Origin of the sequence: Euzebya rosea, from assembly GCF_003073135.1 — a bacterium.
GTDB lineage: Bacteria > Actinomycetota > Nitriliruptoria > Euzebyales > Euzebyaceae > Euzebya > Euzebya rosea.
Map to the genome: position 1 here is coordinate 115,344 of NZ_PGDQ01000010.1, position 102,744 is coordinate 218,087.

A 102,744-nucleotide genomic window follows, 5' to 3' on the forward strand; every position below is an offset into this window, starting at 1 on the left:
TGGGGCAGGCAGGGTCGGGATCACCCTCGTCGATGCGCTGGAACGCCCACGTCGTGTCGGCGCTGAACCCGCACCCGTCGGGGGTGCCCCAGCGGGGCCGTCGACCGATGCAGCCCACCGTCCTGGCCGTGCCGTGGATCTCCACCACGGTCTGCGAGCCGGCTTCCTGGTGGAGCCCGTCGATGTTCTGGGTGATCACCCCGACGCTGCGCCCCTCGGCCTCCATCGCAGCGATGGCCAGGTGCCCCCGGTTCGGTCGTGCCCCGGCGGCGAAGAACTCCCGTCGCATCGCCCAGGACATGGCGCGGACCTCGGCGGACTCGACGTACCGGTCGAACGTCATCTGCCGCGGGTCGTAACGCGTCCACACCCCGCCGGGTGAGCGGAAGTCGGGGATGCCCGACTCCGTGGAGATGCCCGCGCCCGTCAGGACCAGGAGGCGTTCGGCGCGGCGCAGGAAGTCCGCGAGGGTGGCGTCAGCAGGCGGGTCGACCATGCACGAGGTCTACCCGATCAGCGGACCGACCCACAGCTCAGGCGATCAGGGGTTGCTCGCAGGGCGAGCTCGCTGCCCCGACCAGGAGGCGGAAGACCCGTGGGCGTTCGGGCACGCCCTTGGCCACGAGTCGGCCGGCCTCGACGGCACGGAGGGGGTCCGACAGCACCACGGAGTCGTGGAGCGCACCGGTGATCAACGCCTCGCCGCCCGAGGCGTGCTCGGCGACGCGGGCGGCCACGTTGACGTGGTAGCCGATGAGGTCGTCTCCCCGGCTGCGGACGACGCCGCGGTGTGCCCCGACGCGCAGGCGCAGGGGGTGGGGGGTCTCGGCCAGCCGGCAGGCGAACGCGCCGGGCAGCGCAGCGGCGACGAGGACGCCGTCGCCGGGGTCGTCGGCAGCGATCATGACCCCGTCGCCGAGGCGCTTGACCACCCTCGCTCCGGTGGGTGCGACCGCAGCCTCGACCGCGGCGTCGAGCTGGTCGAGAACGGCAGCAGCCGCGTCGTCGCCCTCGCGGGCCACGACGTCGGAGAACCCTTCGATGTCGGCGAAGACGATGGTGGCGTCCACGGACACGTCGGTCGGGTCGATGGGGTTGGTGTCGTCGGCGAACATGTCCGCGAGGTGGCGCAGCGCATGTTCGGAGACTTTCCGGATGCCGATGAGATCTCTCATGCGGGCCTCCTTCCTGCAGGCGGGCAGCGGTGGTCCGAGTTCGTATTAGCTGATGGCAAGCGAACCGCTGTTTCTTGCAAGCATGGTACCCGGGGGCCGCAACGGTCACCCCCTGTACGGTTAACGGTGCGTGAAGTTCTACGCACTCAACGGCGGTTGACGTTGCCCTGAGTGGTATCCGACAGGGAAGTCCTACAGGGGCCCATCGGACGTGCCGACATGTGAGGGAGTTGGTGGATTCCCCCCGCCGTGTACCGGTAGTCTTCGGAAACGAGCGTCGTTTCCCGGTCGCCGGTGCCATCACCGACGAACTCCCGGAGGAGCGACGATGGCCGAACGTTTGAAGGTACTTCTCCATATGCACGATCTGACGGGCGCCGGAGAGCGTCGAACGACTCTGCTGCTGGCGTTGCTGGTCGCCGGCATCCTGCTGCTGCCGCTGTCGCCCTCCGCTGCACAGATCGCCCGCCCCGGTGACCCGGCGGATGCCTCGACCGAGGCCGCTCCGACCCCCACGCCGACCCCGACGCCGACGGCCACCCCCACTCCCACGCCGACCACCGCTCCGCCGCCGCTCGCCGAGGACGACGGCGAGCCCACGTTGGCTGACATGCTCGAGGACTTCGAGGAGCAGCTCGCCGATGGCGAGGGTGACGACCCCGCGCGCCCGGCCGAACCCGGGACCGGTGGTGGATCCGGTGAGGTCGAGGCCGAGGGTGGTGACGCCCAGGAGGTCGTCGAGGCGCCGCAGGCGCCCCAGCCCGCCGAGGGCGAGGTCGCTGCCGAGGGGGAGGGTGTGCCCGCCGATGCCCCTGTGGAGGGTGAGGAGGCTGCAGCGGAGGACGCCGGTGTCGCACCCCCGCCGATCGAGACCTACGGCGTCAGCGTGGTGCCGTCCCTCGGCACCGCCGCGCGTCCGCTGACCGACCCCGTCTCCGGTGAACCGCTGGTCCTCGCCCCCATGGTGGCCGGCCAGCAGATCGTCCCCGGCACGACCGATGTCGCCGTTTCCGCTGAGGACGCGTCGATCCTTCGGGTGGCCGCGGAACCGGTACGCAACGTGGCGGCGGCGAGCCTGAGCGTCGTCCAGCCGTCCTGGTACGCCACCACCCTCGCGCTGCTGGTCCTGCTCGGCGCCGCCAGCTACGGCGCGGTGCTCCGTCGTCGTGGCGAGGAGGTGCCCGAGGCGATCGCCTTCACGGGCGCCGTCCGTCCGGGTGACCGCCGGCCGTCCGCGGCGCGCTCCGTGCGGCCGGTCGACATGCAGCGTTCGGTTCGGTCCGTCAGGCCCTGACCCACGCGTTCGATCACACATCACGGGCGGCCCGAACGGGCCGCCTGTGCGCTGTCCGGAGGCTTCGCGTCGGTCGCCTGACCGGACGGGTCGGATCAGCCGTGGAGCTCGATGGGCTGCGCGTAGGTGGTGACGAACGCCTCGATGGCGCTTGTGTCCACGGCGGTGCAGCGCTGCAGGGCACCCCATGACGCCAGCGCCACCTCCCCGTCGGACAGCTCGGCGTAGGGCGTGAGGACCACGCGGTCGGCCCAGCGCGACTCGACGGTGTCGACCAGCTCGTCCCGCACGGACTCCTCCAGCGGGCCGTGTGTGATGACGACCCCGCCTGCCTCGAGCGTGGCGACCTGCTGCGGCTCGGACAGGCCCGGTGGTGACTCGTGGATTCCGATGGGAGGGGCGCCGGAGGTGTGCCAGCCGCTGCTCGGCGGTGTCGAGCTGTAGTCGACCGGCGGCTCGGCGTCGCCGATCAGGTGGCTGCCGAACTGCACCGGCGGGAACTCCACCTCGCTGCAGCTGGCCGTGGCCGACGGGGCGCCCGTCGGGGTGGGGTCGCCACCGCACGAGACGGCGAGGACGGCGAGCACGGCGGCCGCAGCAGCCGACGCCCGAGGGGCCGGCCGACGCGTGGGGGAGGGGCAACGGTTCGGACGCACCACTCGACCGTAACGCCAACGACCGACCCCGCTCGAAACCGGGTCGGCCGTGGCTGCGGACGGTGGAGCGTCAGGCACGCCGGTGGCGCCGGGCCGGCGCCATCCAGCCACCCAGGGCCAACGCCGCGGCACCGGCCAGGACCGGCAGGTGCGAGAGCTCGGCGACGCCGTTCTCCACGGCCGTCCTGGTGTCGCTGGCGGTGGGCAGGACCAGCAACACCGCCGCCGCCATCGCCACCGGCACCATGCCCCTGGCGTACCGCTCGGGCCGCCGGGCCGCGATGAGGAACCCGATGGACAGGGCGGTGTGCAGCACCGCGACGTCCTGGGAGGTGTGGGCCGAGCCGCCGAGGATCACCGGCACCTCCAGCAGCAGGCCGATGGCGCCCGCCAGCAGCAGCACGATCCGTGCGCCGGTCCACGCGTGCTGGCGACCCCGGGCTCGGAAGGCGGTCACCGCGGCGTCGGTGACGGCGGGGGGCGCCTCACCGAGCTGGGAGCGATAGGCACGGCTGATCTCCTCCAGCCTCGTGTCATCCATGGCGGTCACGTCCTCTCCTGTGGGTCATCGTTCGGGGGTGTGGTCGGCTTCCGCGGCGGCGATGGCCTCGGCGAGTCGCTCGCGGGCGCGGAAGACGCGGGATCGGATGGTGCCGACCGCCACACCCGCGACGTCCGCGGCCTCCTCGTAGGGCAGGCCGATCACCTGGGTCAGCACGAACGCCTGCCGGTGGTCGTCGGCCAGCTGGTTGATCAGCTCCGTCACCTCGATCGTCCCGGTGTGCTGCGGTGCCGCGACGACCGGTTCGACGGCCACGTCGGCGATGCGCCGCCGGCGCTGCTCTCCGCGGATGAGGTCGGCCACGGCCCGGCGGGCGAGGACCAGCACGAAGACCCGCACGGGGGCGTCGCCACGCCACTTGGGGATGGCCCGAACACAACGCAGGAAGGTGTCCTGCGCGGCGTCGAAGGCCTGTTCCCGGTCACGGAGGAGGGCGTAGCAGTACCGCCACACGTCGTCCCGGAGGAGGCGACACAGGTCGTCGAACGCATCGGCATCGCCGGTGCGGGCACGTGCGGCAAGCGCGTCAGCCGCTGCATCGAACTCCTCCCTGCTCATGTGGTGATCACCCCAGGGGTCGCAGGTCGGAGGGCCGGAGTTCCCCGGGGGACACGATCCGTCGGATCGTGGTCGTGACGGTCATCCCCAGCCCTCGGGAAGGCGGTCGGCGTCGACGTGGTATCGGGAGGTGCGGTAGGCGAGGGCGAGGTAGCTGATCAGGACCGTCCCCTCCTCGTCGGTGACCTGAAGGCGATAGGTGGCGGTGCGGCCGCCACGGGACACCTCCCAGCCGTCGGCGCGGGCGAGCCGGCCGAGGGCGAGCGGCCGGTGGTAGTGGCAGGTGGTCTCCAGCGCCACGGCGAGGCGTCCCCACGAGTTGCAGGCGACCTCGAACGCCGCGTCGGCGAGCGTGAAGGCCGCCCCCCCGTGCACGCTGCCGGCGAGGTTGCCGGTCGCGGCCGTCGGCGTCATCGACAGCTGCGCCCATCCCGGGCCCCAGCGGTCGAGGGAGATGCCCATCGTGGCGTACATCGGCGTGGCCACGAACAGCTCGTGCAGGTCTTCGCGGACGGCAGCCATGTCCTCGGGGAACGTGGGGCGTGACTCGATCGGTGGTGGTGTGTCCATTGTGCAGCGAGACCATAGTCGCCGGTCGCCTCGGTCCGTGGTCGGGGGTCGCTGGAGCTCGGGTGCACGAGGACACGAGAAGATGGGTGGCGTGCACATGCCAGAGGCGGAGCTTCGCGCGTTCCTCCGGGTCTTCCTGCCCGAGGAACGAGTCGAACCTGCCCTGGACTCCATCGCCCTGATGGGGCTGGAGATCGAGGCGACCGATCCGCTCGAGCTGTTCGTGCTGGCCCACATGGAGGTCGAGCCGGACCCGCGGGTCACGCTGGAGTCCGAAGCGGTCGTGCTGGTGGAGGAGGTGGGGCTCGACGCGGTCGACGTGTCGGCGATCCTCGGCATCGAGGAGTCGGCCGTCATCGAGGCCGTCGACCGTGCGTGGGCCGACCACGGCAACCCCGAGGCATCGGTGGACGCCGACGCCGAGGTCGTCCCCGACGCTGCGCCCGACGTCGATGTCGAGCCCGAGGTCGACGCTGCGCCCGAGGTCGATGTCGAGCCCGAGGTCGACGCTGCGCCCGAGGTCGACGTCGAGCCCGAGTCGATGGACCGGACCGTCGAGCTGCCGGGCCTGCCGCTGCAGACCGTCGAGTCCTCGGCGTCGGCCCCCGACATCGAGGCCGTCGAGGGCGACGCACCCCCAGTGCTGGTGGCGCCCCGGCGTCGCCCCTGGGGGGCCATCATCGGCACGGTCGCGGCCGTCGTCACGATCGGCGGACTGGGCCTGGTCGCCACCTCCGAGGCCGGCCAGCAGATCCTCGCCATGCAGGGCATCGACCCGTTCGTCTTCGTGGCCGTCATCTTCGGGCTGGTGTTCGGCGGCATCGCCTTCGTGCGAGCGGGCAGCACCCCGCCACCGGTCGACCAGCCCGTGGGGCCGGACCCCGACGGATCCGACACCGCTGCGGCTCGCGACGAGGTTCCCCACGAGCCGGCAGGGTCACCGACGAAGTAGCTGCCAGCGGCGGGCCAGCAGGACCATGACGCCCACCAGCACGGTGCTCAGCGCCATCAGCGCGATCGTGAGCAGCGCCGCGTAGCCGAAGCCGGAGAACTCGAAGGCCTGGTCGTAGATGTAGACCGGCAGGTAGCGGGTGGCGTTGCCCGGACCGCCGTCGGTCAGCAGGTACGCGGGTACGAAGTTGACCTGCAACGTCAGGATCACGTCACGCACGGCCAGCAGGACCAGCACGGGGGCGAGGAGTGGCAACGTGATGCGTCGCAGCTGGCCGAACGGGCCGTAGCCCTCCAGCGCCGCCGCGTCGTACAGCGACGGCGGGATGCGCCGGCGCATCGCCAGGACGACGACGAACGCCTCGCCGATGGGGAACAGCAGCATCACCACGACCGCCCATCGCGCCCCCCAGGGAGTGGCCAACCACACCGGCTCGGGCAGGCCGAACGCCCCCAGGACCTGGTTGACGGGGCCGTAGAGCGGGTTGAACGCCCACAGCGCGAGCAGGGCCATGGCCATGTCGGGCATCACCGTCGGGACGTACACCGCCACGCGGTACCACCGCGCCCCTCGCCGTTGGCCGGCCAGCAGCAGTCCGAGGGTCACCGCCACCAGCAGGCGCAGCGGCACGGCAAGCCCGACGTGGATCAACGATGCGCGGATGGAGGCGGGCAGGAACGGGTCGGCCTGCATCCGGGAGACGTTGGCCAGCCCGGTGAACGACGGCTCGTTCAGGCCGGTGGCGTTGGTGAAGGCGTAGGCGAACGTCAACCCCGCGGGCACGAGGACCAGCAGCACCACCCCAAGGGCGTAGGGGGCCAGGTACGGCCGTGCTCCCGACCTCAGTGGATCACCCGCGCGCACCGGGTCCCCCCTCGACCGTCGACAGGCGCTGACCGTCGGCGTCGAACCGGTGGATGCGCCCGCCGGGTGCCAGCGCGAGCGTCACCGCAGGCTCCTGCGGCAACGGCTCCCGGACGCCGCGGCGGACGTGCACGATGCCGTGCTCGGTCTCGACGAGGACCACGACCTCGCTGCCCAGGTCCTCCACCTGCAGCACGCGGCCGGCCAGCTGCCCCTCCTCGGCGAACACGAGGTCCTCGGGTCGCACCCCCACGGTGTCGGTGTCGGCTGGGGTCGTGCCCGCCAGCGCCACCGAGCCGGGCAGCAGGTTCATGGGGGGCATGCCGAGGAAGGACGCCACGAAGGTGGTCGCCGGCTCGTCGTAGACCTCACGGGGGGTGCCGACCTGCTCCAGGCGGCCGTCGCGCAGCACCGCGATGCGGTCGCCCATCGTCATCGCCTCGGTCTGGTCGTGGGTGACGTGGACCATGGTGATCCCCAACCGGCGCTGCAGGGCGACGATCCGGGTCCGGGCGTCCAGGCGCAGGCGGGCGTCGAGGTTGGACAGGGGTTCGTCCAGCAGGAACACCGCCGGCTTGCGGACCAGGGCACGGGCCAGGGCGACCCGTTGCTGCTGGCCGCCCGACAGCTCCGACGGACGCCGGTCGAGTAGGTCCCGGAGGTCCAGCTGCTCGGCGACGTCGGCCAGCACCGTGCGCTGCTCGGCCTCGGGCAGGCGACGCAACGACGCCCCGAACAGGACGTTGTCGGCGACGGTCATGTGCGGGAACAACGCAAGGTCCTGGAAGACCATGGCGACGTCCCGCTCGTGCGCCGCGACCGCGGTGACGTCGGCACCGTCGATGTGGACCGATCCCGCGTCGAGCGGTTCGATGCCGGCCAGGGCCCGCAGGGCGGTGGACTTCCCCGACCCCGACGGCCCCACCAGCACCAGCAGCTCGCCCGGTGGGCCCTCGAGCGTCAGGCCGTCGAGGGCGACGACGTCTGGGCGGCCACGACGCCCGGGATGCACCCGGCGCACGTCGTGCCACGCCACCCCCGCGTGCCGACCCTCGACCGCCACGATCAGCTGCCGTCCAGCGCGAACGTCGCCTCGGCGGTGCTGATCATGTCGGTGATCCCCTGCTCGCGGTCGATGCGCCCGTAGAAGGCGTCGGTGAGGACCGAGTCGACCTGGTTCTGCATCTGCGACCACGTGCCGGTGTGTGGCAGGGACCGGATCGTCGGGATGACGTCGACGAACACGTGCGAGCTGGCCGGCGGCTCGTCGGGCTCGAGGAAGACCGGGGAGGACGCCACGTCCAGGCGCGAGGGGACCGTCCGGCCGCTCTCGGCGAGGATCTCCTGCCCGGTGGCGGTCATGGCGTGCTCGATGAACCGCCAGGAGGCCTCGGTGTTGCCGTCGGCGCTCATGCAGTAGGCGTCGCCGTGCAGGATCGTGGCCGGGGTACCACCGGGGGCGGTCGGCATCGGGCCGACGTCCCAGGTGAAGTCGGTGATGCCCTCCCGCAGCGACGGGACGGACTTGCGGCTGTTCAGGTACATGCCGAGCTGGCCGGCGACGAACCGCTCCTCGGACTCCAGGGACTGCTCCTCGGCGTCCGGCGGGGCGACCCCGTGCACGAGCTGCAGGTCGAGGAAGAAGTCCAGCGCCTCGCGGGCCGGTCCCTCGTCGAGCGTCAGCGTCGTGGGGGCGAGCTGGTCATCGACCACGTCGCCGCCGTTGGACCACACGAACGGGGCGATGCGCTGCAGGGACGGCTCCACGCCGACGCCGTAGCGCCCCTCCTCCGCGTCGGTCAGGGCCTGTGCGGCGGCCAGGAAGTCGTCCCACGTCCACCCCTCCGCGGGGTGCTCGAGGCCTGCCGCGTCGAAGGCGTCGACGTTGTAGTAGACCTCGAGGGAGGAGATGTTCTGCGGCATGCACGTCAGCGTCTCGCCGTCGAAGCGGAACGCCTCCAGCGGCGGCTCGGCGAACTCCTCGACGCTGATGACGTCGCTGTCGTCGAGGAAGGGCTGCACGTCGGCGAGCACGCCCTGCGACGCGAACTGCCCGTACTTCAGGTAGTTGACGAGGAACACGTCCGGCGGTGCGCCACCGGCGAAGGACGTCGTCAGGTTGGCCAGCAGGTCGTCCTGCTTGGCGACCGGGTTCAGCGTCACGGTGACGTCGGGGTTGGCGGACTCGAAGGAGTCGACAAGCGCCTGGTACCCGGCGATCTCGGCCGGCCCCCCGAAGAGGGTGACCTCGATGTCGACGGCCTCGCCGTCGACCGGGTCGGTGTCCGCCGAGGTGTCGCCACCGGCGTCGGTCGCGGTGTCGGTCGCCGTGTCGTCGCTGCCGGCGTCGGTGCCCGAGCAGGCCGTGGCGAGGATCGCCATGGTGAGGAGAAGCGCGAGGAGGCCGATCGACCGGCGCAGCATCGAGGTCACGTGGAGGTCCCCTTTCTCAGGGTGTCGAGGGGGTTGTCGTCGAACAGTCGGTGGGCCAGCAGGAAGACCGCGACGCTGGGAAGGCTGAACACGACCGCACCGGCCATGAGGAGCGGGAACTCCGTCGGCCGCAGCAGCTTGAGGGTGTCCAGGCCCAGCGGAAGTGTGTAGTTCTCCTGCCCGCGCAGGTACAGCAGGGCGTCCACGAAGTTCCCCCAGTGGAACGTGAACGCCAGTATGGCCACGGCGAGGGTCGCGGTGCGAACCTGCGGCATCGCGATGCGTCGCCAGATGGTCCACGTCGATGCACCCTCGAGCCGGGCCGCATGCAGCTGGGAGTCGCTGATGCCGTGGAACGCCCATGCGTAGACGAGGACGAGGAACGGCGACGTGCCGAGCAGGGCCGGGGCGATCAGCGGCAGGATCGAGCCGATCAGGTCGAACCAGGCGTAGACGCGGAACCGGGTGGCCCACAGGGCGCTCGCGGGGACCAGCATGACCAGCAGGCTCGCCAGCACCGCCAGCCGCTTGGCCCGGTCCTGGAGCAGCCGGATCCCGAAACCGGCCCACGAGGCGACCAGCACGGTGAGCGGGACCGCGACCAGCGCCACGACGACGGAGTTGCGCAGGTAGGTGGTGACGGGAAGCAGGTCGGTGAGCAGGCCGTAGGCACGGAGGGTGGCGCCGGGCGGCACGAACTCCACACCGCCCGGCGGCGGGGCGCCGAGGGGTCGCAGGCTGCCCATGACCATCGCGATCAGGGGGACGACGAACAGCCCGGCCAGCAGACCGGGCAGCAGATAACGCAGGGCGAAGGCTCCCGGTCCGGTCCGTCTCGACTGCATGTGCGCCTGTCAGTGTAGGTCCAGCCCGTAGGCTTGGTCGCCGTGCCCCAACGCCCCACCCCCGTTCGACCCGCCTACGACGGCGCCTGGATCGGCGGCATCGTCCCCGGCCTGCAGTCGCCGACCCCGCCCGAGTGGCTGCCGGACGTCGCCGCCGCGGCCAGCCGCGTCGTCGTGCTGGTGCTCGACGGGCTGGGCTGGACCATGCTGCGCGACCATGCGGATCGGATGCCGACCCTGGCCGGCATGGACGGTGGCCACATCACCTGCGCTGCGCCGTCCACCACGGCTGCCGGCCTGCCCTCGATCACGACGGGCCTGACGCCTGCCGAGCACGGTTTGCTCGGCTACCGAATCGGCCTGGACGCGGGTGTGCTCAACGTGCTGGCGTGGCGGCTGGACACGGGCAAGCGTGGCCCCGAACCCGACACGATCCAGCCCCACCCCTCCTTCGGCGGTCGCACCGTCCCCGTGGTCGTGAAGGCCGAGTTCGAGGGGTCCGGCTTCACCGGTGCGCACCTGCCCGGCAACTCAATGCGTGGCTGGCAGACCCCGGCGGTGCTGCGCGAGCAGGTTCGCACGGCCCTGGCCGAGGACGCCCGCGTCGTCTACGCCTACTACGACGGCATCGACAAGGTCGCCCATCCCCACGGCCTGCACGGCCCCTTCTTCACCGCCGAGCTCGGTGACACCGACCGGCTGGTCGGCGAGCTGCTGGACATCATCCCCCGCGACGGTGCCCTCGTCGTCACCGCCGACCACGGCCACGTCGAGGTCGGCCCAGACGAGATCAGGGAGGTCGACGTCGACAGCCGCTTGATCCGGCGGCTGGCCGGGGAGAGCCGGTTCCGGTCGGTCTACGCGCGGACCAACAAGCAGAAAGCGCTGTACGAGGCGTGCATGGAGGCCCACGGCGAGGAGTCCTGGGTGTTCACCCGCGAGGAGCTCTTCGACGACGGCTGGCTGGGCGTGGGCGGCCCGGTCCACCACCACCGGCGGGTCGGCGACGTCGTCCTTGCCCCCTTCGCCGACATCGGGTTCGCCGACCCGGCCACCCCCCGCGAGAACAACATGGCCTCACGTCACGGCAGCCTGACCGAACGCGAGATGCTGGTCCCCCTCCTCGCCGCCCCCGGCCGCGCCTGACCCCCGCCGACCCCGGCCGACCCCGTCCGACCCCGGCCGTCTCGGCCGTCTCGCCGGGCCCTTCGGCGCGATCGGGGCCTGCGTCGTCCAGGGACGATGACCGGCACGATCCGCTCGGCCGCCCCTCACCCCGATCGGCGCGATCGGGGCCTGCGTCGTCCGGGGACGATGACCGGCACGATCCGCTCGGCCGCCCCTCACCCCGATCGGCGCGATCGGGGCCTGCGTGGTCCAGGGACGATGACCGGCACGATCGCGCCGATCCGCGGGCAGGGGAGGAGGGGAGGCCCTCCCTACGACACGCCTGCGGCTCTTCTCACCCCACGCCTGCGGCGTTGGCCAGCTGGGCGCCCACGTCCTCCGACACCGCGGCCGTGCCGCCGGCGATCCGCAGCCGGCTGACGTCGGTCTCGCGGAGGAACGACTCGGTCGGGGCGCCGACGGTGTCGCGAGGGGTCAGCAGGAGCACGCCGCCACGGGCGATCGCCGCCGGTCCTGCGGCCAGGGCGTCGGGGAAGGCGTCGCCGCTGGCGACCAGCGTCACGTCCTCCCGGGCCCCGGCAGCCACGGCGGCCCGCGCAGCCAGCACGGCGGTCTCGACGTGATCGGCCCCCGCGAGCTCCTCGACGCGGTCCACGTGGGCACGCAGCCCGTCGAGCAGGGACGGCTGCACGATTCCCCGGCCACCGACGACGGTCACCGACTCCGCCGCGAGGTCGGCCAGCGCCCGGGCCGTCGGGTCCGGCACGACGTCGGCGCCGGCCAGCAGCAGGGGCCGTCGGGCGTGGCCGGCCAGCGATGCCGCCGCCAGCGCATCCTCGAACCGGCTGCCGAGCGCCACGAGCGGCGGGCCCACCGACTCACCCCTGGAGGTCCACTCCCGTGCCGCACGCACGGCGATCTCGGCGGCGGTGGCGAACCGGTCGGGCCCTGCCTCGCGCTCGACGGTCCCGACGACGCCACGCAGCTGCTGCTCGACCGCCGTCGACTGCGCCGCCGTCCCACCCAGCAGGATCACGTGCTGCACGCCGAGCCGTCGCAGCTCGTCGGCCACGCGATCGTCCAGGCGGTCGGCGGGGTTCAGCAGCACCGGGCCGTCGACGGCGGTGGCCAGCGGCGCGGCGGCCAGCGCGTCGGGGAACGCGTCGGCTCGGGCGATCACGGCCGTGGACGCCCCCGCGGGGAACGCGTCGGTCGCCAGCTCGATCGCCGTGGCGATGCGGTCGGCTCCGGCCAGCCGCAGCCCCGAGGGTTCACCGACGGAGGAGAAGTCGGACTCCAGCACCTGGACCGGCCCCGTGGCGTAGGTCCGGGACGTCGCCACGCCGCCGGGTGAGGTGGCCTCGGCGTGCACCCAGTACTCGCCGGCCGGCAGCCCGCGGGTGTTCCAGGTGAACGTGTTGACCCCCGCCGACGTCGTGATGCCCGTCGCGATCCGCTGGCCGTTGAACCCCCGGTCGTTGGAGTCGGCGTACAGCGCGATCGTCGTCCCGGGCTGGTGGGCGTCGTCGATCCAGGTGATGTCGAAGCTGCCGTGCGCCTCGTCGTCGGCGGCCAGGCGGATCTCGTCGATATGCCAGCGCTTGGGTCCGATGTCCTCGTTGACGTCCCAGCGCAGCTCGTGGGTCGTGCCGCCGGTGCCCCATCCGGGCTGGCCGAGGTCCTCCTCCATGATCGCGCTGGGCGGGTCGCTTCCCATGACCACGGTGTAGGTGTCGGTGTCGGTGTAGGTCACGACCTCCGCGGACTGCTGCCAGACGTGGCTGCCGTCCTGTCGCCACGAGATGCGACCGTGGGCCCCACCACCCGGGTCCCAGCTCAGGTCGAACGGTCCGTCGTAGCTCATCGTGACCGTGAATCGGTGGTAGCGGTGGGCCTGCAGGTCGGTACCCGGCCCCGAGAGGAGGATCCACGGGTCGCGCGGGTTGATGCCGCCCATGTCGTTGGTGCCGTGCATCATCCCGCCGGTGAAGGACACGTCGGTGATGTTGTCCATCGCCAGCACGTCGCTGCCGTCGGAGAAGTCCCACGGGTTGCCCAGCACCGCCGTCGCGAAGTCCTCGCCGCCGGTGACGTCGGGGTCGAGGATGCGGATCCGTGGCGCCGCCTCGATGACCAGGGGAGAGGAGTACGCCGACGTCGTCGATCCGTTGCGGGCCAGGAAGCGGTAGGTGCCGGCGGGGTGGGCGGCCACGTCGAACTGGCCGCTGCCGCTCAGCCCGTCGGTGGTGGCGACGACGCCCCACCCGGGGTTGTCGGCGGTGTTGTTGGTCGGGTCGCTGTCGGCGTCCCACAGCAGCTCGCCGGTGCCGGTCAGGGAGGGGTTTGAGAAGGTGACGCGGGCCGGTTCGGCGGTGCCGTGCAGGCGCATCCAGTCGATCTCGTAGGACACCGTCTGCGAGGCACCGATGGCCAGTCGCAGCGCCTGGATGTCGCCGGCCCACGGCTGGCCCTCACCCTGCCGGAGGTCCACGGTGACCGTCTGCCAGCCGGTGCTGGTCATGAGGAACCCGGCGGTGCCCTCGCACCCGGCGTCGATGTCGGGACAGGTCTGCCACGTCACCTGGCCGGCGGTCGTGATGGGCGTGTTGATGCGCATCGAGAGGTGGGTGTACCGGGTGGGGTCGACCGGGTTGACGGGACCGTCGCGGCCGACCCGGATGGCGCCGGGGAAGTTCGCCCAGATCGGATGGACGTGGCCGGTGCCCTCGAAGGTCATGCGCAGGCGGCCGTCGCCGACGGTCACCGACGAGGCGCCCTGCACGGGACCGGGGTCGGTCGGCAGGTCCTCGCGGTTGTCGTAGTCCCACGGGTCGCCGAACCGCTCGGTGGCGTAGTCGGGCGCCTCGCCGCGCAGCAGCTGGCCGGTGACCGACGGCGCACCGAACCCCTGTGCGCGGGCGCTCGTCGGCACCGCGACCGACCCGGCGCATGCCAGGAGGATCGCGATCACCGTGGACAGGACTGCTCGAGGGTGGGTGCTCGCCATCCTCGGACGGATCGGCGGGCCGCGACGCGATCTGCAGACTACTTGGCGTACACGAAATGACTAGTCGTGAATACGGTGGGTAGCGGTGTAGGTGGTGAAGTCGCCGTCCCTGGCGAAGCCGACCAGGGTCAGCCCCACCTCCTCGGCAAGCTCGACCGCGAGCGTCGTCGGGGCCGACACGGCCACGACCATCGGGATGCCGGCGACCGCGGCCTTGGCCACGATCTCGAAGGCGACGCGGCCCGAGGTGAACAGGATCGTCCCGGCCAGCGGCAGCCGGCCGGCGGTCGCGGCCCATCCGACGACCTTGTCCACGGCGTTGTGGCGTCCCACGTCCTCGCGGAGCGCCAGCAACGAGCCGTCCGCGGCGAACGAAGCCGCCGCATGCATGCCGCCTGTGGCCTCGAACCCCGGCTGCGCGGCCCGGGCTGCCGGGGGGATGCCAGCGATCACGTCGGCGTCCACGGTCAGCGGGTCCTCGGCCACCGATCCCGCCCGCTCGCGGAGGTCGGCGACGACATCGGCGCCGCAGACGCCGCAGGCGGAGGTCACCACCGTCTGCCGACGACGGACAACCGCCACACCCCCGCCGTCTCGGGTGGCGACGTTCACCACGTTGAAGTCGCCGCTGTAGGGGCCCGCCAGGTCCGCGGCGGTGGGTGCGGCGACGACCTCGCCGGCGTCCACGCCGCAGTAGCTCATGCCGCCCACACGGTCGGGTGACACCCCGCCGTCGGTTATGGCGAAGCCCAGCGCGAGGTCGAAGTCGTGTCCGGGGGTTCGCATGGTCGTGGCGACGACGTCGCCGTCGACCCGGATCTCCAGCGGCTCCTCGACCGCGAGGCTGGCCCGTCCGCCGATGCTGGCCCCGTCGCGGAACCGGCGGACCTTCCTGCGTCGTGTGGCGCCGGCCATCAGGCCGTGGAGGCGGCGTCGGCGGCAGCGGTGCCGCCCTCGTCCGGGTCGGCCCCGTCGGCCATCGTGGCCTCCAGCGCCGTGATCGCGGCCCTGACACGCGCCGTCCGTTCATCGGCGGAGTCCTCGGCAGAGAGGGTCAGCGCCAGCGCCCACGCGGTCAGCGGGGCGTAGCGCCGTTCGCTGCCGTGGGCCACCACCCTGGTCAGGTCGAGCACCGCGGTGCGTTCCTCGGCGGTGATCTCGGGGGTCCCGAGGAGGGCGGCGAGCTGGGCGAAGAACGCGTCGTCGGACATGGCCCCAAGCCTGACAGCACCCGCCCCCGCTGTCACGAGCGTCCTCTACGCTGCCGACATGCCGATCACCGCCGAGATGCCGTACCGCAAGCGGACCGTGGACGTCGAGGGCGTCGCCATGGCCACCGTCGACGAGGGGGAGGGGTCGGCCGTCGTGTTCCTGCACGGCAACCCGACGTCGAGCTACCTGTGGCGCAACGTCATGCCGCACGTCGCGGACCTCGGCCGGATCGTCGCGCCGGACCTGGTCGGCATGGGCGACTCGGCCCGGCTGCCGGACTCCGGCCCGGATCGCTACACCTTCGTCGAGCACCGTCGGTACCTCGACGGCCTGCTGGACGCGCTGGACCTGGGTGACCGGATCACGCTGGTCATCCACGACTGGGGCAGCGCGCTGGGCTTCGACTGGGCCCGCCGCCACCCCGAGCGGGTCGAGGGCATCTGCTACACCGAGGCCATCTGCGGTCCGGTGTCCTTCGACGACTGGCCCGAGGCGGCGCAGCGGGTGTTCGGCGGTATGCGCAGCGAGGCGGGGGAGGAGATGGTGCTGGACAAGAACGTCTTCGTCGAGCGCATCCTCCCCTCCTCGATCATGCGTGACCTGACGGAGGAGGAGATGGCGGCCTACCGTGCCCCGTTTGCCGACCCGGGCGAGGCGCGCCGGCCGACGCTGACGTGGCCCCGGCAGATCCCCTTCGACGGCGAGCCGGCTGACACCGCGGAGATCATCGACGCCTACGCCACGTGGCTGCCGACCACCGACGACCTGCCGAAGCTGTACCTCCACGCCGAGCCGGGATTCCTGTCCCAGGTCTACGCCGACCGCTGTCGCACGTGGCCCAACCAGGTCGAGTCGACGATCAGCGGCATCCACTTCGTGCAGGAGGACTCGCCGGACGAGATCGGCGCGGCGCTGCGGGACTGGGTGCTCGACATACGTGCAGGTCAGATGCCTGCTTGAGGCTGCGCAATGCCGTCGGCCAACTGTCCCTGGCAGTGAATGACTGCAGAGTTGACTGCATCCGCCGGTTCACTCTCCGTCTCGGCGACTCCAGTCCACGGTCCTCCCGTCGCGTAGCCACTTTGGCGCGTCCAGGGCCAGGGTTGCGTACGTGCCGCTGTCGCGGACTTGTCCCCAGCCTCTTGTGCGGCTCTGGGGGGCCGCGGACGCCCGCGTACGGTTGGCGTCCCGTCTTGGCCGCCGATGACTGCGACGGACTATCGGCCGACACGGAAGGTGGTACCGACGACCGTTTGGATCGGCGCTGAGCCGTCCGGCGGGTGACCGCCAGGCGGTTGATCCAGTCGGTCAGATTCCTGTGGTTGGGGTGCCGCGGGAGCTGCCGGGGTCGGCCCCGGGGATGGGTTGTCGTAGTCGCGACGTACCTTCTTGTCGTCCGGGGCGGCCATGCGATCGCCTTGGCAGGCAAGACGTTATTAACGACGACGATAGGAAGTGCCTCATGCGTTCAAGACGTCAACCCAAGAGGGATCGGGAGATGACCTTCCAGCTTGCGGTCGGATGCGGCCTGGCCCTGCTCGGCGCCGCCGCCGGCCTCGGCTTCTGGGCCGTCGTGCTCTGGCTCGCAGCGCGACTCATCGGCGTCCCGGCCACCTCTGCCCAGATCATCGGAGTAGCGCTGGTGGTCTCGGCGACCACCACGACCTGGGTGGCACGGCGATGAGCGCAGTACCGCGTCGCCCTACCCGCCCACTACCGCAGATCCTCGTGTGCCTCCGCCATCTGCAGAACCAGGTGGACGATCGCGCCTACCGCCGCCCCGCAGGCGTGGCGCTCGGTCATTCCGGCCACTGGAACACCTGGGGTTGGCGCCACCCGAGGCCACGCGACCAGATCGGGGCCGAGGACGGCCGCTGACATGGCGCAGGGGATCATACGGCGGCGGCCTGGTGCTGCCGGCCTGCCCGCCGCAAGAGGAAGGAGTAGAAGGTGAAACGTCAATCAGGACTGACTGTCGTCCACGAACCCCGGTTCAGCGGGATCGACTGGACCGTGGACGTCCTCATCCGGGGCGGGCACCAACCCGTCCTCGGCGCGGGCTCACGGTCGTGGACACCGAGGCACGGGGGCGTCCCACTGGAGACTCAGGCGCACCTCGCACTTGTTGGCCTCCTCCGGGCACTCCCGGCCGCCGACGTCGCCCAAGCCATCAACTCCGTGATGGGGTTCCCGGCGCTGTTCCTCGACGCCGGGACCACACACGGCGGGCGATGGCGGGGCGCAGTGGGGTTGGAGCTGAAGCGGCCTGGATACCCCGAGGGGCCCCTGTTGGAACAGGTGAGGCGCCAGATGGCGGATCGGGACCAGCATGCCCCCAACGCCTCGCTGCTGTGGTTGGGGGGCCAGGATCCCCCATCGGCTCTCCTCGACCTCGCCGACCAGCGCTTCCGTGCAACGAGCCTTGCGGACCTCACCGACGTCCTGGTCTCAGTCGGCAATGTCGACGGAGAGACACGCGAACTGGCGCGACGTGCCGTCCGTCTCCTCGGCATCCCTATAGGTACGGACGTGCCGTCGAGTCGGGGGGCGAGTCGCCGCCGTCACGTGGACATCCTTGCGCGGCACCATCGGCTCGCGTCGCCCGTCCCCCTGTTTGGCGGTCGACGCCTCGTTTCCTCCTCGAACGGCTTGGCCGACCTCGACATCTGGGTCAACCGGCGGGCGGCCGTGGACCATCTACGGGGGAGCGTCCCCTTGCTCGAGGGCCGTGAGCGACTGCATGTCATCGCCGATGTGCTCGCGGGCGCCCACATCGCGGGCCTCCTTCGCCGACCACCGCCGCCTCCGGCAGGTCCCCCCACGCTCCTCACAGGTGTCCGACTCCCCGACGGCCGCGATCTGTGGCTCCTGACGGAGCGCACGGTCCGTGAACTGTGTCGCCGGGCCGGGATGGCCACGTCAGCGGGACGCGTGCCGGTCGAGGTCTGGACCGAGCGGCCCGCTTCCCGTCAACGGGTGTTTGCCGCCGGGGAGGTCGTTGGGCACGTCGAGGACAAGCTCACTCGCGATGAGTTGTTGGACGTGCTGGCCCCGGCGGCTCCCGCGTAGGCGTGAACGCGTTGCGCGGGTGGAATCTGCGCGGGGCCAAGCTGGCCGCATGTCGATGCTGGTGGGTCCGAGCGAGGCACGGACCGGTCCTATCGCGTTGCCATCTTCACGCGGGCTGGAGTCATGGCTGGTCACTGGGTGGGCGGGCCCGCGGGTACTCGGGCAGGATGTTGAGGTGGGGGGGTAGCTTCGTGGGGGTGGACGGCAGGGAAGGGAGGCCTCACGGAGTGGTGTCCGGGCCTGATATGGGACGGGTGAAGGCCGATGCGGGCGAAGACTTCGCCGAGGCCGGTCCGGACGGCAAGCCCGTCCACCGGCCTTGGTGGTGGGCCCTCCGGGACTTGGATGATTCGGCGTTGCACGCCCATGTACGCGAGGCCGGGTGGACCCGGGTTGCCGACGACTCCGGCCGGCCTGACTCAGCAGGCGAGGGTCACTCGCGGCGGGGCCATCTGGTCTTCCCGACCGGGGTGGAGTGCATGTGCTGCAAGTTCAGGTGGCTATTGCGCACCGGTACGGCGCCCAACGTCGTAGGCCTTGACGCGAATCTCCGGCCATGAAGGGTCGCATCGCATCGGCTCCCGCTAGCAGGAACGGAGCCCGAGGGCGCACCTGACCACCGGGCCCGCGATCGGTCGCAAATCGCGCTTGGGCCCCGTGAAGACCTGCAAGCCCGTCCGATGACTACAGTGGGGGGTGTTGACCGGGACGGGAGGTCGGATGCAGGGAGAGGACTTCGTCGGCAGGGCCGAGGAACTCGACGCCCTGAAGGGCTTTCTCGCGGACGATGCGCAGGTGCTGGCGGTCCATGGGATCGGCGGCGTGGGGAAGAGCGCCCTGGTCGGACGGTTCAAGGAGCTGGCCGAGACCACTGGTGTGCGGGTGTCCATGCGCAACGCACCAAACGGGACGATCGGAGTGCCGCGGTTCCTCAAGGAGGTCAGCGGCGATCTCGGTGAGGGGCACGTCGCCTTCGACCGCCTAAACGCCGAACTGGATGAGTACTTGCGGCGGGAGTCGGTACTCGAGGGTGGCGGGGGCGCTGCTGGACTGCTTGGCGCGATCGGTCTGGTCAAGGAGCCAACCGGGCTCTCAGCAGCTGCTTCCAGGCTCGGACAGACGTTGGGCGCCCGCTCCCGGGACCGGCTGGCCGCGGACAGCTACTGGCGCGGAGCACCGGCCAGTCTTGCCGAGGCCTTCGGCGAGGGTTGCGACGGATTGATGCTTGGCAGGCCGAGCGTGGTCGTCATCGATCGGTGGGAGTACGCCTCCGACTTCGACGTGTTCGCCTGCGAGACGCTGGTCCCGCGCTTGCCGAGGTCGGTCAAGGTCATCGTGGCGGGACGTAAGGATCTGGCGATCAGCAACCCGAGATGGCTGTCCGGGAGGATCGGGTTGCATCCAGGGGTCCACGTCGACGAGTTCGCCCCAGAGGACGCACGGGAGTTCCTTCGTCGCGCGGGATTGGAGGAGGCCAGCCGACAGAACGAGGTGCTGGCCGTCGTTGGCGGGTTCCCGCTGCTGCTGGTCCTGCTGCGAACGCTCGCGCGGGGACCAGGTGGCTGGGACGCGGTCGGTCCCCTCCAGCCGCGCGACAACAACCAGCTCGCCCGCCTACTACTCGAGCGCATCCTCGATGCCCCCGGCGGGGAGGAACTCGGGCCGGCACTGGAACTGGGTTGCATTCCGGATCACCTGACCCCGGCACTGGTCGGGGTGGTACTCGAAGTCGAGGAGCCGGAGGCAGCCCGCATCTACGACCTGCTCGACGACAGCGAGTTGACCGAACCGCATCCATCCGGCATCCGGATCCACGACCGGGTCCGGGAGCTTCTTCTCGACCGTTTGAAGTTCAACCGGCCCGATGCCTTCCAGGCAGTCTCGGCAAGGGTTGTCGACCACTACCGGCGTCAGGTCCCGCGCCCATGAATCTGGACCCGATCATCGGGCTGGTCACAGCCTTGACCCAGATGGACGATGACATCGGCGCGGCGTCGGAGTTGACCGACTTCATCGAGGATCTTCGAGCCTCCGGCGATCTCGCGTCCGCTCGACGACTGGTCAACGACGTCAAGGACGCACCGTGGGACGAGCGTCTCAGGGGAGTGGTCACCTACGCCGCTGGCTATCTGGCCGACCTCGACGGCAAGCCGTCTGAGGCGATGACGCACTTCCGTGCCTCACGACGACACTTCGCGGCGGTCGGCCTGAGAGACCTTGAAGCCGTGGCGCTGTTCCAGATCGGAGCGCTGCATCGGGAGTCGGGCGATCTAGCGGCGGCGTCCGCTTCGCTCGCAGAGGCTATTGGGGTTGCCGAAGGCGAACTCGTCCGAGCCCGCGCAAGTCACAACCACGTACACGTCCTTCACCAGATGGGGGAGCAACAACTGGCGATCTCGCTGCAGGAGGAATGCCTGCGGACGTTCGACCGTCACGACGACCACGTCAACGCTGCCTCGGCACGCCTCAGCCTCGGCGTCATGTTGACCGAGGAGCAGCGCTTCGACGAGGCACTCGGTCCCCTCTTGTCCGCAGCGGTGTCGTTCGCCGCCCTGCCGAACGACATCGGCGGGGGCCAAGCCAGCAGCCTCGCCGTGCTCGCCCAGATCGTGGCGAGGACAGGCGACCATGCCAACGCCATCCTCGTCCTTGACCGCTGCGCGGCTCTGTTCCTTGATGCCGGCCTGGTGGTCCGCGCTGCCACGGTGATGCTCGACATGGGCAAGATCTGCTTCGGCGCCGATGATCACGAAGCCGCGCGACTTCAGCTCGATGCTTCCGAGCGCGGCTTTGCTTCGGTGGAGGATGCCCGTGGAGTTGCCGCGGTCCGCGCGCTACGCAATCTGCTCCGCGAACCCGATGGGGACGGCGACTCTCCCAAGTTCGAGTGAGGCGGCCCTTGCCCAGGTCGCGTCCGCCACCCCCCATGGTGGACGCCACGCTGGGCCCAGGTTCGTGGAGGCCTGAAGTTTGCGGCCTGACGGGTGAGGTGGGCACGTTCGGCGACTGTCGGTGCGGATCCGATGCCGCTCAGGCACGGCGGATGTCGAAGGTTTCCAATCCGATCTCAGCGATCACTGTCTCCTCCTCGCCCGCGTCGGCCCACTCCGCACCGTCGGGCAGTCCCTGAATGACGGAGAGTCCGCACTCGTCGTCGGTCCATATGGTGGCCACCCCCCAGCTCCAGAGCACCGTCCCGGAACGGCGGTGTCTGACCTGTCGGCCCCCGGCGGTTAGGACCCAGGTGCCGTCGGCCCTGATCGCTCCGCCGTGGCGGATCGGTTCCGCGCCTGACCCTGCCCGAGGGATCGGGTCGCATCGGTCGGTGGGCAGATGCAGGCGCCAGCCCTCGGTGAGGAGATCCCACGCGTGCGGGTCCTCGCCGGCGAGCCCGAGGCAGGACAGCAGGTCCAGGGGTCGGATGTGGGCGGTCGTCGCAGGGCGGTCCGGCCACGTCACCGTTGCCCAGCAGGCGTCGACGACGATCTCGGCCTGTCTGCCGTCCCGGGTGTGGTGAAGCTGCCAGTTCGTGATGTCGTGATGGTCGGTCATGTCGGTCCTTCACTTGGTGTGGTGGGTGCGGGTCCGGCCTTCGCCGCACCGCGGGTGTTGAGGTGGGCGAGCCCGTTGGCGTCGGCGTGGCGTGCCACGGTTTGGGGACTCACGCCTTGGCGCCGTGCGATCTCGGCGTAGCTGAACCCCTCTAGGAGCCACGCCTGCAGGTCGTCGGGGTTGAGGCGTCGAGCGACGTCGCGTCGGCGCCTGGCCGCTTGTCCGCCCCCGGTCCTGGCGATGGTGCACTGGCGTAGCTGGGAGGCCGATAGCGGCACGCCAGCGGTGGCGAGCAGCCGCGCGACCGTGGACCAGCTGGTTGCCTGGCGTCGCTTCTCCACGTCGATCTGGCCCCTGATGCGGTCCCGGAGCGTCGCCCGCCACAGGCCGGTCAACAGCGTGTAGGCCGAGGCCAGCGCGATGAGGCGCTCGCGGCCCGGATGGCTGTTTCTGAGCGTGAGTGCACTGTCGGTGAGGTCGCGGGCAGCCTGCTCGAGCTGGTCAGCGAGTTCGGTTGTCGGTTGTGGGTAGTCGGGTTCTCTGGTCACGTCCTGCTCCCAAGTGTCGTTAATAACGGCACTCTAGCGCGTGGGTGCGACGTGGTCACACTCCGGCTGGTTGGGGAGGCCCGTCCGGCCTGCCGCCGGCCGATAGGGTGAGGGCATGTGCAGGGCGATCTCATGAGCGACTCCAAGGAAGGCATCGGCGGGATCGGTCGGGAGTTCTGGTCCGATCCCCGTGTTGGTGCGGCGCTCCGGTCATTGGCCCTCCGACACGGGCGGGGTGACGGGCTCGACGAGGTGGTGGTCGCGTTCGCGGCCGAGGAGACCGCGAGGGACTTCGTCACCGGGCTGGTGGCCGAGGCCGTCGGCGGCGAGCACAGTTGGTCGGCGGTCGCTGAACGTCTCGGACTGTCACGACCTGCCGTCACCCAGCGCTACGACCCGGCGCAGCGAGAGGCCAACCGCCAGCGTCAGATCCGGCACCAGGCGCGCTGACCACCGAGGCATTCAACACGTGTCCCCCGCGGCTCGAATCACGCGGTCGTCGTCGCGGAAGGCGGGTCGGATACATCGGCCGCGTCGCGCCGATCTGCCGGGGTCAGACGAGACCGCGCTCACGCATGGTCGTCAACGCCCAGTCGCGGTATGGCGCGACGTCGAACCTCGCGTCGAGGAGCATCTGCTCGGTCAAGCTGAATACGGGGGTTCGACTACCCTCACCCGCTCCACCCACACGGGACGCGGTCGGCCCGAGGGTTCAGCCGGGTGTTCGTGCCATCGCGATCGCCCCGGCCATCGGTCGGACATGCGTGAGCGAGATCGTGACGAGCACACCCAGCGAACGGGCCCGGCGTGCGACCTCGCCGTGTAATGCGACGGCTGTGTCCGGGCCGCCTCCGACGACCTCCACGTCAAGGGGTTCCAGGCCCGGCATCCCTAGGCACTTGTGGACGGCCTCCTTGGCCGCCAGACGCGCGGCCAGGCATTGACCGGGATCCGGTTCGCCACGGCTGTAGGCGACCTCGCCGGCATGGAACAACTCTTCCAGCAGTCGTGGGTTGCGCTTCAGCTTCTCGGCCAATCGGTCCGGCTCAACGAGGTCGATCCCCACGTACGGCACTGTCGGCAATTCCTGCATCATGCTTGATTATCCTATACGATGTCGACTATTCCGACACACTGGAGGTCCCCGTGATGCCAACCGCGAGCCCCGCCGCCCCTCCCGCCACATGGACCCCGACGGCCCTGCAGGCCGTGGTCCTGGATCTGCTTGCAGAACTCCTGATGGAGGACCGCGAGGAGTTGGAGCAACGGCTCTCAGTGACCCCTGCCATGCCCGTGGACTCCTTGGACATGATGGATATTATCGCCGGGTTCAAGCAGCGGACGGGCCTGTCGGTCCACAAGGGCCGCCTCCGCAGGCACCACATGCGGTCGGTCAGCGCGTTTGTCGGGTTCGTCAGCAGCCGGTCCGGCACGTGACCGGCACCGACGACGGGACGCCTGATGAGGCGGCAGCCCTAGCACGACGCCTGAAGCAGGCTCGTGAGTTCCTCAACCTGTCCCAGCAGTTCGTGGCCGAGCAGACCGGAATCAGCCGGACCGCCGTGTCCGACATCGAACGCGGCGCACGTCGCGTGGAGAGCCTGGAGCTGAAGCGCCTCGCGCGGCTGTACCGGATGCCGGTCGACTACTTCCTCGGCGGCGGATCGGTCGAGGGCGCCGCCGAGGCGACCAGCACGGCGCTCGCCCGCGCAGCGGGCGATCTGGACGAGGAGGCGCAGGAGGAAGTCATCCGCTTCGCGCTGTTTCTCAGGAACTACCGGACCCCAGGGGAGGGCGGCTCGTGACGACCTGGGAGGAGGCCAACCGCAGGGCCGGTGTCATGGCTGGGGAATGGCACGCCGAACTCGGCATCGACCTGTCCCGCCCGGTCGACCCGTTCGATGCCATCCGCCGTCTCGGCATCATCCTGGCCTTCGGCAGGCTCGGAAGGACGTCCGGCCTGTACCTTCCGGCGGGACCGGCTCAACCCCAGCCGGGGATCCTGCTCCACGTCGGGCACCCTCGCACACGGCAACGCTACTCCGCGGCGCACGAGCTCGGCCACCACGTGTTCGGGCACGCAATGGGAGTCGACGGCGACCTCGAACGGGCCCGCCGGAAGGAAACGGGCTGGACGACTGAGGAGAAGGAGGCCGAAGCGTTCGGCGCATGGTTCCTGATGCCCCGTCGGCTCGTGAGAACGGGGCTGCGCACCCTCGGCATCGACACCCCGAGGGATCCGTTGGACGTCTATGCGCTGTCGCTGTGGTTGGGGACCAGCTACACCGCCACCGCCCACCAGCTCGCAACCGTGCGGATCGTCGGTCGTGACGACGCGTCGAGGTGGGCCACAGTCCCACCCCGCACCATCAAGCGCACGATCGCCGGGACGATGGTGCCCGACATCATGCGAAACGACGTCCTGTGGGTCGACGTGCGACGGGCGGCTCACGAGGTCAGCGGGCGGCCAGGGGACAGGATCGTGGTAACCGTCGACGACGTGCCTAGCAGCGGGATCACTTGGAGGGTCGCCGAACGATCGGTGTTGCCCCTGGCGGCGGACTCCTTCATGGATGACTGGGATGCCGACATCCACCTCGTCCACGACGACGGTGAACTGGCCGGCGGGACCTATCCGCGGTCCTTCGCACTCGACGTCCCCCCTGGCATCGGGGTGGGCCCGCACCCGCTTGAGCTGATCCGCGACCGGCCCTTCGACGAAAGCGAACCCGTTGAACGCGTCAGGATTCCCGTGACGATCGATCCCGGTCTGAGCGGCCTACAGCTCCCCGAGGCTGCAATGGCCATGCACTCCTGACATGGACCACCGATCAGCACAGACACCGGTCCGCGACCAAGGGTCCCGGCCGACGTGCGTCGGGTTCGCCGTGGCTGCGGCCCATGAATGGCATTCGGGTGCGGACCAGGTCATGTCGCCTGAGGACGTGATGTGGGCGGGCCACCAGATCGGAGGGATCCCTGGCCGCGAGGACATCAGCGTCCAGTGGGCCCTGGAAGGACTCGACGTCCACGACCTCACCACGGAGCACGCGTGGCCGTACGGACGCCCCACCTGGCAGCACGGACGACCGCACGAGGCCCGTGACCCCGCCAACCGGGCCTCGGTCCCGGAATGGCGTCGCGCCGCCCCCTGCGACTTCGGCACCGTCGCCGACAGCGCGACCGATGGCAAGCCCGTCATCCTCACCCTCCGTCTCGTCCCCGCCGCCTGGTACACCGACGGGCCTGTGGACGCCCCTGCGGGCCTGAGGACGTTCGGCAGTCACGCCGTCCTCGTTGTCGGCACCCAGGCGAAGTCGCTGGTGGTCAAGAACTCCTGGGGCGACGGCTGGCAGACCGGCGGCTACGGCCTCGTCACCCGCGAGTACGTCGACGCCTATGGCGTCGTGGCACACACCCTGTTTGGAGCCTGATCATGACCGACCGCTACCTCGAGGCCGACAACGTCTCCACCGGCTGGCTGGCCGCCACCAGGCTGCTCGCGTCATCCGGCAACCCTTGGAAGCACGTTCACCTCATCCTTCGAATCGCCGACCCGACGGCCGAGACACCCGAGATCCGCACGGCGGCCCAGGACCTCATCGACACCGTCAACCGGCGGCGATCGGAGCAGGACCACCTGCCACACATCGACACGACCCGCAACACCATCTTCCCGGTGGCCTTCACCGGACGCACCGACGGCCCCGAGGACCTCGCGGCCTACTACCGCGACCGGTACAGAGATATTCAGCGGTACAGAGGGAACCGGCTCGGCACGTACTTCGGTCGGATCGTGGCGTATCCCACACCCGGTGGTAAGTCGATTGACCAGCTCTCCAACACCGTGGAGAAGCTCCGCTCATCCATCACCAAGAACCAGAACAGGACGTCCCGGTACGAGATCGCGATCTACGCGCCGGGCAGGGACCGCAATATGTGGATGAGTTTCCCCTGTCTGGCCCACGTGTCGCTGCACTACCACGCGGGGCGGTTGCACATGCAGGCCATCTACCGCAACGAATCGCTGGTCCCGCGGGCCTACGGCAACTACCTCGGGCTCGGTCAGCTGCTGGCCTACATCGCCGACCACTCCGGCGCCGAGGTGGGGGAGCTCCTGATGACGCTCGGGCATGTCGAGATGGGCGTCAACATCACGCCGGTCCGCGAGATGCTGAGGGGTCTAGCCGACCCTCCCGAAGCGGCCTGACTGCCCGGGTCGCCAGCGGCACGCCATCGCAGGGTTGTGGAATGCTCCTGTCATGGAGCCCACCCCGCGACCCGACGTTTACGACACCTACTGGCGGTTCGCCGCGGAACGCCAGCGGATCTTCATGCAGCGCACGTACGGCCGTCCAGGCCCCTGGACCGACGATCCGATCCTCACCGAGTACAAGTTCTGCAACACCTTCAGGGCGTCCGACCGCGTCTCGCAGTACCTCATCCGCGATGTTATCCACGGCGAACGAGGCCGCGGGTTGCCCGCGGAGGACGTGTTCCTCCGCATCGTTCTGTTCCGTCTCTTCTCCAAGGAACGGACATGGCAGCGGTTGGAGGAGGCCACGGGCGGCGTGCGGCGGAGCACCCTGGACACCGCCCTCCTGGGTGAGGTCCTGGACCGCACCCGCCGCGACGGTGCCATCTACACCTCGGCGTTCATCCTCTGCGCCCACGACGCCTACGGCCACTCCTCCAAGCACCGCAACCACCTCGAGCTCGTGCAGCGCATGTTCGCGCCCGGCGGCCTCGGGGGAAGGCTCGCACGGGCCCGCGACCTCGGAGAGGTCGTCGCGCGGCTGGCGGAATGGCCGATGATCGGACCGTTCATGAGCTACCAACTGGCGGTGGACCTGAACTACAGCGGCGAGCTCGACTTCGACGAGGACGACTACACCGTCGCCGGCCCCGGTGCCGTCCGAGGCCTGAACAAGGTCTTCGCCGACTTCGGGTCATATACGCCCTCCCAGCTGATCATGCGGATGGTCGACCGTCAGGAGGAGGAGTTCGACCGCCTCGGTCTGACGTTCGGCGGACTGTTCGGCCGTCGACTCCACGCCATCGACTGCCAGGGTCTGTTCTGCGAAACCGACAAGTACTCCCGCGCCGCGTTCCCGGACCTGAAGAGCAACCGCGTCCGCATCAAGCAGCGCTACACCCGCAGCGGACCGCTCGAACCGCCTTTCTACCCGCCGAAGTGGGGCCTCAACGACAAGCTCCCCGCACCTGCCGACGGGTCACCCGCCGGGGTGCAGACCCCCTTGTTCACGACCGAACCGGTCCCGGTGTGACGCCCTCCCCGTCCCACCGCACTGCCCGCTACCCCACCACAGCCGCGGCGATGTCTGAGTGGACGGCGTGACCGGGTTCTCCGCGGAGCTCTGCCGGCGGACCCTCGAACGAGCGGCGGCCTTCGAAGAGGACCAGCGGATCGCCGTCCTCGGTGCGACACCGGCCGGCCGCGCGGTGACCGCCGCCCTTGTCCGGGTCGGCCTCGGCGACCTTGTCACGGGACTGTTCGACGACGAAGGGATCGCGGTGACGTCGATGGCCGACCTGCCAGGGGCGGCACCGACCCTGCTGGTGATCGCCCACGACGACGCCAAGGAGGCCTGGCTCCTGCGGGCCCGGGACCTGCTCGACGGCCAACGCCCACCCCCGGACGTCGTCATCGCCGGGACCGGCCATCTCGCCTTCAACGACGAACGGTACGCCCGGCTCGACGCCCCGGCCCTCGTCCCGTCCTACGCGACCGGATCACCGCACACACGCCACCACATCTACAACTGCCTGACCGCAGCCGCCACCGCGGGGTTGGACGGCGCGATCGTTGAGTTCGGAGCATTCAAAGGCGGCACCACCGCATGGATGGCCCGCGTCGCATCGGATCTGGGCATCGACGGGCCCGTGATCGGATTCGACACCTGGGACGGCTTCCCCGCCCGACGGTCCTTGCTGGACCTGTACGAACACCCGCGCTGCGTGTTCGGAGACCTTGACGCCGTCAGGGCCTACACCGCACCGTACGGTGTCGAGCTCGTCGCCGGTGACATCACCGAGACCTTCCACAGGTTGGCCGGCATGCCATTGCTGCTGTCGTTCTTCGACACCGACAACTACAGCCCGGCACGCGCCGCCCTGGAACTCTGTGCCGATCAGACCGTCGTGGGCGGCTCGATCGTGTTAGACCACGTCGCGACCCTTCCCGATTACGTCGACACCGTCGGGGAAAGAATCGCCGCGGCCGAGGTCCTCGACGACAGACCGTTCCTGCACCTGCACGACACCGGGGTCTACACGCGGATCCGCTGACCCGGTCAGGCAGACGAGTACTCGATCGTCCCGATCTGCAGATCCAGCCTGAGGACCCCCCCGTGACCGTCGCGCAACGCACGCCAGATCTCGAAGGACCGCAGAATCGCCCGCTCCCACTGGGACGCCGTCCTGTCCCGGACCTCCAAGCCGGCCGTCAGCCGACGGATGGTCGTGAGCAGGGAGAAATCGACGTGCTCGACGTCCGCCAGATAGCCGACGTCGGCGGCGTAGTCGAACGCGAACGCCGCGATCGCCTCCTCGATCACCATGGCCCGTCCAGCGTCCTCCACCTCCCTGACGTACGGGACGCTGTCACGCCGCCGATTGAGGAACCGTCGCACCACGGGTGACCATCCCAGGAGGGCGGCATAGGTGAAGTGGAACGCGTCGTGATACCGATAGCCGTCGTTAGCATACGAGTTGTCGGTCAGCCGGTCCCCGAGCTGCCGGCCCCCCTCGAAGGCCCGGACCTCGACCTTGCCGTCATCCGCCAGTGTCTCCTCGAAGCGGACCTCCAACCGCCTGGGCAGCTGCTCCTCCACCGGGTATGCCTCGTCCAACAGCGGGGGCTGGCTGGTCTGGGTGGGCCAACGCCCCGCGACCTTGTGTAGGTTTGCCAACGCGATCTTGTCCATCGACAGGCCAAGCTTGCTCGCGACGTTGGCGCAGTACCAAAGGATGTCGCCGATCTCGTCGGCCATCTCGCTTGCGAACAACTCGTAGGCGTCTCCGTCACGGAGCCACTTCTTCACATGGCGGGTAAGGGAACCGACCTCCGAAGCCAACCCGACGATCGGGAAGAGCACTGCGGTCGTGTCCTCTCCGGGGCGCTGGTCGGTCGCCACCGCCCTCGTCTGGTACTCGCTCAACTCCATTGCGTCCTCCTGATCGCGATGATGGTTCGGTCGAAGACACACCGGGCGACGGTTCTTGGTTGCGGCAGGTGACGACCTCTAGGTGTACCTCCCAGCGAGGTTGTTGACGCGCGACCGGCACCAAGGGCTGGCTGAGCTGACGGGTGGAGCCCGTGACCCGTTTCATGGACAAACGGATACTCAAAGACCACTGGCCGCCCCGGGAAGACGATCCTCCCCGGGCTGTCACACCCACGCACTAGCGTTAATAACGTCATTCAAGTTAGTGGTGGCCCCAACCGACACCCAACTCAGCCAAGGACACACCCATGCACGACGACGATCATCACCTCGACCCCTCGCGCCTGCGGGCACCCGACGACCTTTCCGGGCTCGTCGACCTCGAAGCCGTGCCGACGCCCCTGTTCGACCTGAAGCCGACACCCTGCTCGACCGCCGGGTGTGAGGGGACGACCACCTCAACCGGGGGGCTGTGCGGTCCCTGCCTCAACGCGGCAACCGAGGCCCGCCAGACCAGCCCAAGTCCGCGCCTGTCCCGTCCCCCCGGACGGCTTGGGCTCGACGAACTCCTCGCTCGCAGCGCCGCCCTGGCTGGTCGCGTCACCGAGGACGCCGAACCGGAGATGCGCAACCACGCCCGCGATCTCCAGGAGTTCTGCCGGGAGACGGGTGCCGGGACGCGTCTGGACGACATCGACGTGTGGGTCCTGACCGACCTCGCGGAGATCCGTGCCTACGCACTGGACCTCCTGGACCGCTACGGACTACCCCTCCCCGAACCCAACGGCCCCACGCCGAACGTGGACATCGACGACCGGATCAACCGGGGCACCTGGGACCGTCGGTTCCACCTGCTCGACCGCTGGCACATGCGCCACAACGTCGCGCCCCCCTGGCGGACGCTCGCCGAACACCCCTCCGGCGGACTGTTCGTCAGGGACCTGCGGGCCGCATACCTCAAGGCCCACAGCGGACAGGCCCGCGACCCCCTCGAACTCGACGTCCTCTTTCGCCTGCTGATCGGCCTCGGACGTCCCGACCCCCACCAGCTGAATACCGCCGCACTGATCGCTGCGGCGACACACCCCGACGTCGCGTTGGACGGCACACGTGTCGCCGACGGCGCACGGATCCCACTCAACCTCTGGCGCGACCTGGAGGTCCACCAGGTCCGCGATGACGGCGTCACGATCCGTGCGACGGTCCGCTCCAACCGGCTTATCCGCGAGGTCCTCGTCCCGCCCGGGCCCGCGGCCCACGTGCGGGCCCTGCTCGACCTTCGACGAGGCGGCGCGACGGAAGGGCCGTTGTTCCGCAACGCCAACGGGCAGCCGTTCGGTCCCAACGGCGTCCCCACATCCCTGCGGAACGCCATCGCCACCCACGGCCACTCCCTCCCGGACTGGCAGGCGGGCAGGGGCATCATCCGGATGCCGAAGCCGGGTGAGGGCGAGGTCCTCATCGATCGGGTCCTCCGACTCCCCGACGAGGCCCTCCGCGATGCCGCATGGCTCGCCAACGCCTTCTGGACCGCCTCTAGGGGCGGGGAGACACTGAACCGGACCGTTCGCGACGCCGTACCGAGCGCCGCCGGCATCCTCTGGCGGCTGCCCCGCAAGCCCGACAAGGTCGGCCGCCGCACCCCTTACCTCGCACCCCACCTCCGCTGGCGCGAGGTGGATCCCGCCAACCTGCTGCTCCGCTGGCGTGGCCGGCTTGCCGCCCTCTGGCGAGGTCAGGGACACGACCCCGGCCGGTTCGGTCCCGACTGCCGGCTGTTCCCCACCGACCTGAACGACGTTGTCGCCGTCCCCGCCGACGTCATCCGCCGTTTCAACCGCAGGGTCGCCGGCTACCAGACGCGCTTCGCGTTCCTGCCCGACTACCTCAACCTGGGCACCCATTCCCTGCGGTCCGGACTCGTGACCAGCGGTCGGACCCTGGGGATCCCTGACCCCTCACTGATGCAGCAGGGCGGATGGCACGACGTCACGGTGTTCCACAGCTACTTCGCCACGATCCGGCCCGGTTCGGCGAGCCATGCGACCACGCTGATGGTCGCCGCCTTCGACCCCGCTGCACCGGTCACCGGCGGCCTCGGCGAACGGATCGCAGGGATTCTTGCGGGCCTGGACGACACCTGCGGCTGCCTGGTCTGCACCGAGTTGACCTACCCGGTGGCTGACATCGAGGAGGTCATCAGGTCCAACGGGTTGGACCGACCCCACTGACTGAACGGCTCGATCCAGGTCGAGCGACCCGGTCCGCCGTACGAGCGGTCGGATCGCACCCGGGTCCGACCGTCCGGCTCGTTCGCGCTCTCGCGCCTGGGTGCGCCGTCGCCGCTGGCCTCAGCCATGCATGAGCTGGGGTTGGACGGTGGTTGGCGCGGCCGGCTACGAGACTCATGGCGCGGTTCTCCTGCTGTGCGAGCAGAAGTCGGTGCTCCAGGCCAGGTGTCTGCCGTCCTGTCGTGCGATCAGGATCGTCACCTGCCGGCTGGATCGATAGCCGGAGCCGACGATCTCGTGGTCGACGGCCGACTCGGCACAGCGGGCACTGAACTCGATCGGGACCTCGCGATCCACCGGCAACGCCGACAGCTGCGCCTGGGACTCAAGGCCGACGCAGAGTTCGTCGAGCTGATCTCGTCGCATGCCCACCACCCCGCGTGGCCGGCCGAAGGCCGGTGACAGGAACCGCCACAGGCGGACGGGCCGCCCCACACGTCGGAGGCGGACGGCAACGGCGGAGAGGGTCACGCGGTACGCCCTTGCCATTGCCTGGAAGTCTCCGATCGACAACGCGTCGCGGCGGGCCAGGGCCCGCATGTCGTCGGTCGGCAACAACATCGCTCCCGCGACGGCGTCGCACAGTCGCTCCAGGTCCCACCCACCCGCCGGAAGCGTGGAGCCGTGGACGCGGGCCCGCTCGACCAGGACGTGGCCGAGTTCGTGAGCGAACGTGAATCGCAGGCGGGATTCGCTTGCCAGTTCTTCCCTCAGGTACACCACCGGTAGCCCCTCCTCCCAGCGGGTGAGACCTCGCCAGGCCTGCGATGCCGGCGCCTGACGCACTCGGACCCGAAGCTCACGGGCCACTGCGTCCAGATCCACAGCTCTTGGTGCCCCCCCGAGGGTCGGACGGTGGAGGCCGGCAAGCAGTTCGTCGGCTCGTCGGGCTGTGGACACCGACCATGGGCGGCCTCTACCGGCCACGCAGGATCTCCTCGTGGAGATTGGCCCAGTCCGCTGTGCTCACCAGCATCAGGTGCTGTGCGGCCTCCCCGGTGACCAAGCCGAGGCCCAGACGGGCGGCACGTTCGAGCATCTGCGCCCGGATCGGCTGGGGGACCGGCTCGGCCGCGCAGTAGCTGTCGAAGGTCGAGCGCGCCGGGTCGGGGAGCAGTGAGGCGAGGGGGGTGGGCGCGATCGTGCTGTCAGGATGCAACTGGATCCCTAGGAGGACCTCGAGTGCTCGCAGCTGTTCAGCGGTCAGCGAGGCGAGTGCCAGTGGGTGCACGGCGGCGACGGTTGCCTGCTCCCGGGTCAGCGGCAGGCTGTCGGGCCACTCGGCATCGCCTCCTCGCAGGGACAGCGCGCGGCCGAGCGCGTCTGCAGGCCCCTGCCACACCCGGCGCTTCGAAGCGCGCCGGTTCGCGGTCAGGACCAGACGCTGCCTGAGCTGGTGGAGGCGCTCGCCGAGCAGCCTGGGAAGTTCGGGCGGTGCGTCGTAGACGAGCGGTGGGAGGGTGGCGCCAACCTTGGGGTTCGCGTACAGGTAGGACAGCGGCCCGACGTGCTGTCGGACGATGGGCAGGATCAGGGCGCCGATGCCGCGCAGCCGCTGGACCTGGGCTCCGACGCCCTGGGACCCTGGCACGACGAAGACCGCGACGAGGTCGGCCTCCCACGTGATGTCGCACCCGGAGTGGTCCTCGTGCAACGGGTGGCCCACGATGTCGAGCCATTCCAGCCGGGTGTTGGACACCAGGTCGCTGATGTAGTCCTCCACGATCCGGCGCTCCTCGCCGGCCTGGTTGGTGTCGGCCTGGGCGAACAGCGCCCTCGGCCGCACCGCCGTCGGCGAGACCGCCTCCCACAGCGTCAGCTGTCCGGCGCGCCCCGACGGCCGTTCGTCGTCATCGGACTGTTCGACCGCGGACATGTCGAACGGCAGGTCGTGTTCCCGACAGAACACTTGGGCAACCCCGAGGGCGAGCTCATCCGTTCGCGGTCCGGCCCCCATGGCTTCGACCAAGCCGCGAACCACCAGTTGGACGTAGTCGCGTGCGCCGATCTCCCGCCCCTCCAGGGGATGCGCCACCCTCCGCACCCGATCCGGGCGAAGGTTGTGGGCAAAGCCGACCTCGTCGGCGACCCAGGCGGCGGTCCGCTCCGTCCACCCAGGTTCAACGATCATGACCCACAGCAAACCATGTGCGTACGATGTGCGCAACATGTGCGTAGAAGGTTGCTCGAACGCACAGGATGTGGGACACTAGGGGGCCGGCACACGAGTGCCGCCCGGTCTACGCGCCGATACGCGCCGACTCGCCCCACCCCGAAGCACCCATGGCTCGATGAGAGGAATCACCACCGTGCCCGAAACCGTACGAATCTCCGCGAACCTCGCCCCTGAGGTCGTCGACGCACTGAGGTCGCTCGCCGAGCGTCGCGGCACCACCATGACCGAGGTGCTCCGACGGGCCATCTCCCTGGAGCAGTTCCTCGACGAACGCCTCCGGGACGGCGGTCGCCTGATGATCGAGGATGAGGACGAGAAGCTCAGCACCGTCGTCCGCTACTAGCCGCCGTGCCCGACCACGACGATGAGCCCGGCCCTCCGGCAGAGCCCCGTCGGGACTCCGACAAGGACCCGGCCGTGACGGCTGCCGGTGACCCACCGCCCGGCGAGGCCGACCGCGGAGGTCGGACCGGAGCCGACGATATCGTGCCGTCGGGTGAGGCCGAGGTCGACCTCGGCACCGATGCAGGCCCACTGCTTCGCACCGACGCCCAACCGGAGAAGGCCCGCGACCAGGTCCGGGCAATCATCGCCTACGCGCTCCTGGGTCTGCTGGCCGTCATCGTCCTCACCAGCGCAGCGATGCTGCTGATCGCCTGGGGCAAGGACGACGCATCGGAGAGGATCGAAGACCTCGTCGAGGTGCTGCAGGTCGTCCTGCCGCCCGTCGTTGCGGTCGTCGGAAGCGTCACCGGCTTCTACTACGGATCCCAGGACCGTCCCCGCAAGTGACGGGACGCCGCGCACCCAATCGTGAGGGGCCCGGCGACACCCTGAGCGAGACGTGGGTGTCGGGCCTCCCCCGGGGCTCGTGGTGGCCGCCTCGCCCACCCGGCTGGGGCGTTCCCTGCTCAGCCGTCGGGGGAGACGAGGGCCGCGAGCAGCGCGGACCGTCGTGATCCAGACCGGTCGAGAAGTCGGTCGTCGACGAGTTCGCTGATGGTGATCGCGAGGTCGACCGCCCCGGCTGAGCGGATGACGGGGTCCTGCCGGGTCAGGTAGATCGTCGTCGTCGATGGGTGTGCGTGTCCGAGGTGGCGTTGGACGGCGAGCAGGTCCCTGGTGATCTCGGCGTGGTAAATCGCCCCGGACGGTCGGAGGCTCCGGGGGAGCAGCCCGGCCAGGTCCGGCACGTCCTCACACATCCGGTCCCACGCTGCACGTCGTTCGTGGTAGCGGCTCGAGTAGTCGTGAGCGGAACCGCGTCCGGCCCACATCAGTCGGCCGTCGCCCGCCGCGGCGTGGCGGGCGAGATCCAGGAGGCGGCGGGGGTCCAGGGCGTCGTCGGTGTGCGGCATCCACACCGTGTAGGGCCGGAACCCGCCCCGCTTTGTGGCACCACGGACGTCGAGTCGGACCGCGTCGGGGTGGGCGTGGAGATCCTCGGCGTGGATCGCGTCGATGCTGCCCGGCCGCAATGCACCGGCGAACCCCGCCACGAGGAACCCGATCGTGGTGGGGTCCGACGCGGCGTCGGCTAGACCGAGGAACACCTCCCGTGTGGCCACCGGCGGCTGCCGGCGCTCCACAACGACTCCGCGGTCGCGTTCCTCCTCGATGGCCCTTGCGACGGTCTGACGTGCGGGGCCGAGCCAGGCGCTGGCGATGCTCGGCGACGGCGCGAGCCGCCCGAGGAGGAACAGGTCACGCTCGAGTGCCGTCGCAGCCGTCGATTTGTTGCACAGCTCGTCCATCACCCAACGGTGGATCCCCTCCGGGGTGCGGGTGATGATCGACACGGTGTCGGGGTCGGCGTCGGGGTGCAGGGCGGCGACGGCCTCCTGGACTCGCTGCCCCACCGCCGCCGACGACCTCGGCCGCGAGTGGCCGGGGAGCAGCTCGGTGTCGATGAGGAGTCGGCGGACGGCCTCGACCGCCCCCGGCAGGTCATTCGGGCCGATGAGGGAGAAGGGCTCGGAGGACCGTGTGACCGCGATGTACTCGCTGGTCCCGGTCATCTCCCGGCGCACTCTCGTCTGCCACGCGTCCAGGTCGATGCCGGGGTCGGCCAGGTCGCCGGCGTCGACGTAGGTGGCGGTGTGCCCGGCCTGCAGCTCGTGGCCGAGGAGTACGACGACCTCCGACCAGCCGAGCCGGTGGTAGGTCAGCGTCGCCGCGGTCCGCCGGAACGTGCCGGAGGTGATCGAGGAGGGGTGCCAGCCGAGCCGGGTGCACCAGCGGGCGAGGGTCTTGCGGTACGCCGACTCGCTGAGCAGGTCGCTGAGCCGCCGAGCGTCGACGGGGATGTGCGGTGCGAGAGCGGCGGCGGCGCAGGCCGGGCACAGGTGGTGGTCGGGGGTGTGGTCGATGCGGGTCCACCGCTGCCCGGTCTTGGTCGGTGTGCGGGTGGGGGAGTGGTGGCCGTCCGCGGCGCCGCGGATCTGTGCGACGGAGACCCCGAGCGGGTCCATGCCGCGCATCGCCTGGACGTGCGCGAGCCGGCCGGCGAAGACAACGGCGAGCGTTCGCAGTCGGGCGTCCGCCAGCACGACGGCGGGGTCGTCGTACGCCTGGCGTCGGTGGCGCCAGGGCCGCTGTGCGACACCGGCGGCCACCACCTGGGCGAGGCCGGCCGCGGACAGGCCGGCTGCTACGACCACGGTGTCGTCCAGGGTTGTGCCGCCGACGCGGACGGTCGGGCTGTCGACGATGATGTTGCTGCGGTCGAGCAGATGGGGGGCCAGACCGTGCGCGTGGAGCACGGGGTGGAGCAGGGCGGCGGCCGCGGCGGTCTGCCAGGTCGTCGGGGCGAACCAGGCCGGGTGGTCGGCGAGCAACCGTGAGACGGCGACCAGGGGGGCGGCGAAGGCCTTGGTGGTCCGCCGATTCCGCGGAGGTCGGGGTCCGATCGCCCTGACGACCGGCCGTACGAGCCGGGTGACGGGCTGGCGGTCCTGGCGGGCGCACATGGCGTTGAGGTCGGTGACGATGGTGTCGGCGAGGGCGTGGACCTCCGCGCCGGCAAGGTGTTCGGCGTGCAGGAACGCCGCGACGTGCCACTCCTCGACGGTGCCCAGGTCCAGCCCCGCCGCGGCCGCCCAGCGGCTGAAGCGCAATGACCGCCAGGACTGCAGGGCGGCCGCGTCGGCGTCTCGTCGCCGACGTCCCGTGGGCCGACCGGCCCCGGTGAGCCCGACCCTGGCGAGGTGGGTGCGAAGGGTGTTGACCGTGACGCCGAGCCGGTCCGCGATCTCGGCGTGGGTGTGCCCCTCGGCGATGAGGTCGGCAAGTTCACCGCGTGTGGAGGTCACCGGGACCGCGGTCGCGGCGAGGGTCAGGCCGAGCCGTCGCAGCGCGCGGTTGGTCTCCGCCCCCGTCGTGCCCAGCCTCGCAGCGACGTCCGCCCGGGTGCCGCCGGCGGCACGGGCCGCGGCGACCGCTTCGCGGACGGCGTCGTCTTCTGGTCGGGGTGCGGTCCACCACCTCAACCCGGCTCCCGCCAGCCTGCGGCTGAGGGTCCCGGGGGTGATGTCGAGTTCGGTGGCGGTCGTTGTGATGGTCGCACGTCGGGCGGCGGCACCGGCAACGATCTCGGCGAGATCGCGTTCGGCATCGTCTGGCGGGGCCCACCAGTCGACCCCGGCGGCGTCCAGCCTGTCGATGAGCACCCGGGTGGTCACCCCGGCCCGGTGGGCCAGCCCGTGACGCGACCAGCCGCGGCGTCTGGCAAGGTCAACGGCGCCTGAGGGGTCGCCCTCGAGGTCGATCGCCAGCTCGACGGTCGACGACCTCGGGCGGCGACCGGGGCCCCCGTCCGCGTGGTGGCTCCCGGTCCACCACTCGACGCCCGCTCGACGCAGCCTCCTGCGTACCGCGTCCGCGGTCGTGCCGAGCTCCTCGGCGAGCCGGGCCTGGGTCCAGCCGTTGGCCGCGGCCGTGGCGACGTGCTCCGCCCACACGGCCGGGTCGGGGGGAGGGTGGCGACGTACACCCTTCTCGTTCATCCGGTTGCGGAGCACATGGACGGTCGTGCCCAGGTGGGCGGCGAGTTGCTCGTTGGTCCAGCCCTGTTCGTTGCCGAGCGCGACCGCAGCCGCCACGTCACCGTCCCAGCCGCGGGGCACGGGCTTGGCGGCCCGTGCGGCCCTGAGCGTGGCGGACTGGTCGCGCCACCAGGCCACCCCGTCGCGGTCGAGTGCGGCGTCCAGCGTCGGGCGGGACACCCCCAGGTGCTCACACAGCCGGCCCTTGGTCCAGCCCCGCTCGGCGGCCAGGGCGACGACGGCGGCGGCGTCGGGCACCGACCGGCCTGGCCCGCGCCGTTCCCAGACCAGGCCGAGCGCGTCCATGCGAGCGGTCAGGGTCTTGACGGTGACACCGAGCCGCTCGGCCACCATCCGCTTGGACGCGCCCGCAGCGGCCCCCCGGGCCACGGCGGTTGTGACCTCGGCGTCGTCGGGCCGGTGGCGACGCCACGCGAGACCGTCGGCGTCGAGGGCGGCGACGAGCGCCTTGCGGTCCACCCCGAGACGCCGCGCGACTGCGGCCATCGATTCCCCCTGCGCCCGCGCGTCGGCGGCCAGCGTCGCCAGGTCCGACCCCGCCGGCAGCCCCCCGGCACTCACCGCCACGCCACCGCGAGGCGTAGGTCCGGCTCACACCGGCCGGGCCCCCGCAGCCTGGTCGGTTCACATCGGCCAGCCCGCGGACCTCCCACAACTTCACACCGGAGGGCTCCTTTCAAGGCCGAAGGAGACTCATCGGTGTGATTCGACATGCGCGGTGGATGGTCGGTGGGATTCGGTGGTGAATGAGGTTGGCATGGGTGTGATGTGTAGCCGTGTCCCAGCCGGAGCGAGGTGATCCGGACCCCTGCTGGGAGGCATGACGCAGTAGTTGCGCCTCGCGAACTGCGTGGGCGGGTGGACGGGCCCGTCCACCCTCGACGGCCTCATGGCGACGGTGTCGCGGCGTAGGGGCCTACCGCCCAGGTGATGTTGGTCGCGCAACCGCGCCATCTGAAGCGGCGGCGTGCGCGAGTGCGCAGGTCGGCCGCGCGCCGATTGGCTCCATCGAGGTCGTCGAGCAATTCGACGATTGCGTCGCGCCATGCCGTCGCGGGGTCTACACCGCCGATCTCGCGGACGGGCAGCCGGATCTCCGGGGCGAGATCGGTGAGCAGCATCCCGGCTCCGCTCTCGTCGGAGACCAGCACGGGGATCCCCTCACCGATCGCCTCGAAGGCGACCAGGCCGAACCCCTCGACCGCCGAGGGGACGAGCACCGCCGCCGCCCGTCCGAAGTGGTCCCGGAGTACGTCCGGGTCGTCAGTGAACGGCTGCATCTCCACGTCCAGGCCCCGTCCATCCCAATTCTCGATTATGTGCGCGCGCAGGTCCGCCCGTTCGGCGTCCGGCACCCCGACGAGGAGAAGATGGGGACGGGTCTCGCGTGGCCTGTCGATGGACGCGAGCGCCCGGACGACTACGTCAACGCCCTTGATGGTGGCGTCCTCCAAACGGCCGAGGAGCAGCAGGACGGGACGGCCGCCTCGAGCGCGCGGCCTCGGTTCGGTGTCGGGAACGCCGGGGATCAGCGCGTGCACGTGGACGTCGTATCGGGCGCCAAGGTTGTTGGCCAGGTATCGCCCTATTGCGAAGACGTGATCTGCTGCGCGAGAGAGTGCTCGTTCGATGTCGTTTCTCATATGCGCGTCGTGCGTGACATTCGGCGTGTCTTTGAACGACGAGAGTTCGATGGGGTCCATGTGTAGAAGGTGGGCATACTGCGCGTCGACCGATCGGGCCAGTCCGATGGCCTGCTGCCCGGTCACCCTGCCGTGGCCGATCACCAGATCGACCCGCTGGGGCAGCCCGGGGTGCCGTCCCGTCAGATACACCAGCCCGTCGTCGACGATCGGGACGTGGTCGCTCCAGGCCAGGAGTGTGACGTCGCGTTGTGCGGCGTCTTCGACCTCGTGCTCGCCTGCCTCAGGGACGATGGTGTAGGTGTCGTGCATGGTGGCGAGCGCGCTGGCGAGTTCACGGTTGACCGTCGAGACCCCACCCTTTGACGACCGCCATTCGGTGCCCACGAGGACGATGTGCAGCCGCTCGAAGCGGAGTGGATCGTCCGGAGGTCCCGTGTGGACGTAGGAGCTAATCTCCGCATGGTGCAGCCATTCCGGGTGCGCGTTGCAGGCCATCTTGGCCACGCGCTCGGCCCTAGCGTCGTCCATCGTGTCGAGCCATGCGAGCAGTGTTTTGTGATCCTGCACCGCCGCGGCGTCGACCGCGTCGGCTAGCTGTCCGTCCCAGCTTCCCACGTCGTATTGCTCGCCGACCCAAAGCCGCATGTCCGACTGCACGTCATGGCCGTCAGACCACCAATCAAGGTCCAGACCGACCCCACAGGTGGCACATGCGTCCGGGACGGAGTCGGCGTTGTACCACTCCACGCAGACGGGACAGGGCACGGTACGGTTCCCGCACGCGTCGCACTGCTCCAACTCCACCTGCCCGTATGCGACCACGACGTCTGCCTCGGCTCCTGTCGTGACGATGGCGTTCGCCACCTCCACGACCTGCCAATCCCCCAGGCAGGAGATCCCGTTGCCCCAGTCCATGTGCACGTCGATCTTCTCCACGCCTTCATCCTATTGAGAAGGTCGGGTGCTCACCTGCCTCTCCGACGGTGCATCTCGGTACCCCCTTCGGGCACCCTTGTGCGCAGACTCGTCATCCTCATGGGGCAAGGTGAACTGTCGACAGCGTCGGGTCGCGTCGGTCCCCATCAGGGCCTCGGCGAGCTCGGAGACGACAGACTGCTCTTGGGCCGTCGTGCGTTGCCTTCGTGCTATGGGAGACGCTCGATCTCTCAGATCATGGCTGCGGCCCTCCGAGGAGCTGATCGAGGTCGAGCTCACTGCCAAGGTCGGCGCCGAGCCTGGGGAGCGGAATCCCGTTCCGCCTCAACCAGCGCAACGGCCACCGCCCCATGCTGCTCTCGACCCCGGCGGGCGATGTCGAGGTCGCGACCAAGCTGCGCAAGGGCAGCTTCTTCCCCGAGCTGCTCGAGCCTCGCCGTCGCATCGACAAGGCCCTGTGGGCGGGGATCATGCGTGCCTACATCACCGGGACTACCTCGAGGGAGGTCGATAGGACTCGTCAAGGCCTTGGGCCGTGAGAGACATCTCGAGAGTCGACGGTGAGCCCTGTGCGCAAGCTCATCGACGACGGCGTCGCGATCCTGCGGCAGCCCCGGCCGGATCCTCAGCCGTTCTGCTACGTCTGGTTGGGCGCGCCCTACGCCCACGTCCGCGAGGCCGGCCAGGTCGTCAGGAAGCCGTTGTCATCGCTACCGGTGTCCGCGGTGATGGGCGCCACGAGGTCCTCGGGGTCGACACCGGCAACTCTGCGAACGGGAAAGGCTGTACGAGTTCTCCGCAGCCTTGCGGACGGCCACACACGGCGCTGGGCTGGCGCACTTCTGCTGAGGCGCTCGAGCAGCTACTGCGAGCCGCTGAACAGACAGGCGTTGCGACGACGGTTGAGCCGAAGCAGTTCACGTGGCGGATGTTCACCCCTTCGTGGTCGAAGCTCGCCAGATCACCACCGCAGCATGAGCGTCCAGTCACCAGACTTCACGAAACTCATGGCACCACCGAGGCCTTCACATCACCCGGGCGCCTCACCCGTCGGCTGGGCCCTGGATGGCCAGGCTTCCCTCCCGGTGCTGCGCGCGAAGCAGCTTCTTATCGTACTTGCCGACCGACGTCTTCGGGACCTCTTCGATGAAGGTCCAACGCTCCGGAATCCACCACTTGGCAACCTTGTCGGCGAGGTACTGCTGCAGGTCACTCGGCGTCGTGAACGCGTGGGGGGTCAGCACGACGCAGGCCAGAGGCCGCTCCGTCCACTTATCGTCCGGGATCCCGATGACTGTTGCCTCCACCACCTCCGGATGACCGATGATGGCGTTCTCCAAGTCGACGGAGGAAATCCACTCCCCACCCGACTTGATGACGTCCTTGGTCCGGTCCACGACCTGCATGAAACCATTGGGTTCGACAAGGCCCACGTCGCCGGTCCGGAGCCAGCCGTCCTCGGTGAACTTCTCCGGGTCGTCGACGTTGTGGTAACGCCTGGCTATCCAGGGGCCCCTCACCTGCACCTCGCCGACCGACTGGCCGTCCCAAGGTTGCTCGATGCCACCATCGACGATCCTCAGCTCAACGCCGGGCACGAGCCGTCCAGTCTTCGCTCGCCAGTTCGCCTGGGTTTCAGGGTCGTCGGCGGCGCTCGCTGGCGGGATCGACAGGGTCCCGAGCGGTGACATCTCCGTCATTCCCCAGCCTTGGACGATCTTCACGCCATGATCGATGTCGAAGGCCAGGACCATGGATCTGGGCACGGCTGCGCCGCCGACGACGACACGTTGGAGTGACGACAGGTCGATGTCGGTCTGGCGACCCAGCTGGAGGACGCCGTTCCACACGGTCGGGACCGCCGCGGAGAAGTTCGGTTGCTCGGCCTCGATGAAGCGTACCAACGGTTCGGGCTGGAGAAACGGTCCCGGCTGGAGGATGTCGGAGCCCATGGCCCAGCAGATGTAGATGAGGCCCCATGCGTTCGCGTGGAACTGCGGCACAACGATGAGGCTCCGGTCCCCCTCGCTGACATGGAGGCCCCCTGCGGCAGCCCCCATGGCGTGCGTCCACTGGGATCGATGGCTGTACGCCACGCCCTTGGGGCTGCCAGTGGTGCCGGACGTGTGGCACAGCATGCTGGCGGCCGACTCCTCCACATGGGGCCAGGCGAAGCCCGACGGCGGATCCCTCAGGAGGTCGTCGTAGCGAATGACCGGACGATCGAGGAGTGAGACGTCCCCCTCACCGACCACCACGACATGCTCTACCGTCCGCAGTGCGTCCCCTGCCTGGGCCAGCAACCCGATGAGGGACCCGTCCACGAGGATGACCCGGTCACCACCGTCCCGGATGACGTAGTCAAGCTGGTCCGCCGACAGGCGGATGTTGAGCGTGTGCAGGACCGCCCCCATGCACGGGACGGCGAAGTACGCCTCCACATGCTCCTGGTTGTTCCACATGAACGTGCCGACCACATCGCCCGGCTGAACTCCCAAGGACGCGAGCCCAGCGGCCAGACGCTGTGTCCGATCGGCCGTCTCGGCGAACGTCACACGTCGCGATGCGTCCCCGAGCCACGTGACCACCTCGCGTTCTGCGTGCACCCGTGAGCCGTGCCGGAACAGCTGTGTCACGGTCAGGGGCAGATCGTCCATCATCGTGCTGGTGATCATCGTCATCCTTTCTGGCAGGGTGCGTGTCCGCGGTCTTTCCTCGGTCGTTGCCTCGGATCAGTCCTGAAGACCGAATCGTGCGCTGGGATCTGAGAGATGGGCGAAGTCGACCTCCACGAAGTGGGCCGTCGCGGTGACGATCTGACGGCCGCCCTGGCTCGCCGAGGCCTCCAGATGGAGGTCACGTCCTCGGCGTTCCACCAGTGAGGCAGTCAGATGGGTGTCGACGTCGAGCCGAGTCGGCAGCCGATAGGTGACGTGGAGGTCCCTCGTGACCGCAGGGACCATGATGCGGACCAGGACGAAGCCGAACAGATCGTCCAGCACTGCTGCGACCGCGCCTCCGTGTGCGACACCCGGCGCCCCCCCGTGAGACGCATCGAACTGCTGCGTCGCCTGGACTGCGTGACCGTCGGCCGCGAACACCTGCAGCCCCAGCCCTGAGGGGTTCTCCTCGCCGCACACGAAGCACCACGGGGCGTGCGGGGGCAGCCGCTCGCCTGCAGCCCACCCGCCCTTCTCGAAGGCATCACGGATGGCTTGCCCCAAGGCCACGGCATCCTGCCCGCCGGGACCTGCCGTCATCCCTCTGCCCGATGGCCGGCCGGCGTCGTGCGTGCTGCGAGTTCCAGAGCAGCGCACGCAGCCCGCTCCAGATGGGTGATCTCGCGCACGGTGTCTTCGAGCTCACGGAGTGAGGACGACTCCCCAACGCACGCTGTTGCGAGTGACGACCACGCCCTGGCGGCGGTCTCCCATGCCTGGCCAGCCTCGGCGAAGGGGGCGCTCTCGAGTCGGTCCGCGACGTCGGTGCAGAACTCCGCCTGGAGCCGTCGGAACAGACCACCCCCCGTCCCAGCCTTCTCGATGAACACCGCCAGGGCCCGGCGGGACTGCGACAGGGCCTCCTCGTCCATGACCGAGGCCCACGAGCCGAGATCGGCGGCGAAGGTCTCCAGGCCCTTCAGCCCGGTGCCAGTGACCGTCCTTGGCGGTAGCGCGATCGGATCGAAGAGCTGACCCGCGCCCTCCCTCAGCTGGCGAGCCGCAGCCGCCGCAGCGGATGTCGCTGCCGTGGCGAGGTCCGGCAGCTCGTGCGGAAAGCGCATCGGCCAGGTCGCGTAGCGAACGGGATCGGGGAACCCGGTCGAGGAACGGGCTCGGTCGAGGTCCTCGGCAGGGACTACCTGGGGCTCGATCCGGTCATTGTCAACAACGGTGACCGTGCCGGCCGTCTCGTCGTAGCCGATGGCCACGATGTCGTGACGGGTGTTGGACAGCTGGACGCGCAGGTACGGCAGGAACGCGATGTCGGCGTTGAGCATCACCGGGCGGCCTTGGTCCAGCTCGTCGGTGAGCCACCTCCAGGCAACGGCCGGGTCGTCGGTCTGGTTCCGGGAGGTCTCCACTCCCAGCCGCGCGCACACGTTGGCTTCCAGTTCGGCGTCCCGACCAACGAGGTAGACCGGGGGAGTGAGGCCGGGGACCCGCAGGTAGGTGAAGGCCAGCGATCCCCCCAGGCCGAACACCAGGCCCTCGCTGAGCGGTCGACCCCAGTCCAGTCCCGCCCACGTGAGCAGATCTCGCAGAGCGCCAGAGCCGCAATGACCTCCGAGCCGCTGGGGGTACCCATCGATGTGCACTGCGCGCCGCATCGTCCTGTCTCCAACCATGACCTTCTTGTACCGCTTGCGATCAGCGGTTGTAAAATCGACCGCTGGTCAAGACCGTCGAGGGGGGCTCGCCGACCGCGTCCAGGGCGGGGCGGTCCGCGGTGCCATCGTCGCCAGCTCCACCCACACACGGACGTTGGTGCCGGTGGCGAGGATCTGGCCATCGCGCGAGAAGGTGTGCGTGGTGCTGAAGCTCGTACGTCTGGCCTCGCGCAGCACGACCTCCTGCACCAACTCGTCTCCGCTGCGAGCAGCCACGTGACAGTCCAGCTCCGAGTGGACCACTGGAGCCCCCCAGCCGTCAGCCAGGTCTTCCCACACCGGGTGGCCCAGCACGGCGAAGAGCTGTTGATCCCCCTCCGACATCCATCGGCGGTAGGTGTTGAAGAAGATCAGGCCCGAGTAGTCATCGTCCCCCACGAAGACCCGCCGGTCCACCGCCAACGTCGCCACCGCATCCCCGGCCTCCGGGCGGGCCGTCACCGTCGTACCGTCGCACGGCCACGACCGACGACCGTGCCCTGCTGGTTGCGGACTGCGAGGGTCAGCTCCAACTCCCCGGCTCCCACCTCCTGCACAACGGCCTCGGCATCCAGGACGTCCCCTGGGAAGACCGGTGCAGTGAGGTCGACCCGCCAACGACGCACCGCAGCCACCCCGAAGGCGCGGGTCAGCATGGCTCCGGCGTAGCCCAGTACGAAGGTGCCGTGTGCGATCACGCCCGGCATGCCGGTCTGGCGGGCGAAGTCGTCCTCGACGTGCACGGGGTTCGGGTCACGCATCGCCACCGCCATGAAGGCGATGTTCATACGCCCGATCGGATCGGATCGGAGGGAGGCGGCGATCTCACCGACGGTGAAAGAAGACATGGTTCAACCCTTCTGGATCGTCGTGGACCGCTCACGCATCGCGAGCGTGCCGTCCTCGGTGATGTAGTCCGTGGTGAGCTCCACGAAGGTGAGGGGCCCGTTTCGCCCGTCCTTGGTCACCACGCTGGAGACCACCGGCCGAACGTCGAGCACGTCGCCCACGCGGATGGGGGCGTACTCCTCGATGTCGGCCCCGCCGTACATCGCCTTCATGAAGTCGATCTCCATGGCGTCGTGAACCGGATGCGCACCATAGGTCGTGACGTACATCAGGAAACCCGGCGGTACGGGTGCGCCCGCCTCCGCCGCCCAACCCTCCTCCGGGCCGATGCCCAGTGCAAGGACGAACTCCTCCGCACGTGCAGCAGTCACGGTGAAGCTGCCTGGGGGAAACGCGTAGCCGACATCGCGAACCATGGGACCTCCTGAGATTTGGTACTTGTTCGATCCATCAATCGACCCTAGTGTAGGGCGTGTCACCGCCAAGAGGCAAGCAACCGCAATGGAGTCGAACGTGCGCAACGTGGCAGTTGTCGGGGTCGGTCAGACCGCTTTTGGGAAGTTCCTGGACCGAAGCCTGAAGGGACTCGGGGCCGAGGCCATCGCCGGTGCGCTCGATGATGCCGGGGCCCGTGCCGCAGATGTCCAAGCGGTCTTCGCGGCCAACGCGATCGCGGGCCTCATCACGGGGCAGGAGATGGTCCGCGGGCAGGTGGTGCTCACAGCGACGGGGATCGAAGGGGTCCCGGTCGTCAACGTCGAGAACGCGTGCGCCGGCGGAGCGACGGCCCTGCACCTGTCATGGATGGCCGTTGCGTCAGGGCAGGTCGACGTCGCGCTTGCCTTCGGGGCGGAGAAGATGGCCCATGAGGACAAGCGGAAGCCGGTTCTGGCCATCGCCACAGCGATGGACGTCGAGGAGCCGATCGACGTCGACTCCCCCTCGCCGTTCATGAGCCACTATGCCTCCCGCATCCGTCGGTACATGTCCGATACCGGGGCCACAGCGACGGACTTCGCGATGGTCGCGACGAAGGCGCAGCGCAACGGGGCCCTCAACGACCTGGCGCAGTACGGCGACGCTTCAATCACCCCCGAGGACATCCTCCGGGCCCGGTCGGTCGCAGATCCGTTGACCGTGCCGATGTGCTCGCCGATCGGGGACGGGGCCGCCGCGGTCCTCCTCGTGGCCCAGGACGCACTGAACCGCTTCCCGGACGCCCAACCCCTTTACATCCGTGCGTCGGTGCTCGTCTCCGGTTCCGACCCTGATGGTGGTGGCGCCGGCGCCATCGAACGCGCTGCCCGCGCTGCCTACGACCAAGCCGGCGTCGGGCCTGAGGACCTCGATCTCGTCGAGCTTCACGACGCCAACGCGGCATCGGAGGTCATGCGCTACGAATCCCTCGGGCTCGCCGCGGCCGGCGACGGCCCGAAGCTGGTTCGCACCGGGACCACCGCGCGGGACGGAGAGCTGCCCGTGAACCCCTCGGGGGGACTGATCGCCCGCGGTCACCCAGTCGGGGCGACCGGATGCGCGCAGATCTACGAGCTGGCCACGCAGCTGCGAGGACGAGCAGGTGCACGCCAGGTGGCCACACCACGAGTTGCGCTGGCGGAGAACGGCGGGGGATGGGTCCGCGGGGATGTCGCCGCCGACGCCGTCCACATCCTCACCACCTGAGCAACGCAGAGCAGGCGACTCAGCGAACAACCAAGGGGTCCATCCGGATCGATGAGTGCTGTGGGCAGGTCGTCGACAGCTGACAAGGAGAGAACATGAGCAGGCTACAGGGAAGGGTGGCGATCGTCACCGGTAGCGGGCGTGGGATCGGGCGCGCCATCGCACGACGCATGGCGAGCGAGGGGGCCCGCGTGATGATCAACGATGTCGACGAGGGTCCAGCGAAGGAAACGGTCCAGGCGCTGAATGAGGAAGGCTTCGACGAGGTGGCGATGACCGTGGCCGACATCGCCGACCGTGACGCGGCTGGGGAGGTCGTGGCCCACGCGGCAGAGCGTTGGGGTCGCGTCGACGTCCTGGTGAACAACGCGGGGCTCTGGCGTGACTCCCTGGTGGAGAAGATGGAACCAGAGATGTTCGACTTCGTGGTGAAGGTCAACCTCTACGGGACGTTCTGGATGACCCAGCACGCGTGGAACCACATGAAGCAGCAGGGCGGGGGGAGCATCATCAACTTCACCTCACAGGCGGGGCTGGGGGGCAACATCGGTCAGGCCAACTACTGCGCCGCCAAGGCTGCCATCGTGGGTCTGACCCGCAGCAACGCCAAGGAGTTCGCCCGCAAGAACGTCCGGGTGAACGCCGTCTCACCAGCCGCGGCTGGTACCCGCGCCCTGGAGGGCCTCGAGGATCGGTTCGTGGAAACCTTCACCAAGATGCTGCCGCTCGGACGCTTCGGCGAACCGGACGAGATCGCCGCCGCCGTCGCGTTCCTGGCCTCCGACGACGCGTCGTTCGTGACGGGGCAGGTCCTCGGTGTGGACGGTGGCTTCTCCATCGGGAAGCCATGATGGTCGGCAAGAAGAAGTTGGGCGATGTGGAACTTGGCGAGAAGATCGTCGGGCGATCGATCACCATCGGTGAGTGGCACGTCATGACCTTCGCGGGGCTGACGGGTGACTTCTACCCGCTACACACCGACGCGGAGTTCGCAGCAGGGTCGCCGTTCAGCGGGCGGATCGCCCATGGCCTCCTCACCTTCGTGGTCGGTGCAGGCTTTCTCGCCAACGAGCTGGCTGACTATGACGTGGTGGCTGCCCTGGGATTCGGCGCCACCCGCTTCACCTCACCGGTCATGTTCGGCGACACCATCACCCCGACCGGCACCGTCACCGAGGTCGCGCCGAAGGAAGGGCGTGGCGTCGTGGCGTTCGATATCGACATTACCAACCAGAGGGGCGAGACCGTCGTCTCCTCAAGCATGCAGGTCATGATTCGCGCCTAGGTAGCGCGCACATCACGTGAGAAGGAGCACAAGCAAATGAGCACAAGACGACCACAGGTGGCGATGATCGCCGCTGGCGTGACCAAGTGGGGCGCCCGACAGGCATCCTACCGGGACCTGGCCAGTGAAGCCGGGAAGAACGCCTTCGACTCCAACCCAAACCTCCGTCCCATGGACGTGGACGGCATCATCGCCTCCTCGGTGTACCCGGAACGGTCTGCCTACCAGGGCAAGGTCGCTCCGCTGCTGGCGGAAACGCTTGGGATCCGACCCCGGATGTTCGAACGGGTCGAGAACCAGTGCGGCTCGGGAACCGCGGCCATACGAACTGCGCAGTGGGCCATCATGGCCGGTGCGGCCGACGTCGTGGCCGTGGTCGGTGTGGAGAAGATGCTGTTGCCCAACCCCGGAGAGGTGTTCACCAACGCCTTGGCCGGCCTGGACCGTGACTGGGAGGGAGCCCTTGGAGTCACGCCTCCCGGGGCATTCGCACTGGCGGCGAAGGCCCACATGGAGAAGTACGGCACGACCGAGGAGCAGCTGGCCATGGTCTCGGTGAAGAACCATGCCCACTCGATGAAGAACCCCTATGCACACTTTCACAAGGGCCCGGACCTCGACGCGGTGATGGCCTCGCGCCCAATCGCAACCCCGTTCAAGCTCTTCGACTGTGCACCCAACACCGACGGGGCCGCCGTGGTGGTCCTTGCGAACGCCGAGCGCGCCAAGGCGCTGTGTGAGGATCCGGTCTGGATGCTTGGGTCCGGTCAGGGGTTCGATGCCTACACCATGGCGAACATGAGCCGCGACTGGTCGTACTGGCCGGCCATTGAACAGGCGGGCAGGGGAGCCTACGAGTCCGCCGGCCTCACCTCGTCCGACATCGATCTGCTCGAGACGCATGACTGCTTCACGATCTCCGAGATCCTGCAGTACGAAGGGCTTGGCCTCTGTGAGAGGGGCGAGGGAGGCCACTTCGTCGAGAGCGGTGGATCCGACTACGGAGGGAAGGTCGTGGTGAACCCGCGTGGCGGGCTGCTCGCATGTGGGCACCCCATCGGCGCAACCGGCGTGGCACAGGCGCACGAGATGTTCGTGCAGCTCCGTGACGAGGCCGGGGAGCGACAGGTCGATGGCGCCCAGGTCGGCATGTCGCTGACGATGAGCAACATCGGCTCCGAGGCGCATTGCGTGCTGTGGGGCACCGACGAGGTCGCAGCGGCATGACGACGGACGCTGCCTACTGGACCGTCCTGGACGCCTTCCCACAGCAGTATGAGGACGGCAACAAGCTTGCACCCTTCTACGACGCTCTGCGGGATGACCGCTTCACCACCACACGCTGCAACGCCTGCCGTGAGGTTCTCTGGCCGCCACGTTCCGTCTGCCCGGAATGCATGTCCGACGATCTGTCGTGGGAGGAGATGCCAGCCGTCGGCACGGTGTACAGCTTCACCGTCCAGGTTGCCGGGGTCCCGGCGGGCTTCGAACCTCCGCTCGTCTACGCGCTGGTGGACTTCGACAACGGAATCCGTCTCTTCACCGCCATCGTGGACTGCGCCCCCGAGGAGGTCGCGGTCGGCTCGAAGGTGGAGGCGGTGGTACGTGAGGTCCTTCCTGACCAGCAGGGACGAACACGGGTGATGCCCTACTTCCGCCTGGCCTGAAGTCTCGAGTGCTGTCGGCCCGGTCCCCCATGGGGCCGGGCCGACCGCGGTTCATGGGTCGACATAACGACTCAGAGTCAAAAAGTGATTGACTAATCGATCGAACGTTCATATCTTGCGTCCACGGGGTCTCGCGAGCCGTGCGACCCACCAGTATCGAAAGGGCCGACCCATGCGTTTCCTCTTCACCTTCAGGCTCATCGGGATGTGTCTGTCCATGGCCGTCTTGGTCGCCGCGTGTGGTGACAGCGCCGACACCCCGACGGCTGCCAGCGACCCAACGAGCGCGGAGTCAACGGGAGCCGTCGAGACCGATGGGGAAGTAGGGGCCACGACCGCCGTCCGTGGGATCGATGATGACACCATCACCCTTGGGGCCATCCTCGACCTGTCGGGTCCCTACAACGCTGCAGGTGTCCTCATGCGGGACGGGGTCGAGGCCTGGGTGCAACAGGTCAACGCCGACGGCGGCGTCCACGGGCGTCAGGTGGAGGTCATCTACGAGGACAACCAGTCCGACCCCTCGGCAACACTGGCTGCGGCCAACAAGCTGATCTTCAACGACGGAGTCTTCGCGCTCGCCGGCGTGCACGGTTCGGCGGCCTTCGGCGCGATCCTCGATCTCGTCGAGGAGGAGGAGGTGATCAGCTTCTCGCTGGGGCTATCGGAGGAGATGTACAACCCCACCAAGGATCACGTGTTCGTGGCAGCGGTGCCCTACGCCGCCCAGATGGAGCGCGGGGTGCACCACCTGGTGGAGGAGATGGGTGTGGCGCGCCCCGCGGTCCTGTACCAGGACGATGAGTTCGGCGAGTCCGGGCTGGCCGGCTTCGATGCGGCAGCCGAGGCACTCGGCCTGGAGGTCGCTGCGCGCGAGACGTTCGTTCGGGGTAGTGACGACGTCTCTGCCCAGGTGCAGGCCATCATCGACGCTGGCGCCGACGCGGTCGCCTGCGTGTGCATCTACACCCAGTCAGGCCTGCTGCGTCGCGAGTTGGGGCGTCTGGGCGCCGACGACGTGCCTGCATTCGCCATCAACCCTTCGGTTGGCGCCCCGTACTTCGAGATCGCCGGCGGCAGTGCGGACAACTTCTTCGCAGCCGACTACTACGCCCACCCCGGGGACCCGACCTACGAGGCAGCCGACGCGGCGGTGCAGGCGGCGCACGGCCGGGCAGCGGAGACCTTCGATCTCTTCGGGCTGGTCAATACCGCAGTACTGCTGCAGGCAATGCAGGACGCGGCGGAGCTCACCCCCAGCGGTGTGGTCGAGGCCCTTAACGCCATGGACGGTGTCGAAATCCCCGGCTTCGTCCCACCAGTTGAGTTCGGACCCGATCAGCACGTCGCGAGCCTTGCCAGCGCGGTGTACGCCGCGAATCCCGAGGACGGGGACTGGCAGCGGGTGGGGGACCCTGTCGCCCCGGCCGAGTAGGACGGCGGGTCGGAGGCCTCTCCCTCCAGCTGGCCCCCGACCCGTCCGTCCCTCGACCACCGTCCCAGCCAACACGGGAGTGCACCAATGACCGATCTGGTCGGCTCCGCGACCCGCCCCCCGGCCGGCGGGAACCGCATGGCAGCCCCAGCACGTGAATCGGCCCATCTCGACCTGGCGTCGCTGACCATCGGTGCGGCTCTTCGCGAACGCGCCGCGCGCAGCCCGAACGACGTCGTCGTGAGGGAGAAGGATCAGGGGGTCTACCACGCCCACACATGGGCGCAGTACATGGAGGACGTGACCGCACTCGCGTGCGCGATGCGCCGACGCGGACTTCGCCCCGGGCAGCACGTGGCGGTCATGGGCGACCCGACCTACCGGTTCATGCTTGCCGACGCCGCGGTGATCCTCGCCGGGGGTGTCGCGTTCGGGATATACACCACGTGCTCACCGGAGGAGGTCCGCCACCAGATCCGGACTGCAGGGGCCACGATCCTGATCGCGGAGAACCAGGAGTACGTCGACCGGTTCCTCGACGTGTCCAGCGACTGTCCCACGGTCGACCACGTCATCGTGGACGACACGCGTGCGCTGTTCGGCTATGACGACCACAGGATCGAGTCGTTCGACGACGTACTGGCCGAAGGTGCGGTGGCCTCGCCGGAGGAACAGGCCGACCTGCTGGACGTGGCCGCGACGGTGTCGGTGGACGACCCGGCAATGCTCATCTTCACGTCGGGCACGACGGGACCGTCCAAGGCCGCGATGATCACCCATCGCAACGTGTTGGTGGGCGGTGCGCTGCAGCTCTGCACGGTCTTCCCGGAATTGCACCGCCGGGGGGAGGTGCGGGTGGTGGCGCACCTCTCGCTCGCACACGCCTTCGAGCGGATCATCGCGCTGTACTCCCCGATCCTGTCACGCATGGTCGTCCACACCGGCGAGGGGCTGGAGACGCTCTCGACAACGCTGTTTGAGGTCCAGCCCAACATGTTCCACGCCGTCCCCCGTGTCTGGCAGAAGTTGGCGGCCGGGGCGATCACCAGCATCGAGCGGGCGGGCGGGATCAAGCAGCGCGCCTACGAGGCCGCTATGCGGGTCGCCAGGCGGCACCGCCGTGCGCCCTCGCCGGCGACGGGGCTCGCCTACCGACTGGCCAGCCTGCTGGTGTTCCGACCGATGCTGCGGAAGTTCGGACTGGCGAAGGTACGGTTCGGCATCACGGGTGGAACCCACATCCCACCTGAGGTCCAGCGCACGTGGCAGCTGTGGGGGGTCAACCTGCTCAATGCCCTCGGGATGACCGAGGTCGGCTTCGTCGCGTTCCAGACCGGGGCGTTCCCCGAACCGGGAAGCGTCGGGACGCCCGTGCCCGACGTGGAGGTCCGCGTCGCTGAGGACCAGGAGCTGCTGTACCGGGGGCCCGGAGTGTTCACGGGCTACCTCAACGAGCCGCAGAAGACCGCTGAGGTCTTCCACGGGGGCTGGTTCGCCAGCGGGGACGTCGGCGAGATCACCCCCGAGGGCCACCTGGTCCTGCGTGATCGCAAGAAGGACATCATGATCACCGCTGGCGGCAAGAACATCACCCCCAGCCTGATCGAGAACGTGATGAAGGCCAGTCCGTACATCTCCGAGCTGGTGCTGATCGCCGACGGGCGAAAGTTCCCCACCGCCCTGGTCGAGATCGATCGGACGACCGTGGAGGACTGGGCCCGGGCCAACGGGCACCTCTACACCAGCTTCGGAAGCCTGACCAGACTACCCGCCGTCGTTCAGCTCATCGAGCAGGAGATCGCCAAGAGCAATGCGGAGTTGGCCCGCGTCGAGCAGGTCAAGCGCTTCAGGATCATCCCGAAGGAACTTGACCCTGAGGAGGGGGATACCACACCAACCCGCAAGGTTCGCCGCGGGCAGTTCCAGAAGATGTTCCAAGACCTCGTGGACGACATGTACGCCGAAGAAGCCGCCGAACTCGCGCGGTTCAGCTAGCCCCCGACAGGAGCCACATCATGCGCACGACCCCCTCCCTCCGACCCCTCCTATTCCTGCTGGTGCTCGCACTCGTGGTCACCGCCTGCAGCGGAACCGAGGACGCCGACCTGACTGAGGACGGCTCGACCACCGAGGACGCCACGGCTGACGAATCGTCGGCCGCCACCGACGACAGCGCTCAGGAGGCGCCGGCATCGGGCGACCCATACCGGATCGGCTGGCTGACCGACGCCTCATCGGTGACGCGTGGGACCTACTTCCCGGAGTTCGAGGGCGCACAGCTGTTCGTGCAGCAGCTCAACCAGGCCGGCGGGATCCATGGACGTCCCATCGAGCTGGAGATGCGCGACATGCAGATCGACCAGGAACTGGCGGTCACGTTGTCCACCGAACTCGTCGACAGCGGGGTCCTGATGCTCGCCGGGGGGACGATCGAGGGGCGGATGCCCCCGGTCTTCGAGGTCGTGCGCCAAGCTGGCGTTCCGTTCCTGACCGGCCACTCGGCCCGCCCGGACATGTTCCCGCCCGAGCCCGACCCGCTGCTGTTCACGGTCGGCAACGTGTTCGAGGCCATGTCGGATGCACGCGTGGAACTCTGGCCGCTGGTCTTCGGTGACGAGTTCCCCGACGGGGGGACGGTGTCGTGCTACATCCACGAAGGCCCCGCGGCGTTCGCCGTGTGCGAGCGGTGGCTGGAGGCACTTGAGGCTGCGACGTCCTGGAGTGCAGGCTCGGTGATCAACGCCCCCCTCCAGACCTCGGATTTCTCCAGCTTCGTCCAACCGTTGGTCGACGAAGACCCTGATGCGTTCTTCGACATCTCCATCGCCTCCCATGCGATCGGTGTTGCAGTGGCGGCGCGCAACGCCGGGTACGCCGGACCGATCGCCTTCTCCATGACCGCCACGCCCGAGACCGACATCCAGACGGTTGTGGAGCAGGTCGGCCCCGACAACATCTGGGCGCTCTCCAACATCACATCCATCGACGAGACCGACGTTCCGGAGATCCAGCAGATCCTGGCCGCGGCCGAGGAGTTCGGCACAGAGATCACGCCGAACTCTGCAACCGTCAACGGTTGGCTGATGGGCATGGTCATCGCCGACTCCCTTGAGCGTTGCGGGGCCGACTGCGACCCAGCCGGGCTTCGCGATGCCCTTGAGACCCTCGACCTCGACACCGTTGGACTGACCGGTGGCCCCTTGCGGTTCAGCGAGACCGACCACGTGGGACCACGCTACTGGACCGGCTACCGGCTCAATCCTGACACCGGTGTGCTCGAACGGGCGATCGACACGTGGGTGGAGTTCGATTCCGCCACCGATCTGCTGAGTCCGCTGGCCACCGAGTAGCCGACGGTCGCGACAGGACGTCTCCGTCAGAAGGGAAGTGCAGGGCCAGTGACGTTGCTCATCGACATCCTCAGCCTCGCGGCGACGTACGCGGTCATGGCGAGCGGCTTCGTGGTCGTCTACCGCACGTCCCGCGTGCTGAACCTGGCACAACCCGGGTTCGTGCTGCTGGCAGGCTACCTCGCGGTAGACCTGCTCCCGGATGCGGCTGGACGATCGGCGAACCCGTGGGTCCTGCCGTTCGCCGTGGTCAGCCTGCTGCTGGGAGGAGCCGCTGTGGGGGGACTGGTCTACTGGGCCCTCATCCGTCCGTTGGCCGGCCAGAGTCGCATCTCGCTCATCATGATGACCCTGGCGATGCTCTTCCTGCTTCAGGCCCTGACCCAGTACATATGGTCCGGGGCCAACAGCTTCATCCCTCTACCGGGTAACCAGACCGCACTCGAATTGCTCGGATCCCGAGTCCGGCTCTTCGACCTGGTCGCCATCGGATTGGGGGCACTCGTGCTCGGCCTGATCGGCGTGCTGTATTCACGATCACGGTTCGGGATCCACATGCGCGCGGTCGCCGAGAACCCTGCGTTGGCCTCCCGCCGCGGGATCGACATCGACCGTGTCGGCGCGATGTCGTGGGCGCTTGCCACCAGCCTCGCAGTGGTCTCCGCCCTTCTCACCGGCATGCAGTCCCCCGTCTCCCCCCTGCTGATCGGCGCGACGCTCAAGGGGTTCTCCGTGGCATTGGTGGGTGGCTTGGACAGCCTCGCCGGTATCGCCCCGGCCGCCCTGCTCATCGCCTTGATGGAGGTTCTCGTCATCCAGTTCGTGGACCAGCAGCTGGGCCAGACCGTCCCTTTCGTGGTGATGCTCGCAGTCCTGATGCTTCGGCCGTGGGGACTGCGCGGCACGGTGGAGGAGCTCGACCGTGTCTGACGGCATCCTGCATCGTGCCCGCTACGGCACGCCGTATCTCCTCCGCGACCATTCCGACCTGGTCCGACTCCACCCCTGGTCGATCCACCGGGTCGCGGGATGGGCCCTGCTGGCGATCGTGATCCTCACCCTCCCTTTGGTCGCGTCCTCCTTCTTCGTCAACGTGGCGAACTTCGTCCTCATCGCCGCGATCGGCGCCCTGGGCCTGCAGGTCGTCACGGGAATGGCCGGCCAGCTCAGCCTGGGTCACGCCGCGTTCCTCGCCACGGGGGCCTTCCTGGCCGCCGGACTCCATCTGCACCTCTCGGTCCCGTTCTGGCTGGCCTTGCCTGCGGCGGGACTTGCCGGGGCGGCGCTGGGTCTCGTCTCCGGCCTGCCGGCGTTGCGTCTGCGGGGCCTCTACCTCGGGATCACCACACTCGCCGTCCAGTCGGTCGTCCTGACCGTCGCGCTTCGTTACCAGACCTACCTGCAGGACTCGCGCGGGACGGGTGCGGACCTCACCGTCCCCGCACCAACCCTGGGTCCCCTCCTGATGGACGACGCGGTCGCCTGGTACCCGTTCCTGATCGTATGCACGACCATCGCGGTGGTCTGGACGTCCAACACCAGGCGGTCTGTCCTCGGGAGGGCCTGGGTTGCCGTCCGAGAGGGCGAGGTCGCCGCGGAGGCTCTCGGTGTGCCGGTCCGAGGAGCCAAGGTGCTCGCATTCGTGATCAGCGGCGCCATCGGCGCGATCGCCGGAGCGATCAGCGCGTACTACTTCCGCAGCGTGAGCGTCGAGGACTTCGACCTGGTCGTCAGCGTGGAGTACCTGGCCATGATCATCATCGGTGGCTTGGGGACAGTCCAGGGTGCTGTCCTCGGCGCCGCCTTCGTGACGGCCACCCCCTTCGTCGTGGGCGAACTGGTGCTTCGACTGGGGCTGCAGCCCACACTAGGCCGACACCTGCGGAGCATCGAGCTCGGCGTGTTCGCGGTTGTCACCGTGGCGTTCCTGCTGTTCGAGCCCCGGGGCCTCAGTGGAACCTGGCGGCGGTTCAGGGCGTACTTCGAGCGCTGGCCGTACGGGTTCGTGGACGTGCAGAGGAGCCAGCGGTGAACGGAGCGACCCCCGCATCGGCAAGCGGGACTCCCATCCTTGAGCTGGAACAGGTCGAGGTGGTCTACAACAGGCTCGCCACCGCGATCACCGGCGTGACCGTGGAGGTGACGGCTGGTGGCATCACCGCGGTCCTCGGCACCAACGGCGCCGGCAAGACCACGACGCTGAAGGCGATCTCGGGCTTCCTCTCCGCCGACAACGCCGACATCGTCGACGGCCGCATCCTCCTCAACGGTGACGACATCACCGGAATGGCGCCGCATCGGGTGGCCCGCGAGGGGATCGCCCTTGTACCGGAGCGCGACAAGGTCTTCGACACCCTCACAGTGCTTGACAACCTCAGGGCATCTGCCCGCGTGCCCGACGGGGTGGAGGATGCGTTCGAGGCCTTCCCCCGACTGAAGGCGGTGGAACAGAACCTCGCCGGGTACCTCAGCGGCGGGGAGAAGCAGATGCTCGCCATGGCCATGGCGTTGTCCACGGGACCAAGTCTGCTGCTGGTTGACGAGCTGTCGTTGGGGCTCGCACCGATGATCGTCAGCACGTTGCTGCACGACCTTCGGCGAGTGCAACGGTCGAGGGGCATCTCGGTGCTTCTGGTCGAGCAGAACGCCCTTGCCGCCCTCGAGGTCGCGGACTACGGCTATGTGATCGAGGACGGGAGGATCGTCTTCGACGGAACCCCGAGCCAACTCCTGGATCACGGCGACATCAAGGAGTTCTACCTGGGCACCGGAAGCGCGGACGTCGCCCGTCGTTCCTATCGGGACGTCCGACAATATCGACGCAAGCGGAGGTGGTGGGGTTGACCAATCCCATGCTCGAGATCGACCAGGTGACCATCAGGTTCGGGGCCATCGAGGCAGTAGCGGACGCCACCTTCTCCCTCGGGGACGACGAGTTGCTGGCGCTGATCGGCCCGAACGGCGCAGGCAAGACGGCCTTGCTCAACAGCGTGTGCGGCATCTACGTGCCGGCCGCCGGCGACGTCCGTGTGAACGGACGCTCAACGGTCGGCTCGGCCCCGGTCGAGATCGCATCCTCGGGCATCGGCAGGGCGTTCCAGCACGGGGAGTTGTTCAAGGGCCTGACCGTCACCGAGAACCTGCTTGTGGGTCGGACGCCCAAGCTGTGGAGATCCGCGGCGTGGGCAGGGGTGCGTCTGGGCCCGTACCTGCGGCGAGAGGTTGAGGCAGTCGCCCGCGTGGAGGAGGTCATGGACTTCTTCGAGATCAGCCGGCACCGCACCACACCAGTCGAGGACCTCCCGTTCGGACTGCAGAAGCTGGTTGGCGTCGCGAGGGCTCTGTGCGGTGATCCCAAGGTGCTGCTGCTCGACGAGCCATCGTCCGGTCTGACCCGCCAGGAGAAGGAGGACTTCTCGCGATTCCTGCTCCGCATCAGGCACGACCTGGGCCTTCCGGTCCTGTGGATCGAGCACGACATGCAGATGGTCATGGACCTCGCCGACCGGATCGTCGTCCTGGACTACGGACGGATCATCGCCGACGGGCCCCCGGACCAGGTCGCGTCCAACCCGGCAGTGATCGATGCCTACCTTGGCCGACCGATGACCACCTCCGATGCCCCTGCGGCGGCCTCCGTCCGGACTGGGTCGGTGCAACGTTGAGCCTCCTCCACGTCAACAACCTCAAGGTGACCTACAACGACGTCGTGCTCGTCCTGCGGGGTCTCTCCTTCCAGGTCCCGGAGGGGTCGGTGGTTGCACTTCTTGGCAGCAACGGGGCTGGAAAGACCACCACGCTGAAGGCGCTCACCGGCCTGCTGCGCTACGAGGACGGCGAGGTCGAGGATGGGCAGATGGACTTCGGTGGTGAACCCCTCCGCGGGCTTCCGCCAGAGCGGATAGTGGATCTGGGACTGTCGCTGGTTCCGCAAGGCAGACGGGTCTTCGAGGACCTGTCGGTCGAGGAGAACCTGCGGATCGGCGGCTTCCGACGCCCCGATCAGTCCGAGGTTCGCGGGGAGTGCGAGCTGTTCCTCGGTCAGTTCCCGCGACTCCGTCAGAAACGTCACCAGCCAGCCGGACTGCTCTCCGGCGGGGAGCAGCAGATGCTCGTGCTTGGTCGGGCCCTCCTGGCACGTCCGAAGTTGCTGTTGCTTGACGAACCCTCCTTGGGGCTCGCCCCGCTCCACGTCGCCGAGGCCTTCCGCACGCTGCGTCACATCAATCGCGACCTCGGCACCACGATCTTGGTGGTCGAGCAGAACGCCGGCTCCGCCCTGGCGATCGCGGAGTACTGCTATGTGATGGAGAACGGACGCATCGTCATCGACGGCACCAGCGAGGAGCTACTTGCCAACGAGGACGTGCAGGAGTTCTACCTCGGGATGAGTGATCTCGACCAACGACGACGGTACGACGCCGTCAAGGCCTACCGCAGACGAAAGAGGTGGCTCTCATGACCGTTGGACTCAAGGTCCGTGACCTGACCCTCCACTTGGGTGGGGTGACGGCGCTGAGCAACGTCGACCTGACCGTGCACCCGAGCACCGTGCACGCGCTGATCGGCCCGAACGGTGCCGGGAAGACCAGCTTCTTCAACTGCATATCGGGCTTCTATCGACCCACACCCACCTCCTCGGTCGTGCTGGGGGAGGACGAGCTCCTTGGCCGGCGGCCCGACCAGGTGGCCCAGCTCGGCGTCGCCCGGGTCTTTCAGAACGTCGAGCTGTTCGGACGGGCGACGACCTTGCAGAACATGATGATGGGACGTCATCGGCTCATGCGCTCCACGCTGTTGAGCGATGCCCTCTGGCTGCGTCGTACGCGACGTGAGGAGACGGATCACCGGGCACGTGTGGAGGAGCTCATCGAGTTCCTGGAGATGGAGGACGTTCGCGATGTCGCGACCTATGACCTGCCCTACGGGATGCAGAAGCGTGTGGAGCTCGGGCGTGCGCTCGCGATGGAACCGCGCCTGTTGCTGTTGGACGAACCAGTGGCGGGCATGAACACCGAGGAGAAGGAGGACGTGGCGCGCTTCGTGCTCGACATCAAGCGGCTGCTGAACGTGACGATGATACTCATCGACCATGACATGCACTTCGTGATGGACCTCGCCGATCATGTTTCCGTCCTGGAGTTCGGCACGCTCATCGCTGATGGGACTCCTGGCCAGGTGCAAGGCGACGAGCGGGTGATCGAGGCCTACCTTGGCGGGGCTGAAGGCCTGGACCTGTCCATCGATGGGCAGGACAGCTGGGTTGGGGCGCTACGACGATGAACGCGATTAGTCCACTCACCGTCCGCACACGCACCATTGACCGCGCCGACATCGGTGAACACGACACCTTCCCGAAGTTGCTGCGCCGCAACGCCCGGGACCGAGGGGAGCAGGTGGCTCTGCGTTGGAAGGAGCTCGGGGTATGGCGAGAAGCCACCTGGGAGCAGTACCACCAGCGAGTTCGTGACGTCGCCTTCGGGTTGATCGGACTGGGGGCGACACCGGGTTCGGACAGTATCGCGATCCTGGCCGACAACTGCGTCGAGTGGGTGCTGGCGGATCTCGGCGCGCAGTCCATCGGGGTGGTCTCCGTAGGCGTCTACCCGACCAACACGGCCCCGCAGGTCGAGTACATCGTGCAGCACGCTGGCTGTTCGGTGGCGGTGGTCTATGACCAGGAACAGCTGGACAAGCTCCTCGAGAGCGACCTTCCCGGCCTCCGCGCCATCGTTGTGGTCGAGGAGAAGGGCCTGGCGCGGTACGAGGACTCCCGGATCTACACCTTCGAGGACCTCGAGTCCTTGGGGCACAAGCATCCTGACAACGACCCTGAGCAGTTCGACCGGTTCGTGGATGACACCACCACCGACGACGTCGGCATCATCGTCTACACCTCCGGCACCACCGGCCAGCCGAAGGGTGCGATGATCTCCCATCGCAACGTCCTGGCGATGGCCGACGGATGGTTGCAGCTGACACCCTTCCGGGAGGACGACACCGTGGTGTCTTACCTCCCGCTGTGCCACATCCTCGAACGCTGCATGTCGGTGTTCCTCCCGCTGTTGGTGGGTTCCACCGTGCACTTCGGGGAGGGAGTGCACACCATCAGCAAGGACCTTCGCGAGATCGCTCCCACCGTCTTCGTCGGGGTGCCGCGCATCTGGGAGAAGATGCATGCCACCCACGAGGTGTCGATCAGCGAGAGCAGCCGCATGAACCGTGCGATGTTCCGCAGGGGGATGGCGATCGCCGAAGCCGTCCAGCGTCGTCGGGAGCAGGGCCAGTCCCTACCGCTGGGCCTCCGCGTCGGATACTGGCTGGCTAGGGTGCTGGTGCTGGACGCGGTGGTGGATCAGCTGGGCCTTCGTCGCAGCAGGTTCCTGATGTGTGGCGCGGCACCGGTGGCCCCGGAGATCCTCCGCTTCTTCGATGCGCTCGGCCTGCCGGTCCGTGAGGCCTACGGACAGACCGAGTGCGCCGGACTCGCGACCATCCACTCAGGCGATCAGCGGCGGTACGGAACGGTCGGGCACCTGTCCCCGGCGGTCCAGGTCCGACTGGCCGACGACGGCGAGATACTCCTACGCGGTGACTCGGTCTTCCGCGGTTACCACCGCAACGACGAGGCCACCGCCAGAACCGTCGTGGACGGGTGGTTGCACACCGGTGATGTCGGGACCATGGACGGCGACTGCCTCCGCATCACTGACCGGAAGAAGGACATCATCATCACCGCCGGGGGGAAGAACGTCTCGCCCCAGGAGGTGGAGAACCACCTCAAGCTGAGCCCGTATGTCAAGGAGGCGGTCGTCATCGGCGATCGGCGCAAGTATCTCGTCGCGCTCGTGCAGATCGACTACGAGAACACCGGCTTGTGGGCCGAGCGGGAAGGGATCGGGTACACCAACTACAAGGACTTGGCCACCACGCCCGAGGTCGCGGACATGGTCACCCAGGAGGTGCGGCGCCTGTCCGACCAGCTGGCCAGGGTGGAGCAGGTCAAGAAGGTGTCGATCCTCACCAAGGAGCTCGACGAAGACGATGACGAGCTGACGGCGACCCAGAAGGTTCGCCGAAGGGTGATCGAGGAGCGATACCACGAGCTCATCGAGTCCCTCTACACCGAGGTGCCCTAGGATGCGGCTCCTCCAGGTCCTCACCGACGGGCTTTCCAACGGCAGCCTCTACGCGCTCGTCGCGCTTGGGTTCGTCCTCGTCTACCGCTCCACCAAGGTGCTCAACTTCGCCCACGGCGAGTTGCTCATGGTGGGCGCCTACTTCGCGCTTGTGCTTCTCGTGGACCTCGACCTTCCCTACCTCCTCGCGGTTCCCGCCGCGATTGCCGGTGCAGGTCTGGTCGCCTGGGTGCTGCAGCGTTGGGTGCTCCGTCGACTGCTCGACGAGGAGGTCTTCTCCGTCGTCCTCGTCACCCTTGGCCTCTCGCTGATCCTTCGGTCGGCCGTGGCCTTCGTGTTCGGTGTCCGTGAACGGGCACTCCCGGCTCCGGTGGACACCTACGTCGATGTCGGTCCGGTCAACGTCTGGAGCGTGCACCTGTTGGCGATAGGGGCGACGGTCCTCGTCTTCGCGTCCGTCGGGATGTTTTATCGGCGCAGCAGGTACGGGCTCGCGATGCGCGCCATGGCATCAGACCAGGCTGTCGCCCGCCTGATGGGTGTCAGCGCGTTCACGGTGTTCGGGCTGTCATGGCTCATCGCCGGTGGCCTTGCCGCGGTGACCGGGGTGCTTGCGGGCCACACGGTCTTTGTGAGCAACAACCTGGGGTTTGTGGCCATCAGAGCACTGCCGGCGGCAGTGATCGGCGGTCTCGACAGCGTCCGAGGGGCCCTGCTGGGCGGTCTCCTGCTGGGCATGGTCGAACAGCTCGCGAGCTTCTATGTCGGGGGTGAGACCCGCGAGCTGGCGGCGTTCACCGCCCTACTCCTCGTCCTCGTCGTGCGGCCCTACGGGTTGTTCGGTACCCCAGAGATAAAGAGGGTGTGACCCAGTTGGCACGTTCTGGAAACTTCCACACGAGCTACCGCAGCGAACGGGCGCTGTGGCCGACCACGGGCCGCCGCGCCTGGACCACGCTCCTGGCGCTCGTGCTGGCGCTGTACCCTCTCATAGTTGGGGAGTACTTCGTCCACCTCGCCAACCAGGCACTGATCGTGGTGATCGGCGCAGTGGGCCTGTCCCTGCTCACCGGCCAGACGGGGCTCATCTCGCTCGCCCATGCCGCCTTCATCGCGGTCGGTGGCTATGCGGTCGGCGTCGTCTCGGTCCAGACCGAGCTCTCCCTGCTCACCGGCCTCGGCGTCGCCGTCCTGTGCGCGGTCGCTCTGAGCGTCCTGGTGGGCTTGCCCTCTCTACGGCTGGACAGCCTGTACCTCGCCATCGCCACGATGGCCTTCCACTTCGCGTTGCTGTTCACCGTGACCCGCTTCGAGCTGACCGGCGGGAACTTCGGGCTCCGGTTGGAGCAGACTCGGCTGTTGAACTGGATCATCGACACGCGTCGGGAGTTCTACGTCGTGCTTCTCGTCGTCGCAGTGGGGGCGGTGCTGATGGCCGCCAACCTCCGCCGCTCCCGGACCGGGAGGGCGTGGGGGGCAGTGCGAGACCGCGATCTGGCCGCACAGGCGATGGGGGTCAACCTCGCCAGGCTGAAGCTCTACGCGTTCGCGGTCAGCGGGGCGTACGGCGCGGTCGCCGGCGGACTCTCCGCGGCGTACCTCGGGACCACAGGACCTGACCACTACACCTTCGAGCTTGCGGTGCAGTACCTGGCCATCGTGATCGTGGGTGGCCTCACGTCCCTTGCCGGAACGGTGATGTCGGCGGTCCTGCTCTCGCTGATGCCCGAGTTCCTCCGGTTGGCCACAGGTTGGCTCCAGGGGCCCCTCCCTGCACTCGCGGACAACCTTCTCCTCCTGCAGTCCGGCCTGTATGGCCTTGTCCTGGTTGTGGTGCTGCTCGTCCAACCCGAGGGCCTGAACGGCATCTGGATCCGGGCCAAGCGATGGTGGTTGAACTACCCGTACAGCTACCGCTGAGGCATCTGGGGGGACCTCGCCGGGCTTGACGCAACGGAGACCCGCGCGCTACTATTCTCGATAGATCAATCAATCGGCATCGTGAGATCCGTCGACGAAAGGGAGGACTGCGATGGCCAGTTCAACTGAGGCCATGGAAGACGGCCGGCTTGCCGTCAAGTACGAGTTGTGGGACGACATGACCGACCAGTACCGGAGGTACGCGGCCAGGATCGCCGCGTTCCAGACGTTGGCGGAGGTTGTGGGGGTGTTGCCCTTCAGCGAGTGGGTCGACCGCGTTCCCACGTTCCACCGCAAGCAGATGCTGGTCGCCAAGATCCAGGACGAGGTCGGCCACGGCCACGTCATGGCCCGGGTTGCGGAGGATCTGGGGCTGTCACGAGAACAGGTGATCGAGGACTTCCTCGACGGCAAGACCAAGCTGCTGTCGATCTTCCACTACGGGTTCGACGCGTGGGAGGAGATCGGCCCGGCCGCGCTGCTCATGAACTCCGCGGCCATCGTGCAGTTCCAGTCATTGGAGCAGGGGACCTACCTTCCCTACGCACGGGCGCTTCGAAAGATCGAGAAGGAGGAGTCCTTCCACTACCACCACGCCCTCGACCTCACCCACGAGGTCCTCACCACAGGCACGCCGGAACAGCGGGCCATCGTGCAGGATGCCTTCGAGGTGTGGTTGCCCCGGATGCTGGCCTACTTCGGGCCTCCAGACTCCGACACCGTCGTTGACAACACGATGTACAAGCTCGGGTTGAAGGTCGACAGCAACGACACCCTGCGTCAGCGATGGCTGGCGAAGATCATCCCGGTCTTCGAGCAGCTCGGCGTCGAGGTGCCGCATGATCTGGTTCATCTGGATGAGGACCGGGGCGAATGGGTCTATGCCACCCCGGACTGGGCGGAGACCAACGCCATGATCCAGCAGGGTGGACCGAGGGCAGCGGACTGGGAGGCCATGTTGCGCGACTCCTTCAGCCGTAACGCCCCGTACAAGCAGGCGGCGCTCAACGCCGATCTCGTCGCGGTCTGATGGTGACCGGCCACGTCATCGATGATGGCGCCTACGAGGTCTTCGGGCAGTTCGGAGCTGGCCGTGAGATCACCTACCTCGGCAGCGTGCGAGGGCGGGATGCCGAGCTGGCCTGGCATGCGGCCAAGGAGGTCTACACCCGGCGCGAGCGTGCCAGCCTGCTCTGGGTCGTTCCCCGCACCGCCATCACCAGCGGGGGAGCTGATCGCCTGGTGACGCTGCTGTCCTCGACTCGGATGCCCTTCCGCACACCAGCCTATCCGGGTCGCAACCGTCGAAACCGTGTGGCGGTCTCGTCCGAGGAGTCGGCGTGAGCTCCCAACCCGGATGGGTCTCCCTCGTCGAGTCCTGGGCTGAGGACCTCTTCCTCCACGGCCACGACCTCGCTCGCTGGATCACCGACTACGTCGACCTCGAGGAGTCGCTGGCTGTCGGCTCGATGAGCCAGGAGGACCTCGCCCACGCGGCTGCCCTCTGGTCTGCACTTGATCACGACCCGGAATGGCGCGATCAGAAGGTCTATCGGAGCGATCCAACCACATGGTGTCCGTCGCGTCTGTGCGCCAGCCGGCTTCGGGAGTGGCCGGACACCGTGGTACGGGGCCTTCTGGTCGCGGAGGGGGCACTGACGTTGCTGGAGCACCTGCGTGAACAGGCAGAGCCCCTCCGCCATGTGGCAGAGGTCCTCGCCGCAGAGCAGCGTCTGCACGCCCACCACTGGCAGCGATGGGTCCGTCTGCTCAGCCGCGATCCTGCCACCAGGGGGGAGTTCACCAAGGTGCTCGCGGACACCTGCGCCGTCGCGGGCGACCTGTTCGGTGCTCCACCGGGCCCGACGGAGGTCGACGGCGAGCGTCGTGAGGGCTTGCACGCCACATGGTCGGCGCGGGTTCGTTCGGTGCTGACCGCTAGCGGGGTGGAGCCCCCGCAGCTACCGCCACGCTCGGCACGCACGTTCGTGGACGACCATTCTCCGTTGATCGTGATCCTGGAAGGCGCCCGAGGTGTACGGGCCGCCCATCCTGAATGGAACTACGAAGTCGTGGACTGAGCGCCGCCGACTTGTCCGCCCGGGAAGAACGTCCGCTGAGAAGAAGGAGTCCTGCATGACTGACAAGATCGCCTCGATCCGACACGCGCTGGATCGCGTGGAGGATCCTGAGATCGCCATCAGCCTACGCGACCTCGGCGTTCTGCGTGAGGTCCAGGTGACTGACAGCCATGTACAGGTGCGCCTGGTACCCACCCGCGTCGCCTGCCCTGGAAGGGCGCTGATGGCCTCGCGGGTGCGTGAGGCCGTCGAGTCCGTGGACTCGACGTTGGCTGTGGACATCATCTGGGACCACGAGTCCTGGGATCCGGGCGACATCAGCCCTGCCGGCTGCTCGGTCCTGCACCAGCAGGGCTTCGTGGCCGAGTCCGCCGCTGACCCCGTCTGTCCGTATTGTGGCGGGCTGGAGCTTCGGCCGGCAGGTGACTTCGGAGGTTCTCTGTGCAAGCGTCCGTTCACCTGTAGCAGCTGTGGCTCCACCGTCGACATGCTGGCGGGCGCATCCCTTCCCCTTGTGCGGGTGACGTGAGGATGCGGATCGAACGGTCCCACCGGCCGGTGTTCCCCCCCGTGTCGTTCGTTCTCGGCGAGCGACTCAGCCCCCCGAACTACGCGAGGTCGCTGGGGCTGGAGGACGCGGAGCTGCTGAATCTGCATGCCGCCCGCCTGGCCGGCCTGTCGGCTCGACCGGTGCCGCCCGCCATGTTCGGGTTCTTCCTCGCGGTGACCCCCGAGGACTTGACGGACACGCTGGCGTTCACCTGGGGGAGGACGCTCAACGTCGGAATCGACGTGCGCTGGTACGGCCTCCCGGTCACTGAGGAGGATCAGGTCACGGGGCAGGCCTCGGTTCTCGATGCCTGGGAGCGACCTGGGTCTCGGGGCGGGTACCGGCAGTTCCTCCGCCTGCGCGCCCGTTTCACCCGCGATGATGCACCGGTCTGCGATTGGGAGGTGCTCTTCACGGAGTCTCGTCACGAGGCCACAGTCGGTGAGGTCGATGACCATGATCCGCGCCCGGCGGCCGCCGAGCCGGCTGCTGAGTCTGCTTCGGCCATCGAGGACCTCCCGTCGGCCGTGAGTCCGACGGTGGACCGGATGATGCTCGCACGGTTGTCGGTGGCGCTGGACAACCCAGACCCGCTCCACCTCGATGATGACGTGGCTCGTGCAGCCGGGTTCGATGCGGTTGTCGGTCAGGGATCGGCTGTCGTGGGCATGTTGCATGAACCCTGGCGGCGGGCGAAGGGGCTCGCGGCCCCAGTCGTGCTTCGGAGCCAGCAGGTCCGCCCCTATGGCATCGGCGACCGGCTGGTTGCCGACGGCCAGATGGTGGCCGCTGACGCAGGCCGGGCCCAGGTGCGCGATCAGGACGGGGAACTGATCGGCCGGGCGACACTGCAGGAGTTCGACGGATGACGGCGCCGTCGGACCGTGTGGCCCTGGTGACGGGTTCCGCACGCGGCATCGGCGTCGGCATCGTCGACCGGCTCCTCCGCGACGGGTTCAGGGTGGCAGTCGTCGACCTCGACGCAGACGCGGTCGACGAACGAGTTGCCGTCTGGCAGGGGCGAGGTCACACGGTCGTCGGCGTGGCCGCCGATGTGAGTGACCGCGATGCAGTACGAGCGGCTGTGTCCGCAGTCACGGAGGCCCTGGGGCCGGTTGACGTGGTGGTCAACAACGCCGGAGTGTGGACGTTCCAGCCTTTCGCCTCCTCCGAGCCAGCACAGTGGATGCGGGACATCAACGTGAACCTCGTCGGCACCCTGACCGTGACCAGGGAGGTCCTTCCCGGCATGCTCGCGCGGGGTCATGGCCGGGTGATCAACATCGTCTCGGACTCCGGCCGTGTGGGCGAACTCAACGTGGCCGCCTACGCGGCTGCCAAGGCCGGTGTCATGGGGTTCGCGCGTGCCCTCGCCAAGGAGGTCGGCCGAGACGGCGTCACGGTCAACAACGTGTCCCTGTCCACCACGCTAACCCCTGGTGCCCATGACACCTATGACGAGGCGCAACTCGCCAAGATGACCCGCAGGTACCCAGTGGGCCGCCTCGGCAGGCCAGCAGATGCAGCAGGTGCTGTCGCGTACTTCGCGTCAGGGGACGCCGAGTGGGTCACTGGCCAGACCCTGTCGGTCAATGGTGGCTACGCGATGCTCTGAGGGGTGACACGCTCACCGCGTCGGGGGCTGGTGCAATCCGATGAGATCGAGGAACACGGCGGCGATCTGGCCCGCCTGGAGCGGGCCGCTGGGCCGGAACCATCGGTGTGCCCAGCTGATCATCCCGACTATCCCCTGCGCAAGGACCCACGGAGGAGCGTTGGCAGGTAGGTCTCCGGAGGCCTGGAGCTCCTGGACGACCTCGCTGATGTGGCTCACGAATAGGCGTTCATCCTCTGCGATCTGATGTCGCAGCTCCTGCGACAGCTGGTGAAGCTCCTTGTAGTACACGGTGTAGGGGACCTGGCTCTCGACCACGGCCTCGGTGAACCGGGTCACTATCTCGGTGAGGTGGGCCCGTGGGTCGTCGCGGCTGCCCGAGTCCTCCAGGACCCCACGCATGGTCTGGTCGATACCCAAGGCGATCTCGTGAAGGAGGTCCTCCTTGGAACCCACGTAATGATAAATGGCTGGTTGCGACAGTCCGACTCGCGCAGCGATGTCCTTGGTCGTCCCCGCGACGAAACCGCGTTCGGCGAAGACCTCGGCTGCCGCGGCAAGGATACGGCGTCGCTTGTCATCGAAGTCGCCGCCGGGTGGGGCGGTGGGCTGGCTCGGGATCGTCAATTCACCATCTGCTTTCCTCATGACTGTTCGTTCGTCGGATCGCCCTGGGCGGCCTAGGTGTGCCCGGAGGAGAGTCCGCCGTCTACGTAGATCGTCTGACCCGAGACATACGCAGCTGCCGCGCTGCACAGGAAGTCAACCACACCGGCAACGTCCGAGGGGGTTCCCGCTCTCCGGGCCGGTACCCCGTTGATGAAGCGCTCGTAGGCTCCAGGAGCGCGGCGCCTGAACTCCGCGGTGCCTGGGGTGTCGATGACTCCGGGGCAGATCACGTTGGCCGTGATCCCTGCAGGCCCCCCCTCGATGGCCACCGTTCGTGCCAGGCCGACAAGGCCAGCCTTCGCTGCTGCGTAGTTGGCCTGTCCGAAGTTGCCGTCCTTGGCAATCGACGAGAGGTAGACCATCCGCCCCGACCCCGCCGCCACCATGGCCGGCCATATCGTTCGGGTGAGCAAGAAGCCCGCAGTGAGGTCGACACGGATCACCTGGTCCCAGTCGGCCAGGCCCATTCGTTCGATCCTGGCGTCCCGCTGAATCCCCGCGTTGGCTACGCCAACCGTGGGCGGATCGAAGCGTTCGGCGACCGTGGCAACCGCTTGAGCCAGTGTGTCCGCCTGACCGACATCGCACACCACACCCAGCATGTTCGGGCCGGAGAGCGACTCCACTGCCGGGTCGAGGTCCAGTGCGCCGACCTGCAGGCCGGAGGCCTCCAGCGCTGCAGCCACACTCGCGCCGATGCCACGCGCCGCCCCGGTCACGATCGCGGTAACCATCCCACTGACCCCCTTGTTGTCTATCGATGGATCGAACGGTAACATCTAGGCGCAGATGGTCCAAGATGCCTCCACGTCCGCGGTGCTCATGACCCACGCCGATGGTGTCCTGCACATCGAACTCAACAGGCCGGAGCGGCTCAACGCGCTTGACGCGGAGAGCGTCGAGCGGATTCGTGACGGTCTCATCGCCGTCGGCGACGAGCCCTCGGTCGGCGCCGTGGTGATCTCCGGGCGTGGCCGAGCCTTCTGCGCGGGGCGAGATCTGCGCACGCTGCATGCCATACCGGACCGGCGCTCCATGTCGGTACAAGACCGGGCAGCGGCCCGTCGGGACGAGCACGATCGTCTCCTCAACGGGTTCACCGTGGTGACCCTTCTGCGCACCGTGGGAGTCCCTTGCATCGCGGCTCTCCACGGAGCAGTGGCCGGGGCCGGACTGGGGATCGCGCTCGCCTGCGACCTGCGCGTGGTCGCCACGGATACCACGCTGGTCTCCGCGTATGGTCGGATCGGCCTGCCGGGGGACTGGGGCGTCACCAGGATGCTGCCGCGCGTCGTGGGTGACGCCCTCGCAAGACGGATGCTCTTCACCGGGCACCGTCCGACGGTGGCCGAGCTGGAGGCCGTTGGCTTCGCCACCGCCGTTGTCCGGCCCGATGAGGCCACGGCTGCGGCACTCCGCCAGGGTGTCTCGCTGGCGGCCGGCCCGCGCATAGCCCACCACCACATGAAGGCACTGTTGCGCGACGACCGGTTGGTGGAGCATCTGGAGAAGGAGGTTCATGCAACGATGCTGTGTCAGGAGACCGACGCGCATCGGGTCGCCCTTCAGGAGCTACTCACCTGAGGCGTCTGCAACCCTCAGTAGGACTTGGGAAGTCCCAGCCCCCGCTCGGCAACGAAGTTGAGCACCATCTCACGGCTCACCGGGGCCGTCTTGAGGAAACGGGCCAGGCTCCAGAACTCTGCGATGCCGTACTCCTCGGCGAAGCCGTTGCCTCCATGGGCCTGCATCGACCGGTCGACAGCCATCATGGCCGCGTCGGCGGCAGCGAGCTTGGCCACGTTGCTGGCCATCCCGGCGTTGCGCCCTTGGTCGTACTCCCGCGCCGCGACACTGGTCATCTGTCTGGCGAGTTCGACCTGGACGAATGCTTCGGCAAGCGGGTGCGCCAGACCCTGGTGGCTTCCGATGGGCACACCCCAGACCTGACGCTGGTTGGCGTAGGTTGCCGCCCGGTCCAAGGCGTACCGGGCCACCCCGTTGGCCAGTGCGGCACCGAGGATCCGTTCGGGGTTGAGGCCGGCGAAAACCTGTCGCAGGCCTTCGCCTGCGCGTCCGATAAGGCGATCCTCGCTGAGGTGCACATCGTCGAAGTACAGGGTGTACTGACGTTCCGGAAGGGTCAGGGCGACGGGGATGGGGTCCTTCCGCAAGCCAGGAGCATCGGCATCGACGACGAACAGCGACAGCTCCCCGTGCCCCTTCTGATCAGTGCCGGTCCGGGCGACCACCAGGATGTGGTCGGCGACATCGACCCCAGTGATGTAGTACTTCTGTCCACGCAGGACCCAGCCGTCGCCATCACGCGTGGCCCGGGTCGTCAGGGCGTGGCTGTTGGAGCCAGCGTCCGGCTCGGTGATGGCGAATGCGAATATGGAGTCTCCCGCGGTCATTGAGGGCAGCCACTCCTTGCGCTGCTCGGGGTTGCCGAAACGTGCGATCACCGAGCCGCAGATGGCTGATGACACAACGATCATCATCAACGGCGAGCCGGTGGCGGCGAACTCCTCAGCCACCACCGCCAGTTCGGCGATGCCCATTCCCCCGCCGCCATGTTCCTCGGGGAGGTTCACCCCCACCAGTCCTGCCTCAGCGGCTGCCTGCCACAGCTCGTGGGTGTGCTCGTGCGCACGGGCCTTCGCCAGGAAGTAGTCGGGTCCGAAGTCCCTGCCGATGCGATTGATGGTGTCCCGGAGCATCTGTTCATCGGGGTCGGTGCGCCACATCACGGTCATGTCGGGAACTCCTGCTCGTCGGGACTTTCAGTCGGAAGGGGGGTGTCGGTGGCCACTGAGTGACGGGCGATGAGGCCGGTCGTCGAGAAGGACATGAGGACCGAGTCGCGTTGGTCCAGCACCTCGAAGTCCATTCGGATGAACCCGCGTCCGCGGCGGGTGAGCCGCCGTTCCGAGATCGTCACCCTCGCCCTCACGCGGTCCCCCGGCCGGGTTGGCGCGAACCAGCGGGCGTCGTCCAGCGAGATGCCGCCCTGACCATCGTGCTCCATGATCCCGTGCCCCATCCACAGCGACCAGGCGACGGCCATGGTGTGGAAACCCGAGGCGATCAACCCACCGAAGGCTCCCGCGTCCGCGACGCTTGGGTCGGTGTGCATGGGCTGGGGGTCGTACTCCTTTGCGAAAGCGATGATCTCGTCTGCAGAGATGCGTCGGTCGCGGGTGACATGAACCGAGCCCAGCTCTATGTCCTCGTACTTCATCGGCCACCTCCACCTGTACTGAGCGCCGCCCGGCCGAGCATGTTCAGCAGACTCTCCGACGTGCCCCCAGCGATGGTCCAGCCACGTACCTCTCTGAGGATCCTCTCGGCCGGGTGATCCTCGGCGCTCACGATGCCGCGCCACCCCAGCAGCTGGATGGCTGCGTCCGCCGAGGACACCGCCACCCGGGAGGCGGCCAGCTTTGCGCGCGCCGTGTCCAGGGCGTCAGGAAAGCCATGGGCATCCACGCGTGATGCGGCTCGGTAGGTGAGCAGCCGTGCAGCCTCCAGCTCCAGTTCGAGCTCGGCCACGCGCCACTGGAGTCCCTGACGACTTGAGAGCGGACGTCCTCCCTGGACGCGCTGCCTGAGGTGGTCCTCGGCGAGATCCAGCGCACGCCTGGCCACGCCACAGCAGATCCCGGCGATACCGATCCGCATGGCGTTGTAGCTCTGCATCGCCAACGCGAACCCGCCTGCGTCCGGACGGATCACCGCTGCCTCATCGGCAACCCCGGCGACATCGAGTTCGATCACGGCCTCGGGCGTGGCGTTTCCGCCGATCTTGCGATGGACGCGTCGTACCACGCAGCCCGGAGCGTCAGCGTCCACGAGCACGTAGCCAAGCCCCCGAACCCCCTCCGCCGGGCTCATCCTGGCCATCACCAGGTGCGCTCCCGCGAGCGACCCGCCAGTCACGAAGCACTTCGTGCCAGAGACCGACCAGCCATCGGGGCTGGCTGTGGCGGTGGTGGCGATCTCCGCCAGCGACGAGCCGGCGGCCAGCTCGGTGATGGCGATCGAGACGAGGGTCTCACCCGCCAACACGGCGGGCACCCAACGCTCCCGGAGACGTGGGTGGCCGATGGTCGACAGGACGTAGGCCGGACCGTTGGCGGCGATCTGGGTCGCCTCGGCCAGGGTGAAGGAGTGCCGCGCGAGCGCCTCGATGACCGCCACAGCTGCCAGTCGGGGCAGGCCCGCGCCACCGACCTCCTCCGGATGGGTCATCCCCAGCACCCCGTGGGACCCGAGGACCGCCACCTCCGGCCAGGGGAACAGGCCGTCCGCGTCCCACTTGTGGTCGTCAGCGGCGAGCCTTGACGCCAGCTGGCCCGCGCGGTCCGCAAGCTCTCGGTACTGCGCTGGCAGCTCGAGCGACAAGCCAGCTGCCGACGGGTCGATGTCGAGGTCGAGCACCTTCATGCCGTGCACCCTTCGACGTCGGTGGTCTCCAGCAGCCCCGTCAACCCGAACAGCTCAGCGGCGTTTCGCCACATCAGTCGATCGATCGTCGCCGGACGGAAGGGCAGCTGACGGAGCTGACTGGTGAGGTCACGGATAGGTGGGGACGAGGGCCAGTCGCTGCCCCAGAGGAGCCGGTCGGCGACCCGGTCGAGGTCCGGGAAGATCTCGGGGAGACGGCGTGGTGGCAGCCCCGACAGCTCCATCCACACGTTTCGCCGCATCCGGGTGAGGAAGAAGACCTGTTCGGTCCAGAATCCCCTCCCCGAATGGGCGAGGAGGAAGTTGACCTCGGGGAAGTCCACCGCGGCCTCGTCGACCAGCAGCGGATCGCAGTGTCGCATCTTCGCCCCCGGGAACACCGACGAGCCGACGTGGACCATGACCGGAACCCGGTGTTCGGCGGCAACGGCGTACAGCGGGTAGAGCGCCCGGTCGTTGGGTGGCAGCTGGTGGCTGGCCGGATGGACCTTGAGCCCGACCGCCCCCTCGCCGATGGCCGCGGCGAACCGGCGGTGGGCACCGGTCACGCTGCGAGGGTCGTACTGCACGAACGGCAGCAGCATGCCGTCGGACTCCTCGGCGTCCTGCAGCGTGTACTCCTGAAGCGGCCCACGCCCCGAGGGGATCGCCATGCCGATCGTCACCCCCTGCGACCGTAGGTACGGCCCAACTCGGCTCCCGATGGGCCCGTCGGGCTCAAGGGCTCCCAGGGCAGCCTCGTCGGCGGTCTCGCGGGCCAGCTCCAGACCCTCGGGGATCCAACGTGCCGTCGCCCCGACATGGACATGGCAGTCGACGACGGGTGGGGGTTCCGGGAAGGGCATGGAGGCAGTATAGTCATCTCGACTGATTGATCAATCCAAAGGAGTGAAGGTGGAGTCGATCGAGATCCGGTCCCCCGCGGACGGCACCCTGTTGGGGACGGTGGATCGTGACGAGCAGTCGACCCTCGATCGCAAGGTGCGGGCCGCAGCCGCTGCCCAGAAGGGATGGGCTGCCCTGTCCCCGATGGATCGCGCCGAGCGGTTGCTCGCCGTCGCGGCCGAGACGTCCGCGCACCTCGACCGTCTCGTGGTGGCGCTCGTGCGGGAGCAGGGAAAGACCCGCAAGGAGGCTCGGATGGAGCTCGAGCGCTACATCGGGCCCTTCATCCAGTACGCGGGGATGGCCACCGGTGCCGAAGGGAGACATGTGGACCTCGGCGATGGCGTCGAGGGGACGGTGAAGCGGCGCCCCGTCGGCGTGGTTGCGGGCATCGTCCCGTGGAACTTCCCGGCGTCCCTCTTCGGGACCAAGCTTGCCCCGGCCCTCGCTGCCGGGTGCGGTTTCGTCGTGAAGCCCGCCGAGTCCACGTCGATGGTCACCGGCGCACTGGCAGAGATCGTCCGGCGGCACGTCCCGGAGGACCTTGTCCAGGTCGTCGTCGGGGGGCCAGAGGTCGGCGACGCCCTCGTGCGCCATCCCCTCATTGCCCGGATCGCCTTCACCGGATCGACGGCCGTGGGCCGCCGGGTGGGCGCGACCGGGGGCGGTGAACTCAAGCGTGTGTCGCTGGAGCTTGGTGGCTGCGACCCCTTCGTCGTCCTGGACCAGGTGGATGTCCGGGCGGCAGCCCGCGCGCTCATGGGGACGCGGTTCTACAACGCCGGCCAGGTCTGCGTCGCCCCAAAGCGACTTGTCGTGCACGAGGCGGTTGCCGACGAGCTCGTCGCTGCACTGTCAGAACGTCTCACCCGGGTCGTTGTCGGTGACGGCCTGGCCGAGGGGACCACGATGGGTCCGCTGCACACCGCGGCGGGCCGCGCCGTGCTGGAGGCACAGGTCGCCGACGCCGTCGACCGGGGGGCGACGCTCATGGGCGGTGGGCACCCCGACGCCACGGACAACGAGAGTGGATGGTTCATGCGTCCGGCACTGCTGCTGGACCCGCCTCGGACGGCCAGGGTGCGACAGGAGGAGACGTTCGGCCCCGTTCTGACGGTGATCCGCATCCGTGATGAGGCCGAGGCGATCGCGGTCGCCAACGAGACCCCGTATGGGCTCGGGGCGTCGGTGTGGGGCACCGACCACGGGGCAGCACGTCGTGTGGCTGATGCGATGGACGCCGGGTACGTGTGGGTCAACACCCTCGGGAGGGTCTACGACGAGCTTCCCTTCGGTGGCATGAAGGACTCCGGATTCGGGCGTGAGCACGGCCGAGAGGCGCTGCTCTCCTTCACCGAGCAGCGGACCGTCGTTGAACGGGTCCCGTCACGGTGAATGGCGTACTTCGTGAAGCCGTGGTCTGCGAGCCCGTCCGAACCCCAGTCGGGACCTACGGCGGGTCCTTGGCGAGCGTCCCCGCTGCCCGTCTGGCCGCGATCGTCATCGAGGAGCTCGTGCGCCGGACCGGTCTCACCGCCGGGCAGATCGATGACGTCATCCTGGGGCAGTGCTACCCCAATGGGGAGGCACCTGCTATCGGGCGTGTGGCCGCGCTCGACGCGGGTCTGGGCGTGTCGGTCCCGGGCCTCCAGCTCGACCGCCGTTGCGGCTCGGGCCTGCAGGCGGTGCTGGAGGCAGCCATGCGAGTACAGACGGGCGTGGCGGAGGCGGTCGTCGCCGGAGGCGTGGAGTCCATGAGCGGGGCCGAGCACTACGTCCTCGGGGCCCGGTTCGGCCTGCGGGGCAACGCGCGCCTCCACGACCGGTTGGCGCGAGGACGGGTGACCGCCGGTGGCAGCAACTACCCCGTACCGGGCGGGATGCTTGAGACGGCGGAGAACCTCCGACAGGAGTTCGGCATCTCACGCGAGGCGCAGGACGCGTTGGCCGTTGCCTCCCATCGCAAGGCTGCTGCCGCGCAGGTTGCCGGGCACTTCGCAGCCGAGATCGTCCCGGTCGAGGTGACCGACCGGCGCGGACGCGTATCCACGGTGACGACCGACGAGCATGTCCGGCCTGACTGCACCATGGAGGTGCTCACGCAACTCCGGGCCATCCGCGCCGCGGTCGATCCATCGGCCACCGTCACCGCCGGGAACGCCTCCGGGCAGAACGACGGTGCCGCAGTGTGCCTTGTGACGACCCGGGAAATGGCTGACCGCCTCGGTGTTCGTCCCCTTGGGGTGCTCCGCTCCTGGGCGGTGTCCGGGGTGGAACCGTCCCGGATGGGCATCGGCCCGGTGGCGGCCTGCAGGGCCGCCCTTGAACGCGCGGGCCTCGCCCTCGGCGATCTCGACGTCATCGAGCTCAACGAGGCGTTCGCCGCCCAGGTCCTGGCCGTGCTGGTCGAGCTCGGGCTCGACCCGGCCGATCCTCGACTCAACCCTGTGGGCTCCGGCATCTCGCTCGGCCACCCTGTCGGCGCCACCGGCTGCCGGATCCTCGCCACAATGCTTCACGAGTTGGCGCGCCGTGGCGGCCGCTACGCCATGGAGACGATGTGCATCGGCGGGGGCCAGGGCCTGACCGCCGTGTTCGAACGAGCCTGACCCGACGGTCATTCGGCGTGGTCGATGGCCCCCCGTCCGATGAGGTCCGCCACCTCGTCTTCCGTGAACCCGAGGTCGGCCAGCACCGCGCGGGTGTCGGTGCCCGGCACCGTGGCCGGGGTGGGCGTGGCCGGCGGGGTGGCGCTGAACCGGGGGGCCGGGGCGGCCTGGGTCATCCCGTCGACCGTCACGTGGGCGCCCCGCGCCACGCTGTGGGGGTGCGCGGCCGCCTCGTCGAGGGTCAGGACCGGCGCGTAGCAGACGTCGGTGCCCAGCAGCATCTCGTCCCACTCCGCCCTCGTCCGCCCGGCGACGACCTCGGCGATGCGGGCCTTCTGCTGCGCCCAGCGGGGCAGGTCGAACTGGTTGGCGAACAGCTCGTCGTCGGCAAGGCCGAGCTTGTCGAGCATGAGGGCGTAGAACTGCGGCTCGATCGGGCCGAGCCCGACCCACTCGCCGTCGGCGGTCTGGTAGGTGTCGTAGAAGGGTGCGCCACCGTCGAGCATGTTCGCCCCGCGCTGGAAGCTGAACATCCCGGCGTGGCGGAGGGCGAAGAACGGATTCATCAGCAGGCCGGTGCCGTCGACCATGGCGGCGTCCACGACCTGGCCCTGCCCGGTGCGCTGGGCGTGCAGCAGTCCGCAGACCATGCCGTAGGCCAGCAGCATGCCGCCGCCTCCGAAGTCGCCGACGAGGTTGAGGGGCACGACGGGTTTGCGGCCCGCCTCGCCGATGGCGTGCAGGGCGCCGGCCAGGGAGATGTAGTTCATGTCGTGTCCGGCGGCGGTGGCCAACGGCCCGTCCTGCCCCCAGCCGGTCATCCGCCCGTAGACGGCCTTTGGGTTGCGGGCGAGCACCTGCTCGGGGCCGACGCCGAGTCGCTCGGCCACGCCCGGCCGGAAGCCCTCGAACAGCCCGTCGGCGGCGGCGACCAGGCGCAGGACGACCTCGGCCCCTGCGGGGGACTTGAGGTCCACGGCGATGCTGCGTCGCGAGCGGAACAGCGCCCCGTGGCCGACGGCGGCGGCGGGGTTGCCGTCCTTGCGGTCTACGCGGATCACCTCCGCGCCCATGTCAGCCAGCATCATCCCCGTGAACGGTCCGGGGCCGATGCCGGCCAGCTCGATGATGCGCACGCTCTCAAGCGGTCCGGCCATGGTCACGAGGTCTAGGGCAACTCCGACCGGACGGCAAATCGACCGACGTTCATCAGCTGGACTGTGGGATGATTATCAGGATCTTGGTAGTCTTATGGTCGAGTCGATGCGAGTCGCCCTGGGCAAGGGCTGAGGCAAGGAGCCGCAAGTGGCCTCATCAGATGCACTGGACACGTCCGTGGTTGGGAGGGCGTTCTCGATCCTCTTCTGCTTTGACGGCCGACGTCACGAGCTGAGTCTTGCCGAGATCACCGCACGGGTCGGGCTACCCAAGACGACGGTGCACCGACTTGCTGCCCACCTGCTGGAGCAGGGGGCACTGGAGCGCGGCACCGCCGGCTGCTACCGGTTGGGGATGCGGCTGTTCGAGCTTGGAAACCTCGTCCCCAGCCAGCGACGGCTGCGGACCACCGCGCTGCCGTTCATCGAGGACCTGTATGAGACAACCCATCAGGTAATCCACTTCGGCGTTCTCGACGGCATCGAGGTCATCTACCTGGAGCGCATCACGGGCCACGACGGGGTCAGCTGCCCAACAAGGATCGGTGGACGCATGCCGGCCTACTGCACCGCGGTGGGCAAGGCCATCCTGGCCCATCGGCCTGATGCGATGCACCGCACGTTGCAGGCCGGCCTGGCCCGTCGTACCCCGCACACCATCGTGGACCAGTGGCGTCTTCAAGAGGGGCTGCGGGAGATCACCCGATCCGGCTTGGCGTATGACTGGCAGGAGGGCCAGGTCGGTGTGTCATGTGTGGCGGCCCCGGTGTTCAACCGTGACGGCTTGGCCGTCGCGGCCATCTCGGTGACCTCCCACGCCATCCACAAGCGAAGCGAACGCTTCGCCGGGGCCGTCCAGGCCACCGCAGCGTCCCTGACCCGGACGTTGCGGCAGATGCCCGACGCCTACTGGGACCACAGCGATCTCTCCGCAGACCTGCGCGATGGCGCGTCGACATGACGGCGGCTGGCTGATATCGCCATGGTGACGTCAAGGGCACCGAGGACCCTTAATCCTCTCACGAATGGATCTCTGCCATGGACGCCCTCATCCTGATGGGCCGAATCATGTTCGGCGCACTGTTCGTCGCCTCCGCTGCAGGACACCTCACACAGACATCGGACATGGCTGCGTACGCCGAGATGAAGGGCGTGCCCGCCCCCCGAGCCATGGTGCTGATCTCCGGCTTGGTGCTCCTGTTGGGTGGCGTGATGGTCGTCGCGGGGTTGTGGGCCGATCTCGGCGCACTGCTCCTGCTCGGGTTCCTTCTCCCGACGGCCGTGGTCATGCACGCCCCCTGGCGCGTGACGGACGACGCAGAACGGCAGGCCGAGCAGACCCAGTTCATGAAGAACCTCGCACTGGCGGGGGCCGCCCTCGCGCTGTTCGCGTTCTTCGCTGGAACCGACGTCGGCCTCACCGTGACCGATCCGCTGTTCAGCGGGTTGTTCGACTGAGCCCGGTCCCGGCGCCTGGGGTCGGCCCCCGGGGCGCTGGGCAGCACGGGAGGGCTCGGACCGCCCTTCCGTTGGCCGGAACGAGAGCCTGTGTCCCTCCCGGCTCCCTTCGTAGCCTGCGGGCGAGATGGTGATGATGCCGACCCGTCCAGCGGGTTGATTCGAAGGGTGGACGCACGGATGGGCCTTCTGCAGGAGATGGGCGACCGGCTCTACGAGGCCATGCAGGCCCGTCAGCCGATCCCGCCGCTGACGCAGGAACTCCCTGAGATGTCGGTCGATGAGGCCTACACCGTGCAGACGCAGCTCGTGGAACGCCTCATCGGGGACGGCGCATCGGTCACGGGCTACAAGCTCGGGCTCACGTCGCGACCCATGCAGCAGATGATCGGGGTCGACCAGCCTGATTTCGCCCCCGTCATGTCCCACATGGTTCACGACGAATCGGCCCCGATCGACCTCTCGCGCTTCATCCAGCCCAAGGTCGAGGCCGAGATCGCACTCGTCCTGAAGGAGCCACTGCGCGGGCCAGGTGTGACGACCCTGCAGGCGGGTCGCGCGGTCGCCGGGGCTGTCGCCGCCATCGAGCTGGTCGACAGCAGGATCCAGGACTGGAAGGTGCGGCTGGCGGACACGGTGGCCGACCTCGCCAGCGCGGGGGCGATCGTGCTGGGTCAGACGCTCGTCCCGCTTCAGGGATGGGATCTCAGGCTGACGGGGATGGCAGTCGAGCGCAACGGGGAGCTGGAGGACACGGGCGCCGGCGCGGCGGCGCTCGGAAGCCCCTTGGCCGCCGTCGCCTGGCTGGCCAACACACTCGCCCCCTACGACGTGGAGCTGCAGCCAGGACACGTGGTCATGACCGGTGCCCTGCACCGGGCCTTCGAGGTGGCCCCTGGCGATCTGGTTCGAGCCGAGTTCGACCGCATCGGCGCGGTCACCGTCCGGTTCGCCTGAACACCGCCACGCGGTCACCGACGACCGGCCAACAAAGGGAGATGACTTGGAGATGACAACGGAATGAGTGCAGAACCCTGCGCAATTGTCGGGTCCGGCAACATCGGCACCGACCTCATGTACAAGCTGCTGCGGTCCCCGCACCTGGATCCCGTGGCCATGGTGGGCATCGATCCGGATTCGGAGGGACTGGCCCGCGCAGGCCGGGAGGGTCTGGCCACGACGGCTGAGGGGGTCGACTGGTTGATGGACCGCATCGAGGACCTGGGTGTCACCACCGTCTTCGAAGCCACCTCGGCGTGGGTCCACCGCCAGAACGCCCCTCGGTACGAGGCCGCCGGGGTCCGGTGTGTGGACCTCACGCCCGCCAAGCTTGGCCCGCTGGTGGTGCCGCCGGTCAACCTGCACGAACATGTCGACGCACCGAACGTGAACCTGATCACGTGTGGCGGACAGGCAACCGTGCCCATGGTGCATGCGGTGAGCCGTGTCTCGGCGGTGCCGTACGCCGAGATCGTCTCCTCCGTCGCCTCCCTGTCGGCCGGGCCCGGCACCCGCCAGAACATCGACGAGTTCACCCTGACCACGTCCAAGGCCCTGGTCGAGGTCGGGGGCGCGCAGACCGGGAAGGCCATCATGGTGCTGAACCCCGCCGACCCGCCGATCCTGATGCGCAACACCGTCTTCTGTGCCGTCGGGCAGGACCACGACGAGCAGCAGATCATCGACTCGGTGCGCCGCATGGTGGAGGAGGTGGCGGCCTACGTGCCGGGGTACCGACTGGTGGCGGACCCCGTGTTCGAACACGGTCGCTACGACACCCCTGGCGGACTGGTCAACACGCGGGTGGTGGTGCTCCTGGAGGTGGAGGGTGCCGGCGACTTCTTCCCACCCTACGCCGGCAACCTCGACATCATGACCGCGTCCGCCGTCCGCGTCGCCGAAGCCACCCTGACCTCTGGAGTTCCCGCATGACCGCCAGCACCGACGCCGCGCCGGCCTTCCGGCTCACCGACTCGACGTTGCGTGATGGTTCGCACGCCATCCACCATACGTTCACCGCCCCCCAGGTCGAGGCGGTGGTCGGCGCATTGGATCGGGCGGGTGTCCCCGTCATCGAAGTCACCCACGGCGACGGCCTGGGCGGGTCGTCGTTCAACTACGGGTTCTCAGGCACCACGGAGATGGATCTGATCGACGTGGCGGTCAAGACGGCAGAGCGGGCGCGGATCGCGGTGCTCATGGTGCCGGGCATCGGGCTGAAGGACCACCTGCGGGAGGTCGCCGACAAGGGTGTGGAGATTGCGCGGATCGCCACGCACTGCACCGAGGCGGACATCTCCGAGCAGCACATCAGGCTCACCAAGGAGCTGGGGATGGAGGCCGTCGGCTTTCTCATGCTCGCGCACATGCTGTCCCCCGAGGACCTGCTCGAGCAGGCCCGAAGGATGCAGGAGTACGGGGCTGACTGCGTCTACGTGGTGGACTCGGCGGGGGCCCTTACGATCGACGACGCGAAGCGGCGGGTGGCCGCGCTCAAGGCTGGGCTGGACATCCAGGTCGGCGTCCACGCCCACAACAACCTGTCGCTCGCGGTGGCCAACTCGCTGGGCGCGCTCGAGGAGGGTGCCGACCAGATCGACGGTTGCACGGTCGGTCTTGGTGCCGGGGCGGGGAACTGTCCGACGGAGGTGCTGGTCGCGGTCTGCGAGAAGCAGGACATCCCCACGGGGATCGACGCGTTCACCGTCATCGATGCGGCAGAGACGGTCGTACGTCCGCTCCAGCCCACCCAGGGAGTGATCGATCGCGACGGCCTCCTCCTCGGGTACGCCGGTGTGTACGGCTCGTTCCTGCACCACGTCAGGGCGGCGGCTGATCGCTACGACGTCTCGTCCAGCGAGATCATCCTCGAGCTTGGCCGCCGAGGCATCGTGGGCGGCCAGGAGGACATGATCATCGACGTGGCGGTCCAGCTGGCACAGTCGGCTTGAGCCGCCCCCCCGGTCGGCCCTCTCCCGGTGTGGAGAGGGCCGACGTGTTCCCCCCAGGACGCCGTCCTCAGCCGTCCAGGTCCACGGCGGGCAGCGCCGTGTTGCCCACGCGGCGGAACGCGATGCGGACCGCCGCACCGACCGGTGGGACGGTCGTGGTCGCCGAGGTCGTCGTCAGGACGAGGCGGTGCCCGGCCGCGAACTCGATGTCGAGCAACGGATAGGGCCGTTCGGTCAGGATCTGGGCCGGCGCCACCCGGTGGATCCAGGACGCGGCATGCACGTGCCCGAGCAGGGGCACGTCCCGCCACACCACATCGGTCTGTGCACATCCGTGGCAGGCCACCTGGTCAAGCTCCAGGGCGGTGTCGCATGCGCGGCAGCAGGGGAGAACCAGGCGCCCCTGATCAGCTGCGCGGCGGAATGGCGCACATCGCGCGACATCGGGGGGCTCGAGTGAATCGTCGGCCAGCCAGTCGACCATGGTCAGTCCTCCCGCCGCAGGACGAGCACGGCGTGATCGTCAAGCCGACCGCCCATCGTGGCCACGAAGGCGGTCTGGGCCTCCGGCACCTGGCGGGCGCCGCCCGTCCCGCGCAACTGGATGATCGCCTCCACGACTGGCGTCATGCCCTGGAGGTACCAGCCTGAGAGGTGTCCACCGCCAGTGTTGAGTGGCAGGGACCCTCCGGGCGATCCGTGCCCGTCGTGCATCCATGCTGCGCCGCCCCCCGGAGGGGCGAAACCATGCGCCTCCAAGAGGCACAGCGTCACGATCGTGAAGGCGTCGTAGAGCTGCAGGACGTCCACGTCCTCCCTGCTGATCCCGGCCTCCGCGAGGGCGACGTTCGCAGCGGGGACCTCCTCAACGTCGAACCAGCTCTCGCCTGGTCCGACTCGGCGTCTGACCGGGTGAGCCGCTCCCGCACCGACAACGCGCACGATGGGGTGGTGGCCAGAGTTCCCTGCGGTGACCAGCAGCGCCGCCGCACCGTTGACCGGTCTCGCACAGTCGAGGCGGCGCAGGGGCGTGGCGACCATCGGGCTGTCGACGTAGCTCGCCATCGCCAACGGTTCGCGGGACACGGCCAAGGGGTTCCCCGCGGCCCACTGCCGAGCGGTCAACGCGACTGTGGCGAGATCCTCGGGCTCGAGGCCGTGGACGGCGGCGTACCGGGCCGCGATCAGCGCGTATGCCGGCACCGCACCCAGCAGGCCGGCAGCCCGCTCCACGGCACGGGTGTGGCCGCTGCTGGCGTACTGGGCAAACCCTGCGCCCGCGGAGCCTGTCGACCCGATCGGGGTGTCGGCGAACACGGCGGCGACGGTGGTCGCTGCGCCAGACTCGACCATCGCGAAGGCTTCGGAGAGGATCAGCGCCGCCGTCGTCCCGCGACACTCCACCTCCTTGAGAACGCGCAGGTCCTGAAGGCCTGCCGTTCGCGCCAGGTCGAGCGACAGGGTTCCCCCGCCCGGCACGCCACTCCGGTTGATGAGCAGCCCGTCGATGTCCTGGAGGCTCATGTCCGCATCGCGGACCGCCTCGGTGAGCGCGGTCACTGCCAGGGTGGAGACGTCCGGCCCAGCCTTCGTGGTCATCGGGGTCAGGCCCAACCCGGCCACGGACGCTCGGTGGCTCACGGCAGGAAGGCCAGCGTGTCCAGCGGACGCTGGGGATCCACCAGCAACACCTTCTTCTGGCGGATCCCGAACCCCTCGTTGCGGGCCCGGAGGACGTACTCGACGCGGCCTGACCAGACGTGCTGTTCTCGGCGGGACTCAACGAGCACGAACGCCATGCGGACGTCGAGGTCCTCCCCCCTGGGAACCATGGATATGGTCCCGATCGTGCGCACCAACCGCGATGCGGGGATCTGGGCGTGTCGTAGGCCGGTCTCGAGCTGCGCCACCCGCCGTTCGATTCGCCGACGATTGTCGTAGATGATGTTGATCGCCGAGTCGGGATCCGCAGCGGAACGGTCCGAGGCGGGCACCCAGTAGACGCCGTCGGCCTCCCACAGCTCCAGCCACTCCCGGTAACGGTGGGCGTCGAGAAGCTCTGCCTCATGGGTCAGGAAGTCCTGAACCGCGAGACGCGCCTCGGGCGAGAGCGAGGTTGCCATCATTGCGTTTCCTCAACAGGTTCTTCGAGGACGATCCGTGCATCCAACGCCGTCAGCGTGCCGTCCATCGATAGGGCGAGCGGGTTGATGTCCACCGAGACGATGTCGGGGTTGTCGGCAAGCCAGCCGGCGAATGCGACGACAGCGGCCTCGACGGCGTTGCGGTAGGACGCGACCAGTGGGACACGCCCGAGGACGGAGTGGTCCAGCATCCACTTGGCTGCCTCGGCACCGAGTGGTGCGGGCAGCGTCACCACCTCGCCCACGGCCTCGCTCACCGAGCCACCGAGTCCGAGCACGACGCAGGGACCGATGCTGGGATCTCGCACCGCGCCGAGCAGGAGCTCGACCGGGGCTGGCACCATGGCCTCCACCGTCACCATCGGCGACGGGTCACCGTTGCCAGCCGCCATGGCGAGCAGGTGGTCGGCTGCCGTGACGACTGCCGTGGTATCGGTCAGGCCGAGCACGACCCCGCCGCCGGCGGCCTTGTGGTTCAGCGTGGGGGAGGACAGCTTCAGGGCCACCGGACCGCCGATGCGCGCCGCGATGGAGCCCGCCAGCTCCGCCTCCCCCGTGACGTCACCGTCCGGGAATCGCAGACCCGCCGACGCGAGCCGGACGCGTGACGGCCAGTACGGCAGGGTGACCGGCGTGCCGGACACGGAACCGGGGCGTGGATCGGCGAGGTCGAGTGAAGGCAGGGTTGCGACGTGCCGCAGCCATTGGTCGTAGCCGACGATGATCCGGGCGGCGAACGGACCTGAGTCGAACACCGGCGCCTCCCCGCTGCGCAGCAGCGCCACACCCTTGTCGTTGAGGCCATCGACGTGCCGGGCCGCGAGCACCAGCGGGACGGGGAGCTCGGCGTTGGCCGCGTCGGAGGCACAGCGGTAGACGAAGTCGTAGTTGTCGGCGAAGGCGGTGATGTTCGCCAGGACCACGTCGACGTCCTGGGCCCGGTCACGGAGGTGGATCAGGGTGTCGGCGATCGATCGTTGGTCGGTCACGATCGCGCCCCCGGTATCCAACGGGTTGGTCGGTGGGACCATGTTGAGGTTGGACTCGACCCACTCCCGGCTCTCGTGCGCCAAGGGTGGCAGGACGCACCCGCCGGTGTGGAGGATGTCAGCGACCAGGGCGCCCTCGGCCCCCGAGGTCGTCATCACCGCCACCCGTTGGAGACGGCCCAGCGTATCGGGCAGCAAGGCCCGGAGCCCGATGAGCGCCGGCACGTCGTTGATCTCGCTGACGACCAGGGCACCGGCAGCGCGCAGGAGGTCCACGCTCGGACCCACGTCACCGACGATCGCCCCCGTGTGGGTGGCGATCGCGGCGGCGCCTGCGGCTGTCTGGCCCAGTCTGATGGCCACGACCAGCTTCCCGGCGTCGACCGCCGCGCGGATGGCCCTGACCATCATCGCCGGTCGACGCATCTCCTCGACACCGACCACGATGGCGTCGATGCCCGGGTCGGCAGCCGCGTGCTCGGTGAGATCCCAGAGGTCGATGTCGAGCTGCTGCCCGACCGAGGCGGTGTAGGCCAGACCGGTGCCATAGCGCGGCAGCAGGTTGCTGATGGTTGCACTCAGCGCACCGCTCTGGGCGAAGACCGCCACGCGTCCAGGGCGCAGGTGGCGGGAATGCGTGCTGGCCCCGCGCGGCACGAAGGAGTCCCGCAGGTTCGACAACCCGGAGGTGTTCGGCCCGAGGAGTCGCATACCGGACCCCTCCACGATCTCGTGGAGCGCACGCAGCGCCGACTCGGAGAGGTCGGATGCAAAGACGATGACGGCCCGGACGCCCTGCTGCGCCGCCAGCCGGCACTGCTCGAGGACCATGCGGCTGGGTACGGCCATCACGGCCAGCTCCACCGCCCCGTGCGGCAGGTCGGCCAACGACGGGACGCAGTTGAGTCCGCTGATCGACCGGTGGGAGGGGTGGACGGGGTACACGGTGCCCTCGAAGCCGAACTCGAGGAGGTTGTGCAGCGCCGCGCCGCCGAACTTCGTGGTGTCCGGCGTGGCCCCCACGACAGCCACGCTTCGGGGAAGCAGCAGGGCACCGATCCCGCTGCGGTCATCGTCGGGATGATTCACGAGGTCATCAGCGCCTTGTACTGCCGCCAGAAGGCCCGCTGGGGCAACTCCCCGGTGAGGTCGGGATCCAGTGTCGCGTAGGCGCGGTCGGGGTCTGGGACGACCCCGGCCCGGCCGCGGGTCAGGTCGACCCATTCCGGCTGGCCGGCCCGGAACCCTGCCTGGTTGCGCTCGGCGATCTCGGAATCGTCGGCGATGAGCATTCCCGCAGGGCCCATGGCGGCCTCGGACCGGCGGAGCTGGCGCAGGGAGATGTCCTCGCAGCCAGGGATCGTGATCGCGGCGGTCCAGCTGTTGGTGACGTTGGGTCCCACCGGCTCGGCCACGAAGATGTTGAACTCCGCCAGGAACAGGTTGGGGAAGATGACGCCGTGTGGGGGCCCGGCGACGAAGCGGTCGTGGGCCTCCGCCTCCCCGTAGGCCTGCACCATCGCCGCGGTGTAGTCGGGCAGCTTCTGGCGGGTCGCCGACCCGATCCAGAGGAACTCCTCATCCTGGCGACGGTGTTCGGATTCGAACAGGATCTCGGAATGTCCGCCGCCCAGGTCCCGTACTGCGGCACCGCTCTTCTGCCCGTACGTGATGCCCTTGCGCGGCCCGGAGGCCCCCTCAAACAGGGAGGCGTGGGTGAACTGGACGTGGTACCCATCGACCTGGTTCTCCATCACCGCCTTCCAGTTGGCCCCGAGCCGGTGGTGCAGCCAGCCCTTGGCAAGGCTGATCTCACCCGTGGGCGACATGCCGGACAGGCGGGCGAGCATGTCACGCCCGCCATCGCCCAGGTGTGTGTCGAGGTCCGGACCGTCCGGCGCGAAGGACACGAACACGAAGCCGTGGCGGACATCGGTCCGCGGGGCCGCCATGCTCATGGTGCCCCGAAGCTGCTCGATGGGTTCGTCATACCCCTTGGCGAACGGGATCCCTGACAGCTGCCCGTCGTTGCGGTAGGTCCAGCCGTGATAGTGGCAGCGATAGGAGGTCGCGTTGCCGCGGTCCTGGACGCAGACCCGGTTGCCCCGGTGGGCGCACCGGTTGTACAGGACGGCAATCGTCCCATCGGCGGTCCGGGACAGGATCAGGGGCTCCCCGGCGATGTCCCTCGTGACGTAGTCCCCGACCTCGGGGATCTCGCTGGAGTGGCCGGCGAAGAGCCATCCGGCCCTGAAGATGCGGTCCATCTCCAGGCGATACACCTCATCATCGGTGTACAGGGAACCGTGGACACGCTCCTCGGTGATGCGGTCGTGCAATGCCGTCATGGCTCGTCCTCTCCGTCGTGGCCGTCGTCGGGGTCAACCCTCTGCGGCGATGGCCGCGTCGAGATAGGTGTGGTCCACGTACTCCTCGTATCCGATCGCGTCGGCCGCCTCGATCGACCCGCCGGCGATGAAGATCTCCATCGCGTTGTCGAAAGAGTCCTGTGGGAGGTGCAGGTCGTGCCAGACGTAGGGGGCCAGCACGGGGTCATCGACGTAGAGCTCGATGGCCTGGATGAGGAACTCCTCCTCGATCACCGAGGACCCGCCCTGGAGGATGGGGATCGACACGTCGATCACCTCTTCGCGGTTGGCGGGGTCCTCGACGAACTCGATGAGCCGCAGCAACGCCCGCATGAAGCAGGTGGCCACCACGTCGTTGGCCTCTGCCCACGCCCTGGTCGTGAGGATCTGCAGGGCGGAGATCTTCGGCACCTCGGTGCCCTCCGGGGCGAACCCGTAGGTGGTGAAGCCCTCCGCGGCCGCCAGGAAGTTCGTGGGCGGGGCAGCTGGCAGCGCGTCGATCTGGCCGCCCCGAAGGGCAAGGAACGCCTCGGCGGTGGCCCCGGCCTGCACGAACTCCAGCTCGGTCTCGGGGTCCAGGCCGGCCAGCTCGGCCATGAGGCGGAACGCATGGGCGTTGACCCCGTTGACGTTGGAGACCCCGACCGTCGCCCCGCGCAGATCGTCCCACGTGGTGAACTCCGGCGCGGACACGGGCTCCCAGATCGAGGAGTTCACCGCGCCGGCGATGGCGATGGCGTCAGCGCCTTGGGAGGCCGAGATCATGCCCGCCGAGCCCATGACGTTGACATCCAGCTCACCGGCGGTAAGACCGTTGAGCAGGTCGGTGGCGCTGGCGAAGGCGACATCGTCGATGGTGATGTTCACTTCGTCGAAGAACCCGAACTCGTCGGCCATCGCGATCCAGTACCCGCTGGTCATGCCGTGGCGGCCGGTCTGCAGCCCCACGGTGACGGTCGTGGGATCCGAGGCGCCGGGGGCACAGGGATCATCCTCGGCCACCGGCGTGGGGGCGGCCGGCTGGTCGTCGGAAGGTTCCCCGGACTCCTCGGTCGCGGCCGACGTCGCCGATGGGTCCGACGTCGGGTCGTCGGCCGGTGTTTCCTCGGCGACGTCCTCGGAGGGGCCGTCGTCCACCGACACCTCATCGGAGGAGGAACAGGCCGTGAGCGACAGGAGCAGGGCAACCATCATGGCGAGCCACCGCGTGCGTCGGATCGTACGATGCGGGTTGGGGGTGATCATCGAGTTTCGGCTCCTCCTCGAGGGCCGCGTGCAGCGACCGACGTGATGTGGCGACCGGACGGTCCTCCGGGCTCGCACATTTTTGACCTGGTCGAGCTGAGCGTGACAGAGGAGGATTCCGGTCAGCGGCACACTGCCCAGGCGTCCCACAACGCTTGATGCTCAGGCGCCCTGCGCGAGACCTGTCTCCAGCCGGCGAAGCAGTGCCCTGGCCGGCGTGCTCGGGTCGTCGAGCAGGCGCACGGCATCGCCGGCACCGAGGCTGGCGATCTTGCCCTCGTGCTGCGTCGACGACATGGGACGGTCGGGGGAGCCGACTGCTGCGTCACAGCGCACCTCGGCGCCGTCCACCATCAGGATCGCCGTCGACTGCGGCAGTGCCGGGTCCTCCAGGACCGTCACCCGCTGCGCGTATGCACCGACGTGCGGGTCGACCTGATCAAGATCCGCCACCGTCGGAGGGCGGCACCGCAACAGCACGAACGCCGTCAGGTAGGGGATGGAGAACTTGGTCTCCAGCGGTCTGGCCACATCGTCGAGCGGGGCTGCCCTTCGCGACAGCGGGTGTACCACCACGCTGGCCGGCGTCCCGCCGGGAACGCCGTCACGGCTGGCCTGCCATGCCGCGTCGATGGCGGTGTGGGTCTGGAGGCAGCACGGGTAGGCCTTGACCCAGTTCTCCACCACCGCGTCCGGGCGCATCGGAGCGGCCACCTGATCCGAGCCGTGGGCCCGTGCCCACTGCTGATCGATCCGTGAACCCAGGTCGGCGCCACCCCGCGCCAGCAGGGCGGCTGTGACACCGGTCTGCGCCGCCAGGCCGACCTGCAACGACTTGCCGTCCGACCCGAATGCGGCCTGGAGGCCGCCGGCCCCGAGGGCGGCCAGGCGAACCGCCTGGGTCAGCTCCTCCTGCCCCATGCCGAGGACGGTCCCGGCGGCCACCGCCGCAGCAGGGCTGCCACACAGCGAGGTGGGGTGCCATCCCCGCTCGTACAACCAGGGGTGGTGGGCGCGGGTCATGGCCGCCATGAACTCCCACCCCCGTCGATGTCCCTCGGCAACCGTCTCGACGTCGGCATCCACAAGACAGGCTGTGGCGAGGGCCGCGGCGACGGTCGGGCAGCTGAGGTGGGCCAGCCCCGGGGTGAAGGTGTCGTCGAAGTCCAGCACATGGCCGACGACGGCCAGCCAACGCGCCATCAGGCTTGGGTCGTCGGAACCCCTGGGGACGGCACGACCCAACGGGGTGGCGGCACCGCCGACCATGCAGGCAACGGTGTCCCGCAGGGCCATGCGATGGCCGACCTGCCCGTCCACCTGGGCGATCCGCTCCGGCCATGCCGCGCCGGGGGGCACCGCGGTCACAGCGACCTGCTCGAGCCACCGTCGACGACGACCGCCGACCCGGTCGTGTAGGAGGCCGCGGGTGACAGCAGGAACGCCGCGGTCCGCCCGAACTCCTCAGGACGCCCCGCCCTCCCCAGCGGGACATCCTGGACGAACGCGCTGTCTCCGGCGACCCCACCGGACAGCTCACGAAGTCGCTCCGTCGCGAACGCACCGGGCAGGATCATGTTCACGCGGACCCCTCGCTCGCCCAATGGCCGCGAGAGGTGCTTGACGTAGCCCCACACACCCGGCCGCGACAGGTTCGACCCGACGAGGCTGTCGGCAGGCTCTCGAACCGTGACCGACCCGACCACCAGCATGGCGGCGCCTTCGGGAAGCGCCCCTCCGAGGTCCCGGAGCAGCCGCACGACAGCCGCAAGACCGAGATCCACCGTCGCGGTCAACGCCTGGTCAGTGATCTCCAACGCCCCTCCCGAGGGGGGGCCCCAGTGGTTGATGAGCGCGCCATGGAGCCCGCCGAAGCGCGCACGTGCAGCCTCGACCAAGGCCTTCCCGCAGGCGGGATCCCGGAGGTCGAGCTGGACCCCGTGCGCGCGCTCGCCGAGCTCGGAAGCCGTTCGTGCCGCACGGTCACGATCGCGGGAGGCGACGACCACGTTGGCCCCCTCGGCGACCAGGACCTCCGCCACCGCCCGGCCAAGGCCCCTGGTCGACCCGGTCATGGCGAAGGTCCGCCCGTCCAGCTCAAGGTCCATCGGGCGCCCGCCTCATGCAGACGTGCGGTCGGCGGACGGGCGTTGGGCATGCCCCAGCATCGCCCAGATCTCCCTTGCCTGTTCCGCGAGCTCTGGTGAGCGCTGGAACTCCTCGTCGCGCATCTCGGGTGCGTCCACGCGCACCGTCTCGACGATCCGCCCTGGGTGGGTGGCCATCACGACAACCCGATCGGCGAGGAAGACGGCCTCGCGAATGTCATGGGTGACGAACAGAACGGTTGCACGCAGATGGGCGGCGATCGCGGTCAGCTCACGCTGCAGGTGCTCCTTGGTCATCGCGTCCAGCGCGCTGAACGGTTCATCCATCAGCAGGACGTTGGGATCAATGGCCAGTGCCCGGGCGAGGTTGACCCGCTGCTGCATGCCCCCGGACAGCTGCGACGGGTAGTAGTCCCGGAACTGGCTGAGCCCTGTCAGCTCCAACAGCTCCGTCATGCGCTCCTCACCGGTGGCTCGCTGGTCGCGCCGGCACTGCAGCTCAAGACCGAAGGCGATGTTGTCCTCGACGGTGCGCCATGGCAGGAGGGAGGACTGCTGGAACACGAAGCTCCGAGTCACCACGTCCCCGCCGGCGTCGAAGGTGACCTCCCCGGAGCTTGGCTGCTCCAGCCCCATGACGATCCGCAGCAGCGTGGTCTTGCCGCAGCCGGATGGTCCGACCACGGCGACGAACTCGCCGGCGGTGATGTCCAGGGCCACATCGTGCAGCGCCGTGAAGGTGCTGCCGTTGGGACTGGCGAACGTGCGATTCACCGCGGTCGCGGTGATGGCCACGCCCTCCCGCGTTCCCAGGGTGTCGGCGTGCGCGGCGGATCGGGGCATCAGGCAACTCCTTGATCGGGGTCTGACATTTCCCCAGGCGTGTGCTCGGGGGGTTCGTGGTAGGCGCCCACGGCGAGCCAGCGGCGTCGGTCTGCGTCGGTTGCCAGGCAGAAGCTGGCCAACTCCAGCGGTTCGAGGTAGACGACGGCATCGCCGTCGAGGTCCTCGACCCGCAACCGGGGTCCGTTGGCCGATGTGTCGAGCCGCACGCGGACCGCGGCGAACTCACTCGCCACGACGACGCCGTCGTGCTCCCATCGCGGATCGTTGGTGGTCATGGAACCTCCTGGATGCGGAGCTGCATCCGGCGGGGGACCACGGTGGCGACAAGGGCCATCATGACGAGTGCACCGAACGCGGGAGTGTAGGTGTTGAAGGTGTCAACCAACCACCCGAAGGAGACAGGGCCGACCATGTAGCCGGCGTAGAACAGCATCATCACCAGCCCGGTGGCCTGTCCCGACCGGGCAGATGGGACGGCGCTCGTGGTCGTCAGCATCGCCACCACCACCCAGGCGCTGGAGAACGACGCGTAGACCACCAGGGCGAGGAGGAGCAGTGGGTAGGAGATCGTCCCAAGCACCGCAACCAGGACACCGCCGACGGCGGTGCCGAACGCCATGACCTGGAGCAACCGGCGCGGGTCGGTGTGCCGATCAGCCACCCGTCCCCATGACAGCCGTGCCACAACCCCGACGCCCCCCAGCACCGCCGTCACCAGCCCAGCCGCACCCGTGCCGATGTCGAGTGACTCGAAGGCGAACAGCGGGGCATAGGTGCTCCCTGAGGAGACGGCTGCTCCCATGATGCCGGTGTAGGCCAGGAGGAGCCGCAACGGGTCACGGACCTCGTCCGGCATCCGGGGACTGGGCGGGCTGCCTGCCACGTCGGCGACCTGCTGCGCGCTGGGCGCCCCACCCGTGCCCCACGGCCTCCACACCAACAGCAGTCCTCCAAGTGGCAGGACGGCGCTGACCAGCAGAGCCTCGCGCCAGCGACCCGCCGCCGCAGCCAGCGGGAGCACGAGACCGGCGAGCAGGATGCCCACGTTGACGCCGGACTGCTTGATCCCCATGATCACGCCGCGTCTTCCGACGGCGTAGCGGGACATGATGAGGTCGTTGGTCACCGGGTTCGACCCGCCCATTGCCACCCCCGCCAGCATGACGGCAGGGAGGAGCCAGACGAAGCCTGGGGCCAGGGCGGCCACGACGAAGCCGGCGGTCGACGCCACGAACAGCGCGGTCGCCACGCGTCCGGCGGAGGCTCGGTCGATCCATCGACCCCACGACCACGCGGTGAGGCAGGCGACCATGGACAGGACCGCCGGAAGTGCGCCGACCTCGGTTCGCGACAGTCCGAGTTCCTCTCGAAGCACCGGCGCGATGGCGGTCAGTCCCAGCTGGAGGTAGGGCCCGACCGCCATGGCGAGGACGAGCAGGAGGGGAAACGACAGCCCGCTGCCGTCCCCGTCGTCCGTGGCACCTCCAACATGGCCGACGTCCGGTTGGGGCCGGTTCAAGGGCGCCACCGGAGCATCCGGCCTTCGATGGTCCGAAGCACCGCGCTGAACAGGACGCCGAGCATGGCGAGGGTGAGCGCCGCAACGAAGACCCGGGCGATGTTGAAGGCCTGGGCGCTGTTGAGCAGGAAGAGCCCGAGCCCCGCCCGCGAGCCGAACAGGTCAGCGACGACGAGGCCCACCACACCGCGACCGACGGCCAGCTGGAGTCCGGCCATGATGAACGGGACGGAGCCCGGCAGAAGTACCTTGCGGAAGGTCTCCGACCGTGTCGCACCGAAGGCGGTGCTGACGTCCAGCAAGGAACCCTCAACCGCCTTGACCCCGGAGATGGTGTTGATCACCATCGGGAAGAAGCAGGCGAAGGCGACCACGGCCATCTTGGCCTGGATGCCGAATCCGAGGGCGATGATCAGGAGTGGGGCGAGGGCGATCATGGGCGTGGCGTAGAGCCCCGCGATCCATGGCGACGCGATCTCGCCGAAGGTCCGGCTGGAACCGGCGATGAGGCCCAGGGGGATGGCCAGCGCCGCGGACACGGCGAACCCGAAGAGGAAGGCAAGGACACTGATCCGCAAGTGCTCCCAGATGAGACCATCTCGGATCACGACCACGAACTCACCGATGATCTGTGTCGGCGGGACGAGCGCGAACTCGCTGACCTCGAAGACCGCGAGCGCCGCCTCCCACAGCAGGAACCCACCGATCACTGACAGCAATGACAGCGGCGGACGGCGTCGCCGGCGTCCGGCGGGGGCGTGCGGGGCGGCGGTGTCCTGGGCGACGGACGGGGGACTGATGTCGATGGTGTCGGTCACGGGTGCCTCACTCGGCGGTTGGCAAGGGGGAGGGGGAGTTGGGAGGTGTCCGGGCAAGCCCTGCGGAGAAGGGCTTGCCCGGACGGTGGAGGGCCTCAGAGGCAGGCGGCAGCCCGTCGGGCGTACTCATGGGTGCGGACCTCGTCGAGCGAGGGAGCCTCCTCGAGGATCTCCTGGCGAACCATGCTGTCGATGAGGTTCTGCAGGGACTCGTCGTTGATCTCACCGTTCTCGGCGAGGAAGTATGGCGAGTGGACGTCGCCGAGGAGGTACAGCTCCATGGACCGACGGGCGACGGACTCCTCGACCTCTGAGACCTCGGCGGCGATCTCGACGACGCGATCGAAGTTGGCCGCGTCCTTCGCCCACTGACCAGTCCGGATCCATGCCCGGAGGAACCGGACGACTGAGTCGGGGTTCTCTGCGGCGAAGGCGTTCGTCGTCGACACATAGCCGGAGGTGAACAGCGGCACCTCACCGCCAGGGGCGGCGTAGCCCAGACGACCGAAGCCAGCGTCCTCACCGATGAAGTTCACGGGGGCGGCACCCGGGATCCAGTCCACCTGCCCCGATTCCAGCGCCGCGTAGTTCTCGAACGTCGACCCGATCACGACGGGGTCGATGTCGTCGTGGGTCAGGCCGATCTCGGCCAGCAGGTCGCCGAGGACCGCCCAGACGACGCCGCTGGTGCTGGACACCGCCACCGTCTTCCCGGCGAGGTCGTCCCAGCCGCTCACCCGATCGGTGTTGACCAGTGGCTCCCACACCGACACGTCGACCCCGCCGCCGACGCCGATCACATCGCCGCCCTGGGCGGTCGCGACGATCCCGCCAGACCCGTTGACGGCGACGTCCAGGTCGCCGGAGAGCAGCCCGTTGTTCACGTCAGCCGAGGCCCGGAAGTCCACGATGTCCAGGGTGAGGCCCTCTTCTTCCAGGATCCCGGCCTGCTCAGCGACGCCGAGCCACAGACCCGTGGTCATCGCGCGGCTACCAGCGATCGCGGCCACTCGGAGGGTCAGTGGCTCGGTGCCAGGGCAGGACTCGTCTGCTCCGGCTACCTCGGTCGGCGCTTCGGCCTCGGTCGGCGCTTCGGCCTCGGTCGGCGCTTCGGCCTCGGTCGGCGCTTCGGCCTCGGTCGGCGCTTCGGCCTCGGTCGGCGCTTCGGCCTCGGTCGGCGCTTCGGCCTCGGTGGACTCCTCGGCGTCGTCGCCGTCGCCACCGCACGCGGAAGCGACAAGTGCAAGGGTCAGGAGCATGATCAGCGGCATCACCCGCCGCAGCCGTTCAAAGAAGGTGTTCACGTTCGTTCCTGTCTGTTCAGTCCCCGGTCCGGCCGCCCGGGGTTGGGCTCAGAGGAGGGTCGGCAAGGAGTTCAGCGGCGCGTCGGCGTCGATGAGGTCGACCCGCTTGGTGACGATGCGAAGCCCGTCAGCCGTGGTGCGGAGGTGGTGGTGGTAGTGGCCGGACACAAGAGCCGTGCGGCCATGGCGATGGGCCGTCAGGACAAACGGGGTCACGACGTGGGTCAGCTCGGATGAGGCCAAGGTGATCGTGGTTCCCAGGACCCGGGCCGATCGGGCCGGCGGCTCCTCGGTGTGGGCTGCCGGGCCGAGCAGACGATCGACACGGGTACGCAGACGACCAAGATCGTCGAGGACATGGTTGACCGCGTCACGACCATCGACGAGATCCGGGTCGACTGGAATCCAGTAGCATCCATCAGGAGCCCAGAGCGTCAGCCAGTCGCTGAATCGACGCTGGTCCAGCAGCATGGACTCGGTGGCGAGCAGCTGGGTGACGCCAGGCTCGGCGGCCTCTGCGACGAGATCAGCCATTGACCTCGCCCCCTGCCGCCATGAGCTCCCGGTAGCGGGCGTACTGCCCGCGCTGGGGCGCCTCATCGGTGATGTGCCCCGTCCGTGACCCCTCGGGCCCGGTCCGTTCGCGCCGACGTCCGCGGTCCAGCCACAGCCACTCGTCGCTCGTGGCATCCAGGCCAGCATCGACGCGTCGGAACATCTCCATGTCGTCGGGCTGACCGAACCCCCCGATCCCGTAGAAAAGCTCGTGATAGCGCAGGCGCAGTCGGTTGATGGCCGCCGGCGCACCCTGTCCCAGCATCGGACGGATCACGACCTCCGTCCGATCGACCGCGACCGGCAGGATCTCCCTGATCTGGATGCCGATCAGCTGCAGGTTCGGGAAGACCGCGACGTTGAACCCCGGGCCGGGGGTGGCGTTGAAGAGCGCCTCGGCATCGGGCACCCCGAAGTAGGCGGTCAGGTCAGCCTCGTCCGGGGGCGCACCCTGAAGGGTGCGTAGCCGCTGGCGCAGCACGCCGCTGGCCGCTTGGCTCTGGTCGAGCAGACCGTGGCCGTTGCCGAGGGAGGCAGAGATCGGGCCTGCCGACTGCGCCTCGTCCTTGCTGGATATGTACCGCGACTGCTCACCCGTGGCCTGCTGCATCAGCGCGAAGAAGGACTGATGGGTGAAGTTGGCGTGGTAGCCGTCAACCCCGTTCTCCATCTGCAGCTTCCAGTTGCCGTCGAAGACCATCCGATGGGCCTGGTCGGCGACCACCAGCTGGTGGCCGGGCAGGTGATCCAGGAATCGATCGATGTAGGGACGGGCCCCGCCAAGGTGGTCCACGAGCGGCGGCACGTCGGCGGCGAGGCTGGCGAAGATGAGCCCTCGGTAGCTCTCGACTCGTGGAGCCTGAATCAGTCCCAGCTCGTCACGGTCACGATGCTCGTAGCCTTCGGGGAACGGCACGCCAACCAGGTCGCCGGAGGCGTCGTAGGTCCATCCGTGGTACTGGCAGCGGAAGGACGTGGCGTTGCCGCTGCGCAACTGGCACACGGTGGCCGCCCGGTGACGGCACCGGTTGAGCATGACGCGGATGCGCCCCTGCCGGTCGCGGTTGACGATGACCGGCTGGGTGCCGATCCGGGTGGACTTGTAGTCACCGACCTCCGCGACCTCCGATTCGTGCGCGACGTAGACCCACGTCCGGGAGAAGATGAGGTCCATCTCGGCCACGAAGGCCTCTGGGTCCCGGTAGATGTCACGATGGACCCGATCCTCATCCACCATCTGCAGGGCCCGTTCGGCGGGGTCGGACGCCGGGCTCATGCGGCACCCGCGATCAGGCCCATGCCGGTGATCCACGATGGGATCGGCTCATAGGCCACCAGCTGGGGAAGGACGGGGCTCGCGGCGCACGCAGCGATCCACGTGCGGAGTTCGTTGGCGCCCACGCCGGCGGCAAGGACCTCCTCTGATGACATCGAGGCCAGCGCGTCCAGATCGCCGTCGCACAGCCGGGTGATGACGCGGTCGTCCCACGCGGGGTCGATGCGTTCCCCGGCCTCCCTCACGCGATCGAGGTTGAACCGGCGCCGCTCATCCTCCGAGAGGTGGCTGGTGTCGGTCTCCAACGCCGGTGGCGAGTGGGAGAGGCCGCCGCTCCCCAGGAACATGATCCGCCGAGGATCGTCGGCGAGATGATCGCCGATGATGCGCCCTACGCCGAGCGCCCGGGAGAGCGGGGCGAGCGGCGGACGCGCGCAGTTGAGGACGATCGGCAGGATCGGCACGGCGTCGAGTTCGCCGATGAGCTGCGTCCAGCTCTGGCCGAATCCGTGGTCAAGTCGCACCTCGTCGCCCACGGTCACGTCGAAGCCGGCGTCGAGGAGTGCGACAGCGGCCCCGTCGGCAGCCCGTCGGTCCACGTCGTAGGGGGTAGCCGGAGTGCCCCAGTCGCCGTACCCCACCGCACTGCGGACCACGGCGATGCTCGGGACGACGCCCACGAACGCCCGTACGTGGTCGGGGCCGAAGAAGACCACGAGCTCCGGGTCGAACCGCGCCACCCGGGCGGCGACGTCACCGAGCGCGTCGATGAACCGGGCACCGCCCGGACCCCCATCGGCCCCGTCCATCAGGGGGCTGTGGGATGCGCACACAACCATTCGTGGTCCAGCCATGTCTTTTCTGCTCCGAGTTATTGAACGTAGGATGATTATCCGACTTTAGGTCGATCAGGGGCGTGGTACGTTCCGTTCACCGGATTCCGGCGGGGTGCGGAGCGCACGGCGCAGGATCTTCCCGGCGGCGGTTGTGGGCAGGTCATCCCGGAGATGCACCTCGCGAGGCTGCTTGTAGCCGGCCAGATGTGTTCTGCAGAGATCGGTGAGGTCCTCCACAAGATTCTCCGCAGGCGCCCCCCGTCGAGGGACCACGTAGGCCACGGGCCGCTCGCCCCACTCCGAGTCCGCGGCGCCGACGACGGCGGCGAGCCGGACGCGTGGATCGCTGGTCAGCACCCGCTCGATCTCCGCCGGGTAGACGTTGAACGCCCCGCTGACGATCATGTCGTTCTTGCGGTCGACCAGATAGATGAGCCCCTCCTCGTCCTGCCGACCCACATCGCCGGTGAGCAACCAACCGTCGTCGGTGGTGGCGGCCCAGTCCTGCGCTCGGCCCCAGTAGCCCGTGGCGAGGGACGGTCCGCGGACGGCGATCTCCCCGAGCCCTCCCATCTCGGCCTCCACCCCCGGGCCGACCAGGACACGGATCTCCGACAAGGGTGTCTCCATTCCGCACGATGCCAAGAGGTGCTCCTCACCCTCGAGGGCTCGACGATGGTGCTCAGGTGACAGGAAGGTCACCAGGCCGCCGGTCTCGGTCGAGCCGTACTGCTGGAACAGCGGGGTTCCCAGCGCACCGCTGGCTTCCTTGGCGAGTGCGGTCGGCATCGGGGCGGATCCGTACCCGACCAGCCGCAGGCTGCTGGTGTCGTGGCTGCCGTTGTGGGCGTCCAGCAGGCGGGCCAGCATGGTCGGCACCATGATCGTGGTGGTGATCCGATGGCGCTCGACGAGCGCCAGCGCGGCAGCCTCGTCGAACCGGGGCATGACGACCATGGTCTGGCCGAGATGGGTCCAGTTGAGCGTCCGCATCATCCCCCCCGCGGTGAAGAAGGGTGTGGCGGCCAGGCACACGTCATCGTGTCGACCCCGGGTGAGGATCAGGTGGTCAAGGGCGGCCATCAGCATTCCCTCGTGGGAGTGGATCGCCGCCTTCGGACGTCCGGTCGTGCCGCTGGTGAACAGCAGCACCCGGGGGTCATCACCATGCAGACCGGCCGGGGTGGGGTCGACCGCCCACCCGCTTGTCAGTGCGGTGTCGTACGGCCGGCCGAGCTCGCCTCCACCGATCTCGAGCACCGGCAGGAGGGGGTCCGCGAAGACCTCCCCGAGGTCGGCGACATGGTCGTGATGCAGGATGGCGGCCGCTGGCTCCACGACCCCGAGCGCGTGAGCGACCTCATCGACAGCCAGCCGCGTGTTGATCGGGACCAGGACAAGCCCTGCCTTGGCCAGGCCGAAGACGATCTCGGGCCATTCCAGACAGTTCCTGGAGCAGACGGCAACGCGGTCGCCGGACCGGAGACCGCTGTCGAGGAGCGCGGTGGCCAGACGATTCGATCGTTCGTCGACCGCGGACCAGGACAGGGTGCGGTCCTGGCACACCACCGCGGGCTTGGAGCCGAGACGGCGAGCGTTTCGGCGAGGGATGTCACCGACGAGCAGGGACGTCATGTCAGATCAGGAAGCCCAAGGTCGGGATCGGGCCCTGGGCGTTGACCAGCTCCACGACCTTCTCGCGAAGCCGAAGACCATCCTGTCCGCGGACGACGGTGTACCGGTAGCGGCCTGCCCACACGGTGGCCCCGTGGCGGTACTCGTGCAGAACGAAGTTGCAGGCGACCGACACCAGATCAGTCGTGGCCGACGTGGTCTCGAAGTTGGCGAGCATGCGACGCATTCGGGACGGCGGGACCTGGGAGTAGCGGTGCCCTGTGCACAGCTGGGCGATCCTGCTGCGCAGGCGGGCCCGGTTGTCGGCTATGTAGGAGAACTGGTCTCGCCATTCGCGCTCAGGGTCCCGGGGCACCCAGTAGAGCGCCTCGTCGTCCCACAGCGACTCCCACTCCTCGTAGGCGTGCTCGTCGGCCAGCCGTGCCTCCCGAACGATGAAGGCGAGCACGTCCTCGCGCACTCCCCACGGTGACCGCGACTGGTCATCGGCGCGTGTGGTGGTCATGCGTGCACACCGGTCATCACGGAGCGGTAGTGCTGCCAGATCGCCCGCTGGGTCGTCTCCGCGGACTCATCGAAGCTGTGGGTGCCGCGGATGTCGGTCTCCTCGGACTCAAGACCCCGGCTCAGCTCCACCCATTCGGGTGTGCCGGCCTCCAGGCCGATCTGGTTTCGCTCGCTCATGTCGGCGTCGTCGGCGATCAGGAAGCCAGCGGGTCCCATGGCGCCTTCGGCGCGACGAAGGATGCGCTCATTCATCTCCTCCCCGCCGTCGAGCAGGGCGGGAGCGGTGTGGACCACCGTCTGCCCGGGGGCCAGTGGTTCGAACATCATCACGTTGAGCTCGGCGAGGAACAGGTTGGGGAAGATCACCGTGTGCGGCGGGCCGTCGACCAGGAGCTGGCGCAGACGGCCGTCTCGCGCGACGGTCATGGCCTCGATGTAGCGCGGCACGCGGGCACGGTCGATGTTGCCGAACCAGGCGAACTCACGGTCGAGGCGACGCCACTCGTCGGTGTAGTCGATCTCACAATGTCCACCACCCAGGTCCCTGACCGCGATCCGTGTCTCCCCGGACCCGTACTCGGCGCGTCGGGGGGACACGGCGCGGTACACCGACTGGTGGACGAACAGCGCGTGGTAGCCATCGACCTGGTTCTCCAGCAGGGTCTTCCAGTTCGCGCGGTTGAGGTGTCGGATCCACCCGTTTCGCAGGTTGAGCTTGCCGGTGGGGGACAGGTCCACCAGCCGGTCGATGGCGGTCGTGGCCTTGCCCAGGTGATCGCTGAGGGATGGTCCGGCGCCGGTGAGTCGGCCGAAGACGAAGCCCCGGTAGCTGTCGAGCTCGGCGATCGGCGCAAGGCCCAGACGGGCCTGCGTGTCGTCGTGGTCCGTGCCGTAGCCCTCACGCATCGGCACGCCGGTCAGGGCCCCGTCGCTGGCGAAGGTCCAGCCGTGGTATGGACAGCGGAACGAGGACGCGTTCCCTGCGTCGGCCCTGCACACCAGGTTCGCCCGGTGGGTGCAGCGGTTGAAGAACGCCCGGACGACGTCGTCGCGCCCGCGGGCCACGATCAACGGTTGGCCACCGATCGTGCGGGTCACGTAGTCGCCTGGGCTGGCGACCTCTGAGTCATGGGCCAGGAAGACCCAGCCCTGGTGGAAGATGCGGGAGAGTTCGGCGTCGTGCACGGACGGCGAGGTGTAGAGGCTTCCGTGGATCCTCGTCGGTTGGACGAGCGCGTCGAAGTCGATCTGCGTCATCAGGATGCTCCTGCCGTCACTGCGGACTCGGCCGGGACCGTCGGTCGTGGTCGGCCGGTCATTCGGTGGTGCCACTCGCGCCACCAGGAGCGCATCTGCAGCTCGCCGTCGCGCTCGGTGGTGCCGTACCCCTTGGAGATGTCGTTGTGGGTGACGCCGCCGGAGGCGAACCCGATCTGGCAGGACTCCAGGGCCTCGGCGTCATCGGGGGTGGCGAACCCGGCCGGTCCCAGGATCTCCAGGAAGCTCTGCAGGCGTCGGTGCAGCGCCGCGCCCTCCTCCTCCACCGGGGCCAGCGCCCAGGCGTCCACCGACATGGTGTCGGGCCCGGTCGGCTGGAAGGTCCGCACCGTCAACGCCGTGATGTCGTTGACGACCAGGTTGGGGAAGATGACCATGTTGCGCATCGTGTCGGTGATGCGGGTGCCCCGCTCTGTGCCGTGCTGGTCGTGCAGCTGCGCCCGGACCGCGG

The 102,744-nt window shown here is 68.8% G+C and carries 103 protein-coding genes and 2 pseudogenes (1 of these 105 cut by a window edge); 51 read left to right on the forward strand and 54 right to left on the reverse strand.

Features of this window, described 5'->3' with window-relative positions; genetic code table 11:
- Both CUC05_RS14670 and CUC05_RS14675 read right to left on the reverse strand, forming a co-directional pair.
- A protein-coding gene (locus CUC05_RS14670) for an SIR2 family NAD-dependent protein deacylase (RefSeq protein WP_108666872.1) crosses the window boundary here: on the reverse strand, window positions 1-496 show its 5' portion. Its footprint begins 266 nt before the window's first position; only the first 496 of its 762 coding nucleotides appear in the window; the start codon lies at window positions 494-496; the stop codon falls past the left edge of the window.
- 37 nt (window positions 497-533) lie between these two features.
- Complete coding sequence (locus CUC05_RS14675; protein ID WP_108666873.1) at window positions 534-1,175, reverse strand: adenylate/guanylate cyclase domain-containing protein; 642 nt, start codon at window positions 1,173-1,175, stop codon at window positions 534-536.
- Between the two features lie 358 nt (window positions 1,176-1,533).
- On the opposite strand from CUC05_RS14675, the gene CUC05_RS14680 reads away from it, so the two are divergent.
- The gene (locus CUC05_RS14680) at window positions 1,534-2,469 is read left to right on the forward strand and encodes a hypothetical protein (protein WP_108666874.1); all 936 of its coding nucleotides are present in this window, start codon (window positions 1,534-1,536) and stop codon (window positions 2,467-2,469) included.
- A 95-nt stretch (window positions 2,470-2,564) separates the two neighbouring features.
- On the opposite strand, the gene CUC05_RS14685 is transcribed toward CUC05_RS14680, so the two are convergent.
- The 4 genes from CUC05_RS14685 to CUC05_RS24745 all read right to left on the reverse strand — a co-directional run bounded on the left by CUC05_RS14685 (window position 2,565) and on the right by CUC05_RS24745 (window position 4,815).
- Window positions 2,565-3,125, reverse strand: coding sequence for a DUF3105 domain-containing protein (locus tag CUC05_RS14685; RefSeq protein ID WP_157965586.1), 561 nt, complete (start codon window positions 3,123-3,125; stop codon window positions 2,565-2,567).
- Between the two features lie 70 nt (window positions 3,126-3,195).
- Window positions 3,196-3,675, reverse strand: a complete 480-nt coding sequence (locus CUC05_RS14690; RefSeq protein WP_108666876.1) for a hypothetical protein — start codon at window positions 3,673-3,675, stop codon at window positions 3,196-3,198.
- A gap of 15 nt (window positions 3,676-3,690) precedes the next feature.
- Window positions 3,691-4,245 (reverse strand): sigma-70 family RNA polymerase sigma factor, encoded by a 555-nt coding sequence (locus tag CUC05_RS14695; protein ID WP_108666877.1) that lies wholly within the window; start codon window positions 4,243-4,245, stop codon window positions 3,691-3,693.
- 81 nt (window positions 4,246-4,326) lie between these two features.
- Window positions 4,327-4,815: a PaaI family thioesterase gene (locus CUC05_RS24745; RefSeq protein WP_157965587.1), complete on the reverse strand. Its 489-nt coding sequence runs from the start codon at window positions 4,813-4,815 to the stop codon at window positions 4,327-4,329.
- 91 nt (window positions 4,816-4,906) lie between these two features.
- Between CUC05_RS24745 and CUC05_RS24750 the strand changes: the two genes are divergently transcribed.
- Complete coding sequence (locus tag CUC05_RS24750) at window positions 4,907-5,767, forward strand: hypothetical protein (RefSeq protein WP_157965588.1); 861 nt, start codon at window positions 4,907-4,909, stop codon at window positions 5,765-5,767.
- On the opposite strand, the gene CUC05_RS14705 is transcribed toward CUC05_RS24750, so the two are convergent.
- Genes CUC05_RS14705 through CUC05_RS14720 form a run of 4 tightly spaced genes read right to left on the reverse strand, consistent with a single transcriptional unit; the run spans window position 5,753 to window position 9,909 of the window.
- Window positions 5,753-6,568 (reverse strand): carbohydrate ABC transporter permease, encoded by an 816-nt coding sequence (locus CUC05_RS14705; RefSeq protein WP_157965589.1) that lies wholly within the window; start codon window positions 6,566-6,568, stop codon window positions 5,753-5,755. The two genes, CUC05_RS24750 and CUC05_RS14705, sit on opposite strands and share 15 nt — an antisense overlap.
- A 49-nt stretch (window positions 6,569-6,617) precedes the next feature.
- The gene (locus tag CUC05_RS14710; protein ID WP_240606264.1) at window positions 6,618-7,694 is read right to left on the reverse strand and encodes an ABC transporter ATP-binding protein; all 1,077 of its coding nucleotides are present in this window, start codon (window positions 7,692-7,694) and stop codon (window positions 6,618-6,620) included.
- 2 nt (window positions 7,695-7,696) lie between these two features.
- On the reverse strand, window positions 7,697-9,055 hold the full coding sequence (locus tag CUC05_RS14715; protein WP_240606267.1) for an ABC transporter substrate-binding protein: 1,359 nt from the start codon (window positions 9,053-9,055) through the stop codon (window positions 7,697-7,699).
- 5 nt (window positions 9,056-9,060) lie between these two features.
- Window positions 9,061-9,909, reverse strand: coding sequence for a carbohydrate ABC transporter permease (locus CUC05_RS14720; RefSeq protein ID WP_108666881.1), 849 nt, complete (start codon window positions 9,907-9,909; stop codon window positions 9,061-9,063).
- 42 nt (window positions 9,910-9,951) lie between these two features.
- Between CUC05_RS14720 and CUC05_RS14725 the strand changes: the two genes are divergently transcribed.
- A complete protein-coding gene (locus CUC05_RS14725) occupies window positions 9,952-11,055 on the forward strand; it encodes an alkaline phosphatase family protein (RefSeq protein WP_157965590.1) in 1,104 nt (367 codons plus the stop codon).
- Window positions 11,056-11,371: 316 nt separating this feature from the next.
- Here the strand turns inward: CUC05_RS14725 and CUC05_RS14730 are convergent, their stop codons facing one another.
- From CUC05_RS14730 to CUC05_RS14740, 3 genes are read right to left on the reverse strand one after another with little or no spacing between them, the layout of a single operon-like run.
- Entirely contained in the window at window positions 11,372-14,044 is a 2,673-nt protein-coding gene (locus CUC05_RS14730; protein ID WP_157965591.1) for a cell wall-binding repeat-containing protein, read from the reverse strand.
- Between the two features lie 60 nt (window positions 14,045-14,104).
- The gene (locus CUC05_RS14735; protein WP_108666884.1) at window positions 14,105-14,959 is read right to left on the reverse strand and encodes a formate dehydrogenase accessory sulfurtransferase FdhD; all 855 of its coding nucleotides are present in this window, start codon (window positions 14,957-14,959) and stop codon (window positions 14,105-14,107) included.
- Window positions 14,959-15,255 carry a DUF6457 domain-containing protein gene (locus CUC05_RS14740; RefSeq protein ID WP_108666885.1) on the reverse strand — a complete coding sequence of 99 codons (297 nt, stop codon included), beginning with the start codon at window positions 15,253-15,255 and terminating at the stop codon, window positions 14,959-14,961. The genes CUC05_RS14735 and CUC05_RS14740 overlap by 1 nt, the downstream gene beginning before the upstream one ends.
- 58 nt (window positions 15,256-15,313) lie before the next feature.
- Here CUC05_RS14740 and CUC05_RS14745 point away from each other — a divergent pair, with 58 nt between their 5' ends.
- From CUC05_RS14745 to CUC05_RS14765, 5 genes are all read left to right on the forward strand, one after another.
- Window positions 15,314-16,216, forward strand: a complete 903-nt coding sequence (locus CUC05_RS14745) for a haloalkane dehalogenase (protein ID WP_108666886.1) — start codon at window positions 15,314-15,316, stop codon at window positions 16,214-16,216.
- 538 nt (window positions 16,217-16,754) lie between these two features.
- Window positions 16,755-16,940, forward strand: coding sequence for a hypothetical protein (locus tag CUC05_RS14750; RefSeq protein WP_108666887.1), 186 nt, complete (start codon window positions 16,755-16,757; stop codon window positions 16,938-16,940).
- A gap of 266 nt (window positions 16,941-17,206) precedes the next feature.
- Complete coding sequence (locus CUC05_RS14755; RefSeq protein WP_157965592.1) at window positions 17,207-18,325, forward strand: hypothetical protein; 1,119 nt, start codon at window positions 17,207-17,209, stop codon at window positions 18,323-18,325.
- Window positions 18,326-19,045: 720 nt separating this feature from the next.
- Entirely contained in the window at window positions 19,046-20,254 is a 1,209-nt protein-coding gene (locus CUC05_RS14760; RefSeq protein ID WP_108666889.1) for an ATP-binding protein, read from the forward strand.
- Complete coding sequence (locus tag CUC05_RS14765) at window positions 20,251-21,216, forward strand: tetratricopeptide repeat protein (protein ID WP_108666890.1); 966 nt, start codon at window positions 20,251-20,253, stop codon at window positions 21,214-21,216. Before CUC05_RS14760 ends, CUC05_RS14765 begins: the two co-directional genes overlap by 4 nt.
- Before the next feature lie 139 nt (window positions 21,217-21,355).
- Here the strand turns inward: CUC05_RS14765 and CUC05_RS14770 are convergent, their stop codons facing one another.
- On the reverse strand, window positions 21,356-21,877 hold the full coding sequence (locus CUC05_RS14770) for a hypothetical protein (protein WP_108666891.1): 522 nt from the start codon (window positions 21,875-21,877) through the stop codon (window positions 21,356-21,358).
- Window positions 21,874-22,425 carry a helix-turn-helix domain-containing protein gene (locus CUC05_RS14775; RefSeq protein ID WP_108666892.1) on the reverse strand — a complete coding sequence of 184 codons (552 nt, stop codon included), beginning with the start codon at window positions 22,423-22,425 and terminating at the stop codon, window positions 21,874-21,876. The genes CUC05_RS14770 and CUC05_RS14775 overlap by 4 nt, the downstream gene beginning before the upstream one ends.
- 132 nt (window positions 22,426-22,557) lie before the next feature.
- On the opposite strand from CUC05_RS14775, the gene CUC05_RS14780 reads away from it, so the two are divergent.
- Window positions 22,558-22,875, forward strand: a complete 318-nt coding sequence (locus CUC05_RS14780; protein ID WP_108666893.1) for a hypothetical protein — start codon at window positions 22,558-22,560, stop codon at window positions 22,873-22,875.
- A 262-nt stretch (window positions 22,876-23,137) separates the two neighbouring features.
- Here CUC05_RS14780 and CUC05_RS14785 read toward each other — a convergent pair whose 3' ends face one another.
- Window positions 23,138-23,521 (reverse strand): holo-ACP synthase, encoded by a 384-nt coding sequence (locus tag CUC05_RS14785; protein ID WP_108666894.1) that lies wholly within the window; start codon window positions 23,519-23,521, stop codon window positions 23,138-23,140.
- A 53-nt stretch (window positions 23,522-23,574) separates the two neighbouring features.
- On the opposite strand from CUC05_RS14785, the gene CUC05_RS25365 reads away from it, so the two are divergent.
- The 7 genes from CUC05_RS25365 (at window position 23,575) to CUC05_RS14815 (ending at window position 28,734) form a co-directional block, all read left to right on the forward strand.
- A complete protein-coding gene (locus CUC05_RS25365; protein ID WP_205712346.1) occupies window positions 23,575-23,862 on the forward strand; it encodes a hypothetical protein in 288 nt (95 codons plus the stop codon).
- Window positions 23,859-24,230, forward strand: coding sequence for a helix-turn-helix domain-containing protein (locus CUC05_RS25370; RefSeq protein WP_205712347.1), 372 nt, complete (start codon window positions 23,859-23,861; stop codon window positions 24,228-24,230). Before CUC05_RS25365 ends, CUC05_RS25370 begins: the two co-directional genes overlap by 4 nt.
- Window positions 24,227-25,243 (forward strand): ImmA/IrrE family metallo-endopeptidase, encoded by a 1,017-nt coding sequence (locus CUC05_RS14795; protein WP_108666896.1) that lies wholly within the window; start codon window positions 24,227-24,229, stop codon window positions 25,241-25,243. The genes CUC05_RS25370 and CUC05_RS14795 overlap by 4 nt, the downstream gene beginning before the upstream one ends.
- A 1-nt stretch (window position 25,244) precedes the next feature.
- Entirely contained in the window at window positions 25,245-25,859 is a 615-nt protein-coding gene (locus CUC05_RS14800; RefSeq protein ID WP_108666897.1) for a C1 family peptidase, read from the forward strand.
- Between the two features lie 2 nt (window positions 25,860-25,861).
- Window positions 25,862-26,635, forward strand: a complete 774-nt coding sequence (locus CUC05_RS14805) for a thymidylate synthase (protein WP_108666898.1) — start codon at window positions 25,862-25,864, stop codon at window positions 26,633-26,635.
- A gap of 52 nt (window positions 26,636-26,687) precedes the next feature.
- Window positions 26,688-27,713, forward strand: a complete 1,026-nt coding sequence (locus tag CUC05_RS14810; RefSeq protein ID WP_157965593.1) for a nucleotide kinase domain-containing protein — start codon at window positions 26,688-26,690, stop codon at window positions 27,711-27,713.
- A gap of 67 nt (window positions 27,714-27,780) precedes the next feature.
- On the forward strand, window positions 27,781-28,734 hold the full coding sequence (locus CUC05_RS14815; protein ID WP_157965594.1) for a class I SAM-dependent methyltransferase: 954 nt from the start codon (window positions 27,781-27,783) through the stop codon (window positions 28,732-28,734).
- A gap of 5 nt (window positions 28,735-28,739) precedes the next feature.
- Here the strand turns inward: CUC05_RS14815 and CUC05_RS14820 are convergent, their stop codons facing one another.
- Window positions 28,740-29,612, reverse strand: a complete 873-nt coding sequence (locus tag CUC05_RS14820) for a nucleoside triphosphate pyrophosphohydrolase family protein (RefSeq protein ID WP_108666900.1) — start codon at window positions 29,610-29,612, stop codon at window positions 28,740-28,742.
- 308 nt (window positions 29,613-29,920) lie between these two features.
- Here CUC05_RS14820 and CUC05_RS14825 point away from each other — a divergent pair, with 308 nt between their 5' ends.
- Window positions 29,921-31,843, forward strand: a complete 1,923-nt coding sequence (locus tag CUC05_RS14825) for a site-specific integrase (RefSeq protein WP_108666901.1) — start codon at window positions 29,921-29,923, stop codon at window positions 31,841-31,843.
- Between the two features lie 174 nt (window positions 31,844-32,017).
- Here the strand turns inward: CUC05_RS14825 and CUC05_RS14830 are convergent, their stop codons facing one another.
- Together CUC05_RS14830 and CUC05_RS14835 are read right to left on the reverse strand one after the other, a co-directional pair.
- Complete coding sequence (locus CUC05_RS14830; RefSeq protein ID WP_338066382.1) at window positions 32,018-32,830, reverse strand: ImmA/IrrE family metallo-endopeptidase; 813 nt, start codon at window positions 32,828-32,830, stop codon at window positions 32,018-32,020.
- Complete coding sequence (locus CUC05_RS14835; RefSeq protein ID WP_157965596.1) at window positions 32,820-33,779, reverse strand: hypothetical protein; 960 nt, start codon at window positions 33,777-33,779, stop codon at window positions 32,820-32,822. Before CUC05_RS14835 ends, CUC05_RS14830 begins: the two co-directional genes overlap by 11 nt.
- A 415-nt stretch (window positions 33,780-34,194) precedes the next feature.
- Between CUC05_RS14835 and CUC05_RS14840 the strand changes: the two genes are divergently transcribed.
- Window positions 34,195-34,422, forward strand: coding sequence for a ribbon-helix-helix protein, CopG family (locus CUC05_RS14840; protein WP_108666904.1), 228 nt, complete (start codon window positions 34,195-34,197; stop codon window positions 34,420-34,422).
- Window positions 34,423-34,496: 74 nt separating this feature from the next.
- Window positions 34,497-34,871 carry a hypothetical protein gene (locus tag CUC05_RS14845; RefSeq protein WP_157965597.1) on the forward strand — a complete coding sequence of 125 codons (375 nt, stop codon included), beginning with the start codon at window positions 34,497-34,499 and terminating at the stop codon, window positions 34,869-34,871.
- Between the two features lie 119 nt (window positions 34,872-34,990).
- Here CUC05_RS14845 and CUC05_RS14850 read toward each other — a convergent pair whose 3' ends face one another.
- Window positions 34,991-38,704: a hypothetical protein gene (locus CUC05_RS14850; protein WP_170128022.1), complete on the reverse strand. Its 3,714-nt coding sequence runs from the start codon at window positions 38,702-38,704 to the stop codon at window positions 34,991-34,993.
- Between the two features lie 326 nt (window positions 38,705-39,030).
- Window positions 39,031-40,725, reverse strand: a complete 1,695-nt coding sequence (locus CUC05_RS14855) for a glycosyltransferase family 4 protein (protein WP_108666907.1) — start codon at window positions 40,723-40,725, stop codon at window positions 39,031-39,033.
- Between the two features lie 222 nt (window positions 40,726-40,947).
- Between CUC05_RS14855 and CUC05_RS26125 the strand changes: the two are divergent.
- Window positions 40,948-41,500: pseudogene (locus CUC05_RS26125) on the forward strand (transposase); the annotation flags it as partial.
- 268 nt (window positions 41,501-41,768) lie between these two features.
- Here CUC05_RS26125 and CUC05_RS14865 read toward each other — a convergent pair.
- From CUC05_RS14865 to CUC05_RS14890, 6 genes are read right to left on the reverse strand one after another with little or no spacing between them, the layout of a single operon-like run.
- Window positions 41,769-43,400: a long-chain fatty acid--CoA ligase gene (locus tag CUC05_RS14865; RefSeq protein WP_108666968.1), complete on the reverse strand. Its 1,632-nt coding sequence runs from the start codon at window positions 43,398-43,400 to the stop codon at window positions 41,769-41,771.
- Window positions 43,401-43,457: 57 nt separating this feature from the next.
- A complete protein-coding gene (locus tag CUC05_RS14870) occupies window positions 43,458-43,955 on the reverse strand; it encodes a PaaI family thioesterase (protein ID WP_205712348.1) in 498 nt (165 codons plus the stop codon).
- Between the two features lie 26 nt (window positions 43,956-43,981).
- Complete coding sequence (locus CUC05_RS14875; RefSeq protein ID WP_338066383.1) at window positions 43,982-45,073, reverse strand: BtrH N-terminal domain-containing protein; 1,092 nt, start codon at window positions 45,071-45,073, stop codon at window positions 43,982-43,984.
- Window positions 45,074-45,121: 48 nt separating this feature from the next.
- Window positions 45,122-45,556 (reverse strand): acyl-CoA thioesterase, encoded by a 435-nt coding sequence (locus CUC05_RS14880; RefSeq protein ID WP_108666910.1) that lies wholly within the window; start codon window positions 45,554-45,556, stop codon window positions 45,122-45,124.
- On the reverse strand, window positions 45,553-45,942 hold the full coding sequence (locus CUC05_RS14885; RefSeq protein WP_108666911.1) for a MaoC family dehydratase: 390 nt from the start codon (window positions 45,940-45,942) through the stop codon (window positions 45,553-45,555). The genes CUC05_RS14880 and CUC05_RS14885 overlap by 4 nt, the downstream gene beginning before the upstream one ends.
- Before the next feature lie 3 nt (window positions 45,943-45,945).
- Window positions 45,946-46,359, reverse strand: coding sequence for an FAS1-like dehydratase domain-containing protein (locus tag CUC05_RS14890; RefSeq protein WP_108666912.1), 414 nt, complete (start codon window positions 46,357-46,359; stop codon window positions 45,946-45,948).
- Window positions 46,360-46,456: 97 nt separating this feature from the next.
- On the opposite strand from CUC05_RS14890, the gene CUC05_RS14895 reads away from it, so the two are divergent.
- From CUC05_RS14895 to CUC05_RS15005, 23 genes and pseudogenes are all read left to right on the forward strand, one after another.
- Window positions 46,457-47,626 carry a thiolase family protein gene (locus tag CUC05_RS14895; protein ID WP_108666970.1) on the forward strand — a complete coding sequence of 390 codons (1,170 nt, stop codon included), beginning with the start codon at window positions 46,457-46,459 and terminating at the stop codon, window positions 47,624-47,626.
- 95 nt (window positions 47,627-47,721) lie between these two features.
- Window positions 47,722-48,477 (forward strand): SDR family NAD(P)-dependent oxidoreductase, encoded by a 756-nt coding sequence (locus CUC05_RS14900; protein ID WP_108666913.1) that lies wholly within the window; start codon window positions 47,722-47,724, stop codon window positions 48,475-48,477.
- The gene (locus CUC05_RS14905; RefSeq protein WP_108666914.1) at window positions 48,474-48,911 is read left to right on the forward strand and encodes a MaoC family dehydratase; all 438 of its coding nucleotides are present in this window, start codon (window positions 48,474-48,476) and stop codon (window positions 48,909-48,911) included. The genes CUC05_RS14900 and CUC05_RS14905 overlap by 4 nt, the downstream gene beginning before the upstream one ends.
- A gap of 36 nt (window positions 48,912-48,947) precedes the next feature.
- Window positions 48,948-50,138 (forward strand): thiolase family protein, encoded by a 1,191-nt coding sequence (locus tag CUC05_RS14910; protein WP_108666915.1) that lies wholly within the window; start codon window positions 48,948-48,950, stop codon window positions 50,136-50,138.
- A complete protein-coding gene (locus tag CUC05_RS14915; RefSeq protein WP_108666916.1) occupies window positions 50,135-50,578 on the forward strand; it encodes a Zn-ribbon domain-containing OB-fold protein in 444 nt (147 codons plus the stop codon). Before CUC05_RS14910 ends, CUC05_RS14915 begins: the two co-directional genes overlap by 4 nt.
- A 217-nt stretch (window positions 50,579-50,795) precedes the next feature.
- On the forward strand, window positions 50,796-52,013 hold the full coding sequence (locus CUC05_RS14920) for an ABC transporter substrate-binding protein (protein WP_276308901.1): 1,218 nt from the start codon (window positions 50,796-50,798) through the stop codon (window positions 52,011-52,013).
- 87 nt (window positions 52,014-52,100) lie between these two features.
- Window positions 52,101-54,008, forward strand: a complete 1,908-nt coding sequence (locus tag CUC05_RS14925; RefSeq protein ID WP_108666918.1) for an AMP-dependent synthetase/ligase — start codon at window positions 52,101-52,103, stop codon at window positions 54,006-54,008.
- Between the two features lie 20 nt (window positions 54,009-54,028).
- Entirely contained in the window at window positions 54,029-55,363 is a 1,335-nt protein-coding gene (locus CUC05_RS14930) for an ABC transporter substrate-binding protein (protein WP_108666919.1), read from the forward strand.
- A 54-nt stretch (window positions 55,364-55,417) separates the two neighbouring features.
- Window positions 55,418-56,293 (forward strand): branched-chain amino acid ABC transporter permease, encoded by an 876-nt coding sequence (locus CUC05_RS14935; protein WP_157965600.1) that lies wholly within the window; start codon window positions 55,418-55,420, stop codon window positions 56,291-56,293.
- Entirely contained in the window at window positions 56,286-57,395 is a 1,110-nt protein-coding gene (locus tag CUC05_RS14940) for a branched-chain amino acid ABC transporter permease (RefSeq protein WP_108666921.1), read from the forward strand. The genes CUC05_RS14935 and CUC05_RS14940 overlap by 8 nt, the downstream gene beginning before the upstream one ends.
- Window positions 57,392-58,207 carry an ABC transporter ATP-binding protein gene (locus CUC05_RS14945; RefSeq protein ID WP_205712349.1) on the forward strand — a complete coding sequence of 272 codons (816 nt, stop codon included), beginning with the start codon at window positions 57,392-57,394 and terminating at the stop codon, window positions 58,205-58,207. Before CUC05_RS14940 ends, CUC05_RS14945 begins: the two co-directional genes overlap by 4 nt.
- Window positions 58,204-59,028 carry an ABC transporter ATP-binding protein gene (locus CUC05_RS14950; protein WP_157965601.1) on the forward strand — a complete coding sequence of 275 codons (825 nt, stop codon included), beginning with the start codon at window positions 58,204-58,206 and terminating at the stop codon, window positions 59,026-59,028. Before CUC05_RS14945 ends, CUC05_RS14950 begins: the two co-directional genes overlap by 4 nt.
- Entirely contained in the window at window positions 59,025-59,825 is an 801-nt protein-coding gene (locus CUC05_RS14955; protein ID WP_108666923.1) for an ABC transporter ATP-binding protein, read from the forward strand. Before CUC05_RS14950 ends, CUC05_RS14955 begins: the two co-directional genes overlap by 4 nt.
- The gene (locus CUC05_RS14960) at window positions 59,822-60,646 is read left to right on the forward strand and encodes an ABC transporter ATP-binding protein (RefSeq protein ID WP_108666924.1); all 825 of its coding nucleotides are present in this window, start codon (window positions 59,822-59,824) and stop codon (window positions 60,644-60,646) included. Before CUC05_RS14955 ends, CUC05_RS14960 begins: the two co-directional genes overlap by 4 nt.
- 77 nt (window positions 60,647-60,723) lie before the next feature.
- Window positions 60,724-62,502 (forward strand): AMP-dependent synthetase/ligase, encoded by a 1,779-nt coding sequence (locus tag CUC05_RS14965; protein ID WP_420810907.1) that lies wholly within the window; start codon window positions 60,724-60,726, stop codon window positions 62,500-62,502.
- 1 nt (window position 62,503) lies between these two features.
- Window positions 62,504-63,370 carry a branched-chain amino acid ABC transporter permease gene (locus tag CUC05_RS14970; RefSeq protein ID WP_108666925.1) on the forward strand — a complete coding sequence of 289 codons (867 nt, stop codon included), beginning with the start codon at window positions 62,504-62,506 and terminating at the stop codon, window positions 63,368-63,370.
- A 5-nt stretch (window positions 63,371-63,375) separates the two neighbouring features.
- A complete protein-coding gene (locus CUC05_RS14975; protein ID WP_157965602.1) occupies window positions 63,376-64,422 on the forward strand; it encodes a branched-chain amino acid ABC transporter permease in 1,047 nt (348 codons plus the stop codon).
- A gap of 178 nt (window positions 64,423-64,600) precedes the next feature.
- Window positions 64,601-65,257, forward strand: a pseudogene (locus CUC05_RS14980) (Phenylacetic acid catabolic protein); the annotation flags it as partial.
- 194 nt (window positions 65,258-65,451) lie between these two features.
- Window positions 65,452-65,766, forward strand: a complete 315-nt coding sequence (locus tag CUC05_RS14985; protein ID WP_108666928.1) for a hypothetical protein — start codon at window positions 65,452-65,454, stop codon at window positions 65,764-65,766.
- On the forward strand, window positions 65,763-66,503 hold the full coding sequence (locus CUC05_RS14990) for a Phenylacetic acid catabolic protein (protein WP_108666929.1): 741 nt from the start codon (window positions 65,763-65,765) through the stop codon (window positions 66,501-66,503). The genes CUC05_RS14985 and CUC05_RS14990 overlap by 4 nt, the downstream gene beginning before the upstream one ends.
- 55 nt (window positions 66,504-66,558) lie before the next feature.
- Entirely contained in the window at window positions 66,559-67,032 is a 474-nt protein-coding gene (locus CUC05_RS14995) for an iron-sulfur cluster assembly protein (RefSeq protein WP_108666930.1), read from the forward strand.
- A 41-nt stretch (window positions 67,033-67,073) separates the two neighbouring features.
- Window positions 67,074-67,922 (forward strand): MaoC family dehydratase, encoded by an 849-nt coding sequence (locus CUC05_RS15000; RefSeq protein ID WP_157965603.1) that lies wholly within the window; start codon window positions 67,074-67,076, stop codon window positions 67,920-67,922.
- Window positions 67,919-68,668: an SDR family NAD(P)-dependent oxidoreductase gene (locus CUC05_RS15005; RefSeq protein WP_108666932.1), complete on the forward strand. Its 750-nt coding sequence runs from the start codon at window positions 67,919-67,921 to the stop codon at window positions 68,666-68,668. Before CUC05_RS15000 ends, CUC05_RS15005 begins: the two co-directional genes overlap by 4 nt.
- Window positions 68,669-68,680: 12 nt before the next feature.
- Here CUC05_RS15005 and CUC05_RS15010 read toward each other — a convergent pair whose 3' ends face one another.
- Window positions 68,681-69,316: a TetR/AcrR family transcriptional regulator gene (locus tag CUC05_RS15010; RefSeq protein ID WP_108666933.1), complete on the reverse strand. Its 636-nt coding sequence runs from the start codon at window positions 69,314-69,316 to the stop codon at window positions 68,681-68,683.
- Window positions 69,317-69,348: 32 nt separating this feature from the next.
- On the reverse strand, window positions 69,349-70,071 hold the full coding sequence (locus CUC05_RS15015) for an SDR family oxidoreductase (protein WP_108666934.1): 723 nt from the start codon (window positions 70,069-70,071) through the stop codon (window positions 69,349-69,351).
- A gap of 55 nt (window positions 70,072-70,126) precedes the next feature.
- On the opposite strand from CUC05_RS15015, the gene CUC05_RS15020 reads away from it, so the two are divergent.
- Window positions 70,127-70,921, forward strand: a complete 795-nt coding sequence (locus CUC05_RS15020) for an enoyl-CoA hydratase/isomerase family protein (protein WP_108666935.1) — start codon at window positions 70,127-70,129, stop codon at window positions 70,919-70,921.
- A 14-nt stretch (window positions 70,922-70,935) separates the two neighbouring features.
- On the opposite strand, the gene CUC05_RS15025 is transcribed toward CUC05_RS15020, so the two are convergent.
- The 4 genes from CUC05_RS15025 to CUC05_RS15040 are packed head-to-tail and all read right to left on the reverse strand — an operon-like array spanning window position 70,936 to window position 74,649.
- Window positions 70,936-72,084 carry an acyl-CoA dehydrogenase family protein gene (locus tag CUC05_RS15025; RefSeq protein WP_108666972.1) on the reverse strand — a complete coding sequence of 383 codons (1,149 nt, stop codon included), beginning with the start codon at window positions 72,082-72,084 and terminating at the stop codon, window positions 70,936-70,938.
- Between the two features lie 5 nt (window positions 72,085-72,089).
- Window positions 72,090-72,578 carry a MaoC/PaaZ C-terminal domain-containing protein gene (locus tag CUC05_RS15030; RefSeq protein ID WP_108666936.1) on the reverse strand — a complete coding sequence of 163 codons (489 nt, stop codon included), beginning with the start codon at window positions 72,576-72,578 and terminating at the stop codon, window positions 72,090-72,092.
- The gene (locus CUC05_RS15035) at window positions 72,575-73,783 is read right to left on the reverse strand and encodes an acyl-CoA dehydrogenase family protein (RefSeq protein WP_157965604.1); all 1,209 of its coding nucleotides are present in this window, start codon (window positions 73,781-73,783) and stop codon (window positions 72,575-72,577) included. The genes CUC05_RS15030 and CUC05_RS15035 overlap by 4 nt, the downstream gene beginning before the upstream one ends.
- Window positions 73,780-74,649, reverse strand: a complete 870-nt coding sequence (locus CUC05_RS15040; protein ID WP_108666938.1) for an amidohydrolase family protein — start codon at window positions 74,647-74,649, stop codon at window positions 73,780-73,782. Before CUC05_RS15040 ends, CUC05_RS15035 begins: the two co-directional genes overlap by 4 nt.
- Before the next feature lie 49 nt (window positions 74,650-74,698).
- Here CUC05_RS15040 and CUC05_RS15045 point away from each other — a divergent pair, with 49 nt between their 5' ends.
- Together CUC05_RS15045 and CUC05_RS15050 are read left to right on the forward strand one after the other, a co-directional pair.
- On the forward strand, window positions 74,699-76,084 hold the full coding sequence (locus tag CUC05_RS15045) for an aldehyde dehydrogenase family protein (protein ID WP_157965605.1): 1,386 nt from the start codon (window positions 74,699-74,701) through the stop codon (window positions 76,082-76,084).
- Window positions 76,081-77,298, forward strand: a complete 1,218-nt coding sequence (locus CUC05_RS15050) for an acetyl-CoA C-acetyltransferase (protein ID WP_108666940.1) — start codon at window positions 76,081-76,083, stop codon at window positions 77,296-77,298. The genes CUC05_RS15045 and CUC05_RS15050 overlap by 4 nt, the downstream gene beginning before the upstream one ends.
- An 8-nt stretch (window positions 77,299-77,306) precedes the next feature.
- Here CUC05_RS15050 and CUC05_RS15055 read toward each other — a convergent pair whose 3' ends face one another.
- Window positions 77,307-78,455, reverse strand: coding sequence for a CaiB/BaiF CoA transferase family protein (locus CUC05_RS15055; RefSeq protein ID WP_108666973.1), 1,149 nt, complete (start codon window positions 78,453-78,455; stop codon window positions 77,307-77,309).
- 148 nt (window positions 78,456-78,603) lie between these two features.
- Here CUC05_RS15055 and CUC05_RS15060 point away from each other — a divergent pair, with 148 nt between their 5' ends.
- The 5 genes from CUC05_RS15060 (at window position 78,604) to dmpG (ending at window position 82,864) form a co-directional block, all read left to right on the forward strand.
- Complete coding sequence (locus CUC05_RS15060) at window positions 78,604-79,416, forward strand: IclR family transcriptional regulator (RefSeq protein WP_108666941.1); 813 nt, start codon at window positions 78,604-78,606, stop codon at window positions 79,414-79,416.
- A 77-nt stretch (window positions 79,417-79,493) separates the two neighbouring features.
- Window positions 79,494-79,913, forward strand: a complete 420-nt coding sequence (locus CUC05_RS15065; RefSeq protein ID WP_108666942.1) for a DoxX family protein — start codon at window positions 79,494-79,496, stop codon at window positions 79,911-79,913.
- 180 nt (window positions 79,914-80,093) lie between these two features.
- On the forward strand, window positions 80,094-80,870 hold the full coding sequence (locus tag CUC05_RS15070) for a 2-keto-4-pentenoate hydratase (protein ID WP_108666943.1): 777 nt from the start codon (window positions 80,094-80,096) through the stop codon (window positions 80,868-80,870).
- 63 nt (window positions 80,871-80,933) lie between these two features.
- Window positions 80,934-81,845, forward strand: a complete 912-nt coding sequence (locus CUC05_RS15075; protein WP_108666944.1) for an acetaldehyde dehydrogenase (acetylating) — start codon at window positions 80,934-80,936, stop codon at window positions 81,843-81,845.
- Entirely contained in the window at window positions 81,842-82,864 is a 1,023-nt protein-coding gene (gene dmpG, locus CUC05_RS15080; protein WP_108666945.1) for a 4-hydroxy-2-oxovalerate aldolase, read from the forward strand. The genes CUC05_RS15075 and dmpG overlap by 4 nt, the downstream gene beginning before the upstream one ends.
- Window positions 82,865-82,931: 67 nt before the next feature.
- On the opposite strand, the gene CUC05_RS15085 is transcribed toward dmpG, so the two are convergent.
- From CUC05_RS15085 to CUC05_RS15180, 20 genes are all read right to left on the reverse strand, one after another.
- Complete coding sequence (locus CUC05_RS15085) at window positions 82,932-83,165, reverse strand: hypothetical protein (protein ID WP_157965606.1); 234 nt, start codon at window positions 83,163-83,165, stop codon at window positions 82,932-82,934.
- Window positions 83,166-83,350: 185 nt separating this feature from the next.
- Window positions 83,351-84,505 carry a thiolase family protein gene (locus CUC05_RS15090; protein WP_205712352.1) on the reverse strand — a complete coding sequence of 385 codons (1,155 nt, stop codon included), beginning with the start codon at window positions 84,503-84,505 and terminating at the stop codon, window positions 83,351-83,353.
- A complete protein-coding gene (locus CUC05_RS15095; protein ID WP_205712353.1) occupies window positions 84,502-84,987 on the reverse strand; it encodes an aromatic-ring-hydroxylating dioxygenase subunit beta in 486 nt (161 codons plus the stop codon). The genes CUC05_RS15090 and CUC05_RS15095 overlap by 4 nt, the downstream gene beginning before the upstream one ends.
- On the reverse strand, window positions 84,987-87,086 hold the full coding sequence (locus CUC05_RS15100; protein WP_170128023.1) for an acetate--CoA ligase family protein: 2,100 nt from the start codon (window positions 87,084-87,086) through the stop codon (window positions 84,987-84,989). The genes CUC05_RS15095 and CUC05_RS15100 overlap by 1 nt, the downstream gene beginning before the upstream one ends.
- Window positions 87,083-88,345: an aromatic ring-hydroxylating oxygenase subunit alpha gene (locus CUC05_RS15105; RefSeq protein ID WP_108666949.1), complete on the reverse strand. Its 1,263-nt coding sequence runs from the start codon at window positions 88,343-88,345 to the stop codon at window positions 87,083-87,085. Before CUC05_RS15105 ends, CUC05_RS15100 begins: the two co-directional genes overlap by 4 nt.
- Before the next feature lie 33 nt (window positions 88,346-88,378).
- A complete protein-coding gene (locus CUC05_RS15110) occupies window positions 88,379-89,560 on the reverse strand; it encodes an ABC transporter substrate-binding protein (RefSeq protein ID WP_157965607.1) in 1,182 nt (393 codons plus the stop codon).
- A gap of 213 nt (window positions 89,561-89,773) precedes the next feature.
- Window positions 89,774-90,979 (reverse strand): MmgE/PrpD family protein, encoded by a 1,206-nt coding sequence (locus CUC05_RS15115; RefSeq protein ID WP_108666951.1) that lies wholly within the window; start codon window positions 90,977-90,979, stop codon window positions 89,774-89,776.
- Complete coding sequence (locus CUC05_RS15120; RefSeq protein WP_108666952.1) at window positions 90,976-91,719, reverse strand: SDR family NAD(P)-dependent oxidoreductase; 744 nt, start codon at window positions 91,717-91,719, stop codon at window positions 90,976-90,978. The genes CUC05_RS15115 and CUC05_RS15120 overlap by 4 nt, the downstream gene beginning before the upstream one ends.
- A gap of 12 nt (window positions 91,720-91,731) precedes the next feature.
- Window positions 91,732-92,514, reverse strand: a complete 783-nt coding sequence (locus CUC05_RS15125) for an ABC transporter ATP-binding protein (RefSeq protein ID WP_205712354.1) — start codon at window positions 92,512-92,514, stop codon at window positions 91,732-91,734.
- A gap of 47 nt (window positions 92,515-92,561) precedes the next feature.
- A complete protein-coding gene (locus tag CUC05_RS15130) occupies window positions 92,562-92,840 on the reverse strand; it encodes a hypothetical protein (RefSeq protein WP_108666954.1) in 279 nt (92 codons plus the stop codon).
- Complete coding sequence (locus CUC05_RS15135; protein ID WP_157965608.1) at window positions 92,837-94,084, reverse strand: MFS transporter; 1,248 nt, start codon at window positions 94,082-94,084, stop codon at window positions 92,837-92,839. The genes CUC05_RS15130 and CUC05_RS15135 overlap by 4 nt, the downstream gene beginning before the upstream one ends.
- Complete coding sequence (locus CUC05_RS15140) at window positions 94,081-94,902, reverse strand: ABC transporter permease (protein WP_157965609.1); 822 nt, start codon at window positions 94,900-94,902, stop codon at window positions 94,081-94,083. The genes CUC05_RS15135 and CUC05_RS15140 overlap by 4 nt, the downstream gene beginning before the upstream one ends.
- 95 nt (window positions 94,903-94,997) lie before the next feature.
- The gene (locus CUC05_RS15145; RefSeq protein WP_157965610.1) at window positions 94,998-96,206 is read right to left on the reverse strand and encodes an ABC transporter substrate-binding protein; all 1,209 of its coding nucleotides are present in this window, start codon (window positions 96,204-96,206) and stop codon (window positions 94,998-95,000) included.
- A 48-nt stretch (window positions 96,207-96,254) separates the two neighbouring features.
- A complete protein-coding gene (locus tag CUC05_RS15150; protein WP_108666958.1) occupies window positions 96,255-96,806 on the reverse strand; it encodes an aromatic-ring-hydroxylating dioxygenase subunit beta in 552 nt (183 codons plus the stop codon).
- Entirely contained in the window at window positions 96,733-98,037 is a 1,305-nt protein-coding gene (locus tag CUC05_RS15155) for an aromatic ring-hydroxylating oxygenase subunit alpha (protein ID WP_108666959.1), read from the reverse strand. Before CUC05_RS15155 ends, CUC05_RS15150 begins: the two co-directional genes overlap by 74 nt.
- Complete coding sequence (locus CUC05_RS15160) at window positions 98,034-98,891, reverse strand: DODA-type extradiol aromatic ring-opening family dioxygenase (RefSeq protein WP_108666960.1); 858 nt, start codon at window positions 98,889-98,891, stop codon at window positions 98,034-98,036. The genes CUC05_RS15155 and CUC05_RS15160 overlap by 4 nt, the downstream gene beginning before the upstream one ends.
- Before the next feature lie 54 nt (window positions 98,892-98,945).
- Window positions 98,946-100,508 (reverse strand): class I adenylate-forming enzyme family protein, encoded by a 1,563-nt coding sequence (locus tag CUC05_RS15165; RefSeq protein ID WP_205712355.1) that lies wholly within the window; start codon window positions 100,506-100,508, stop codon window positions 98,946-98,948.
- 1 nt (window position 100,509) lies between these two features.
- Window positions 100,510-101,013, reverse strand: a complete 504-nt coding sequence (locus CUC05_RS15170) for an aromatic-ring-hydroxylating dioxygenase subunit beta (protein ID WP_108666961.1) — start codon at window positions 101,011-101,013, stop codon at window positions 100,510-100,512.
- Entirely contained in the window at window positions 101,010-102,272 is a 1,263-nt protein-coding gene (locus tag CUC05_RS15175) for an aromatic ring-hydroxylating oxygenase subunit alpha (RefSeq protein WP_205712356.1), read from the reverse strand. The genes CUC05_RS15170 and CUC05_RS15175 overlap by 4 nt, the downstream gene beginning before the upstream one ends.
- A partial coding sequence (locus CUC05_RS15180; RefSeq protein ID WP_205712357.1) for an SRPBCC family protein occupies window positions 102,272-102,744 on the reverse strand: 473 nt, incomplete at its 5' end. The genes CUC05_RS15175 and CUC05_RS15180, both read right to left, overlap by 1 nt.

Bases quoted from the DNA above. Each gene is read 5' to 3' on its own strand.
- CUC05_RS14675 (WP_108666873.1), bottom strand. From the start codon at position 1,175: ATGAGAGATCTCATCGGCATCCGGAAAGTCTCCGAACATGCGCTGCGC.
- CUC05_RS14680 (WP_108666874.1), top strand. From the start codon at position 1,534: ATGCACGATCTGACGGGCGCCGGAGAGCGTCGAACGACTCTGCTGCTG.
- CUC05_RS14695 (WP_108666877.1), bottom strand. From the start codon at position 4,245: ATGAGCAGGGAGGAGTTCGATGCAGCGGCTGACGCGCTTGCCGCACGT.
- CUC05_RS24745 (WP_157965587.1), bottom strand. From the start codon at position 4,815: ATGGACACACCACCACCGATCGAGTCACGCCCCACGTTCCCCGAGGAC.
- CUC05_RS14715 (WP_240606267.1), bottom strand. From the start codon at position 9,055: ATGCTGCGCCGGTCGATCGGCCTCCTCGCGCTTCTCCTCACCATGGCG.
- CUC05_RS14720 (WP_108666881.1), bottom strand. From the start codon at position 9,909: ATGCAGTCGAGACGGACCGGACCGGGAGCCTTCGCCCTGCGTTATCTG.
- CUC05_RS14730 (WP_157965591.1), bottom strand. From the start codon at position 14,044: ATGGCGAGCACCCACCCTCGAGCAGTCCTGTCCACGGTGATCGCGATC.
- CUC05_RS14735 (WP_108666884.1), bottom strand. From the start codon at position 14,959: ATGGCCGGCGCCACACGACGCAGGAAGGTCCGCCGGTTCCGCGACGGG.
- CUC05_RS14740 (WP_108666885.1), bottom strand. From the start codon at position 15,255: ATGTCCGACGACGCGTTCTTCGCCCAGCTCGCCGCCCTCCTCGGGACC.
- CUC05_RS14745 (WP_108666886.1), top strand. From the start codon at position 15,314: ATGCCGATCACCGCCGAGATGCCGTACCGCAAGCGGACCGTGGACGTC.
- CUC05_RS14750 (WP_108666887.1), top strand. From the start codon at position 16,755: ATGACCTTCCAGCTTGCGGTCGGATGCGGCCTGGCCCTGCTCGGCGCC.
- CUC05_RS14760 (WP_108666889.1), top strand. From the start codon at position 19,046: ATGCAGGGAGAGGACTTCGTCGGCAGGGCCGAGGAACTCGACGCCCTG.
- CUC05_RS14765 (WP_108666890.1), top strand. From the start codon at position 20,251: ATGAATCTGGACCCGATCATCGGGCTGGTCACAGCCTTGACCCAGATG.
- CUC05_RS14770 (WP_108666891.1), bottom strand. From the start codon at position 21,877: ATGACCGACCATCACGACATCACGAACTGGCAGCTTCACCACACCCGG.
- CUC05_RS14780 (WP_108666893.1), top strand. From the start codon at position 22,558: ATGAGCGACTCCAAGGAAGGCATCGGCGGGATCGGTCGGGAGTTCTGG.
- CUC05_RS14785 (WP_108666894.1), bottom strand. From the start codon at position 23,521: ATGATGCAGGAATTGCCGACAGTGCCGTACGTGGGGATCGACCTCGTT.
- CUC05_RS25365 (WP_205712346.1), top strand. From the start codon at position 23,575: ATGCCAACCGCGAGCCCCGCCGCCCCTCCCGCCACATGGACCCCGACG.
- CUC05_RS14800 (WP_108666897.1), top strand. From the start codon at position 25,245: ATGGACCACCGATCAGCACAGACACCGGTCCGCGACCAAGGGTCCCGG.
- CUC05_RS14805 (WP_108666898.1), top strand. From the start codon at position 25,862: ATGACCGACCGCTACCTCGAGGCCGACAACGTCTCCACCGGCTGGCTG.
- CUC05_RS14810 (WP_157965593.1), top strand. From the start codon at position 26,688: ATGGAGCCCACCCCGCGACCCGACGTTTACGACACCTACTGGCGGTTC.
- CUC05_RS14820 (WP_108666900.1), bottom strand. From the start codon at position 29,612: ATGGAGTTGAGCGAGTACCAGACGAGGGCGGTGGCGACCGACCAGCGC.
- CUC05_RS14825 (WP_108666901.1), top strand. From the start codon at position 29,921: ATGCACGACGACGATCATCACCTCGACCCCTCGCGCCTGCGGGCACCC.
- CUC05_RS14835 (WP_157965596.1), bottom strand. From the start codon at position 33,779: ATGTCCGCGGTCGAACAGTCCGATGACGACGAACGGCCGTCGGGGCGC.
- CUC05_RS14840 (WP_108666904.1), top strand. From the start codon at position 34,195: ATGAGAGGAATCACCACCGTGCCCGAAACCGTACGAATCTCCGCGAAC.
- CUC05_RS14865 (WP_108666968.1), bottom strand. From the start codon at position 43,400: ATGATCACCAGCACGATGATGGACGATCTGCCCCTGACCGTGACACAG.
- CUC05_RS14875 (WP_338066383.1), bottom strand. From the start codon at position 45,073: ATGGTTGGAGACAGGACGATGCGGCGCGCAGTGCACATCGATGGGTAC.
- CUC05_RS14885 (WP_108666911.1), bottom strand. From the start codon at position 45,942: ATGTCTTCTTTCACCGTCGGTGAGATCGCCGCCTCCCTCCGATCCGAT.
- CUC05_RS14890 (WP_108666912.1), bottom strand. From the start codon at position 46,359: ATGGTTCGCGATGTCGGCTACGCGTTTCCCCCAGGCAGCTTCACCGTG.
- CUC05_RS14900 (WP_108666913.1), top strand. From the start codon at position 47,722: ATGAGCAGGCTACAGGGAAGGGTGGCGATCGTCACCGGTAGCGGGCGT.
- CUC05_RS14905 (WP_108666914.1), top strand. From the start codon at position 48,474: ATGATGGTCGGCAAGAAGAAGTTGGGCGATGTGGAACTTGGCGAGAAG.
- CUC05_RS14910 (WP_108666915.1), top strand. From the start codon at position 48,948: ATGAGCACAAGACGACCACAGGTGGCGATGATCGCCGCTGGCGTGACC.
- CUC05_RS14915 (WP_108666916.1), top strand. From the start codon at position 50,135: ATGACGACGGACGCTGCCTACTGGACCGTCCTGGACGCCTTCCCACAG.
- CUC05_RS14920 (WP_276308901.1), top strand. From the start codon at position 50,796: ATGGCCGTCTTGGTCGCCGCGTGTGGTGACAGCGCCGACACCCCGACG.
- CUC05_RS14925 (WP_108666918.1), top strand. From the start codon at position 52,101: ATGACCGATCTGGTCGGCTCCGCGACCCGCCCCCCGGCCGGCGGGAAC.
- CUC05_RS14930 (WP_108666919.1), top strand. From the start codon at position 54,029: ATGCGCACGACCCCCTCCCTCCGACCCCTCCTATTCCTGCTGGTGCTC.
- CUC05_RS14960 (WP_108666924.1), top strand. From the start codon at position 59,822: ATGACCGTTGGACTCAAGGTCCGTGACCTGACCCTCCACTTGGGTGGG.
- CUC05_RS14970 (WP_108666925.1), top strand. From the start codon at position 62,504: ATGCGGCTCCTCCAGGTCCTCACCGACGGGCTTTCCAACGGCAGCCTC.
- CUC05_RS14985 (WP_108666928.1), top strand. From the start codon at position 65,452: ATGGTGACCGGCCACGTCATCGATGATGGCGCCTACGAGGTCTTCGGG.
- CUC05_RS14995 (WP_108666930.1), top strand. From the start codon at position 66,559: ATGACTGACAAGATCGCCTCGATCCGACACGCGCTGGATCGCGTGGAG.
- CUC05_RS15005 (WP_108666932.1), top strand. From the start codon at position 67,919: ATGACGGCGCCGTCGGACCGTGTGGCCCTGGTGACGGGTTCCGCACGC.
- CUC05_RS15010 (WP_108666933.1), bottom strand. From the start codon at position 69,316: ATGAGGAAAGCAGATGGTGAATTGACGATCCCGAGCCAGCCCACCGCC.
- CUC05_RS15015 (WP_108666934.1), bottom strand. From the start codon at position 70,071: ATGGTTACCGCGATCGTGACCGGGGCGGCGCGTGGCATCGGCGCGAGT.
- CUC05_RS15020 (WP_108666935.1), top strand. From the start codon at position 70,127: ATGGTCCAAGATGCCTCCACGTCCGCGGTGCTCATGACCCACGCCGAT.
- CUC05_RS15025 (WP_108666972.1), bottom strand. From the start codon at position 72,084: ATGTGGCGCACCGACCCCGATGAACAGATGCTCCGGGACACCATCAAT.
- CUC05_RS15030 (WP_108666936.1), bottom strand. From the start codon at position 72,578: ATGAAGTACGAGGACATAGAGCTGGGCTCGGTTCATGTCACCCGCGAC.
- CUC05_RS15035 (WP_157965604.1), bottom strand. From the start codon at position 73,783: ATGAAGGTGCTCGACCTCGACATCGACCCGTCGGCAGCTGGCTTGTCG.
- CUC05_RS15040 (WP_108666938.1), bottom strand. From the start codon at position 74,649: ATGCCCTTCCCGGAACCCCCACCCGTCGTCGACTGCCATGTCCATGTC.
- CUC05_RS15055 (WP_108666973.1), bottom strand. From the start codon at position 78,455: ATGGCCGGACCGCTTGAGAGCGTGCGCATCATCGAGCTGGCCGGCATC.
- CUC05_RS15065 (WP_108666942.1), top strand. From the start codon at position 79,494: ATGGACGCCCTCATCCTGATGGGCCGAATCATGTTCGGCGCACTGTTC.
- CUC05_RS15070 (WP_108666943.1), top strand. From the start codon at position 80,094: ATGGGCCTTCTGCAGGAGATGGGCGACCGGCTCTACGAGGCCATGCAG.
- CUC05_RS15075 (WP_108666944.1), top strand. From the start codon at position 80,934: ATGAGTGCAGAACCCTGCGCAATTGTCGGGTCCGGCAACATCGGCACC.
- dmpG (WP_108666945.1), top strand. From the start codon at position 81,842: ATGACCGCCAGCACCGACGCCGCGCCGGCCTTCCGGCTCACCGACTCG.
- CUC05_RS15095 (WP_205712353.1), bottom strand. From the start codon at position 84,987: ATGGCAACCTCGCTCTCGCCCGAGGCGCGTCTCGCGGTTCAGGACTTC.
- CUC05_RS15105 (WP_108666949.1), bottom strand. From the start codon at position 88,345: ATGACGGCATTGCACGACCGCATCACCGAGGAGCGTGTCCACGGTTCC.
- CUC05_RS15110 (WP_157965607.1), bottom strand. From the start codon at position 89,560: ATGATGGTTGCCCTGCTCCTGTCGCTCACGGCCTGTTCCTCCTCCGAT.
- CUC05_RS15120 (WP_108666952.1), bottom strand. From the start codon at position 91,719: ATGGACCTTGAGCTGGACGGGCGGACCTTCGCCATGACCGGGTCGACC.
- CUC05_RS15130 (WP_108666954.1), bottom strand. From the start codon at position 92,840: ATGACCACCAACGATCCGCGATGGGAGCACGACGGCGTCGTCGTGGCG.
- CUC05_RS15150 (WP_108666958.1), bottom strand. From the start codon at position 96,806: ATGAGGCGCCCCAGCGCGGGCAGTACGCCCGCTACCGGGAGCTCATGG.
- CUC05_RS15155 (WP_108666959.1), bottom strand. From the start codon at position 98,037: ATGAGCCCGGCGTCCGACCCCGCCGAACGGGCCCTGCAGATGGTGGAT.
- CUC05_RS15160 (WP_108666960.1), bottom strand. From the start codon at position 98,891: ATGGCTGGACCACGAATGGTTGTGTGCGCATCCCACAGCCCCCTGATG.
- CUC05_RS15165 (WP_205712355.1), bottom strand. From the start codon at position 100,508: ATGACGTCCCTGCTCGTCGGTGACATCCCTCGCCGAAACGCTCGCCGT.
- CUC05_RS15170 (WP_108666961.1), bottom strand. From the start codon at position 101,013: ATGACCACCACACGCGCCGATGACCAGTCGCGGTCACCGTGGGGAGTG.
- CUC05_RS15175 (WP_205712356.1), bottom strand. From the start codon at position 102,272: ATGACGCAGATCGACTTCGACGCGCTCGTCCAACCGACGAGGATCCAC.